At 72.2% G+C, this 113,871-nt stretch carries 101 protein-coding genes and 3 pseudogenes (1 of these 104 only partly in view); 56 read left to right on the forward strand and 48 right to left on the reverse strand.

Annotation, left to right across the window (positions count from 1 at the left end; translation table 11 throughout):
• Positions 1-154: 154 nt before the first annotated feature.
• Both FHS29_RS22115 and lnt read right to left on the reverse strand, forming a co-directional pair.
• Entirely contained in the window at positions 155-946 is a 792-nt protein-coding gene (locus tag FHS29_RS22115) for a polyprenol monophosphomannose synthase (protein WP_184693400.1), read from the reverse strand.
• The gene (gene lnt / locus FHS29_RS22120) at positions 921-2,531 is read right to left on the reverse strand and encodes an apolipoprotein N-acyltransferase (RefSeq protein ID WP_312865041.1); all 1,611 of its coding nucleotides are present in this window, start codon (positions 2,529-2,531) and stop codon (positions 921-923) included. Before lnt ends, FHS29_RS22115 begins: the two co-directional genes overlap by 26 nt.
• A 143-nt stretch (positions 2,532-2,674) precedes the next feature.
• On the opposite strand from lnt, the gene FHS29_RS22125 reads away from it, so the two are divergent.
• Entirely contained in the window at positions 2,675-2,860 is a 186-nt protein-coding gene (locus tag FHS29_RS22125; RefSeq protein ID WP_184693402.1) for a PspC domain-containing protein, read from the forward strand.
• Here FHS29_RS22125 and FHS29_RS22130 read toward each other — a convergent pair.
• The 9 genes from FHS29_RS22130 to FHS29_RS22170 form a co-directional block, all read right to left on the reverse strand.
• A complete protein-coding gene (locus FHS29_RS22130; RefSeq protein ID WP_184693404.1) occupies positions 2,854-3,606 on the reverse strand; it encodes a TetR/AcrR family transcriptional regulator in 753 nt (250 codons plus the stop codon). The genes FHS29_RS22125 and FHS29_RS22130 overlap by 7 nt on opposite strands.
• A gap of 16 nt (positions 3,607-3,622) precedes the next feature.
• Entirely contained in the window at positions 3,623-3,976 is a 354-nt protein-coding gene (locus tag FHS29_RS22135) for a GntR family transcriptional regulator (RefSeq protein WP_184693406.1), read from the reverse strand.
• A 224-nt stretch (positions 3,977-4,200) separates the two neighbouring features.
• Complete coding sequence (gene kal / locus FHS29_RS22140) at positions 4,201-4,581, reverse strand: 3-aminobutyryl-CoA ammonia lyase (protein WP_312865042.1); 381 nt, start codon at positions 4,579-4,581, stop codon at positions 4,201-4,203.
• A complete protein-coding gene (kamE, locus tag FHS29_RS22145) occupies positions 4,578-5,321 on the reverse strand; it encodes a lysine 5,6-aminomutase subunit beta (RefSeq protein ID WP_184693408.1) in 744 nt (247 codons plus the stop codon). The genes kal and kamE overlap by 4 nt, the downstream gene beginning before the upstream one ends.
• Positions 5,318-6,883 carry a lysine 5,6-aminomutase subunit alpha gene (gene kamD / locus FHS29_RS22150; RefSeq protein ID WP_184693410.1) on the reverse strand — a complete coding sequence of 522 codons (1,566 nt, stop codon included), beginning with the start codon at positions 6,881-6,883 and terminating at the stop codon, positions 5,318-5,320. The genes kamE and kamD overlap by 4 nt, the downstream gene beginning before the upstream one ends.
• 2 nt (positions 6,884-6,885) lie before the next feature.
• Complete coding sequence (locus FHS29_RS22155) at positions 6,886-8,373, reverse strand: amidohydrolase (RefSeq protein ID WP_246440699.1); 1,488 nt, start codon at positions 8,371-8,373, stop codon at positions 6,886-6,888.
• Positions 8,374-8,501: 128 nt separating this feature from the next.
• Positions 8,502-9,515 carry an L-erythro-3,5-diaminohexanoate dehydrogenase gene (gene kdd / locus FHS29_RS22160; RefSeq protein WP_184693412.1) on the reverse strand — a complete coding sequence of 338 codons (1,014 nt, stop codon included), beginning with the start codon at positions 9,513-9,515 and terminating at the stop codon, positions 8,502-8,504.
• Positions 9,516-9,672: 157 nt separating this feature from the next.
• Entirely contained in the window at positions 9,673-9,840 is a 168-nt protein-coding gene (locus FHS29_RS22165) for a DUF397 domain-containing protein (protein WP_184693414.1), read from the reverse strand.
• Positions 9,841-9,855: 15 nt separating this feature from the next.
• On the reverse strand, positions 9,856-10,665 hold the full coding sequence (locus tag FHS29_RS22170; protein ID WP_184693416.1) for a helix-turn-helix domain-containing protein: 810 nt from the start codon (positions 10,663-10,665) through the stop codon (positions 9,856-9,858).
• A 122-nt stretch (positions 10,666-10,787) separates the two neighbouring features.
• Between FHS29_RS22170 and FHS29_RS22175 the strand changes: the two genes are divergently transcribed.
• The gene (locus FHS29_RS22175; protein WP_184693418.1) at positions 10,788-11,120 is read left to right on the forward strand and encodes a hypothetical protein; all 333 of its coding nucleotides are present in this window, start codon (positions 10,788-10,790) and stop codon (positions 11,118-11,120) included.
• Here FHS29_RS22175 and FHS29_RS22180 read toward each other — a convergent pair.
• From FHS29_RS22180 to FHS29_RS22190, 3 genes are read right to left on the reverse strand one after another with little or no spacing between them, the layout of a single operon-like run.
• Positions 11,021-12,538 (reverse strand): tripartite tricarboxylate transporter permease, encoded by a 1,518-nt coding sequence (locus FHS29_RS22180; protein WP_184693420.1) that lies wholly within the window; start codon positions 12,536-12,538, stop codon positions 11,021-11,023. The two genes, FHS29_RS22175 and FHS29_RS22180, sit on opposite strands and share 100 nt — an antisense overlap.
• The gene (locus FHS29_RS22185; RefSeq protein WP_184693422.1) at positions 12,531-13,034 is read right to left on the reverse strand and encodes a tripartite tricarboxylate transporter TctB family protein; all 504 of its coding nucleotides are present in this window, start codon (positions 13,032-13,034) and stop codon (positions 12,531-12,533) included. The genes FHS29_RS22180 and FHS29_RS22185 overlap by 8 nt, the downstream gene beginning before the upstream one ends.
• Positions 13,031-14,023 (reverse strand): Bug family tripartite tricarboxylate transporter substrate binding protein, encoded by a 993-nt coding sequence (locus tag FHS29_RS22190; RefSeq protein ID WP_184693424.1) that lies wholly within the window; start codon positions 14,021-14,023, stop codon positions 13,031-13,033. Before FHS29_RS22190 ends, FHS29_RS22185 begins: the two co-directional genes overlap by 4 nt.
• Positions 14,024-14,177: 154 nt before the next feature.
• Here FHS29_RS22190 and FHS29_RS22195 point away from each other — a divergent pair, with 154 nt between their 5' ends.
• Positions 14,178-15,752, forward strand: coding sequence for an ATP-binding protein (locus FHS29_RS22195; RefSeq protein ID WP_246440701.1), 1,575 nt, complete (start codon positions 14,178-14,180; stop codon positions 15,750-15,752).
• A complete protein-coding gene (locus tag FHS29_RS22200) occupies positions 15,749-16,420 on the forward strand; it encodes a response regulator (protein ID WP_184693429.1) in 672 nt (223 codons plus the stop codon). The genes FHS29_RS22195 and FHS29_RS22200 overlap by 4 nt, the downstream gene beginning before the upstream one ends.
• Here FHS29_RS22200 and FHS29_RS22205 read toward each other — a convergent pair.
• From FHS29_RS22205 to FHS29_RS22215, 3 genes are all read right to left on the reverse strand, one after another.
• Entirely contained in the window at positions 16,405-17,937 is a 1,533-nt protein-coding gene (locus tag FHS29_RS22205; protein ID WP_184693431.1) for an alpha-amylase family protein, read from the reverse strand. The genes FHS29_RS22200 and FHS29_RS22205 overlap by 16 nt on opposite strands.
• On the reverse strand, positions 17,934-18,893 hold the full coding sequence (locus tag FHS29_RS22210; protein ID WP_184693440.1) for a TIGR03885 family FMN-dependent LLM class oxidoreductase: 960 nt from the start codon (positions 18,891-18,893) through the stop codon (positions 17,934-17,936). Before FHS29_RS22210 ends, FHS29_RS22205 begins: the two co-directional genes overlap by 4 nt.
• Before the next feature lie 735 nt (positions 18,894-19,628).
• The gene (locus FHS29_RS22215; protein WP_184693442.1) at positions 19,629-20,108 is read right to left on the reverse strand and encodes an FxsA family protein; all 480 of its coding nucleotides are present in this window, start codon (positions 20,106-20,108) and stop codon (positions 19,629-19,631) included.
• A gap of 107 nt (positions 20,109-20,215) precedes the next feature.
• On the opposite strand from FHS29_RS22215, the gene FHS29_RS22220 reads away from it, so the two are divergent.
• Positions 20,216-21,598 (forward strand): KamA family radical SAM protein, encoded by a 1,383-nt coding sequence (locus FHS29_RS22220; protein ID WP_184693444.1) that lies wholly within the window; start codon positions 20,216-20,218, stop codon positions 21,596-21,598.
• A gap of 120 nt (positions 21,599-21,718) precedes the next feature.
• Here the strand turns inward: FHS29_RS22220 and FHS29_RS22225 are convergent, their stop codons facing one another.
• Positions 21,719-22,504, reverse strand: coding sequence for an isocitrate lyase/PEP mutase family protein (locus FHS29_RS22225; protein ID WP_184693446.1), 786 nt, complete (start codon positions 22,502-22,504; stop codon positions 21,719-21,721).
• A gap of 134 nt (positions 22,505-22,638) precedes the next feature.
• Between FHS29_RS22225 and FHS29_RS22230 the strand changes: the two genes are divergently transcribed.
• The gene (locus tag FHS29_RS22230; RefSeq protein ID WP_184693448.1) at positions 22,639-23,958 is read left to right on the forward strand and encodes an AlkA N-terminal domain-containing protein; all 1,320 of its coding nucleotides are present in this window, start codon (positions 22,639-22,641) and stop codon (positions 23,956-23,958) included.
• On the opposite strand, the gene FHS29_RS22235 is transcribed toward FHS29_RS22230, so the two are convergent.
• Positions 23,903-25,096 (reverse strand): esterase-like activity of phytase family protein, encoded by a 1,194-nt coding sequence (locus FHS29_RS22235; protein ID WP_184693450.1) that lies wholly within the window; start codon positions 25,094-25,096, stop codon positions 23,903-23,905. The genes FHS29_RS22230 and FHS29_RS22235 overlap by 56 nt on opposite strands.
• A 55-nt stretch (positions 25,097-25,151) precedes the next feature.
• Entirely contained in the window at positions 25,152-25,295 is a 144-nt protein-coding gene (locus FHS29_RS22240) for a hypothetical protein (protein WP_184693452.1), read from the reverse strand.
• Positions 25,296-25,331: 36 nt separating this feature from the next.
• On the opposite strand from FHS29_RS22240, the pseudogene FHS29_RS38500 reads away from it, so the two are divergent.
• Positions 25,332-25,475: pseudogene (locus FHS29_RS38500) on the forward strand (nitrilase-related carbon-nitrogen hydrolase); the annotation flags it as partial.
• 52 nt (positions 25,476-25,527) lie between these two features.
• Positions 25,528-26,040, forward strand: a complete 513-nt coding sequence (locus tag FHS29_RS22245) for a carbon-nitrogen hydrolase family protein (RefSeq protein WP_221456482.1) — start codon at positions 25,528-25,530, stop codon at positions 26,038-26,040.
• Positions 26,041-26,086: 46 nt separating this feature from the next.
• On the opposite strand, the pseudogene FHS29_RS22250 reads toward FHS29_RS22245, so the two are convergent.
• Positions 26,087-28,083, reverse strand: a pseudogene (locus FHS29_RS22250) (neutral/alkaline ceramidase).
• A 346-nt stretch (positions 28,084-28,429) separates the two neighbouring features.
• Between FHS29_RS22250 and FHS29_RS22255 the strand changes: the two are divergent.
• From FHS29_RS22255 to FHS29_RS22275, 5 genes are all read left to right on the forward strand, one after another.
• Positions 28,430-29,578, forward strand: a complete 1,149-nt coding sequence (locus FHS29_RS22255) for an MFS transporter (RefSeq protein ID WP_184693454.1) — start codon at positions 28,430-28,432, stop codon at positions 29,576-29,578.
• 117 nt (positions 29,579-29,695) lie between these two features.
• Positions 29,696-30,637 carry a non-homologous end-joining DNA ligase gene (gene ligD, locus FHS29_RS22260; RefSeq protein WP_184693456.1) on the forward strand — a complete coding sequence of 314 codons (942 nt, stop codon included), beginning with the start codon at positions 29,696-29,698 and terminating at the stop codon, positions 30,635-30,637.
• Positions 30,638-30,748: 111 nt separating this feature from the next.
• Positions 30,749-32,227 carry an AAA family ATPase gene (locus tag FHS29_RS22265; RefSeq protein ID WP_184693458.1) on the forward strand — a complete coding sequence of 493 codons (1,479 nt, stop codon included), beginning with the start codon at positions 30,749-30,751 and terminating at the stop codon, positions 32,225-32,227.
• A gap of 97 nt (positions 32,228-32,324) precedes the next feature.
• Positions 32,325-33,578: a cytochrome P450 gene (locus tag FHS29_RS22270; protein WP_184693460.1), complete on the forward strand. Its 1,254-nt coding sequence runs from the start codon at positions 32,325-32,327 to the stop codon at positions 33,576-33,578.
• 120 nt (positions 33,579-33,698) lie between these two features.
• A complete protein-coding gene (locus FHS29_RS22275) occupies positions 33,699-34,502 on the forward strand; it encodes an ion transporter (RefSeq protein WP_184693462.1) in 804 nt (267 codons plus the stop codon).
• Here the strand turns inward: FHS29_RS22275 and FHS29_RS22280 are convergent.
• Positions 34,476-35,363 (reverse strand): AraC family transcriptional regulator, encoded by an 888-nt coding sequence (locus tag FHS29_RS22280; protein ID WP_184693464.1) that lies wholly within the window; start codon positions 35,361-35,363, stop codon positions 34,476-34,478. The two genes, FHS29_RS22275 and FHS29_RS22280, sit on opposite strands and share 27 nt — an antisense overlap.
• A gap of 82 nt (positions 35,364-35,445) precedes the next feature.
• Between FHS29_RS22280 and FHS29_RS22285 the strand changes: the two genes are divergently transcribed.
• Positions 35,446-36,291: an NAD(P)H-binding protein gene (locus FHS29_RS22285; RefSeq protein ID WP_184693466.1), complete on the forward strand. Its 846-nt coding sequence runs from the start codon at positions 35,446-35,448 to the stop codon at positions 36,289-36,291.
• A gap of 43 nt (positions 36,292-36,334) precedes the next feature.
• Here the strand turns inward: FHS29_RS22285 and FHS29_RS22290 are convergent, their stop codons facing one another.
• Positions 36,335-36,742 (reverse strand): hypothetical protein, encoded by a 408-nt coding sequence (locus tag FHS29_RS22290; protein WP_184693468.1) that lies wholly within the window; start codon positions 36,740-36,742, stop codon positions 36,335-36,337.
• Between the two features lie 76 nt (positions 36,743-36,818).
• On the opposite strand from FHS29_RS22290, the gene FHS29_RS22295 reads away from it, so the two are divergent.
• Positions 36,819-37,391 (forward strand): helix-turn-helix domain-containing protein, encoded by a 573-nt coding sequence (locus FHS29_RS22295; protein WP_312865043.1) that lies wholly within the window; start codon positions 36,819-36,821, stop codon positions 37,389-37,391.
• A gap of 90 nt (positions 37,392-37,481) precedes the next feature.
• Here the strand turns inward: FHS29_RS22295 and FHS29_RS22300 are convergent, their stop codons facing one another.
• The 4 genes from FHS29_RS22300 to FHS29_RS22315 all read right to left on the reverse strand — a co-directional run bounded on the left by FHS29_RS22300 (position 37,482) and on the right by FHS29_RS22315 (position 40,708).
• Complete coding sequence (locus FHS29_RS22300; RefSeq protein ID WP_184693470.1) at positions 37,482-38,102, reverse strand: class I SAM-dependent methyltransferase; 621 nt, start codon at positions 38,100-38,102, stop codon at positions 37,482-37,484.
• Positions 38,103-38,231: 129 nt separating this feature from the next.
• Positions 38,232-38,753: a hypothetical protein gene (locus tag FHS29_RS22305; protein WP_184693472.1), complete on the reverse strand. Its 522-nt coding sequence runs from the start codon at positions 38,751-38,753 to the stop codon at positions 38,232-38,234.
• Between the two features lie 143 nt (positions 38,754-38,896).
• Positions 38,897-39,715 (reverse strand): APH(3'') family aminoglycoside O-phosphotransferase, encoded by an 819-nt coding sequence (locus FHS29_RS22310; RefSeq protein ID WP_312865044.1) that lies wholly within the window; start codon positions 39,713-39,715, stop codon positions 38,897-38,899.
• A gap of 60 nt (positions 39,716-39,775) precedes the next feature.
• Complete coding sequence (locus FHS29_RS22315; protein WP_184693476.1) at positions 39,776-40,708, reverse strand: FAD-dependent oxidoreductase; 933 nt, start codon at positions 40,706-40,708, stop codon at positions 39,776-39,778.
• 304 nt (positions 40,709-41,012) lie between these two features.
• On the opposite strand from FHS29_RS22315, the gene FHS29_RS22320 reads away from it, so the two are divergent.
• The 3 genes from FHS29_RS22320 (at position 41,013) to FHS29_RS22330 (ending at position 44,552) form a co-directional block, all read left to right on the forward strand.
• Positions 41,013-42,065 carry a chitinase gene (locus FHS29_RS22320; protein ID WP_221456483.1) on the forward strand — a complete coding sequence of 351 codons (1,053 nt, stop codon included), beginning with the start codon at positions 41,013-41,015 and terminating at the stop codon, positions 42,063-42,065.
• 101 nt (positions 42,066-42,166) lie between these two features.
• Complete coding sequence (locus FHS29_RS22325) at positions 42,167-42,850, forward strand: HNH endonuclease family protein (RefSeq protein WP_184693478.1); 684 nt, start codon at positions 42,167-42,169, stop codon at positions 42,848-42,850.
• Positions 42,851-43,091: 241 nt separating this feature from the next.
• On the forward strand, positions 43,092-44,552 hold the full coding sequence (locus FHS29_RS22330; RefSeq protein ID WP_184693481.1) for an aldehyde dehydrogenase family protein: 1,461 nt from the start codon (positions 43,092-43,094) through the stop codon (positions 44,550-44,552).
• A 269-nt stretch (positions 44,553-44,821) separates the two neighbouring features.
• Here the strand turns inward: FHS29_RS22330 and FHS29_RS22335 are convergent, their stop codons facing one another.
• A complete protein-coding gene (locus FHS29_RS22335; RefSeq protein ID WP_184693484.1) occupies positions 44,822-46,897 on the reverse strand; it encodes an acyltransferase family protein in 2,076 nt (691 codons plus the stop codon).
• A gap of 446 nt (positions 46,898-47,343) precedes the next feature.
• On the opposite strand from FHS29_RS22335, the gene FHS29_RS22340 reads away from it, so the two are divergent.
• Both FHS29_RS22340 and FHS29_RS22345 read left to right on the forward strand, forming a co-directional pair.
• Positions 47,344-49,278 (forward strand): hypothetical protein, encoded by a 1,935-nt coding sequence (locus tag FHS29_RS22340; protein WP_184693486.1) that lies wholly within the window; start codon positions 47,344-47,346, stop codon positions 49,276-49,278.
• The gene (locus FHS29_RS22345) at positions 49,275-50,747 is read left to right on the forward strand and encodes an ABC transporter substrate-binding protein (protein WP_184693488.1); all 1,473 of its coding nucleotides are present in this window, start codon (positions 49,275-49,277) and stop codon (positions 50,745-50,747) included. Before FHS29_RS22340 ends, FHS29_RS22345 begins: the two co-directional genes overlap by 4 nt.
• Before the next feature lie 67 nt (positions 50,748-50,814).
• On the opposite strand, the gene FHS29_RS22350 is transcribed toward FHS29_RS22345, so the two are convergent.
• Together FHS29_RS22350 and FHS29_RS22355 are read right to left on the reverse strand one after the other, a co-directional pair.
• Positions 50,815-51,147: a hypothetical protein gene (locus FHS29_RS22350; RefSeq protein WP_184693489.1), complete on the reverse strand. Its 333-nt coding sequence runs from the start codon at positions 51,145-51,147 to the stop codon at positions 50,815-50,817.
• A 67-nt stretch (positions 51,148-51,214) separates the two neighbouring features.
• Positions 51,215-52,372, reverse strand: a complete 1,158-nt coding sequence (locus FHS29_RS22355; protein ID WP_184693491.1) for an MFS transporter — start codon at positions 52,370-52,372, stop codon at positions 51,215-51,217.
• 140 nt (positions 52,373-52,512) lie between these two features.
• Between FHS29_RS22355 and FHS29_RS22360 the strand changes: the two genes are divergently transcribed.
• The 3 genes from FHS29_RS22360 to FHS29_RS22370 are packed head-to-tail and all read left to right on the forward strand — an operon-like array spanning position 52,513 to position 54,094.
• Positions 52,513-52,854 (forward strand): ArsR/SmtB family transcription factor, encoded by a 342-nt coding sequence (locus FHS29_RS22360; RefSeq protein ID WP_184693493.1) that lies wholly within the window; start codon positions 52,513-52,515, stop codon positions 52,852-52,854.
• A complete protein-coding gene (locus tag FHS29_RS22365; RefSeq protein ID WP_184693495.1) occupies positions 52,851-53,135 on the forward strand; it encodes a hypothetical protein in 285 nt (94 codons plus the stop codon). Before FHS29_RS22360 ends, FHS29_RS22365 begins: the two co-directional genes overlap by 4 nt.
• Positions 53,132-54,094: an NAD(P)-dependent alcohol dehydrogenase gene (locus FHS29_RS22370; RefSeq protein WP_184693497.1), complete on the forward strand. Its 963-nt coding sequence runs from the start codon at positions 53,132-53,134 to the stop codon at positions 54,092-54,094. The genes FHS29_RS22365 and FHS29_RS22370 overlap by 4 nt, the downstream gene beginning before the upstream one ends.
• Positions 54,095-54,097: 3 nt before the next feature.
• On the opposite strand, the gene FHS29_RS22375 is transcribed toward FHS29_RS22370, so the two are convergent.
• The 4 genes and pseudogenes from FHS29_RS22375 to FHS29_RS22390 form a co-directional block, all read right to left on the reverse strand.
• A complete protein-coding gene (locus tag FHS29_RS22375; protein ID WP_184694122.1) occupies positions 54,098-55,645 on the reverse strand; it encodes a tannase/feruloyl esterase family alpha/beta hydrolase in 1,548 nt (515 codons plus the stop codon).
• A 357-nt stretch (positions 55,646-56,002) separates the two neighbouring features.
• Positions 56,003-57,236: pseudogene (locus FHS29_RS22380) on the reverse strand (RNA polymerase sigma factor).
• On the reverse strand, positions 57,233-57,592 hold the full coding sequence (locus tag FHS29_RS22385; protein WP_184693499.1) for a YciI family protein: 360 nt from the start codon (positions 57,590-57,592) through the stop codon (positions 57,233-57,235). The pseudogene FHS29_RS22380 and the gene FHS29_RS22385 overlap by 4 nt, the downstream one beginning before the upstream one ends.
• A 137-nt stretch (positions 57,593-57,729) precedes the next feature.
• Positions 57,730-58,446, reverse strand: a complete 717-nt coding sequence (locus FHS29_RS22390; RefSeq protein ID WP_184693501.1) for a TetR/AcrR family transcriptional regulator — start codon at positions 58,444-58,446, stop codon at positions 57,730-57,732.
• Positions 58,447-58,549: 103 nt separating this feature from the next.
• Between FHS29_RS22390 and FHS29_RS22395 the strand changes: the two genes are divergently transcribed.
• From FHS29_RS22395 to FHS29_RS22420, 6 genes are all read left to right on the forward strand, one after another.
• Positions 58,550-60,034, forward strand: a complete 1,485-nt coding sequence (locus FHS29_RS22395) for an MFS transporter (RefSeq protein ID WP_184693503.1) — start codon at positions 58,550-58,552, stop codon at positions 60,032-60,034.
• Positions 60,035-60,175: 141 nt separating this feature from the next.
• The gene (locus FHS29_RS22400; RefSeq protein WP_184693505.1) at positions 60,176-61,597 is read left to right on the forward strand and encodes an ADP-ribosylglycohydrolase family protein; all 1,422 of its coding nucleotides are present in this window, start codon (positions 60,176-60,178) and stop codon (positions 61,595-61,597) included.
• Between the two features lie 92 nt (positions 61,598-61,689).
• On the forward strand, positions 61,690-62,694 hold the full coding sequence (locus FHS29_RS22405; RefSeq protein WP_184693507.1) for a protein kinase family protein: 1,005 nt from the start codon (positions 61,690-61,692) through the stop codon (positions 62,692-62,694).
• Position 62,695: 1 nt separating this feature from the next.
• A complete protein-coding gene (locus tag FHS29_RS22410) occupies positions 62,696-63,676 on the forward strand; it encodes a hypothetical protein (protein ID WP_184693508.1) in 981 nt (326 codons plus the stop codon).
• A complete protein-coding gene (locus FHS29_RS22415; protein WP_184693510.1) occupies positions 63,673-64,923 on the forward strand; it encodes an adenylosuccinate synthetase in 1,251 nt (416 codons plus the stop codon). Before FHS29_RS22410 ends, FHS29_RS22415 begins: the two co-directional genes overlap by 4 nt.
• Positions 64,924-64,943: 20 nt before the next feature.
• Positions 64,944-65,618 carry an NUDIX hydrolase gene (locus FHS29_RS22420; protein ID WP_184693512.1) on the forward strand — a complete coding sequence of 225 codons (675 nt, stop codon included), beginning with the start codon at positions 64,944-64,946 and terminating at the stop codon, positions 65,616-65,618.
• On the opposite strand, the gene FHS29_RS22425 is transcribed toward FHS29_RS22420, so the two are convergent.
• On the reverse strand, positions 65,597-67,102 hold the full coding sequence (locus FHS29_RS22425) for an amidase (protein WP_184693514.1): 1,506 nt from the start codon (positions 67,100-67,102) through the stop codon (positions 65,597-65,599). The two genes, FHS29_RS22420 and FHS29_RS22425, sit on opposite strands and share 22 nt — an antisense overlap.
• A gap of 313 nt (positions 67,103-67,415) precedes the next feature.
• Here FHS29_RS22425 and FHS29_RS22430 point away from each other — a divergent pair, with 313 nt between their 5' ends.
• The 3 genes from FHS29_RS22430 to FHS29_RS22440 all read left to right on the forward strand — a co-directional run bounded on the left by FHS29_RS22430 (position 67,416) and on the right by FHS29_RS22440 (position 73,315).
• Positions 67,416-68,294 (forward strand): PP2C family protein-serine/threonine phosphatase, encoded by an 879-nt coding sequence (locus FHS29_RS22430; protein WP_184693516.1) that lies wholly within the window; start codon positions 67,416-67,418, stop codon positions 68,292-68,294.
• Positions 68,295-68,491: 197 nt separating this feature from the next.
• On the forward strand, positions 68,492-70,876 hold the full coding sequence (locus FHS29_RS22435) for an HAD-IC family P-type ATPase (RefSeq protein WP_184693518.1): 2,385 nt from the start codon (positions 68,492-68,494) through the stop codon (positions 70,874-70,876).
• Positions 70,877-71,245: 369 nt separating this feature from the next.
• Positions 71,246-73,315 carry a bifunctional diguanylate cyclase/phosphohydrolase gene (locus FHS29_RS22440; RefSeq protein WP_184693526.1) on the forward strand — a complete coding sequence of 690 codons (2,070 nt, stop codon included), beginning with the start codon at positions 71,246-71,248 and terminating at the stop codon, positions 73,313-73,315.
• Here FHS29_RS22440 and FHS29_RS22445 read toward each other — a convergent pair.
• The 4 genes from FHS29_RS22445 to FHS29_RS22460 all read right to left on the reverse strand — a co-directional run bounded on the left by FHS29_RS22445 (position 73,295) and on the right by FHS29_RS22460 (position 77,688).
• Positions 73,295-73,963, reverse strand: coding sequence for a thiaminase II/PqqC family protein (locus FHS29_RS22445; protein WP_184693528.1), 669 nt, complete (start codon positions 73,961-73,963; stop codon positions 73,295-73,297). The two genes, FHS29_RS22440 and FHS29_RS22445, sit on opposite strands and share 21 nt — an antisense overlap.
• Positions 73,964-74,189: 226 nt before the next feature.
• Positions 74,190-75,080 (reverse strand): hypothetical protein, encoded by an 891-nt coding sequence (locus FHS29_RS22450; protein ID WP_184693531.1) that lies wholly within the window; start codon positions 75,078-75,080, stop codon positions 74,190-74,192.
• Positions 75,077-76,735, reverse strand: coding sequence for a M35 family metalloendopeptidase (locus FHS29_RS22455; RefSeq protein WP_184693532.1), 1,659 nt, complete (start codon positions 76,733-76,735; stop codon positions 75,077-75,079). The genes FHS29_RS22450 and FHS29_RS22455 overlap by 4 nt, the downstream gene beginning before the upstream one ends.
• A gap of 344 nt (positions 76,736-77,079) precedes the next feature.
• A complete protein-coding gene (locus FHS29_RS22460; protein ID WP_184693533.1) occupies positions 77,080-77,688 on the reverse strand; it encodes a TetR/AcrR family transcriptional regulator in 609 nt (202 codons plus the stop codon).
• A 90-nt stretch (positions 77,689-77,778) separates the two neighbouring features.
• On the opposite strand from FHS29_RS22460, the gene FHS29_RS22465 reads away from it, so the two are divergent.
• From FHS29_RS22465 to FHS29_RS22500, 8 genes are all read left to right on the forward strand, one after another.
• On the forward strand, positions 77,779-79,509 hold the full coding sequence (locus tag FHS29_RS22465; RefSeq protein WP_184693534.1) for an ABC transporter ATP-binding protein: 1,731 nt from the start codon (positions 77,779-77,781) through the stop codon (positions 79,507-79,509).
• On the forward strand, positions 79,506-81,359 hold the full coding sequence (locus tag FHS29_RS22470) for an ABC transporter ATP-binding protein (RefSeq protein WP_184693535.1): 1,854 nt from the start codon (positions 79,506-79,508) through the stop codon (positions 81,357-81,359). The genes FHS29_RS22465 and FHS29_RS22470 overlap by 4 nt, the downstream gene beginning before the upstream one ends.
• A 102-nt stretch (positions 81,360-81,461) precedes the next feature.
• Complete coding sequence (locus tag FHS29_RS22475) at positions 81,462-82,241, forward strand: class I SAM-dependent methyltransferase (protein ID WP_184693536.1); 780 nt, start codon at positions 81,462-81,464, stop codon at positions 82,239-82,241.
• 65 nt (positions 82,242-82,306) lie between these two features.
• Positions 82,307-83,638: a DUF8832 domain-containing protein gene (locus FHS29_RS22480; protein ID WP_184693537.1), complete on the forward strand. Its 1,332-nt coding sequence runs from the start codon at positions 82,307-82,309 to the stop codon at positions 83,636-83,638.
• The gene (locus tag FHS29_RS22485; RefSeq protein ID WP_184693538.1) at positions 83,635-84,012 is read left to right on the forward strand and encodes a FixH family protein; all 378 of its coding nucleotides are present in this window, start codon (positions 83,635-83,637) and stop codon (positions 84,010-84,012) included. Before FHS29_RS22480 ends, FHS29_RS22485 begins: the two co-directional genes overlap by 4 nt.
• 14 nt (positions 84,013-84,026) lie before the next feature.
• Positions 84,027-85,007 (forward strand): hypothetical protein, encoded by a 981-nt coding sequence (locus tag FHS29_RS22490; RefSeq protein ID WP_184693539.1) that lies wholly within the window; start codon positions 84,027-84,029, stop codon positions 85,005-85,007.
• Between the two features lies 1 nt (position 85,008).
• The gene (locus FHS29_RS22495) at positions 85,009-85,533 is read left to right on the forward strand and encodes a hypothetical protein (protein WP_184693541.1); all 525 of its coding nucleotides are present in this window, start codon (positions 85,009-85,011) and stop codon (positions 85,531-85,533) included.
• Positions 85,534-85,737: 204 nt separating this feature from the next.
• Positions 85,738-86,229 carry a Gmad2 immunoglobulin-like domain-containing protein gene (locus FHS29_RS22500; RefSeq protein ID WP_184693543.1) on the forward strand — a complete coding sequence of 164 codons (492 nt, stop codon included), beginning with the start codon at positions 85,738-85,740 and terminating at the stop codon, positions 86,227-86,229.
• 169 nt (positions 86,230-86,398) lie between these two features.
• Here the strand turns inward: FHS29_RS22500 and FHS29_RS22505 are convergent, their stop codons facing one another.
• Positions 86,399-87,301, reverse strand: a complete 903-nt coding sequence (locus FHS29_RS22505; protein ID WP_312865045.1) for a DMT family transporter — start codon at positions 87,299-87,301, stop codon at positions 86,399-86,401.
• Positions 87,302-87,374: 73 nt separating this feature from the next.
• Between FHS29_RS22505 and FHS29_RS22510 the strand changes: the two genes are divergently transcribed.
• Both FHS29_RS22510 and FHS29_RS22515 read left to right on the forward strand, forming a co-directional pair.
• Entirely contained in the window at positions 87,375-88,286 is a 912-nt protein-coding gene (locus tag FHS29_RS22510; protein WP_184693547.1) for a LysR family transcriptional regulator, read from the forward strand.
• Positions 88,287-88,331: 45 nt separating this feature from the next.
• Positions 88,332-89,171: a spermidine synthase gene (locus FHS29_RS22515; protein WP_184693549.1), complete on the forward strand. Its 840-nt coding sequence runs from the start codon at positions 88,332-88,334 to the stop codon at positions 89,169-89,171.
• Between the two features lie 75 nt (positions 89,172-89,246).
• On the opposite strand, the gene FHS29_RS22520 is transcribed toward FHS29_RS22515, so the two are convergent.
• Positions 89,247-90,227: an oxidoreductase gene (locus FHS29_RS22520; RefSeq protein WP_184693551.1), complete on the reverse strand. Its 981-nt coding sequence runs from the start codon at positions 90,225-90,227 to the stop codon at positions 89,247-89,249.
• A gap of 78 nt (positions 90,228-90,305) precedes the next feature.
• On the opposite strand from FHS29_RS22520, the gene FHS29_RS22525 reads away from it, so the two are divergent.
• The 3 genes from FHS29_RS22525 (at position 90,306) to FHS29_RS22535 (ending at position 93,882) form a co-directional block, all read left to right on the forward strand.
• Positions 90,306-91,175, forward strand: a complete 870-nt coding sequence (locus FHS29_RS22525) for a sigma-70 family RNA polymerase sigma factor (RefSeq protein WP_184693553.1) — start codon at positions 90,306-90,308, stop codon at positions 91,173-91,175.
• A gap of 236 nt (positions 91,176-91,411) precedes the next feature.
• Entirely contained in the window at positions 91,412-92,053 is a 642-nt protein-coding gene (locus tag FHS29_RS22530; protein ID WP_184693555.1) for a hypothetical protein, read from the forward strand.
• A complete protein-coding gene (locus FHS29_RS22535) occupies positions 92,053-93,882 on the forward strand; it encodes a trypsin-like peptidase domain-containing protein (protein WP_184693557.1) in 1,830 nt (609 codons plus the stop codon). The genes FHS29_RS22530 and FHS29_RS22535 overlap by 1 nt, the downstream gene beginning before the upstream one ends.
• 112 nt (positions 93,883-93,994) lie before the next feature.
• On the opposite strand, the gene FHS29_RS22540 is transcribed toward FHS29_RS22535, so the two are convergent.
• A complete protein-coding gene (locus tag FHS29_RS22540; protein ID WP_184693559.1) occupies positions 93,995-94,825 on the reverse strand; it encodes a hypothetical protein in 831 nt (276 codons plus the stop codon).
• A gap of 160 nt (positions 94,826-94,985) precedes the next feature.
• Complete coding sequence (locus tag FHS29_RS22545) at positions 94,986-99,434, reverse strand: nSTAND1 domain-containing NTPase (RefSeq protein ID WP_184693561.1); 4,449 nt, start codon at positions 99,432-99,434, stop codon at positions 94,986-94,988.
• A gap of 443 nt (positions 99,435-99,877) precedes the next feature.
• Here FHS29_RS22545 and FHS29_RS22550 point away from each other — a divergent pair, with 443 nt between their 5' ends.
• From FHS29_RS22550 to FHS29_RS22560, 4 genes are read left to right on the forward strand one after another with little or no spacing between them, the layout of a single operon-like run.
• Positions 99,878-101,548 carry a cellulose binding domain-containing protein gene (locus tag FHS29_RS22550; RefSeq protein ID WP_184693563.1) on the forward strand — a complete coding sequence of 557 codons (1,671 nt, stop codon included), beginning with the start codon at positions 99,878-99,880 and terminating at the stop codon, positions 101,546-101,548.
• Between the two features lie 4 nt (positions 101,549-101,552).
• Positions 101,553-101,801, forward strand: coding sequence for a LamB/YcsF family protein (locus FHS29_RS38675; RefSeq protein WP_512700869.1), 249 nt, complete (start codon positions 101,553-101,555; stop codon positions 101,799-101,801).
• Positions 101,802-101,851: 50 nt separating this feature from the next.
• Positions 101,852-102,574, forward strand: a complete 723-nt coding sequence (locus FHS29_RS22555) for a GAF and ANTAR domain-containing protein (RefSeq protein ID WP_184693565.1) — start codon at positions 101,852-101,854, stop codon at positions 102,572-102,574.
• A gap of 5 nt (positions 102,575-102,579) precedes the next feature.
• A complete protein-coding gene (locus FHS29_RS22560; RefSeq protein ID WP_184693568.1) occupies positions 102,580-104,061 on the forward strand; it encodes a PP2C family protein-serine/threonine phosphatase in 1,482 nt (493 codons plus the stop codon).
• A 122-nt stretch (positions 104,062-104,183) separates the two neighbouring features.
• On the opposite strand, the gene FHS29_RS22565 is transcribed toward FHS29_RS22560, so the two are convergent.
• Positions 104,184-105,143, reverse strand: coding sequence for an anti-sigma factor RsbA family regulatory protein (locus FHS29_RS22565; protein ID WP_184693570.1), 960 nt, complete (start codon positions 105,141-105,143; stop codon positions 104,184-104,186).
• Positions 105,144-105,729: 586 nt separating this feature from the next.
• Between FHS29_RS22565 and FHS29_RS22570 the strand changes: the two genes are divergently transcribed.
• Both FHS29_RS22570 and FHS29_RS22575 read left to right on the forward strand, forming a co-directional pair.
• The gene (locus tag FHS29_RS22570; protein ID WP_184693572.1) at positions 105,730-106,161 is read left to right on the forward strand and encodes an STAS domain-containing protein; all 432 of its coding nucleotides are present in this window, start codon (positions 105,730-105,732) and stop codon (positions 106,159-106,161) included.
• Between the two features lie 168 nt (positions 106,162-106,329).
• The gene (locus FHS29_RS22575) at positions 106,330-107,097 is read left to right on the forward strand and encodes a GAF and ANTAR domain-containing protein (RefSeq protein WP_184693574.1); all 768 of its coding nucleotides are present in this window, start codon (positions 106,330-106,332) and stop codon (positions 107,095-107,097) included.
• A 219-nt stretch (positions 107,098-107,316) separates the two neighbouring features.
• On the opposite strand, the gene FHS29_RS22580 is transcribed toward FHS29_RS22575, so the two are convergent.
• The 4 genes from FHS29_RS22580 to FHS29_RS22595 form a co-directional block, all read right to left on the reverse strand.
• Positions 107,317-107,712 (reverse strand): hypothetical protein, encoded by a 396-nt coding sequence (locus tag FHS29_RS22580; protein WP_246440703.1) that lies wholly within the window; start codon positions 107,710-107,712, stop codon positions 107,317-107,319.
• A gap of 320 nt (positions 107,713-108,032) precedes the next feature.
• Complete coding sequence (locus FHS29_RS22585; RefSeq protein WP_184693576.1) at positions 108,033-108,545, reverse strand: hypothetical protein; 513 nt, start codon at positions 108,543-108,545, stop codon at positions 108,033-108,035.
• Positions 108,546-108,634: 89 nt separating this feature from the next.
• A complete protein-coding gene (locus FHS29_RS22590) occupies positions 108,635-109,003 on the reverse strand; it encodes an STAS domain-containing protein (RefSeq protein ID WP_184693578.1) in 369 nt (122 codons plus the stop codon).
• A gap of 223 nt (positions 109,004-109,226) precedes the next feature.
• Entirely contained in the window at positions 109,227-109,670 is a 444-nt protein-coding gene (locus tag FHS29_RS22595) for a DUF6292 family protein (protein WP_184693580.1), read from the reverse strand.
• Between the two features lie 208 nt (positions 109,671-109,878).
• Between FHS29_RS22595 and FHS29_RS22600 the strand changes: the two genes are divergently transcribed.
• From FHS29_RS22600 to FHS29_RS22620, 5 genes are all read left to right on the forward strand, one after another.
• Entirely contained in the window at positions 109,879-110,649 is a 771-nt protein-coding gene (locus FHS29_RS22600; protein ID WP_184693582.1) for a universal stress protein, read from the forward strand.
• Between the two features lie 436 nt (positions 110,650-111,085).
• Positions 111,086-111,781 (forward strand): phosphodiesterase, encoded by a 696-nt coding sequence (locus FHS29_RS22605; protein ID WP_184693584.1) that lies wholly within the window; start codon positions 111,086-111,088, stop codon positions 111,779-111,781.
• A 79-nt stretch (positions 111,782-111,860) separates the two neighbouring features.
• Positions 111,861-112,373 (forward strand): hypothetical protein, encoded by a 513-nt coding sequence (locus FHS29_RS22610; protein ID WP_184693585.1) that lies wholly within the window; start codon positions 111,861-111,863, stop codon positions 112,371-112,373.
• Positions 112,374-112,554: 181 nt separating this feature from the next.
• Positions 112,555-113,772 (forward strand): hypothetical protein, encoded by a 1,218-nt coding sequence (locus FHS29_RS22615; RefSeq protein ID WP_184693587.1) that lies wholly within the window; start codon positions 112,555-112,557, stop codon positions 113,770-113,772.
• Positions 113,769-113,871, forward strand: the beginning of a protein-coding gene (locus FHS29_RS22620) for a hemerythrin domain-containing protein (protein ID WP_184693589.1). It continues 485 nt past the right edge of the window; 103 of the gene's 588 nt are visible here — the first part of the coding sequence; it begins with the start codon at positions 113,769-113,771; the stop codon falls past the right edge of the window. Before FHS29_RS22615 ends, FHS29_RS22620 begins: the two co-directional genes overlap by 4 nt.

Genomic DNA, 113,871 nt, shown 5'->3' on the forward strand with positions numbered 1-113,871 from the left:
AAGCCCCTACGCAAGGCTGACGCCCTACGCCGTCCTGCGCCACCTCCAACACTTACTCACGGTCTGGACAGGCCGCTGCCACACCTGCCGACAACACGTCCAGACCCGAACAGCCCGACAAAACCGCACGTCAACAGCACCTAACGAAGTCCTACTAGCGCTTCGAGCCGGTCTTCGGCCTGGGCGCGAACAGGTCCCGCAGCTGCGTGTAGCGGCGCCTCATGCCCCACTTCGTGACCCGCAACAGGGCCTCGCGCACGATGTTGCCGCTCATCTTCGACTCGCCGATCTCGCGCTCGGTGAACGTGATCGGCACCTCGACCACGCGGTGGCCCAGCTCGATCGTCCGCCACGCCAGGTCGATCTGGAAGCAGTAGCCCTGCGAGGCCACCGTGTCCAGCTTGAGCCGGCGCAGCACGCCCGCCCGGAACGCCCGGAACCCGCCGGTGATGTCCTTCACGCTGGTACCCAGCGCGACCTGCGAGAACACGTTCCCGCCGCGCGAGATCAGCTGCCGGTGCCACGGCCAGTTCACCGTGCTGCCGCCCGGCACGTACCGCGAGCCCAGCACCAGGTCGGCGTCCCGCAGCGCGTCGAGCAGCCGCGGCAGGTCCTCCGGCGCGTGCGAACCGTCCGCGTCCATCTCCACCACGACGTCGTAGCCGTGCTCCAGCGCCCACCGGAAGCCCGCCACGTACGCGGCGCCCAGCCCGGCCTTCTCGGTGCGGTGCATCACCTGCACCCGGTCGTCCGCGGCGGCCATCTCGTCGGCCAGCTGTCCCGTCCCGTCCGGGCTCCCGTCGTCGACCACGAGGCAGTGCACCTTCGGCAAGGCCGCGTGCAGCCGCTTCACGATCTTCCCGATGTTGTCCCGCTCGTTGTAGGTCGGGATCACCACCAGCACCGGCCCGAGCTCGCGGTCAGGCTGCGCCTGCTGGTCCGCCATCCGTTTCCTCCTCGCCGATCCCCGCACCAGGGGTCGGACGCGATCCTCGTCGTTTCACGGTCAGGCTCAGCGCCACGGCCAGCAGGCCCAGCGCCGTCATCACCCACTCGGGCCATGCGCCGAGCCGGGTGGCCAGCGTAGCCTCCCCCCGCAGCGGCAGCTCCGACACCAGTGCGTCGGGGGTGAACAGCCCGGTCCGGCGGGTGACCGACCCGTCCGGCTGCACGATCGCGCTGACCCCGCTCGTGGCCGCCACCACCACCGCTTTGCCGTGCTCCACGGCCCGCACCCGGGACATCGCCAGCTGCTGGTAGGTCATCTCGGTGAAGCCGAAGGTGGCGTTGTTGGTCGGGATCGCGATGATGTCGGCCCCCGCCGTGACCGAGTCGCGCACCACGCTGTCGAACGCGACCTCGTAACACGTGTCGACGGCCACCCGGGCCGGGCCCATCGCGAACCCCTTCGGGTCGGTCCCCGGCTGGAACACCCCCGCCCGGTCCACGGTCGCGGAGAAGATCCGGAAGAACGAGCGGAACGGCATCGTCTCGCCGAACGGCTGGAGCTGCCGCTTGGTGTAGGTGTCGGTGGCGCCCCTGCCCGGCTCCCACAGCACCACGGTGTTGCGCGGCAGGTTGTCCGACTTGTCGACCACCACCGCGCCGACCGCGATGGGCGCCTTGATCGCCGCGGCGGCGCGGTCGATCTCGGCGGCGGCGTCGGTGTTGCGGAACGGGTCGATGTCGGAGGAGTTCTCCGGCCAGATCACCAGGTCCGGCTGCTCCTCCCGGCCCCGGGCGACGTCCTCGGCCAGCTCCAGCGTGCGCTTGACGTGGTTGTCCAGCACGGCGCGGCGCTGGGCGTTGAAGTCCAGCCCGGCACGCGGCACGTTGCCCTGGATCGCGGCCACCACCACCGTCCCCCGGTCCGGCGCGGTGCCCACCAGCGGCGTCGCCGCCAACCCGCCGGCCAGCGGCAGCACCACCAGCGGCAGCCCCAGCCGCCAGTCGCGCCCCAGGTGGGCCAGGCCGAACCCGGTCAGCGCCACCGCGAACCCGATCAGCGGCGCCCCGCCGACCGCCGCCAGCGGCAGGTACCAGCCCTCCGGCTGGCCGAACGCGATCCGGCCCCACGGGAACCCGCCGAACGGGAACACCCCGCGCAGCAGCTCGTCGGCCACCCACAGCGACGCCATCCACAACGGCCCGCCCGGCAACGTCGACACCCGGGCCATGAACGCGGTGCCCAGGCCGATCATCACCGCGCAGAACAACGCCAGCGGCAGCCAGGCGACCAGCCCGACGAACTCCCCCGTCCAGCGCAGCAGCGGGACCATGAACCCCAGCCCCCACGCCACGCCCAACCCGAAGCCCGCCCGCATCCGGCGACCGTGCAGCAGCACCCCCAGCACCGCGAACCCGATCGGCGCGAGCCACCACGCGGTGCGCGGCGGGAAGCTCAGGAAGACCAGCCCACCCCCGACCGCGGCGAGCGCGATCCGCGACAGCGTGCCGCGCACGTCCCGACGACGGCGGGCGGGCGGTGTGCCGGCGGCGGGCTGACCCGGCGCCACAGGGGGTGCGACCACCGGATCAGCCTACGAGGACCGGGTGAAGCACCGGACAAGGACCGCCGGAAGCGACCCCGGTCACCGCCACCGGATGCGTCTCGGGGTCGAAGTTCAGGGTTGCCACCGATGCGGACGGCCCCGATCAGGCGGATGGTGGAGGCATGACCACGTTGACCAGGCCCCAGAACCAACGCGTGATCGCCGGCGTGTGCGCGGGACTGGCCGCGCGGTTCGGTTGGAAGCCGAACACGGTGCGGTTGCTGTTCCTGCTGTCGTGCCTGCTGCCCGGCCCGCAGTTCATCGTCTACCTCGTGCTGTGGGTGACGATGCCCCAGCGCCCCTACTGACGCGGCCCGACCAGCGCCTCGATGCCGTCGAGCACGCGTTCCAGGCCGAACGTGAACGCGTGCTCCCCCGAGTAGGCCGAGCCGTGCGCCTCGCCCGCCGCCGCGCCCACCCGCGCGGCGGTGGGGAACTTCTCCGGGTCGAACACCCTGGACAGGAACGGCGCGGCGGCCTGCCACCACTGCCGGTCGGTCAGGCCGGTGCGCTGCTCGACCTGCGCCGCCTCCACCGCCGGCCGGGCCGCCGCCTGCACGTGGCCCAGAACCAGGGCCAGCACCGAGTCCATCTCCACGTCCGACAGCCCGATGCCGTCCACGGCGGACAGTTCGTAGTCGTACTTCGCGACCACGTTCGGGCCCAGCACCGCCCGGTTGGTCGCCACCTGGAGCAGCCACGGGTGTCGCAGGTACAGCGCCCAGTTCTCCCGCGCGATCTGCGTCAGCCGGGCACGCCACCCGCCGGGCACGTCCGCCGGGCGCGCGGTCTCGCCGTGCACGGTGTCCACCATGACGTCGATCAGCTCCGCCTTGCCCGGCACGTAGGTGTAGAGCGACATCGTGCCCACACCGAGCCGGTCCGCGACGCGGCGCATGGACAGCGCGCCCAACCCCTCGGTGTCGGCCAGCGCTACCGCCGCGGCCACGATCCGGTCCACCCCGAGGTCCTTGCGCGCGCTGGGCGTGGTGGTGCGCCAGAGCACGGACAGAGTGCGCGCCGGGTCGCCGCCGCCGCTGTGTTCGGTCGCCACCCGACCACACTACTGATCAATCGGCGAGTGCCGCCCGCACGATCTCCAGCGCCTCGTCGGCGGTCAGCCCCTGCTCGCGGGCCGTGGACGCGTAGCCCCGCGCGGCCCGCAGCACCCGTTCCCGGCTGCGCTCCCCCGCCGCGCTGACCACGGTCCCGGCTCTGCCGCGGGTCTCGATGAGACCCGCCTCCTCCAGTTCCCGGTAGGCGCGGGCGACCGTGTTGACCGCGATGCCCAGCTCGGCGGCCAGCGCGCGGACGGTGGGCAGCCTGGTGCCCACGGCCAGCTCCCGGTCGGTGATCTTGCGAGCGAACTGGGACCGCACCTGCTCGTAGGGCGGTACCGAGGAAACCGGATCGAGGCTGATCACGCCGTCGATAGTGGCAGAGACCCCACGTCCGCAGGACCACATCCGCGCGGGCCCTCGCCGCCGGTCGGGAACGAGCCTGGTAGGCGGGTCGACCCGGCCGACGCCAGCGGGTTATTCCTGGTGGGACGGCATGGACGACACCGCTGCGGCCGGGATCGTCGCCGTGCCCGGACGGCCGGGGGCCGGGACGCGGACGGTGAAGGGCCGGACGCAGCGGTGAAGGGTCAGGGCGCGACCACGGTGCCCCGGGCGCGGGTGACCACGATCGGCGGCTCCACGACGTCGGCGGCGGACGGCCCGCGGTGCGGTGCGGAACGGCACACCACCCGCGCCTCGAAGTCGATCTCGCGGGAGCGGGTGCCGACGCGGACCAGGGTCGCGGTCGCCTCGATGACGTCACCGGCCTGGATGGGCGCCACGAACTCGACGTTCGAGTAGCCCGCGAACAGGCCCTCGTCGGCGTCGGTGCGGATGAGCAGCTCGGTGGCCACGTCGCCGAACAGGCCCAGCCCGTAGGCGCCGTCCACCAGGTTGCCGCCGTAGTGGGCGTGCGAGTGCGGCACGTACCGCCGGTGGGTGACGGTGAAACCCTCGGTCAGGCTCACGCTGCCCCTTCCTTCTTCGTCTGCACGGCGTGCACGAGGTAGCTGGCGACTTCGCCGGGGGTCGTGCCCCGGCCGAACACCCGGTCGACGCCCAACTCGCCCGCCATCAGCGGGTCGAAACGGGGGCCGCCGGCGATGAGCAGGGGACGTCGGTCGCCCATCGCCTCGCGGAAGGCCGCCGCCATCTCCCGGGTGTTGAGGACGTGCGCGTCCCGCTGGGTGACCACCTGCGACACCAGGACCGCGTCGGCCTTCTCCGCGCGGGCGCGGCGGACCAGCTCGGGCACGGACACCTGCGCGCCCAGGTTCACCACCTTGAGCTCGCGGTAGTACTCCAGGCCCTTCTCGCCGGCGAAGCCCTTGATGTTGAGGATCGCGTCGATGCCCACGGTGTGCGCGTCGGTGCCGATGCACCCCCCGACCACGACCAGCTTGCGGCGCAACAGCTTCTTCAGCGTCGTGTTCACCTCCGACGGCGACAGCAGCGGGTACTCGCGCTCCACCACGCGCACCTCGTCCAGGTCGACGATGTGCCCGACCGACCCGTACACGACGAAGAACGTGAAGTCGGCTCCGATCGCGTGGGAGTGCACCACCATCGCCGGGTCGATGCCCATCTTGTTCGCCAACTGCTGCGCGGCGCCGTCGGCCTTCGGCCCGAACGGCACGGGCAGCGTGAACGACGTCTGCACCATCCCGTCGCCGGTCGTGTCGCCGTAGGGGCGGACGTGCCGCTTCACCGCGCCTCCAACAGGTCTGAGGCGGGGTTGCAGTACCCGTCGGCCTTCGCCACCACGCCGTCCGCGCCCTTGCCGCCGTCCGCCGGGCGTTTCATCAGGCCGAACGTGCCGTCGGCGATGGCGTCGAGCAGCCCGTCGTCCACGATCCGCGCCAGCAGGTCCACCGCCTCCCCCAGCACCTGGTGCGCGCGTTTGACGATCAGCCCGTCCGGTGCGGGACGGAAGTCGTCACGCAGGCCGCCGGCCGCGTCGAGCACGTACCGGACGTTGGCCAGCGCCAGGTCCCGGTCGGACAGGAACGGGGTCACCACGGCCTCGGTCATCATCCCCACCAGCAGGATGCTCTGCCCCGTCAGCACCCCCGCCAGGTTGAAGAACCCGTCGAGCAGGTAACCGTTGAACACGTCGCCGGTCATGTGCTTGGTCGGCGGCATCCACTTCAGCGGCGCGTCCGGGAACAGCTCGCGGGCCAGCAGGGCGTGCGCCAGCTCCAGCCGGAACGACTCGGGCACCTTCGGGTTGATCTCGAACGCGTGCCCGAGGCCCAGCAGGTGGTCGGGCAGCCCCGCCTCGTGCGCGAAGTGCTCGTTGAGCAGCTGCGACACGGTGACGGTGTGCGCGGCTTCCACCGCGTCGGCGGTGGTGAGGTAGTTGTCCTCGCCGGTGTTGATGATGATCCCCGCGCGGGCGTGCACCTGGCGGGAGAACCGCTGGTCGACGAAGGTGCGGATCGGGTTGATGTCGCGGAACAGGATCCCGTACATCGAGTCGTTGAGCATCATGTCCAGCCGCTGCAACCCGGCCAGCACCGCGATCTCCGGCATGCACAGCCCGGAGGCGTAGTTCGTCAGCCGCACGTACCGACCGACCTCTTTGGACACCTCGTCCAACGCGGCCCGCATGATCCGGAAGTTCTCCTGCGTGGCGTAGGTCCCGGCGAACCCGTGGTGCGTCGCGCCTTCGGGCACGTAGTCCAGCAACGACTGCCCGGTCGACCGGATCACCGCGATGACGTCCGCGCCGGCCCGCGCCGCGTTCTGCGCCTGGACGACGTCCTCGTCGATGTCCCCGGTCGCGACGATGAGGTAGATCCACGGCCGCTGCGCCGGGTCGCCGAGCTTGGCGACCAGCTTCTCCCGCTGGGCCCTGTTCCGGTCGACGGTCCGGATGCCCCTGGTGACCGCCGCCGTGGCCGCCTTCCGCGCCCGCGTCCGGTCCCGGCCTTCCGGGATCGTGAACCGGACCTGCCCGGCGGCGGTGGCCTCGGCCAGTTCCGTCAACGTCGCGAGGTCGTGCTCCCGCAACGCGTGGAAGGCGGGCAGCACCACCCCGTGCTCCAGCCCGCACTGCTCCCGGACCGTGTCGACCACGCGGTTCACCCACGGCACGTCGCCAGCCCGGTGGGTCGAGTCCGCCCCGGTGATCCCGGCCAGCCGCAACGTGGCGCGCTCGACCGCGACCGTGGTGTGCGCCTTGGCGATGGCCACCACCGGCTCGGCGGCCTTGGCGGCCAGCCGGCGTGCGGTGGCGACCACCTTCGGGTCGAGGTCGAGCAACGCCATCGTCACTCCCTTTCGAAGATCGTCCGACCGCGCAGCACGGTCCGCAGGCACGTCGGCGTCGAGTCCAGTGACGGCAGGCCCGGCACGCCCGAACGCGGATCGGTGGACCACCGCTGCACCCGCGAATCCGGTGTGGTGACCTCCAACTCCCCCGCCTCCCACACCGCGTAGGTCGCGGGAGCGCCCGGCTGCAACGTGCCGGTGATGCCGTCGTCCACCCCCGCCGCACGCCACCCGCCACGGGTGTGGGCGTTGAACGCGGCACGCGGCGAGATACCGAAACCGTCCGTCCGGTGGTGCACCGCGGCACGGATCGAGGCCCACGGATCGACCACCGTCACCGGTGCGTCGGAACCCAGAGCCAGCACCAGACCGGCACCGGCAAGCTGTGAGAACGGGTTCAGCGCGGTTCCGCGCTCCGCGCCCAGCCGCTGGACGTACATGCCCGAAGGCCCGCCCCACTCGCGGTCGAACAACGGCTGCACGGAGGCGACCACGCCGAACGAACCGAGCTTCGCCGCCTGCTCGGCGGTGATCATCTCGACGTGTTCCAGGCGGTGCCTGCGGGCGGCCAGCGCGGGCACGCCGACAACGGCGGCGGCCGTCTCGAAGCCCTGCACCACGGCCGCCATGGCGGCATCGCCGATGACGTGGAAACCGCCCTGGAGACCGGCTTCCGTGCACGACACCAGGTGCGCGGCGATCTCGTCGGCGGTCAGGTACAGCGCACCGGAGGTGTCGGCGTCCTCGTAGGGCGAGCACAACGCCGCAGTCCGGGAACCCAGGGCCCCATCCACGAACAGGTCACCCGCCAACCCCCGCACGGGCAGGTCGATGGGATCCCGGCTGCCCCAGTACCCGACGACCTCCGGGCCACCGTCGAAAGCCAGCAGGTCGGCCAGGTCGTCACGGCTGGAGATGTCCGGTCCCGCGCACTCGTGCACACAGGCGACACCCCGCGATGCGGCGTGGGACAGGAAGGCCTCCTGCGCGGCACGCCGCCGGGCCACCGGGATGGCGTCCTTGGCCGCGCCCCGCACGTGGTGGTGGGCGGCACGGGACAGCGGACCGTCGGGAGACCAGCCGTCGGCGTCACGGGCGGCGGGCGCGAGGTCGACCAGCGCCGAGGACACCAGCGCCGAGTGCACGTCGATCCGCGACAGGTAGACGACGGCACCACGCGCGGCCTCGTCCAGTTCGGCACGCGTCGGCGGGCGGTTCTCCGGCCAACGGGTCTCGTCCCAGCCGTGGCCCCAGATCAGTGGGCCGTCGGCGGCGCGGACCGCGTCCAGCAGGTCGGACAGCGAACGGCAGCCGGTCAGGTCCAGACCCGTCAGCAGCAGGCCGGCGGAGGTGGCGTGCACGTGCGCGTCCACGAACGCCGGCGCGACCCAGGCCCCGGCCAGGTCCACGACCTCGGCGTCCGGGTGCAGGGCGCGGCCCACCGAGTCCTGGCCCAGCCACACCACGGTGCCGTCCGTGATCGCCATCGCGGTGGCGTCGGGTGCGGTCGGAGAGTGGATCCGGCCACCCACGAGCAGACGCGTGCTTCCCTCGGACGAGCCGCCGTTCACCCGCGGCGAGGTGCTTTCCTCAGGCGAGCCGCCATTCACTGTAGTCACGCCTGAGCAGTCTGCCGGTGCTCGAACAGGGCCCGCACGGCAGGTTCGGTGCGCAGCAGGTCCAGAGCGAACGCCGCGTGACCTGGCACATAGCCGTTGCCGACGATCATCTCCACGTCTGCCGCGAGGCCTTCCGCGCCGAGTGCGGCGGCGGAGAACGAGGTGGCCATGGAGAAGAACACCACGGTGCCGCCATCGGCGGTGGCCAGGATCGCCCCGTGCTCACAGCCCGGCACGTCCACGCACACCACCGTCACGTCCACCCGTGTGCCCACGGCCTCCAGCACGGCCACCGGATCGCGGGCATCGGCGACCACGATCTCATCGGCCAACCCCGAAGACCCGACGCGGGACGCCTCGGCCTCGGTGGGCACCAACGCCACCAGGCGGGACGCGCCGGCGCGACGCGCGGCGGCCAGCGACAGCGAACCCGACTTGCCACCCCCACCCAGCACCAGGACCGATTCCGCCGCACGCCGCCGCACCACCCGGTTGGTCAGCGCGGGGGCGCCGCACACGTCGAGCACGGACAGCGCGAGTTCGTCGGGCAGGTCGCAGGGCAGCACGGCGGCGATGGAACGGCCGAACAGCACGGCGGTCCCGGTGCACGGCACCTGCTCGGTCGTGCCGTCCCACCGCGCCAGACCGTCGGTGACGCGCAACGGGGTCAAGGTCAGGGACACCAGGGTCGCGACCCGGTCGCCGACCTCCAGCCCCAGCGGCGAGGACGGGCCGACCGCGCGGACGGTGCCGAGAAGCATCCCGCCGGAGCCGGTCACCGGGTTCTGCATCTTGCCGCGCTCGGCCACGACGTCCAGCACCGCCTGCCGGATCGACGGGCCGTGCTCCTCCCGGAGCTGCCGGAACGACGCCGCGTCCAGGTTCAGCCGTTCGACGTCCACCACGACCTCGTCCGCACCGCACTCCGGTGTCGCGTCCAGCCGCCACGCCTGCTGCGGGAGCACACCGGCGGGTTCCAGCACGCGGTGCAGACCGTACGGCGACGTCATGGAAATCCTTCGGTCAACAGCGACTGGGCGGGAATATCTTCACGTGGAACGCCAAGACTCCGCAAGTATCAGTCTGTCGCCGGATGCGGACCGGCCACCGGGTCCGGACGAGCCCGCACGGAGCGCAGCACCTCCGCCACCCGGTGGCCGGGAGTCCTCAACGAACAGCCGCCACCAACCGCGCAAGTGCGCCAGGTCCCTCGAACCGCAGCTCCGGTCCACCCTGCTGCTTGGAGTCGCGGACCGCGCTCAGGTCAGCACGGACTTCGACACAGTTGGTGGATGTGCCCGACCGGCTGGACTTCCGCCACCGGGGTGAAGTCATTCCTTCTCCTTCTTCTCAAGCAGAAAATTCAGGATCGACAGAAATTTCGGTGACCCGCTCGACGACCTCCTGGAACACCGCAACCATGTCCTTCTCCTGGATGAACAGGCCGCTCGCGTGGTTCTCCAGGTGCACGATCGTCTCGCTGCCACCGATCGTAATCAGCGAGAACGGCCCGTGGAGGGCCGCGTGCCAACCGGCGTCGATCGGGAAGATTCGAAGCTCCACATTGGGCAACTCGGCCATCTTCCGCAGGTGGTCGAGCTGTTCCACCCGGGCGGCAGGTCCGCCGAACTGCTGCCGCATCACGTGATTCCCCATCAGCGCGGTATAGCGGACCGGACGCGACCTGGTGAGCACGTCCCGGCGGCCCATCCGGATGGCGACGCGCGTCTCGATCTCCGACTCGGGCACCGCACCGCCGCGCATGATCGCGCGGGTGTAGCCGCTGGATTGGAGCAGACCCGGCACGACGAGCGGGCTGACATCGATGATCTCGGTGGCGAGTTGCTCGATCTGGAGCAACGCGTCCAGTTGGACCCGCTGCTCGGGTAGACCGACCGCAAGCCAGGCCGAGCCCTTGGCGGGATCGTCGCGGACCAGTTCGAGGATCTCGTCGCACTCCGGGCCGACCACGCCGAGCGTGTCGAGGATGAGGATGGTGGCCTCTTCACTTGGCGGACGCTCTCCCGACTCGTACCTGTTCATGGTCGCGGCGTGGATGCCGGTCAGTCGCGCGAGCTCCCGCTGTCCCACCCCGGCCGCCTCGCGAACCGCGCGGAGTTTCGTGCCGAGCGCCATCGCCTTCGCCGTGCTGCGGATCATGCGGCACAGCATAGGACTGGCCGTTCTACCTGCGGATACACCCGATCGTGGCATTGCGGTTGTGGTAGCGCAACAGCAACATGTGATGGGACAACACAACGCACCACCGAAGGGTACCGCTCATGGATGACCGCTCCGGACACGACACCGTGTGGGACGAAGCCACGTCCGCACAGTTCCTCGCCGACCTGGCCGACGAGGAAGCGCCGCGACTGTTCGCCGTGGCCGTGGAATACGGCGAGCGCTACGACGCCCACATCGCCGCCTACGGCATGGCCTTCCACGACCACGCCGAGGTCATCTCCACCGAAGGCGACTTCCGCGCGAGCCTCCACAAGCCGGAGAACGCGCTGCTCTACTTCACCGAAGGGGGTGACGCCAACGCACGACTCCTGTGGCTGCCGCGCACCCTCACCACCGTCGCCACCACCAACACCACCGCCAGCACGCCGTAGGTCGCAGCCGCGAACGGACTCGCCACCAACGCCGTCAGGTCGCCCTCGGAGATCTGCAACGTCCGCCGCACCTGCTCCTCCGCCATCGGTCCCAGGATCAGCCCGACGACCAGCGGCGCGACCGGATAGCCGTGACGGCGCATGAAGAAGCCGGCCACGCCGATCACCAGGAGCACGATCAGGTCGTCCACCACGAAGTTCACCGCGTAGGTGCCCAGAGCGGCGAACAACAGGATGCCCGCGTACAGGTAAGGCCGGGGGATCTGGAGCACCTTCACCCAGATCCGCACCAAGGGCAGGTTGAGCACGAGCAGCATGACGTTGCCGATGTACAGCGACGCGATGAGCGCCCACACCATCCCCGAGTTGTCGGTGAACAGCAGCGGACCGGGCTGGATGCCGTAGGACTGGAACGCCGCCACGATCACCGCCGCCGTCGCGGTCGTCGGCAGACCCAGCGTCAGCAGCGGCACCAGCACTCCGGCCGCCGCGGCGTTGTTGGCCGCCTCGGGACCGGCCACGCCCTCGATCGCCCCCTTGCCGAACTCCTCGGGATGCTTGGACAGCTTCTTCTCCGCCGCGTACGACAGGAACGTCGACACGTCCGCCCCTCCGGCCGGCACGGTGCCGACCGGGAAGCCGATGAACGTGCCGCGCAGCCAAGGCTTCCACGACCGCGACCAGAACTCGCGGGTGAACCACCGGCCGCCGACCGGCACCACCTCCACCGGGCCGTGCCGCAGCCGGGAAGCCACGTAGAGCGCCTCGCCGACCGCGAACACACCGACCGCGACGACTACGACGTCGATCCCGTCGGCCAGCGTCGACACCCCCAGGGTGAACCGCTGCTGACCGGACAACGTGTCCGTCCCGACCAGACCGAGGAACAGGCCCAACCCCAGCGCCGCGAGCCCGCGCGCCGGGGAGGAACCCAGCAGCGCGGCCACCGTCGTGAAGGCGACCACCATCAGCGCCACGTAGTCCGCCGGCCCCAAGGTCACCGCGAGGTCCGCGATCGTGGGGGCCAGTGCCGTCAGCAGGATCGTGGCGATGGTGCCCGCCACGAACGACCCGATCGCCGCCGTGGCCAGGGCCGCCGCGCCACGTCCGGCGCGCGCCATCCGGTTGCCCTCCAACGCGGTGACGATGGAGGAGGACTCGCCGGGGGTGTTCAACAGGATGGACGTCGTCGACCCGCCGTACATGCCGCCGTAGTAGATGCCCGCGAAGATGATCAGCGCGGCGGTGGGTTCCAGCGTGTAGGTCAACGGCAGCAGCAGCGCCACCGTCATCGCCGGGCCGATGCCCGGCAACACACCCACGGCGGTGCCGAGGGTGACGCCCAGCAGGGCGTAGAGCAGGTACTCGGGCTGCGCGGCGGTCGCGAAACCCTCCAACAGCGCGGTGAGGCTACCCATCGAGGAGCGGCACCCCTTCCAACACCCCGGCGGGCAGCGACAGGCCCAGGCCGGACGCGAACACCACCTGCACGACCAGCGCCAGCACCACGGCGACCGCCAACGCCTTCCACCACACCGCGCCCAGCGTCCAGGCCGCCCCGGCGAACAGCACCACCGCCGCGACCGGCCAGCCGACCACGTCGATCAGCGCCAGGTGTGCCACCAGGACGGCGACCAGCTTGGCCACGGTCGGCCAGTCGGTGCGCAGCCCCGTGTCGGCGTCCGCGGCGTCTGCGGCTTTCGCGGCCTGCCCGAGCTTCCCCTTCGCGGTGGCCACGATCGCCGCCACGCCGGTGACCACCAGCAGCGCGCCGACCGCGTACGGGAACGCGCGCGGCCCGACGGTGCCCGCCGTGCCGCGTGCGGTGATGGTGGTCGCGTCCACCAGGGTGAACACGCCCAGGGCGGTGACCAGACCGCCGAAGACGTACTCCTCGATGCGTTCGACGATCACTTGACCAGGCCGATTTCCTGGAGCACCGGCTTGATCCGGCCGATCTCGACGGTGAGGAACTCGGCGAACTCGTGGCCGGCGAGGAAGGTGTCGGTCCAGCCCTTCCTCTTCAGCTTCTCCTGCCACTGCGGGCTGCCGTGCATCTCGGTGACCAGCTCGACCAGCCGTTCCTTCGCCGCCGGCGAGATCGAGCCGGGCGCGACCACCCCGCGCCAGTTGATCAGTTCCACGCCGGTGCCCACGTTCTTCAACGTCGGTACGCCGAGGTCCGCGTGCGGCTGCGGGCCGGAGGTGGCCAGGGCGCGCAGCTTGCCCGCCTTGATCTGCTCCCGGTACTCGCCGATGCCGGAGATGCCCGCGTCGACCTTCTTGCCCAGCAGCGCGGCCAGCGACTCGCCGCCGCCCGAGTAGGGGACGTAGTTCAGCTTGGCGGGGTCGATGTTCTTGGCCTTCAACAGCATCGCGGCCAGGATGTGGTCCGTGCCGCCGGCCGAGCCACCGGTAACCGACACGCCCCGGCCCTTCTCGTCCACGGCTTCGAGCAGGTCCTCGATGCTCTGGTGCGGCGAGTCGGCGGGCACCACGACCACCTCGTCCTCGGCGGTCAGCCGGGCGATGGGGGTGGTGTCCTCCAACCGCTTGTCCACGCCGTTGGTCTCCACCGCGCCGACCATGACCAGGCCGGTGACCATCAGGTACGACTCGGACCTCTCGTTCGCCAGCTTCCGCAGGCCCACCGTGCCGCCCGCACCGCCGACGTTGCCGACCTGCACGGACCTCGCCAGGTTCGCGCCGCTCACGGCGGCCTGCATGGCCCGCGCGGTCTGGTCCCAGCCGCCGCCGGGATCGGCCGGGGCCATGATCTCCAGCTTGGCGATCGCCCCGTCCGCCGGCTTCGACGCTCCCCCGCACCCCGCGAGCACCAGGCCCGCGGTCACCACCACCGCGGTGGCCTGCCACGCGGCCGATCGGGTGTGCTGTCCTGCCATCGGGTTCCTCCACGTCACCGACCGCGGCTCGGCGCCCCGGTTGGGCGGGAACGCTAGGAGCGCGGGCCCGGCCCGGTAAGGCATCGGTCATAAGGGCCGTATTGGTCGTTTAGGTCGTGGCCGGGCTCACACCGGGTAGGCGAGAATGCGTCGCATGCCTCGCCGCTCGGTCCCCCTCGGTGTCTCCCTGCTGGTGTTGCAGGTGGTCATCGTGCTGGTGACGACCTGCGCGGCCGGGCTGCTGGCGGCCAAGCTGCAGAGCGACCGGATCCGGGAGGCGTACAAGGACCGGATGCTGTCGGTGGCGGAGAGCGTGGCCCGGCTGCCCACCGTGGTCGACGCCTTCGACGAGCCGCAGCCGGCCGAGACCATCCAGCCGCTGGCGGAGCTGATCCGCAAGGCGTCGAACGTGACCTACGTGGTGGTGACCGACCGCAACGGCGTGCGCTACGCCCACCCCGACCCGAAACGGATCGGGGAACGCGTCTCCACCGACCCCGGTTCGGCGTTGTCCGGCAACGTGTTCGTCGGCACCGAGACCGGCACCCTGGGCACGTCGCTGCGCGCGAAGGTACCGATCCGGGCCGACGACGGGCAGATCATCGGCATGGCGTCGGTCGGCGTCCTGGAGAGCCGGCTGGCCGCCGACCTGGCCGAGGACCTGCCGGAGCTGATCGGCTGGCTGGCCGCCGCCGCGCTGGTCGGCGTGCTGGGCGCGGCCCTGGTCACGCAGCTGGTGCGGCGGCGCACGTTCAAGCTCGAACCCGCCGAGATCGCGCAGCTGCTGGAGACCCGCGACGCGATGCTGCACGGCATCCGCGAAGGGGTGGTCGGCATCGACGAGCGCGAGCGCCTCGCGCTGGTCAACGACGAGGCGATGCGGCTGCTCGGGCTGACCGACGACCCGACCGGGCGTCCCGCCGGCGAGGTGCTCGACGACGGCGGACTGCTCGACCTGGCGCGCGGCGGCGACGACGTGGCCGACCGGCTGGTGCTCGCGGGCGAACGGGTCCTGGTCGCCAACCGGATGACCGCCAAGACGCAGGGCCGCCCGGTCGGCGTCGTGCTCACCCTGCGCGACCGCACCGAACTGCACGACGCGCTGCGCCAGCTCGACGGCCAGCGCACCGTCACCGAGGTGTTGCGGGCGCAGGCCCACGAGTTCTCCAACCACCTGCACGTCATCGGCGGCTTGGTGGAACTGGACCGGCGGGCCGAAGCCGTCGCCTACATCGAACGCGTCGGCGGTGCCGGGTCGATCACCTCGGACATCATCGAGGGCGCGGTCGCCGACCCGGCGCTGGCCGCCCTGCTGCTGGCCAAGTCGTCCACCGCGCACGAGCGCGGCGTGGCACTGCGGCTGGCCCCGGAGACCACGGTGGCCACCCGGACCGGGGACGACGCGCTGACCGTGCTGGGCAACCTGGTCGACAACGCGGTGGACGCCGTGCCGACCGGCGGCACGGTGCGGGTGCTGGTGCGGTCGTCGCCCGACGGCGTGCGGGTGGTGGTGGACGACGACGGTCCGGGCGTGGCCGAGTCGCAGCGCGGACGGATCTTCACGCTCGGCGTCAGCTCCAAGGCGACCGACGGCGCGCACGGACGAGGGATCGGACTGGCGTTGGTGTCCAGGGTGGTGACCCGCCGCAGCGGGCGGGTGCGGATCTCCGACTCGGAGCTGGGCGGCGCGTCGTTCGACGTGTGGCTGCCGGAAGCGGGTGTCCGATGAGCGTGCGCACCCTTGTCGTGGACGACGATTTCGCCGTCGCCGCGATCCACCGGGGCTTCCTGGAGGCGATGCCCGAGTTCACCGTCGTCGGCGAGGCCCACGGCGGCGGGGAGGCGTTGCGCGCGGTGGAGTCGTTGCGGCCCGACCTGGTGCTGCTCGACATCCACCTGCCCGACATCTCCGGGCTGGAGGTGCTGGCGCGGCTGCGTGCCCGCAGCGGTCCCCCGGTGGACGTCATCGCGGTGACCGCCGCCCGGGAACGCGAGACCGTGCGGCAGGCCATGTCCCGGGGTGTCGACCACTACCTGGTCAAACCGTTCACCCGCACCGCGTTCCTGGACCGGATGCGCCAGTACCTGGCCCGGCGGACCGAGGTGCAGCGGCTGGGCCGGTGGCTGGACCAGGACGAGGTGGACCAGCTGCTGCAGCACCGGCCGACGACGGTCGGCCTGCCCAAGGGGCTGTCGGCGGTCACGCTGCGGCTGGTGACCGAGGCGCTGCGGGACGGCGTGGGCGACCTGTCCGCCCAGGAGGTCGGCGAGCGCGCCGGGCTGTCCCGGGTCAGCGCCCGCCGCTACCTGGAGCACCTGGTCGCCATCGGCAAGGCGGAAGTCCAGCCGCGCTACGGCATGGCCAACCGCCCCGCCCACGGCTACCGGCTCACCTGAGCCCTCAGCCAGCGGCAGCCGTAGGGCTCCAACGCCAGATCGGCCGACGCCGGCTCGCCGGAGAACACGTCGGTGAGCTCACCGTCCACACCGGACAGGTCCACCTTCGCCCCGGTGTCGGCGAAGTTGTGCACCGCGACCACCGTGCCGCCGTCGATGTCGCAGCGGTGCGCGAACACCGCGGGTTCGGCGGTGTCGATCACCTGGAACTGTCCCCACGCCAGCTCCGGGCACTCCCGGTAGCCCTCGATGAGCATCCGCACCCACGACAGCAGCGAGTCCGGGTCGTGCCGCTGCTCGCCCGCCGCGTCCCACCACATCGGCGTGCGCACCGCGAGCCGGCCTTCCTGGGACAGGTCCTCGGTCATGCCGACCTCCTCGCCGTAGAACAGCACCGGCGTGCCGGGCAGCGAGAACAGCAGGCTGTAGACCATCTTGGTGCGTTGCGGGTCGTCCATCATGGAGGGCAGGCGGCGGCGCAGGCCCCGGCCGTAGAGCTGCATGTCCTCGTCCGGGCCGAACGCGGCGAACACCTCCTGCCGTTCCGGCTCGGTCAGCTTGTCCAGGATCAGCTCGTCGTGGTTGCGCACGAACGTCGCCCAGTGGCAGTCGCGCGGCGGCTGCGGGCGTTCCTTCAGCGCGTGGGTCAGCGGGCTGGCTTCCTTGCGCGCCAACGACAGGTACATCTGCTGCATTCCGATGAAGTCGAAGCACATGTGCAGCTCGTCGCCCACGCCGTCGGACTGCCCGAAGTACTTCATCGTGTCGGTGTAGGGCAGGTTCACCTCGCCCAGCAGCACGCCCTCGCCGTTGCGGCGGGACAGGAACGCCCGCAGGTCGCACAGGTAGTCGTGCGGGTCGGGCAGGTCCTCCACGGGCGCTTCGAGCAGGAACGGCACGGCGTCCACCCGGAAACCGGACAGGCCCAGCTCCATCCAGAACCCCATCACCCGGGCGATCTCGTCGCGCACCCGCGGGTTGGCCACGTTGAGGTCCGGCTGGTGCTTGTAGAAGCGGTGCAGGTAGTACTGGCCGGACTTCTTGTCCAACTGCCAGAGGGAGGTCTCCTGGTCCGGGAACACCACGCCCTGCTCGGCGTCCGCCGGCGGCTCGTCGCGCCAGACGTACCAGTCGCGGCGCGGGTTGTCGCGCGAGCTGCGGGCCTCCTGGAACCACGGGTGCTGGTCGGAGGTGTGGTTGACCACCAGGTCGGCGATCACCCGCATACCCCGGTCGCGGGCGGTGCGGACGAACTCCACGAAGTCGCCGAACGTGCCCAGGCGCGGGTCGATGGCGTAGAAGTCGGTGATGTCGTAGCCGTCGTCGCGGTCCGGGGAGGGGAAGAACGGCATCAGCCACAGGCACGTGACGCCCAGGCCGTGCAGGTGGTCGATCTTGTCGATCAGGCCGCGGAAGTCACCGTGCCCGTCGCCGTCCGAGTCGTGGAAGGTCTCCACGTCCAGGCAGTAGACGACGGCGTTCTTCCACCACAGGTCGGCGGTCCGGGTCAGCTTCATCGCCGCACCTCCGGCAGCACGCGCTCACCGAACGCGTCGAGGAACTCGTCCAGCTCTTGGCCCACGTGGTGCAGGTACAGTTCGTCGAACCCCAGGTCGGCGTATCCGCGCAGGGTTTCGGCGTGCAGGCCCAGGTCGGCGGACACGTTGACGGTGGCCGCGACCTGTTCCGGTGTGACGCGCTCGGACACCACGTCGAAGGCTTCGGCCGTCTCCAGGTCCCAGCAGACCGGTGGGCCGAACACGTTGCTGCGCCACTGCTCGTGCGCGACGGCCATGGCCCGGTCCTGGTCGGGCGCCCAGCTCAGGTGGACCTGGAGGGCGAGCTTGCCGATGCCCCCGGCGCCCCGGTAGGCGTCCACCATCTTGCGCAGGTGCTCGGCCGGCGCGTTGACCGTGATCAGCCCGTCCGCCCACTCCGCGCACCACCGGGCCGTCTCCACGCTGACAGCGGCGCCCACCAGCTTCGGCGGCTCGGCGGGCCTGGTCCACAGCTTCGCGCGGTCCACGGTGACCAGGCCGTCGTGACTGACCTCGTCGCCCTCCAGCAAGGCGCGGATGATGTCCACGCACTCGCGCAACCGCTGTGACCGGATGTCCTTGCGCGGCCACCCCTCACCGGTGATGTGCTCGTTGCTGGCCTCGCCGGTGCCCAGCGCAGCCCAGAACCGCCCGGGGTACATCGCGCCGAGCGTGCCGATGGCCTGCGCGATGATCGCCGGGTGGTACCGCTGGCCCGGGGCGTTGACCACCCCGAACGGCAGGCCGGTGGCCTGCATCGCGGCACCCAGCCACGACCAGGCGAAACCCGACTGCCCCTGCCGTTCGCTCCACGGCGAGAAGTGGTCGGAGCTCATCGCCGCGTCGAACCCGACCTCCTCGGCCCGGCGGACGGCATCCAGCAGCCGTGACGGGTGTATCTGCTCGTGCGAGGCGTGCACACCGATGACGGTCATGTGGTGTCACATACCCCCGACCCGTCCGGGCGACACCCCCAACACCCCGGCGAAGCGGACAACACGGACGCCTTGACGACGAGAGCCGAGATGAGGTTTACACCAACGCCCTGGCGCAGGGGGCCACACACCCGGACAACCGCAGCTTGAGGCTCTTGAAAAGAAACGCAGCTTGACGGCAGAAGGGCGCCCACGGACTCGAAGCGCTCTATGAGCACGCAGGTCTGGGCTCAAGCCGGGAACACTAGGCAACTGGACCACATCATCCAGGCCCCTATGACTGCCGGGGGACCGGTGTGCGCGTCACACGCCGCCCGCCGAGTGACCCGCCCAGCTGATCGACTCGCGCCGCATTTCGGCTTGGAGGCGCTTCTGTCGGCTTGGAGGCGCTTCTGCGAGGCGCTTCCTGCGTGGAAGCGCGAAGGCGCGCGGCTTGGCACGCTGGGAGGGTTGCGTTGCGGGCGGCGTGTCACGCTGGGACCGGTCCCCCGGCAGGCCCGGGTTGACGGGATGATGTGGTCCCGTTGCTCGGTGTTCCCGGCTTGAGCCCGGACCTGCGTGCTTCTGGGGCGCTTCGAGTCCGTGGTCCCTCTTCTGCCGTCAAGCTGCTTCTTCTTCTACGAGCTTTCAAACCTGCTTGGCACCGGGTCGGCTTGGGTGGGAACGCTGCGAGGGTGTGCGGTGTTGCCCGGGCGAAGGGCCGGCTCGGGCACGGGCTGCCCGGAGGGCGTTGGCTCAGGTCAGTTCAGGGCGGTTCGCGGGCTTGGGCTGGTTCGGGTGGACGTCGACTACGTCGCCGTCGATGACCACGCCGCCGGCGGTGGGTGGGCGGCCGTAGCGGAGGTTCAGGGTCAGCTCGCGTTCGCGCTGCTCGGAGCGAGCGGCGATGCGCTTGCTGATCAGCCGGCGGGTGGGCGGGAACAGCAGGAACAGGCCTGCGATGTCGCTGAGGAAGCCCGGCACGATGATCAGGAAGCCGGCCGCCGCGATGAGCACGCCGTCGGCGATCTCCTGGTGGGGTGCGCGGCGGGTGCGCAGGGCCTCGGAGAAGGCCGCCATCGTGCGCGCGCCTTCCCGGCGCATCAGCATCGAGCCGACCACACCACCCAGGACCAGCAGCCCCAGGGTGGGCAGGAAGCCCCACGCCCCGAAGGCCGCCACCAGGGCGGTGATCTCGACGGCCAGACCGATGAGCACTACGGCGAACACGCGCATACCCCCTCAACGAACGAACCGGCCAAAACACTCCCTGCCGGAATATTTACGCCAGAAGGCCCGTCTGGCAGCATATCTTCACGCCACTCAACGGGTAGGGAGCATGTATGACTGCGCTACACGACGTCGTGCCCGCGCTCGAGCGACCTGACCTGCAGCCCTACACCTACCGACGGCGGGAGCTGGTGGAGCCCGACTGGCGGAGGTTCCCCGGCTGGCGGGACGTCACCGAGGCGCAGTGGCGGGACGCCCAGTGGCAGCGGGTGAACTGCGTGAAGAACGTCAAGCAGCTGCGCGCCCTGATGGGCGACCTGCTGGACGAGCGGTTCTACGACGAGCTGGCCGCCGACCAGGCGGACCTCGCCACGATGTCCATGCTGACGCCGCCGCAGATGCTCAACACCATGGCGCCCGACGCGTCGCCGCAGGAGTTCACCGACGCGTTCCTCGCCGACCCGATCCGCCGGTACATGATCCCGGTGCGCGCCGACCGCGACCCCGAGTGGCCGAACCACCCGCACTCGTCCCGGGACTCGCTGCACGAGGCCGAGATGTGGGTCGTGGAGGGCCTGACCCACCGCTACCCCACCAAGGTGTTGGCCGAGCTGGTCTCCACCTGCCCCCAGTACTGCGGCCACTGCACCCGGATGGACCTGGTCGGCAACTCCACCCCGCAGGTCGACAAGCACAAGCTCCTGCTCAAACCGGTGGACCGGCAGGAACAGATGATCGACTACCTCAAGCGCACGCCCGGTGTGCGGGACGTGGTGGTCTCCGGCGGCGACGTGGCCAACGTGCCGTGGCCGCAACTGGAGTCGTTCCTCATGCGGCTGCTGGACATCGAGACCGTGCGCGACGTCCGCCTGGCCACCAAGGCGCTGGCCGGGTTACCGCAGCACTGGCTCCAGCCCAAGGTCGTCGAAGGCCTGGAACGAGTCGCCCGCACGGCAGCCCGCCGGGGCGTCAACCTGGCCATCCACACCCACGTCAACCACGCGCAGTCGGTGACCCCGCTGGTCGCCGAGGCGGCCCGCACCGCGCTGGAGGTCGGCGTGCGGGACGTGCGCAACCAGGGCGTGCTGATGAAGGGCGTCAACGCCACCCCCGACGACCTGCTCGACCTGTGCTTCGCGTTGCAGGGCGAGGCGAACATCCTGCCGTACTACTTCTACATGTGCGACATGATCCCCAACGCCGAGCACTGGCGGGTGGCGGTGTGGGAGGCGCAGGAACTCCAGCACGCGATCATGGGCTACCTCCCCGGCTACGCCACGCCGCGCATCGTCTGCGACGTCCCCTACGTCGGCAAGCGGTGGGTGCACCAACTCGCCGAGTACGACCGTGAGCTGGGTATCTCGTACTGGACCAAGAACTACCGGACCGGGATCGAACTGGAAGACCCGGACGCCCTGGACCGTCGTTACCCGTACTACGACCCGATCTCCACGTTGGGCGATACGGGTCGCCGTTGGTGGACCGAACAGGCGTAGCCCCGGCCGCCCTGCGCAGCAGGACCCGCGATGGGACCGCGCTGAGCGTTGTCCCTCCGCACGCCGCGCGGAGGGACAACGCGAGCGGCACCGGCCGGCGGTCGTGCCGCTGCCGGCCGGTTATCCGAGCAGCGCGTTCATCTCGCCGTAGTCCACACCTCCCACCAGGTAGGTGCCCTCGGTGAGCAGTCGGGTGGCGGCTTCGCGGGTCAGGGCGTAGGCGGCCTCGGCGATGCCCTGGCCGACGCTCACCCTGGCCACTCCCAGCTCCGCCAGTTGCGCGACGGTGGGCGAGTCCGGGGTCGCCATCACGTTCAGCGGGGCGTCGATGCCCTTCGCCAGGGCTTCGACGGTGTCGGCATCGGTCACGCCCGGCACGAAGATGCCGTCCGCGCCGGCGGCCAGGTAGGCCTCGGCCCGGCGCAGCGCGCTGGGGACCGTGCCGTCACCGAAGAAGTAGACGTCGGTCCGGACGTTGACGAACAGGTCCACGCCCGCTTCGTCCGCCGCCCGGCGGATGGTGACCAGGCGCGCGGCGTGGTCGGCGACGTCCAGCAGCCGGGCGTCGGCGCTGTCCTCGATGTTGACGCCCACCACACCCGCGTCGAGCACCTGGCGGACGGTTTCGGCCAGGTCGTCGCCGTAGCCGCCTTCGATGTCGGCCGTGACGGGGACCTGGACGGCTCGGGTGATCCTGGTGAGCGCCGCGATCGCGGTGGCGCGGTCCAGCCGGCCGCCGTCCGGCACGCCCAGGCTCCAGGACATTCCCGCGCTGGTGGTGGCCACGGCCGCCGCGCCCGCGTGTTCGACCAGTCGTGCCGACGCCGCGTCCCAGGCGTTCGGCAACACCAGGACGGGGCCGGTGTGCAGGTCGCGGAAGACCTCGGCCTTGTCCTGTCGGGACATGGGCTCCTCCTCTGGTTGGTGGTGCGCACTCATCCTGGGCGGACGCGCGGCCGGTGGCCGGCCGGATCCGGACAAGACCGCCGGATGTCCGGATGTGGCCGGCGGTGATCTGCCCGGTGGGTTAGACCTGTGCCGTGACAACGTATTCGGCGGTCCGGACCACCGGCATCTACTGCCGGCCCGGCTGTGGGGCCAAGCCGTTGGCCGAGAACGTCCGCACGTTCGCGCTGCCCGCCGCCGCCGAGGCGGCCGGGTTCCGGGCGTGCCTGCGGTGCCGGCCCTACCGGGTGGCCGGGCCGATCGCGGTCGACGCCCCGGAGATGGTGTGCCGGGCCGTGCAGCTCGTCATCGCGGGCGCGTTGGACACCGGCACCGAAGCCGGGTTGGCGGCCCGGCTCGGGCTGTCCTCACGGCACCTGCGGCGGTTGTTCCACGACCACCTCGGCACCACGCCGGACCGGTTCGCCCGGTCACGCCGGGCGCACTTCGCCCGGCGGCTGCTGGACGACTCCGACCTGACCGTCGCCGAGGTGGCGTTCGCCTCGGGGTTCGGCAGCCTGCGGCAGTTCAACCGGACGATGACCGAGGTGTTCCGGGCCGCGCCGTCCGAGCTGCGGGAACGTCGGCGGCGCGCCGACCGGCTGGCGGCCGACGGCGGGTTGACCGTCCGACTGCCGTTCCAGGCCCCCTACGACTGGGACGCGATGGCGGCGTTCCTCGGTGCCCGTGCGGTGCCCGGCGTCGAGTCGGTGCGGGACTCGGTCTACCGGCGGACGATCAGCCTGGACGGCGACGCCGGGGTGCTGGAGGTGCGGCCCGGTGGTGACGACCACCTGCTGCTGCGCGCCCACCTGCCGTACTGGGAAGGCGTGATCCACGTCGTGGAACGCGCGGGGCGGATGGTCGGCGTCGACCTCGACGTGGCGCCGGCCGTCGAGCGGTTCCGCGCCGACCCGGTGCTGGGGCCGTTGGTCGCCGCACGACCCGGGGTGCGGGTGCCCGGCGCCTGGGGACCGTTCGAGATGGCGGTCGGGGTGGTCGCCGGGGACGCCGTGGGCGGACTGGTGCGGCGGTACGGGCAGCCGGTGCCCGGGTTGGGGTTCGGGCTGACGCACCTGTTCCCGGCCGCCGAGGTGTTGGCCACCGGGGACGTGCCCGAGGTGGTGCGCGAACTGGCCGCGCGGGTGGTGGCCGGGGAGGTGCTGCTCGACGGCGGGGACGACCTGTCGGTGGTGCCCGGCATCTCGGCCGACATGGCGGCGCGGATCGGGTTGCGTTCGGGCGACCGGGACGCGTTCCCCGCCGAGGACCCGCTCCTCCGCCGAGCCCTGGAGGCGCTCGGCCCGGCGGAGGGCGACTGGCAGCCGTGGCGCTCGCTCGCCGCCGCCCACCTGATCGCTAGCGGTCGAGGACCCGTGGGTCGGCGTGCAGGCGGTCGGTCAGCCGGACGGTGATGAACTCGTTGTCGTCCGGCTCGTTCGGGGTGCGGCTGGACGAGAACGGGAAGTTGTTGTCGTTCAGCACGGCCAGCGTCCGGTCGTCGAGGACCAGCACGCTCTCGACGGTCGGGAACGGGAAGCGGAACGGGTCGCCGAAGCCGCCCAGGCCACGCGGGTTCGCCAGCCGCAGCAGGTCGGCGACCAGGGTCTTGTCCAACTCGCCGTCACGGTCGCGGTCGCGCTTGTCGGCCAGGTGGATCTGCTTGACCTCGGCGTCGTCGCCCTGGCCGGCGTCGCGCTCGATCACCAGCAGGCGGTTGCGGTCGACCGCGACGGCCTCGCCGATGGCGTGCTCGGTCGAGTCCAGGCGGTAGGTCCAGCGGGTGTCGGTGAAGCGGCCGGCGGCGACGTCGAACTCGTACAGGCGCAGGGTGCCCGGCTCGTCCCCGGTGACCGTGCCTTCCAGCAGGGCGTTGAGGGTGCGGCCGTCTGGTGAGAGCGCCAGGCCCTCGAAACCCTTGCTGCCGCCCAGGTTCGGCGCGCCGGCGGGGTTGCCGGGCGCGAACACGCCGGGCAGCTGGACCGGTGCGGACAGCAGGCGGCCGGCGCGGTCGAAGTGCAGCAGGTACGGGCCGAACTCGTCGCCGACCCAGTACGAACCGTCCTCGAGCCGCACCATCGACTCCACGTCGAAGTCCGCGCCGGTCAGCACGCGGTCGGGGCGGGTCAGCGGGAACGGGACGTGGCGGTTCGGGTCGGTCAGGCCGATCCCGCCCAGCACGTCCACGCCGCCGGTCGCGAAGTCGGGGGCGATGCGGTGGATGCGCAGTGCGAAGTCCGCGCTGTTGGCCTTGCTGCCGTAACCGTTGTCGGACAACGCCTCGAACGTGCCGTCGTGGTTGCGCAGCACCGCGCTGAAGCCCTGCACCGGCTGGTCGGCGAACGGCGGCACGATCCCGTTGACCGGGGCCGTGCCCAACGCCGCGCCGGACGGCTCGCTCGCGGGCACGAACGTCTCGGCGGGTAACGCCGCGAACCGGGTCAGCGTCGCCTGGCCGAAGTCGCCCCGGCGGTCGGTCGGCGCGGCTTCGCCCGGCACGGCCGCGGCGGTCAATGCGAGCACGGACAGTCCGACGACCAGCTTTCTCCTCATGGCTTTCCGATCTCCCCGTGGCACGGCCCCACGGCACGCGCGGCGGAACGCAACGCTAGGCCTGCTCGGTGAACGCGGGGTGGACGCCGCCGGTGGAGGGTCGGCGGGTGGTCGGCGGTGACAGGCCGTCGCTCGGGTGGACCGCCATCAGCGGCTCGGGCGGCTGGTCGGAGTTGTCCGGACGAAACAGGCTGGTCACATCCGCGCACCAGGGTCCGGGAGCGTGCAGCCGATCGTGATCGCCGTCGCCCAGCCCCCGTGCGCGCCCTACGACGTCGCGGCCAACGCACTGGCCCACGCGGAGGCGGTCCGCGCGGCCGGTGCGCGGGTCGTCCTGTTCCCCGAGCTGTCGATCACCGGGTACCACTTCGACGCCGCGCCGGTCGCCCCGCCGATCCCCGGCTCGCCCCGCCGATCCCCGGCTCGCGCCGTTGGTCGACGCGTGCGCCGCCTCCGGGAGCACGGCGCTGGTGGGCGCGCCGGTCGACGGTCCGCACATCGCCCTGCTCGCGGTGGACGGGTCGGGTGTGGGAGTGGCCTACCGGAAGATGTGGCTGGGCGGCCCGGAGCCCGGGTGGTTCCGGGCCGGCGACGAGCCGGCGGTGCTGGAGGTCGACGGGTGGCGGTTCGGTCTGGCCGTCTGCAAGGACACCGGCGTGCCGCGGCACGCCGCGGACACCGCCGCCCTGGGGATCGACGCCTACCTCGCCGCGACGCTCAAGCCCCGCGACGAGTCCGACCTCCAGCACGAACGCGCCCGCCGCATCGCGATCGGGCACCGCGTGTGGGTGGCGGTGGCGAGCTTCGCGGGCTCGACCGGCGAGGGGTTCACCGAGGCGGCCGGGCGGTCGGCGGTGTGGACGCCCGACGGGGAGATCGCGGCCTGCGCCGGACCCGAGGTCGGTGCGGTGGCACGGGCCACGTTGGGCGTGTTCCCGAGGTGACCCACCGGCACGACGACCCGCCCCGACCGGCCGCCGGACGCGACCGCTAGCCGACGGTGAAGGTGCGGCTGGTGCCGGTGAACGGGCTGATCGCGCCGGTCCAGCCGCTCTTCCAGTCGCCGTGGTGCACGATCCGGTACGTGCCGGGAGGCGTGTCGGCGGGGACGGTCCAGGTGACGGTGGCCTCGGAGCCGGCGACGCCCCGGCGCTGCCAGCGGTAGCGGGTGGACCAGTCGCCGTCGTCGGCGTGGCGGCTCCAGGTGCCGTCGACCAGTCGCTGCACCTCCAGGAACGTCCCGTTGCGGTGCAGGTCGTTCTTCGGGTGCCCGGTCACGAACACGGCCGTCGCGGTCTCCCCGCGCCGGTACGCGGCAGCCGGCTGGGTGAGGACCTGGCCGAAGCCGTGCCACAGGGCCTTGTCGTCGAACACGACGCCGGTCTGGAGGTTCAGGTCGGTGAACGGGGGCCTGCCCGGCGTCGGGCCGGCGTCCGACGGGGTGCCGGCGCGCAGCGACGCGGCGAGCCTGCCGAACTCCTGCTGGTACGCGGGCGTGGTGTTGCGGCCGAACAGGGTGGAGCCGCCCTCGTACTGCTGGGCGTCGTACTCCTCCGGCGTGGTGACGTACTGGCTGTAGTCGTTGGCGTAGCCCTGGATCAGCACGTCGTCCGGCGACACGCCCAGTTCCGCCGCCACCGAGCGGCGGATGCGCAGGCCGGCCACGATCGTGACCTCGCCGGGTACCGCGACCAGGTGCAGCCGGCCGAGCTTGACGATCTGCAACGGCAACACGTCCGGGGTCGCCTGGACCAGGCCGGTCGGCACCAGCGACGCCTTGGGGTCCTGGCAGTCGCGCAGCCACTGCGGCACTTCGACGTCCAGCGGTTCGAGCAGGGTCTTGAGCGGGCTCCGCATCCCTTCCCGGAAGCCGGGGAGGGCCGGGCCGTCCTCCACGCTGCCCGCGATGGTGGACGCGCCGACCACCCCCGGGCAGGTGGTGCCGGGACGTCCGTCCGGGGTGTGGCGACCGTCGACGGCGACCGAACCCATGTCCACGAACCGCATCCGGTAGTCCACCGCGCCGGTCACCGGGATCTGCGGACCCGCGAACACCTGCTGTGCCTTGCGGTTCTGCCGTTCGCCGATGATCCGGGTGTTCTCCACCTCGTCCTCGGTGGGGCCGGAGCCGGGGCGCAGGTTCAGGTTGGGTGACATGTCGCCCGCATTGGTGTTGGGGAACGCCGCGACGAAGCCGGGCCGGTCGTCCAGGTAGCGCACGCCCGCGTCGTCGTGCTCCCACTGGTAGGACGCGTACCCCTTGTTGTCCGGGCTGATCAGGGTGTTCGCGTTGGTCATGGACGTGTTGTGGGTGGCGAACCACCGATGGCGCCGACGTCCCGGCTGCCCTGCTTGAACTTCAGCACGGTCATCGCCGGGTCGATCGCCTGCGGGAAGTGGCCCTTGTCCGGGTTGCGCTCGAACGCCACCCGCGACCGGTTGACGCTGGCGTCGGTCAGCTCACCCCGGCCCAGGGACAGCGATCCCGGCGCGAGGTCGTCGTGCGCCTCGACGATCGACTCGGTGATGCCGTCGGTGACCGCGTCCAGCGTCTGCTGCTGCATCCCGAGGATGGACAGGTTGTAAGCGAGGTTGTGCGAGTAGCCGCCGGGGCCCGCGTGCGTGTGGGTGGCGGACAGCAGGACGTTCTCGCGGGTGTACAGCGCGCCGTAGCGGGTGCGCAGCTTGTCCAGCACGGCTTCCTGCACGGCGCGGAAGATCATCGCCAGGTCGGCGTTGACGTAGGCGACCCGCTTGCCGGTCGAGCGGTCGACCACGACGTACGCGCGGGACCGCTGCCGCTGGTGGATGCCGGCGGTCTTCTGGTCGAACTTGGAGTAGCCCATCATGCCGTTCTCGGCGGCGGGGCCGGTGACGTCGGAGATGCCGCGGCCCACCAGGTACGGCTCGGGCGCGGCGGTCGCGACCGGCAGGCCGGAGAGCACCAAGAGGCCCGCCAGACAGGTCAGCACCCACGTCGACCGCATGAACGCCCCCAGATACGCGAATCCGATTCACTTTTGTCAGACGGTAGGTGATCGCGACCACAGGGGCAAGAGGTGTGCCGCCGGCGCGGACGTCGGCGCGGCGTACAGGTTTTTGTCCGTCACCTGACCGATGTCCCGGCCCGGACGGGGGTACATCGTGGGTGCGCACGCCGAACCAGCGCCCGACGCCCGCACGACGACGTGTGCGGCCTCCCAGGAAGGTGCCGCGCATGATCCAGCAGCAGCGCACGGGCCGGCAGTCGGCGGTCGGCCGGCAACCCGCGAACCGGTCACCGAGCCCGACTCGGCCGCCGTGCACGAGGCCGGTACCGCGACCGGTGTCGTGATGCCGGCTGTGACGGCGCGGACCTACGCCCTCGCGACGGGCACGGTCGCGGCGGGCACGAGCGGGTACGTCGTGGCGGCGGTGCTGGGTGGGATCGCCGCGCGGTTCGACGTGTCGATCGCGGTGGCGGGACAGGTGATCACGGTGTTCGCGCTGGCCTACGCGGTGGGCTCGCCGCTGCTGGCGGTGGCGACCGCCGGGGTGGAGCGCAGGCTGCTGCTGGTGGCCGCCCTGCTGGTCACCGCGCTGGGGAACCTCGGCTCGGCGGGCGCGTCCGACTTCGGACTGCTGCTCGCCACGCGGGTGGTCACGGCGTGCGGCGCGGCGTTGACCACTCCCGCGGCGACGGCCGTCGCCGCCTCCCTGCACCCGCCGGGCACGCGGGCGCGGGCGATGGCCGTCGTCACCGGGGGCTTGACCGCCGCCACCATGCTCGGCGTCCCCGCCGGGCGGGCCGTCGCGGAGTGGGGCGGGTACCGCGCGGCGTTCGTGCTGACCGCCGCGCTGTGCGTGGTCGCCGCGGTGGTGGTCAGGGTCGCGATCCCGGTCGTGGAACCGGGTCCGGCGGCCGGGCTGCGGCAGCGGGTGGAGGCGTTGGCCGATCCGCCGGTGCGGTGGCTGCTGGCCGTGTCGCTGCTGGCGTGCCTGGCGACGTTCAGCGTGTACGGCTACCTGGATCCGCTGTTGGCGGCCGGTTCCGCGCCGTGGCTGCTGCTGGCCTACGGGGTGGGGGCGGTGGTCGGGAACCTGCTCGGGGGCTGCGCGGCCGACCGGTACGGGCCGCGCGGACCGCTGTTGGTGGCGTTGGGCGGCTGCGCGGCCGTGCTGGCGCTGCTGGTGGCCGCCCTGGCGTCCCCCGTCGGTGCGGTGGCGGCGATGGCCGCGTGGGGCGTGCTGTTCTGGACGTTCAACCCACCGCTGATGGCCCTGCTGGTCGAGGTGCGCCCGGAGCGGGCCGGGGTGCTGCTGGCGCTCAACGCGTCGGCGATCTACCTCGGCATCGCGGGCGCGGGTGTGCTCGGCGGAGCGGTGGCGGGCGGTGTCTCCGTCCGGTTCGTGCCACTGGTCGGCGCGCTGCTCACGGTGTGCGCGCTGCTGGTGGCCGCCGGTGCGCCGGCACCGGTGAAAGACCCTCGGCAACCTGCCTGAGCGGCACCGGGGCGGTCACCGCCACCGGGTCGGTGCCGTGCGGAGTCGGCGCGCCGGTGGTGGCCGCCGGTGCGCCGACGGCGGCGGAACCGGGCCGCGCGGGTTAGGTTTCCCGGCATGGGTCAGTCGCCTGCGGTGGAACTGGAGGTCGGGGATCGCACCGTGCGGATCTCCAACCCGGATCGCGTCTACTTCCCGGCGCGCGGCGAGACCAAGCTCGACCTCGCCCGGTACTACCTGTCCGTCGGCGACGGCATCGTGCGGGCGCTGCGCGAACGGCCGTGCATGATGCACCGCTTCCCGTCCGGGGTCGGCGGCGAGAAGGTGCACCAGAAACGCCTGCCGGCCGGGGCTCCGCCGTGGGTGCGGACCGTCCGCGTGCACTTCCCCCGGTACGGGCGGCACGCCGACGAGCTGTGCGTGACCGACCTGGCGGACGTGGTCTGGGCGGTGCAGATGTCGACCGTGGAGTTCCACCCGTGGAACTCGCGGCGGGCGGACACGGAGAAGCCCGACGAGTGGCGGATCGACCTGGACCCGATGCCGGACTGCCCGTTCTCCCGGGTGCAGCGGGTGGCGGGGGTCGTGCGGGAGGTGCTGGACGACCTGGGCGCGGTCGGCTTCCCCAAGACGTCCGGCGGGCGAGGGCTGCACGTCTACGTGCGGATCAAGCCCGAGTGGGGGTTCACCGACGTGCGGCGGGCCGCACTGGCGTTCGCCCGGGAGGTGGAGCGGCGCGCACCGGACGACGTGACCACCGAGTGGTGGCGCCGGGACCGCGACCCGCGCAGTCTTTTCGTGGACTACAACCAGAACGCGCGCGACCACACCATCGCCGGCGCCTACTCGGTGCGCGGGGTGCCGGAGGCGACCGTGTCGACGCCCGTGAGGTGGGACGAGATCGACGCACTGGACCCGCGCGACTTCACCATCGCCACCGTGCCCGCGCGGTACGCCGAACTCGGTGACCTGCACGCCGGCATCGACGACGCGGTGTTCTCCCTGGAACCGCTGCTGGAGTGGGCCGACCGGGACGGCGCGGAACTGCCCGACGACTGACCCGGCCACCCACTGCCCTACCCCGCTGTCCTCCACCCGCCGTCCGCTGACCGGGTTGCGGCGGTCGGCAAGGGCGGCCGGGTGCGCCATGATGGGTCCAGGGGGTGACACATGGGGGAATTCACCGGTGACGAGGCCCGTGCACTGGCCGCGAGCCTGCGCCACCTGATCCGGCTGACCGCCACCGTGGTCGACGAGGACGGGCGGTCCGCGCCGCTGATCGCCAAGGTCACCGGCCACCTCGGCGGCGAGCTCGGCACCGTGCTGTCCGTGGTGACCAGGTTCGAGCCGTGGGAGCACGTCAACCTGCAACGCGGGGTGGACGCCTACCTCGCCGAGCACACGCCGGACGCGGAGTGGTTCGGCATCAGCGGCTCGCACCGGGGCCACGAGGACATGCTGTCCATGCTGGTCTCGGCGCGGCAGCAGCAGATGTACGACCTGGGCGCGGCCGACTACACCACGACCGCGGTCGGGCCGGACGAGAGCGCCGAGGTCGTCCAGCTCGGCCTGGTCGCCACCCGCGCGCCGGACGGCACGCCGGTCGTGGTCGGGGTGCGCGGCGCGGCCGCGGAGTACGGGCAGCCCACGTGCCGGCTGGAGGTGCTCGCGACGGACCGGGCCACCGCCCGCGCGGTGGGCGGCGAGGTCGAACGGCTGATGCGGCGGCACGACGTGTTCCGCCGCCAGGTGCTGTCGTTCGGCATCAGCGAGCACCGGGGCAACGAGCTGGTCAGCTTCCAGCCCCGGCCGGTGCTCGACGCGAGCGCCGTGGTGCTGCCCGACGGGCTGCTCGACTCGATCGAGCGGCACGTGGTGGGCGTCGCCGAGCACTCCGAGCGGCTGCTCGCGGCGGGCCAGCACCTCAAGCGCGGCCTGCTGCTGCACGGCCCGCCGGGCACCGGCAAAACACACACCGTGCGGTACCTGATGAGCCGGATGACCGAGTGCACGGTGATCCTGCTGACCGGTCCGGCGATGCGGCTGATCAGCCAGGCAGCGGCACTGGCCCGGCGGCTCCAGCCGTCCATGCTGGTGGTCGAGGACGTGGACCTGGTCGCGATGGACCGGGGCTACTCCCCCGGCGGCGCGAACCCGCTGCTGTTCGCGTTGCTGGAGGCGATGGACGGGGTCGGCGCGGACGCGGACGTGACGTTCGTGCTCACCACCAACCGCGCCGACGACCTGGAACGCGCACTCGCCGACCGGCCCGGCCGGGTCGACCTGGCGGTGGAGGTGCCGCGCCCGGACGCCGAGGGCCGGCGGCGGCTGCTGGAGCTGTACGGCCGGGGCGTGGACCTGCGCGCCGACCTCGACCCCGTGGTCGCGGCGACGGAAGGCGTGACGGCGTCGTTCATCAAGGAGCTGCTGCGCCGGGCCGTGTTGGACGCGGTGCGTGCCGACGACACCGCCGTGCCGGTGATCGGGGACGAACTGGCCGCGCTGGCCCGGGAGATGACCGACGAACGCCGGTCGCTGACCAGCGTGCTGCTGGGCGGCAAGCCCGGCCCGGCGGGTCAGCCGCCGCACGGCGCGGTGGCCCAGCCGGGTCTGGCCGACCGGATCGCGGTGGCCAAGGAGGTGCGGTAGCCCGAGCGGGGCCGGGTGCGCCCGCCGGTCCGGTCGCACCCGGATTACCTCATCCGGCCCACGGCAACGTGAACAATGTTCGGACAGACTTCGTGTCATGAGCGATCCAGCCCTCGCCGCGGTGCCCTCCCACGAGCTGTTCTCACCGGAGGTCGCCGCCGACCCGCACCCGCTGCTGCACCGCCTGCGCGCCGAGAGCCCGCTGACCTGGGTGCCACCGCTCGACGGCCACCTGCTCACCCGGCACGCGGACATCGTCGCGGCGCTCAAGGACCGCCGACTGACCACCGCCAACCTCGGCCAGGGCCTGGACCGGCTGAGCCAGGCCGAACGGGACGAGCTGGCGCCCCTCCTCAAGTCCATCAGGCTGTGGATGGGCCACACCGACGACGACGACCACGTGCGGTTCCAGCAGCTGCTCAAGCGCTACTTCACGCCCGCCACGGTGGACACGCTGCGACCGCGCGTCCGGCAGCTGACCCACGAACTGCTGGACGCGGTGGCCGGCCGGGGGCGCATGGACGTCGTCAAGGACCTGGCGTACCCGTTGCCCGCCAACGTGATCGCCGAGATGCTCGGGATGCCGACCAGCGAGCGCGAGCAGCTCCAGGCGTGGTCGCGGGACATCACGGCGGTGTTCGCGCCCGCCGACTTCGAACGGCTGGTGCGCAGCCGGGACAGCGTCCTGGAGATGCAGGATTACCTGCGGGGCCTGGTGGCGCAGCGGCGCGCCGAACCGCGCGAGGACCTGCTGAGCATGTTCGTGGCCGCCGAGCGGGAAGGCGTGGTCGACGAGGACGAGATCGTCGCCAACTGCGTGCTGCTGCTGTTCGCCGGGCACGAGACGACGGCGAACCTGATCGCCAACGGCCTGGTGCTGCTGTTCGACAACCCGGAGCAGCTCGCGCTGCTCAAGTCCCGGCGTGAGCTGATGCCCACCGCCGTGGAGGAGATGCTGCGGCTGGACGGCCCGGCGGGGGTCGTCGTGCGGGTCACCGCGGAGCCGGCCGAGGTGGCGGGACGGCAGCTGCCGGTCGGACAGGTGGTCTACCTCGCGATGCTCGCGGGCAACCGGGATCCGGAGGTGTTCGCCGACCCGGACGCGTTCGACATCACGCGCAAGCCCAACCGGCACACCGCGTTCGGGCTCGGGGCGTTCTACTGCCTGGGCGCGGCGCTGGCCCGGATGGAGACCGACGAGTGCTTCAACGTGCTGCTGGACCGCCTGCCCGACATCAGGCCCGCGTACGACGCGCCGGACCGCGTGTCGACGTCGCCGCTGAACCGCCGACTGGCCACGCTGGAAGTCGCGTTCCGGCCGACCACCGGGGACGATCACCCGGCCAGGTGAACCGGCTCAAGTCTCCCCGTGGGCACGCCGATGGAGCACCGTGTCCACGGGGGGCGGACGTCGAGACCTGTCGATCCGAGCCGGCCCCGCGAGTCCCAGGCCGGCAAGGAGTACCGACAGATGTTTCTGCGCGAGCGGATCGCCGCGATCGTGGACAGCAGGCGCTTCCAGCAGCTGATCATCGGCGTGATCGTGGTCAACGCGGTCGCGCTGGGCTGCGAGACCTCGCCCGCGCTGGTCGCCGAGTACGGCGGCCTGCTCGACGCGCTGGACCACGTCGCGCTGACGATCTTCGTCGTCGAGCTCGCCGCCCGGCTCTACGCCCACCGGCTGGGCTTCTTCCGCGACCCGTGGAACTGCTTCGACCTCGTCGTGGTCGGCATCTCGCTGCTGCCCGCCGCCGGACCGCTGTCCGTGGTCCGGTCGCTGCGCATCCTGCGCGCCCTGCGCCTGGTCGCGATGGTGCCCAGCATGCGCCGCGTGGTGACCGCCCTGGTGAAGTCGATCCCCGGGCTGCTGTCGCTGTCCGGGCTGCTCATGCTGCTGCTCTACGTCGGTGGCGTGGTGGCGATCAACCTGTTCCGGCCCAGCGGCGACGCCCGGTTCGAGGACCTCGGCTCGACCATCCTGACCCTGTTCCAGATCACCACCGGCGACAGCTGGTCGGAGGTGATGCGGGACCTGATGGTGGCGCAGCCGCTGGCCTGGATCTTCTTCGTGGTCTACCTGCTGGTGGGCACGTTCACCATGCTCAACCTGTTCATCGCGGTGGTGTGCAGCGCGATGGAGTCCGAGATGCCCGACCGGCCGTCGTCGGACCAGCTGGTGCTGGCCGAACTCCAGGCGCTGCGCGACGAGGTGCGCACCCTGTCCGCCGACCGCCTCCGGCCCGTCGGGTCAGCCGACCGCGGCAGCACGAACTGACGCCCGGTGCGCGCTCGGCGCGACGCCCCGCAGGCGCTTGAACGCCACGCTGAGCGCGAACGTGTTGGCGTAGCCCACTTCCCGGGCGATCGCGCCCACCGTCCGGTCGGTGCGGGCCAGCCGGTCGGCGGCCAGCTCGACCCGCCAGCCAGCCAGGTAGGTCATCGGCGGCTCCCCCGTCTCCGCGGTGAACCGCCGGGCCAACCCGGCCCGTGACACGCCGCACCGGGCCGCCAGCCCGGCCACCGTCCACGGGTGGGCCGGGTTCTCGTGCAGCAGTTCCAGCGCCCGACCCACGACCGGGTCGGCGGTGGCCCGGTACCAGGTCGGCGCGTCGGTGCGGTCGAACCAGGCGCGCAGCGCGGACACCAGGACCAGGTCGAGCAACCGGTCGAGCACCACCCGACCGCCCGGCCGGTCCGCGGCGACCTCGGCCGCCACCGCGTCCAGCAGCGGGGTGGGGCAGTCCGCGTCCGACACCACCAGCACCTCGGGCAGCGCTTTCAGCAGCCGTTCCCCCACCGCCCCCTCGAACGCGCCGCTGACCAGCACCGCCGGGCCGTCGTCCGCGTTCCACCCGCAATACGCGTCGCGGCCGACCACCCTGGTCAACGAGGCCGGTCGCGGACCGTCGGCCAGGGTGAACGGCTGCCGTCCCCGGACCACCGCGAGGTCACCCGCGCGGACCGGCGTCGGCGTGCCACCGTGCGGGGTGATCCACGCCTCGCCACGCAGCACCGCGCCGACCGTCAGCGGAGCCCGTGCGGCGAACCGGAGCGACCACGGGGAGCGGAGAGCCGCCCGGCTGAACACCGCGCCCCGTGCCCGGACACCGTCGAGCAGATCGGCCAGAACGTCCACACCGGTCAGGTTAGACGCACAGACATCGGATCGAGCGGTCAGGCCATCGACCGTCTCACCTTCATCGCCTTGACTGGTCCCTGTGACCCATAACCCGATTCTCGTCCTCGGCGGCACCGGCAAGGTCGGCCGCCGCGTCGTCTCCCGCCTGCACGCGCTCCGGGCACCGGTACGCGTGCCGACCCGGAGCGGACCCGTCCGGTTCGACTGGACCGACGACACGACCTGGGCGCCCGTGCTCGACGGCGCCCGGGCCGTGTTCGTCGTGGCGTTGGACGGCCACCTGTTCACCGGGCCGTTCGTGGCACGGGCACGCGAACTGGGTGTCGAACGCGTCGTGCTGCTGTCCGGACGCGGCGTGGACGTGCCCGGCTACGTGCCACCGGGCAGCCCCCTGGGCGCCACCCACATCGCGGGCGAGGCGGCCGTGCGGGCGCTGGACGTCGACTGGACGATCCTGCGGCCGGGCTGGTTCGCCCAGAACTTCTCCGAGGGCTTCTTCCGGGACGCGGTGCGGGCGGGCGAACTGCGGCTCCCGGCGGGCGACGGCGCGGTGAGCTACGTGGACGCCGACGACATCGCCGACGTGGCCGCCGCCGCCCTCACCGGACCGGGCCACGCCGGGCAGACCTACGAGCTGTCCGGCCCCCGAGCCCTGACCATGGCCGAAGTCGCCGCCGGGATCACCGCCGCGACCGGCCGCCGGATCCGTTACGTGGCCCTGACTCCCGAGGAGTTCATCGCCGAACTCGTCGCGTCCGGCTGGTCGCCCGCCGACGCCCGCGACTACGACACCGTGATCGCCCCGATCCGCGACGACCTGGACAGCCACATCTCCGACGGCGTCCACCGGGCGCTGGGTCGTCCTGCCCGCGACTTCGCCGCCTTCGCGTCGGCCGCCACGTGGCCGGAGCCCGGAGGAGAGTGACCGCGTGCCGCGTTCGGGACCGTTGTCCGTCGCCCGGCCGTGACTACAGGTCGTCCTCGCCCCAGTAGTCGTCCTCGACGTCACCGGTGCGCCACAACGTGATCCGGCACTCGTCGGGCGTGCTGACCAGGTGTCCGGTGTAGACACCGGGGCCGCCGGGCGCGAGCAGGTCGCCGTGCTGGCCGGTCGGTGCGCCGAACACCAGGTGCCCGGAGGGGCACTCCAGTTCGAACATGGCCGGCTCGACCGGAGTGGTGGTGATCGTGACGGTCAGCGTGACCGGTTCGAGGTCCTGGGCGCAGGTGACGAACAGTTCGTAGCCCGTGGAGGCGTACCCGTCGCGGTTGGCCGCCCCGATCGCCTCCGCACCGCCCACATCGGCGTCGTTGTCCACGTCCCGCAACCTGATCATCCGGTAGAAGGGGATGAGGACGAGTTGTGCTGTGCTCACGCAGGAACCCTAGTCGGGCGCCGCCCGGTCAGCAGCCGACTTGCAAGGGTGCTTGCCGCTTCGGCAAGCTGAGCGGGTGGACTTGGACGACGTGCTCAAGGCGGTCGGGCCCCGGTTGCGGGCCATCCGGCGGCAACGCGGGGTGACGCTGGCCGACTTGGCCGCCGCCACCGGTATCTCGGAGAGCACGCTGTCCCGGCTGGAGAGCGGCCGACGCCGGGCGAACCTGGAACTCCTGCTGCCCCTCGCCCGAGCGCACGGCGTGCCGCTGGACGAACTCGTCGGCGCGCCCGACACCGGCGACCCGCGCGTCCACCTGCGGCCCGTCCGGCGCAACGGCCGCACGATCATCCCGCTGACCCGGCGCGCGGGCGGGCTCCAAGCGTACAAGATGATCATCCCCGGCGCGGACCCGGCGGTGAGCCCGGAGCTGCGCGTCCACGAGGGCTACGAATGGCTCTACGTGCTGGACGGCAGGCTGCGGTTGCGGCTGGGAGAGCAGGACCTCGTCCTCAAGCCGGGCGAGGCCGCCGAGTTCGACACCCACATCCCGCACTGGTTCGACGCGGCGGACCGCAAGCCGGTCGAGCTGCTGTCGCTGTTCGGTCAGCAGGGCGAACGCGCCCACATCCGGGCCCGCACCAAGTAGCCGCCGCACCGACCCGCACCGGGCGACCACCGCCGCGAAGAGCCGCCGCACCGGGCATCCGGTGCGGCGGCCGGTCAGGGCGGTGAGGGGCTACCGGCGTCGGATCCGCAGCACGTTGTCGATCCGGCGACCGGTCTGCCCCTCGGGACCGGTCAGCTCCCGATCCACCAGTTCCTGCACCTCGACTTCCCAGCGGTCGTCCAGCCGCAGCGACGACAGCACCTCCTCCGTGGTGGGGAAGTGGACCTCGGCCGGCGGCTCGGTCATCCACGTCGGCCACCCCGCGTGCCCGACGATCAGCAGCACCCCACCGGCCGCCACCGACCCGACGGCACGCCGCAGCACCGCCTCCCGTTCCCCGTCCAACGCGACCGGGGAGTGCAGGAACTGCGCCGACACCAGGTCGAACGTCCCCCCGGGGAACGACTGCGCGAGGTCGTGCCGCTCCCACCTGATCAGGTCCGCGACCCCGGCGTCCGCCGCGTGCGCCGCCGCCCGTCGCAGCGCCGTGGCGGACACGTCCGTGCCGACCACCCGCCAGCCGCGCTGCGCGAGCCACACGGCGTCGCCGCCTTCCGCGCACCCCAGGTCCAACGCCGTGCCCGGGGTGAGCGTCGAAGCCTCACGCACCAGCAACGGATTGGGCCGCCCGCTCCATACCTGGTCTCGCTCCAGGTAGAAGCCCTCCCAGAACTGCTCAGCCGTCGTCATGTCCCGACCATGCACCAGGCCCATCGAGCCGGGCGAGTTTTCTTGCCGTTCCGGCAACCTCGAGAGTGCCGGCCACCGGGAGGCGGACCACGTCCGCGCGACGGTCGACGGGTCGGGCACCGACCGCCTTCAGGGACGCGGCGTGAGGACCGCGACCTCGGTGACCCGGTGCAGGAACTCCGGGGTCGCCGCGCCCTCCACGTTCTCCGCCTCGGCGACCACGACCGTCCGGTCGAGCAGCTCCGAGTCGTAGTGGTGGGCGGTGAACGTGATGTCGTCCATCAGCAGCAGCGAGGCGGACAACGGCGTGATGTCCCCGGTGCCGTGGATGTCCTCGACCCGCTTGAACTCCGTGGCGACGTCCCGCGCGCCGAACTCGACCCAGGCCACGGACACCGCCACGACCGAGCCCTTGTCGTCGGTCAGGGTGAACAGCATCCGGCTCAGCGACGTGCACGGCGCGGCGGCCAACAGGTCGCGCACCTGCCCGAACGAGTTCGCCACGCAGTCCCGGTCGTCACGGGTGACCCGGTCCACGACCCGCAGCCCCAGGCCTTTCCACGCACCGTCGTCGGGCTGCCCGAGCTCGCCGGCACCCACCGCCACCGCGCCCGCCAGCGCGGCAGCAGCGAAGACACCTCCGGCACCCACGACAGCGCTCCTCCCGATCGGTGACACCACTGCGTTTCCCGATCAGCGGCGGGCCCAAACCGACCGTAGTCCAGCGCACGACCACCCGAGTGATCAGCGGATGACGAGTCCGGGTGTCGCCTTCGCCGATACCGCACCGCGGGTCATCCCCAAGTGAGGGGATCCAGGTGGAGGTAGAACCGTTGCCGGTCGGTGTCGAGCGTGATGCCGTAGTCGCGGGCGAAGGCGTCGTCGGCGGCGATCGCCTGGTGCTCGTCGTCCCACGTTTCGCGCGCGTTGGCGAGCAGCAGGGCGATGTCGGCGTACCGGTCGGCCCGGCCGAGGCGTCCGAGGTCGATGAAACCCGCGAAGTCGAGCGTGTCCGGGTCGAGCACGATGTTGGGCAGGCAGAGGTCGCCGTGGCAGACGACGGTGTCGGCGGCTTCCTGCTCCAGGCGGCGACCGACCTGCCCGGCGAGCCGTGCGAGCAGCTCGGCGGGCGGCGTCTGCCGCTGCTCGACCGGCAGGAACTCCGGGTCGACCGCACCGCGCGCGACGACGTCCCGCGCGAGGGCGAACATCCGCGCCAGGTCACGGGTGAACGGGCAGTCCTGCGCGGGCAGCGCGTGCAACCCGCGCACCGCCTCGGCGATGGACGGCCACGCCTGCCGGAGCGCCTCGGCCGACACGCTGTCGGCAGGCACCCCGCGAACGGCGCTGGTCACCAGGCACGCGCCGGCGGCGTCGGCGACCCAGTCGAGCACCACGGGGCCCGGGATGTCGCCGGCACCGAGCCAGTCGACCCGTTCCCGCTCCTGTGCCAGGAGGTCCTGGTGCCCGGCGGGCACGCACTTGGCGTACCGCGAGCCGTCGGCACTGCGAAACACACGAGCGCCGGACTCCCCGCTCGTGACGGCCTCCCACCCGCCGGGCTGATGCCGGGCGAGCAGGGACTCCCACTCACGATCCGATGAGCCGCGCACGAAGATCATCCTAACCGGCGGGCTACCCGCCCTCCGACGGGTCCGCGCGCCCGGTGAGCGCTATGCGGCCAACTCGGCCACGTCCTCGGCGCACCCCCAGGACAACGTCACACCGGCGCCCCCGTGCCCGTAACAGCTGATCACCGCACGTCCACCGAGCACCACCCGATCCAGCCGCACCGACGGTCGTACCGGGCGCAGCCCCACCGCCCGGGACAGCACGGCGGCGTTCCGCAGCTCCGGCACCAACTCCCCGGCACGGGCCAGGACCCCGCGTTCGACGGAGGCATCGGGCGTGAGGTCGCGGGCACCCTCGTCCGCCGTGCCGCCGCACACCACATCCCCGCCACGGGGGATCACGTAGGCCATCCCGCCGGGGTTGTCGTCGTCCACCACCCACCGCGTCAGCCCGGGGTTGGCCAGCCGCACCACCTGCCCGCGCACCGGCTCCAGCGTGCCGTCGCCGGTCAGGTCCCCGGAACGCAGCCCGGCGGCCACCACGACGGTCGGCTGCGGCACCGCGTCCAGGCTTTCCACCGTCGAGTGCCGGAACGCCACACCCACCCGCGAACAGCACGCCGCGAGCCACTCCAGGTACACCGGCATGTCGACCACCGGCAGCGAGCACACCACCCCGGACACGACGCCGTCCGGCAGCTCCCCCACCTCCGCCGGGCGGTGGTCGGGCACGGCGGCGGTCCACGACAGGTCCGGCGCGGCCGACCGGTGCAGCACGATCCCCTCCCGCCAGTAGACCCCGTTCCCGTCGGCCGCGGCCAGCTCGCGGAACCGGGACAGCGACACCTGCCCCCACCGCAGCACCAGGTCGACCGGCGCGGCCCGGTAGGGGAACCACAACCCGCCGGCCACCGCCGACACCGTCTCCGACGGCCGTCGATCGGCCAGCACCGCCACCCGGTGCCCGGCCTCGGCGAGCCGCAACGCGCACGTCAACCCGATCACGCCGGCACCGACCACCGCCACATCGCCCATGCACCGGTCCTACCAGGGGCGCGCGCGGCAGGTTCCGCCGAACGTCGGGTTGTGACGCCACCGGACCGCCTGCTTCCATGGCAGTTCCGATAGATCACTTCTGGCGGCGCAAACCGGCGGCACACCCGTCGGGGGCCAGTGAGCGAGAACCCCGGAGGTTCGTGCGCTGCCCTGGAGAACCCTTCTCCGACCACGTGGCACAGCCCACCGCGACCCTGACGACGCGGTGGGCCGGCGGACCTCGCCGAGAAAACGACCATTGGCGGATCCCTGCGCAAGCGTCCGCCGAGAAGGAGTCGGGACCATGATTCGTCGGCTTTCACGACTGCTCGCCGTCGGTGCGGCGATAGCCCTCACCGCGTCCTCGCTGACCGGCGCGGCGGCCGCGGCACCGGCCGAAGAGGTGTGCGCGGTCAAGTCCAAGCCCGCCGGCAAGGTGCTGCACGGCTACTGGGAGAACTGGGACGGCGCGAAGAACGGCGTGCACCCGCCGCTGGGCTGGATCCCCATCACCGACCAGCGCATCCGGGACAACGGCTACAACGTGATCAACGCCGCGTTCCCGGTGATCCGCTCCGACGGCACGGTGCTGTGGGAGGACGGGATGGACGCGACGGTCAAGGTCGCCACCCCGGCCGAGATGTGCGCGGCCAAGGCGGCGGGCCTGACCATCCTGATGTCGATCGGCGGCGCGACCGCGGGCATCGACCTGAACTCCTCGGCGGTGGCGGACCGGTTCGTCGAGACGGTGGTGCCGATCCTGCAGAAGTACAACTTCGACGGCATCGACATCGACGTGGAGACCGGCCTGGTGGGCGGCGGCAACATCAACACGCTGTCCGCGTCGCAGGCGAACCTGATCCGGATCATCGACGGCGTGCTGGCGAAGATGCCGTCGAACTTCGGCCTCACCATGGCCCCGGAGACCGCGTACGTGACCGGCGGCAGCGTGACGTACGGCTCGATCTGGGGCGCGTACCTGCCGATCATCAAGAAGTACGCCGACAACGGCCGGCTGTGGTGGCTGAACATGCAGTACTACAACGGCAACATGTACGGCTGCAAGGGCGACTCGTACTCGGCCGGCACCGTGCAGGGCTTCACCGCCCAGACGAACTGCCTGGACAAGGGCCTGGTCATCCAGGGCACGACGATCAGGGTGCCGTTCGACAAGCAGGTCCCGGGTCTGCCGGCGCAGCCCGGCGCGGGCGGCGGCTACATGTCCACCGGTCTGGTCTCGCAGGCCTGGAACACCTACAGCGGCAAGCTGAAGGGCCTGATGACCTGGTCGATCAACTGGGACGGCTCCAAGGGCTGGACGTTCGGCCGGAACGTGAAGTCGTTGCAGGGCAGGTGAGGCGATTCCCCTGACGGCGCAACGGGATCGGCCGTTCGGGCGCGTTAGCGGGCGGGCTCCTCCGGGGTAGACCACGGGTACCACCACCCCGGAGGAGCCCGATGCGCGCCTTGGCCGTGCTGATCGCCGTCCTGCTGTCGGGCTCTGTCTTCTTGTCGGGCTGCGCCTCGCTGCCGGCGGCGACCGACCCGGGCAGCGCGAGCGACCGCGTCCCGCCCGGCACCGCGGACTCGGCGACCGCCCGCACCCGGCTCGGCGCGTTGACGGTGGCCGAACCGGGTTCGCTCGACGGGTACGTCCGGGACTGCGACGAGGGCGCGGCGTGCGTCTTCGGGCAGCCCTGGTCCGACGTGGACGGTGACGGCTGCGACCAGCGCAGCCAGGTGCTGGCCCGCGACCTGGCGAACGTGGTGCGCAAGGAAGGCCGTTGCGGGGTGAAGGAGGGCACGCTCCACGACCCGTACACCGGCGACACCGTGACCAGCGTGTCCAAGATCCAGATCGACCACGTGGTGCCGTTGGCGGAGATGTGGCGCAGCGGTGCCGCCGGCTGGACCCGGGAGCAGCGCACCGCCGCCGCCAACGACCTGCGCAACCTCGTCGCGGTGCAGGGCAGGATCAACCAGTCGAAGGGTGACAAGACGCCGGACGAGTGGATGCCGCCCAACGCCGGCTACGGCTGCGCGTACGCCCGCATCTACGTGGGTGTCAAAGCCGAGTACGCGTTGACCGTCACGGCCGTCGAACGCGCCGCCCTGGAACGCACCCTGGCGCCGTGCCAGTAGCCAGGGCGTCCTCCGTACCGCACAGGTCGGTCCGCCGGATGTGGGCCACCTCACCGAAAACGGGCGTCGACACGTGTTCCGGGACACACGCGGCTGGTGGTTTTCGTCACTACTCCCCGACTCCAACCGGCTTCGCGTGCACGCAGGGCCAAATGGCGGACGCTCGGGCACAAAAGTGGTCGGACCATTCGGACGTATGCTGGGTGCGACCAACCCTGCCTTGGTCAGGAGGCGCTGAACCATGACCAACCACCGCAACCTGCTGATCGCCGGCGAAGACGTGCCCGCGACCGGAGGCCGCACCGTCGACGACGTCAACCCGTTCACCGGCGAGGTGTTCGCGACCGTCGCCGCCGCCACCCCCGAGGACGTGACGAAAGCGGTCGACGCCGCGGACGCCGCGTTCCCCGGCTGGGCCGCGCTGAGCCCGTTCGCCCGCCGCAAGATCCTGCTGGACGCGGCGGACCTGCTCGACGCCCGCAAGGAGCAGGCGGTCGAGCTGATGGCGGGCGAGGTGGGCGGCACCACGCGGTGGGCCGCGTTCAACGTCTTCCTCGCCGCGAACATCCTGCGCGAGGCCGCCGCGTCGGTCACCGCCCCGCGCGGTGAGGTGCTGGCCGCGCAGGAGGAGGGCGCGCTGGGGCTCGCGGTGCGGGAACCGCTCGGCGTGGTGGCGGCGTTCGCGCCGTGGAACGCGCCGCTGATCCTCGGCACCCGTGCGTTCGCCGCGCCGATCGCGGCGGGCAACACGGTGGTGCTCAAGCCCAGCGAGGAGGCCCCGCTGGCGTCCGGCCTGTTCCTGGCCGACGTGCTGCGCGAGGCCGGCCTGCCCGCAGGGGTGCTCAACGTCGTGACGAACGACCCGCAGGACGCCGCGGCCGTCGCCGAGAGCCTGATCGCCGACCCGCGGGTCCGGGTGGTCAACTTCACCGGCTCCACCGAGGTCGGCCGGATCATCGGCACGCACGCCGCCCGCCACCTCAAGCCCGCCGTGCTCGAACTCGGCGGCAAGAACGCGATCATCGTGCTGGACGACGCCGACCTCGACCACGCGGTGGACGCGGCGGCGTTCGGCGTGTTCATGAACTCCGGCCAGATCTGCATGTCCGGTGACCGGGTCCTGGTGCACGAGAAGGTCGCCGACGAGTTCACCGCCCGCTTCGTCGCCAAGGTCGCGGCCCTGCCGCACGGCGACCCCACCGACCCGGACACCGTGATCGGCCCGCTGGTCAGCACCCGGTCCGCCGAGCGGGTCGCCGCGCTGGTGCGCGACGCGCGCGCCAAGGGCGCGACCGTGCTGACCGGCGGCGACGGGCCGGACGGCGCGCTGCACCCGGCGACCGTGCTCAGCGGGATCACGCCGGACATGGACCTGCACTACGGCGAGGCGTTCGGACCGGTCTGCGTGCTGGAGACGTTCTCCTCCGACGACGAGGCCGTGGCCCGTGCCAACGACACCGACCACGGTCTGACGTGCGGCATCCTGACCGAGAACGGCACCAGGGGGTTGACCCTGGCCCGCCGCATCCGGACCGGCATCGTGCACGTCAACGACCAGTCGGTGGGCGACGAGCCGCAGGCCCCGTTCGGCGGCGTGAAGTCCAGCGGCTACGGCAGGTTCGGCGGTCGCTGGGGTGTCGAGGCGTTCACCACGACCCGCTGGATCACGCTCGCCACCGCCCACGCGCACTACCCGTTCTGACCGGGGTCGCGCACCCGGGCAGGGCCGGGGACCGGTAGAGGGAGTTCGGGAACAGGCGCCGACGGCCGGGCCGACCAAGGGGAACCGCCGCTCGTGGAACACCGGGACGAGCGGCGGGTACCCCGGTCGACGCCCGTCCGGCCGGCGCCTTCCTGGTCAGCACCCTTCCAGACCGGGACCGTCCCGCCGGCGTCCGGTCCGGAAGGACCGGCGGGCACGCGGATCGGCGGTGCCACCCGCCGTGGCGGTGCCATTCCACCGAGGCGGTGCTATTCGCCGAGCTTGGCCACGAAGTCCTGCTCCACCATCGGCGCCATGGAGATCATGAAGCTGCCGCTGATGTGGTTGTCGTCGCGGTAGACCCACACGTTGCCGATGACCGGCGGGCACTTGTCGTCGTCGCAGAAGTAGCCGGTGAAGTCCGAGAAGGACACGTTGGACGGCAGGTCGGCGATGTCCTCGTACGGCGGCTTGGCGTGGTACAGGTCCGAACGCGCCGGGCTGCACCGGGCGACGCTCATGCTGTTGGCCACCATGCACTCCGACGGGCGGACCTCGAAGCGCGGGTTGTCCCGGACGGCGATCACCCTGATGCCGTCGGGTTCGAGGTTGCGCCACTGCCGCACGAAACCACTCGGCGTGTACTCGGTGAGGCCGGGGCGGATGTCCCTGGTGCCGTTGGCGATCACCGCGTCCGGCCGCAGTTCCCTGATCCGCTCCAGCGCCCAGGCGTTCCACTGCACGCACGGCTGGAAGTCCGCGATCGCGTCGGAGTCCACCGAGAACGGGCAGCCGCCCCGCAGGATGGTGGTGACCTCCCACTGCCGACGCTCGGCGACCACGGCGAGCGCGGGCAGGTACTGGTGCATGTGCGAGTCGCCGACCAGCACGACCCGCTTCTTCGGCTGCGCCGGGCCGGCCAGCGTGCACACGCGCAGCTCCTCGTCGCTCTGGTCGAGCAGGCACTCGCGGTCCGGCGGCTTGCCGACGTCGTCGTTGAGGGCCACCAGCGGCGGGACGTACTCGGCGTCCGGCGAGCCCCAGTACTCGAAGCCCGGTGTGCGGGCCAGCGCGCCGGGGTGGTCGGGGTCGTCCAGCTTGATCGCGTAGGAGGACGCCTTCCGCGTGCTCGTGTACTGCCACACCCCGGCGCCCACCAGCACGGGCACCAGCAGCAGCACACCGAACCGGTAGGCACCCCACGGCTTGGCCACGCCGATGGCCGACCCGCGGACCGGCTTCTCCACGAGGTGGTAGGTCGCCACGGACAGCAGCACGGACAGGGCGATGACGAACGCGCCGTCCACGAGCCCCAGCTCGCGTTGGCCGCGCGCGACGAGGAACAGCACCAGCACCGGCCAGTGCCACAGGTAGAGCGAGTAGCTCAGGTCGCCCACGTACCGCATGAACGGGGTGCCGAGCAGCCGGTCGGCACCCGCCCCGCTGCCGGTGGTGCCCGCCACGATCACGGCCGCGCCGCACAGCGTCGGCCACAGCGCGAGCCAGCCCGGGAACACCGTGCCGACCTGGAGCACCAGGCCGCACGCGACCAGCCCGGCGATACCCGCCCAGCCGAGCACGACCCGTGCCGCGCGGGGCAGCACGACGGTGTCCACGACCAGGGCGAGCAGGCCGCCGAGCGCGAACTCCCAGGCCCTGGTGAGCGAGTGGAAGTAGGCCAGCGGCTGGTCGACCGAGGTGAGCGCGATCGAGAAGACCAGCGACTCGACGAACACGGCGACCAGCAGCCAGTGCACGATCCGCCGCGCGCCCCACCCGGTGACGCGGGCGAGGAACAGGGCCAGTGCCGCCATGAGGGGCCAGACGACGAAGAACTGGCCCTGGATGGACAGCGACCAGAAGTGCTGGACGACGCTGGCCGAGTTGTGCTGGGCGAAGTAGTCCGCCGAGTCCGCCGCGAGCTGCCAGTTCTCCAGGTAGAGGGCGGCGGCGACGATCTCCCGGATGGTCTGGAACCACCGGCTGCCGGGCAGCGCCACCACGGACACCGCCATCACCACGAGCAGCACGGTGAGCGCCGCCGGGAACAGCCGTTTGACCATCCGGCCCCACAGCGGGACGAAGGCGATGCGCCCCTTGGCGGTGGCCCGCACGAGTTGACCGGTGACCAGGAAGCCGGAGATCACGAAGAACACGTCGACGCCGCCGGACACCCGGCCGAGCCACACGTGGTAGACGACGACCAGGGTGACCGCGACGGCCCGCAGGCCCTGGATCTCGGGTCGGAACCGGGGTGCCGGGCCGGTCGGCGACGCCGCGGGGGTGGCGCCGGTCGTGGTGTCCTCCCGCGAGGACCGGGCAAGGGTCAAGATCGGCTCCGCCATGCTGTTCGCTCGCGTCGCCGATCCGGTGTTTCGGGACGCCCCCCGGATGTCACTCGGTCGAGCGACGTCCCAGGGACAATACCTGAGACAAGTAACGACAAGTCACCAGACGTCCCACCTTTCCTCATGACGTGGTGCCGGCGTCGGTGATGCCCGTCACCCGTGGTCGACTTCCGGCGCGGTGGAGAACACCTTCGTTCGACGCGTCGGGCCCACGTGCGGCGGGCAACGGGGTCCGTCGGGTCACTGCTGGTCGGCGGCACGGGATGCTCCGCGGGTCGGGGGCGGTTCCGCCGAAATCGTAGGTCGACCTGCGCCATTCCGGTGGCCGGAGCGGCCGAACGACGGAATTCGACGTTATTCGGCCCTGATGGCCCCTTATGTGCTCCGCATAATGTGCCGACACGGCAGCGGGAGGCGTGGCCCGGGGGAATTCCAGGAGTCTCATGTCCGGTTCGGCGCGTTCTCTGTCGGGCGTGCGCGGCATCGCGTGGAGCCTCGTGGACGAACTGACCCGGCGGCCCGGTGGCCAGGGCCGTGAACTGCCCGTGGTGGTGGCGCTGGGGCCGCGGGGCAGCGGGAAGACCGCCCTGCTCGACCAGATCCGGGACCGGTGCGCGAATCAGGTGCCGTCGGCGCTGCTGGACTTCCAGGAGACCGGCGACGCGCGGCCGAGCAGGGTGCTCACCGGGTTGGCATTCGATTTGAGCCGGTACGTGCCGCAGTTCGGCCGGATGGCGTTCCCCCGGCTGTGGCTGTGCGCGCTGGTGCTCGCGGGCAACCTGAACACCGCGGACCGGCCCAAGGCGCTCGCCGGGCTGAACGAATTGATGACCAAGGACCGGCCGCTGGAACGGCACCGGGCACAGGTGCTGGACCTGGCCCGGCTGGCCGGTGAGGCGGGCGGCCTGCCCGGCTGGGCGCCGGACGCGACCAACACCCTGCTCAACGGCCTCAACGTGCTGTCACGGTGGCGGATGCTGCGCTCGGTGCGCAAGCTGTCCAAAGGCTCCCCGCGCGACCCGCGCGACCTCCTGGTGGACCTGAACAAGAACGACAAGGGCTCCCCCGCCGACCGCCGCGCGGTGGACGACATCGTGTTCGACGCGTTCCTGGCCGACCTGCACCAGGCGTTCACCGGCGGGCTGCACCGGCTGCAGCGCACCGCGAACTGCGTGATCCTGCTGGACAACGCGCACACCGCCGAGGGACGGGCGTTCCTGGCCGCGCTGCTCGCCGCCCGCCGCCGGTCCGGCACCCGCGCCGACCACGCGGCGGTGTTCGCCACCAGCCGTACCTGGAACGTGGAGTGGAACGGCGCGTGGCGGCGTCCGGGCACCCCGCCCAACGGCACCGACCTCCCGCTCCCCCGCACCGCGGGCGAAGCCGACCGGGACAGCCGCACCCGCACCGACTGGGACCAGTGGTACCTGGTGGGCCTGGGGCACCTGGACGACGCCGCCACCGAGGACGTGGTGTCGCAGGCCGGGGTCGACCTGCCCGCCGGACTGCCGTACCGGCTGACCCGCGGCCACCCCGGCGGCCTGCGCACCCTGCTGGACGTGGTCGCCCGCCAGGAGGAACCGCCGCGCGGGCAGGCGTTGCGCGGGCTGCTGTCGCTGCCCGCCGACCCGGACCGGCCGGTGTCGCTGGCCGACGAGGCGCTCGACGCGCTCGTCCAGGACCTGCCGCCGGCGCTGCGCGAGGACCTGGTCACCGCCTCCGCCGGGCGCGGCATCGAGTTCCTGTCCGAACCGACCGTGCTGGCGTCCGCGCTGCCCGACGGCGGCGGCGCGCTCTACGCGTTCCTGGTGAACAACTTCCTGCTCGCCCTGGAGCCCGACCAGGACGGCGGCACGCGCCCGGTGCTCGACCCGTGGCTGCGCACCCTGCTGCTGCACCGGCTGTCGCGCCGGGCCGAGGACGGCCCGGTCGGCTGGACCGCCGTGCACCGCCGCTGCCGCGAGTACTACGAGGGGCTCGGTCTGACCACCGAGGCGAGCTACCACGACCTGGCGCTCGGTGACGTGGGCGCGGTGGTGACCGCGCTCGCCGGCCCGTTCGCCGAGGCGGACCGCCCGCTGGACCAGCCGACCGCGCGGGCCTGGCTGCGCGACCTCGACCTGATCACCTCCGCGCCGAACCGGCCGGCACCCGACGCCGACCCGCTCACGCAGGTGGAGCGGCTGATCGAGGACGTGCCCGCCGCCGACGCCACCCTGGCCCGGCTGGTCGCGTCGCTGTGGCTGTCCGGCGACCCGCTCGGCGACCCCGGCGACACGCTGCGCGGACGCATCGAGCACGCGTACAGCGCGCTCGCCCAGCACCGCGGCCAGGGCTCGATCCTGCTGTACGACCGGGCGGAGAGGTATCGCGCATGAGTCCGAACGTCCCACGGTCCCCGTTGCACAGGTACCTGGTGGTCGGCCTGGTCGTGGTGGTCGTCGCCGTGCTGGTGGGGGTCTACCTGTTCGCCCGGGACCGGTTCGAGCGCTGCGACGGCCGGGACGACGTGCGCAAGGCGCCCAACGGCGAGTGCGTCGGGGTGACCGCGGCCGACAGCGACTTCGACGAGCCGGAGCTGACCGGCGTCATCGACCGGATCCGGGCGGCGAACGAGGCGGCGCGGGCCGACGAGCAGTTCGTCAGCGTCGCGGTGTTCCTGCCGATGAGCACCTCGGCGGAGGGCATCGCGACCGACGAGTGGGTGCGCAACCAGTTGCAGGGCTCCTACCAGGCGCAGGTGACGTTCAACAAGGACGCCCGGCCGAAGGTGCAGCTGCTGCTGGCCAACCCGGGCAGCGACATGAGCCGGTGGCCGCAGGTCGTGGCGGAGCTGGACCGGCGGCGCTCCGGCCCGGACCACCTGGTGGCGGTGACCGGCATCGGGTTGAGCCTGGGCCACGCCCGCGAGGCCATGCGGCGGATGTCCGAGCTGCGCATCCCGATGGTCGGCTCCACCATCACCGCCGACGACCTGAGGGACATCCCCGGGCTGCTGCGCCCCGCGCCGACCAACGAGCGGCAGGCCCGTGCGGCGGCCAACCACGCGAAGCGGACCGGCGCCACCAAGGCGCTCCTCGTCACCGACACCAACGGCAAGGACCTGTACCCGTCGACCCTGGCCTCGGCGTTCCGCGCGGGCTTCGGCGACGACACGCACCGCGTACTGCCCCGGGAGCAGCAGTACGACTCCGGCCTGGGCAGCGTGGAGAACGCGTTCACGCTGATGCTGCCCAACATCTGCGCGACCGACGCGGACCTGGTGTACTTCGCCGGGCGGGGCCGGGACCTGGTCCGCTTCGTCGGGCGACTGGCCACCCGGCTGTGCCAGGACCGGGTGATCCACATCCTGACCGGCGACGACCTGTCCGCCGAGCAGTTGCGCGGCGACCAGTTCCGGCAGGGCCTGGACGCCGGGGTGGAGGTCGTCTACACCGATGTGGCCGACGAACGGGCGTGGGAGGCGGACCGGCGCAAACCCGAGCCGGAGCGCCGGTTCCAGGAGGCGGCGGTCAAGCGCTTCCTGGGCGACGACCAGTCGCCGGACATGTGCTTCCGGTGCATGTTCGGTACGGCCTCGCTGGGCGACGACGGCGGGATCATGGCCTACGACGCCATGCTGACCGCCACCACGGCGATCCAGCGGGCGTCGGGCGTGCCCGGTCAGCGGGTGACGACGGCCGAGGTGCTCCAGACGTTCCACTCGCTCAACGGGGAGAGCTCGATCGCCGGTGCCAGCGGCCTGCTGTCCTACGACAACGACGGCACCGCCCACCAGAAGGTCGTCCCCCTGCTCAAGCTCGACCGGTCGGGCAAACCGGAGTTCGTGGCGCTGGTGACCGACTAGGGCACTCCGCGCGGCCACCGGCGGGTGATGCGGTGGAACGATCCGGTGACCGCACACCACCACGAGATCAGCGGTGTCGTCCACGGGACGGGCCGGCGCTGATCCTGCTGGACAACGCGTCGACAGACGACCAGGTGCGCCCGCTGCTGCCGGGCGACCCCCGGCACCGGGTGCTCGTCACCAGCCGGCACGTGCCGGCCGACCTGCCCGCGCGGCTGTTCGAACTCGACGTGCCGCCGCAGGAGGAAGCGGTGGAGCTGGTCGGGGCGGCACTGCGCACGGCCCGACCGGACGACGACCGGGTGCGGACCGCCGCGGCGGACGTGGCCGAACCGGTCGGGCTGGGCGCCCGACTGCCCCTGGCGTTGCGCATCGCGTCGGTCATCCTGGCGAGCGCCACCGGCCGGCCGGTAGCGGAGTCGACCGCCGCTGACGGCGGGAACGGCGGCGGGTCGGATCGACGGTGCTCAGTCGCGGCGAATCGGATCGGCGGTGCTCAGTCGCGGCGCGCCGTGGCCGTACGAACCGCCGCGGCGCTGACCGGCGAGGACGGCGGCGAGCCCGAGCAGGCTGCCGCTCAGCGTGGTGAGCACCGCGACACCCCCGACCAGCAGCGGCCCGCCCGCGTCGCCGAGTTCGCGGCCCACCTCGGCGCTGCCCATGGTCTGCCCGAGGCGTCCGGGCGGGGTGGCGGCGGCCAGGGCGGCGAAGGCCAACGGTGTGACGACGCCGGTGCCCACGCCGATCACGACGGCGGCGGCGAAGGTCGTGGGCAGCACCGGCAGGGTGGCGGCGATCGTGTAGCCGGCGGCGGCCAGCAGCAGACCGGTGGTCATGCCGGTCGTGCCGCGCAGGCGTCCGGCGTCCCGCGCCCGGCCGACCGCGGGTTGGACCAGTGCCGCCGCCGCGGCCATCGCCGACACCGCGAGACCGGCGACCAGCGGGCCCGTGCCGGTGTGCACGGGCAGGAAGCCGACGCCGACGGCCAGTGCGGCGGTGGTGGCGGCCAACGCGGCGGTCGGGGGGAGGAAGCCCGGGTGGGTGAGCCCGCGGGACAGGTCCAGCAAGGTCTGCCGGGTGCGTGGCAGCGGCGGCACGGCGGGCACGGCGAGTGTCGCCCACACCGCGACGGCCACGGCCGGCGCCGCGAGGGTCGTGAACAGCAGCCCGAAGCCGCCCAACGTGATCAGCGCGCCGCCGAGCAGCGGCCCGAGGGTGTAGCCGAGTCCTTTCCACGCCCCGTACCCGCCGAACGCCCGACCGTGGCCCTCGCTCGGTGTGAGGCGTGCGACCAGTGCGCTCGCCGCCGGGGAGAACGCCGCGGCTGCCGCGCCCTGCCCCAGCCTGGCCAGGCCCACCGCGCCCGCGTCGCCCGCGAGCACGAAGGCCGCCGAGGCGACCGCGAACGCCGGCAGGCCGCCGAGCAGCACCGGGCGTGGACCGATGCGGTCGGCGAGTGAGCCGAAGACCGGCTTGAGGACGATCTCCGCGCCGTCGTACACGGCGAGCAGCAGGCCGAGGGTCAGCAGGGACGTCTGCGTGTAGCCGCCGAGCCCCGCCGCGATGCAGTGCGCGCCGAACGCGGTCACGAAACCCGCCGCGTACAGGGGGAAGAGGGCGCGCATACGGTCTCCGCCTCGGTCAGGCCACGACGAGCCCGCAGTTGCCGCACGGACCTCACCCAGCGACCCGTCGACTTCCGGCGCGGAATCGTGCTAGTTTTCATGTGTAAGAACTTTCTGACATGTGAAGGGAAACCCTGACGATGACGCGGCCGACCGGTGACGACCTGGTCGAGGTGCTGGCGGCGCTGGCCAACCCGCTGCGGCTGCGGATCGTCGCGACGCTCGCGGGCGGCCGGGACTACGTCAGCCACCTGGCCCGCGAGATCGGCATCAGCCGTCCCCTGCTGCACATGCACCTCCAGCGGCTGGAGGCGGCCGGGCTGGTGGTCGGCAGCCTGGAGCTGTCCGAGGACGGCAAGGCCATGAAGTACTACGAGGTCGCCGACTTCGACCTCCGACTCACCGCCTCGACGCTGGCCGAGGCGGCCCGCACCCTCACCGACCCCGAGAAGGGGCCCGGACGCAAGGAGCGTTCCCGATGAACCCCATCGCGGCAGGGACCACGGCGTGGCCCGACGCGGTCCTCACCATCGGCCTGGCCTTCCTGGGCCTGGTCTTCGTCCTCTACCTGTTGCAGAGCTACCTGGACGTCCGCAAGACGAAGGTTAAGGCCGACCAGGAGGAGGGCCTGCGGCAGCTGGTGCGCCGCTACGAGCAGCTCGCCGAGAACACCCTGGACGCCCAGCAGCGCACCGCCACCGACGTGGCCGAGCTGCGCACGCGCACGGCGTCGGTCGAGCAGATCCTGCGGACCGTCGAATGAAGGCCGTGGCCTACGACCGGTACGGGACACCGGACGTGCTGGAGTTCAGAGACGTCCCCGAGCCCGTGCCCGCCGACGACGAGGTGCTGGTCCGCGTGCACGCCACCTCGGTGAACTTCGCCGACTGGCTGTTCCTGCGCGGCTCGCCGCGCGTGCTGCGGCTGGGCGCCGGGTTGCGCCGGCCGAAGGCACCGGTCCTGGGCACCGACCTGGCCGGTCGGGTCGAGGCGGTCGGCGCGGCGGTGACCGGCCTGCGACCCGGTGACGAGGTGTTCGGTTCCGGCCGGGGCGCGTTCGCCGAGCTGGCGGTGGCCAAGGCGACGCACCTGGTGGCGAAGCCGGCGGGCCTGTCGTTCGAGCAGGCGGCGGCCGTGCCGATGGCCGGGCTGACCGCACTGCACGGGCTGCGCGCGGCGGATGTGCGAGCGGGGCAACGGGTTCTGGTCAACGGCGCGGCCGGTGGCGTCGGCACGTTCGCGGTGCGGCTGGCCAAGGCGCGGGGCTGCCGGGTGACCGGGGTGTGCAGCGCGGGCGGCGGCGAGCTGGTGCGGTCGATCGGCGCGGACCACGTGATCGACTACGGCGCCCGCGACTTCACCCGTGAAGGGGCGCGCTACGACGTCATCCTGGACAACGTCGGCAACCACGCGCTGTCCGACCTGCGCCGGGCGCTCACGCCGAAGGGCACGCTGGTGCTCAACAGCGGGCGCGGCGGGCGGTGGCTGGGCAGCGCGCCCCGGATCGTCCGGGCGCTGGCGACGTCGCTGTTCACCGGGCAGCGGCTGAAGGTGTTCTTCTCCGCGGTGAACGCGGCCGACCTGGCCGAACTCGCCGCACTGGTCGAGTCCGGCCGGGTCGTGCCCGTGGTGGGGCGGACCTTGCCGCTGGCGCGGGCGGCCGACGCGTTCGCCTACTTCGGCGAGGGCCACGCCAGGGGCAAGGTCGTCGTCACGGTGTGACGGCTACGGCCGGGTCACCGGTCCGGGCAGGTGGTACAGGTAGGACCCGACCCACTCGACGGTGTCGCGCGGCCGGTCCTGCGGTCGGGTGGGCACGAAGTTCGCCGCGTCGTCGATGCTCCCGCTGCCGTCGTACCGCGCCTGCAGCGGGTACGGGAACACCGGGCGGGTGCGGGTCACGGTGCCGTCCCCGGCCAGGGCGGCGGCGACCACCCGGTCCGGCGCGACGCCGTCCTCGGTCCACTCGACCAGCTGCGGCAACGGGTCGAACGTGTTCAGCGTGTCTCCCCCGGCGCAGTGGTACATCGACGGGACCATGAAGACCCGGGCCCACTCCTGCGTCGCGGCCGGGCCGCCGCTGCGCCGGGTCAGGCGCTCGTAGTAGTCCAGCAGACCCGCCGGCGGGATGCCCTGGTCGTTCCAGCCGTGCCAGAGGATCAGCTTGCCGCCGGCCCGGCGGAACGCGCCGAGGTCGAGGCTCAACGCGTTGGCGCGGACGCCTTCCGCGGCCAGCCGGTGGAACTCGCGGGAAGTGAACCGGACGTCGGCGAGCGAGCTGTGCGGGGTGCCGATCGGGTAGCCCATGTACCGCAGGTAGTTGTCGCCGAGCAGCGCGGCGATGGAGCCGCCGAACTCCGGGACCGGGGTGAGCCAGCCGTTCCAGGCCAGTTCCGAGCCGGGTTCCTGACCGGCCGGGTAGAGCAGCCGGCCCTTCTCGTCGGTCGGCCCCCGGTAGAGCTTTCGCACGGTCTCGACCTGGGCCGGGGTCAGGCAGGTCGGGGTGTCCGTGCCGGGTGCGCATTGCACGGACGCCGGGTCGAAGTCGCAGCGGCGCGGGTCTTCGAGTTGTCCGTCGACCAGGCCGTCCAGGTTGTCGCAGCGGGCCAGGACGGCGTCGTGCAGCGCGGGCAGCTTGTCGACGTCCAGGATCGGCTTGCCCGCCTGGTCGGTGTTGGTGCGCGCGAGCCAGGCCTGGTAGAGCGCCAGCGGTGCCATGTAGTTGGCCGGTGCGGCGGAGATGACGCCGTCGAAGTCGTGCGGGTAGCGCTGGGCCAGCAGCAGCGCCTCCCGGCCGCCGTTGGAGCAGCCGTCGAAGTAGGAGACCTTCGGCGCGGCTCCGTAGTACTCCGCGATCAGGCGCTTCGAGGCCAGCGACACGACGTGCGGGGCGCGGAAGGCCCAGTCGTCCCGGGCGGCCCGGTCCTGCGCGGCCCACTTGCCGTCCACCGAGGGGAATGGCGGGTTGCCGACGTGCCCGTCGTCGGTCGTGGCGACCGCGAAGTCACCGGATTTCGGTGCGCAGGAACGGATCGCGGGCGGCGCGAGCTCGCCGCAGAACCCGCCGCAGCCGAGCTGGAGGTAGCGGCCGGAGTAGGTGGTGGGCAGCTTGAGTTGGAACCGCACCTTCGGCTCGACGTGACCGCGCACGTCGCAGTGCTCGGGTTCCGCCCCGGCCGGCACCAGCGCGGCCTGCTCGACGTGGGCCTTGGTGCCGGGTATGGCGTAGCCGCCGATCAGGTCACCGCAGCCGCGGACCGGACCGGCCTGGATCGGTTGGGCCGCTTGGGTTTGCTGGGCCGCTTGAGTTTCTTGGGCCGCTTGGGTTTTCTGGGCGGCTTGGCCGGCCGGCCCCGCCGCGACGGCGGTCCCCGGTGCGGCCACTGACGACACCGCTATCGCGATCGCCGCCAGGAACACGTGTTTCCTCAACGTCCTCACCCCCGAGTGATCGTTCAGACGCACTGCTCAGGGGTGTCCCCTGTCGTGATACCCCCGGTGCACAGCCAACCACAGGGGTACGACAACGCCGAGAGGAAAACCGGGAGCGCCGGACCGCGGCCCCGGTGCAGATGTGTGCCGGCGTCGGTGACCGGGCACGCGGAAGCGCCGGAACCGGGCCACCGACGTCTACCCCGGCTGGTCCGCCAGGTGGTTGGCCCGGGCGGTGAGGTGGCGGCGTTCGGGCGCGCTGGTCGCCCTGCGGGCTGCCTCCCGGTACGCGACGGCCGCCGCCGGGAGGTCGCCGGCGAGTTCGAGCAGCTGGGCCCGCACCGCGTAACGGCGGTGGTGGTCGGCCAGGCGCTTGTCCCGGGTCAGTGCGTCGACCAGTTCGAGGCCCGCTCGCGGGCCGTGGACCATCGCGGCGGCCACCGCCCGGTTGAGGGTGGCCATCGGGTTCGGTGCGGCGAGGTCCAGCAGTTCGTACAGGGCGAGGATCTGGGGCCAGTCGGTGGACTCCGCGTCCTCGGCCTCGGTGTGCACGGCGGCGATGGCGGCCTGGATCTGGTACGGGCCGACCCGGCCCCTGGGCAGGGTCCTGCTGATCAGGGCGATGCCCTCGTCGACCAGGTCGCGGTCCCACCGGGTCCGGTCCTGCTCGGCCAACGGGACCGGGCTGCCGTCCGGGGCGGTGCGGGCCGGCCGGTGGGCGTCGGTGAGCAGCATCAGCGCGAGCAGGCCCGCCACCTCGGCGTCGTCGGGGAGCAGGCCGGCGAGCCGGCGGGTCAGCCGGATGGCCTCGTCGGACAGGGCCGGGGCGGTGAGGTCGGCGCCGTCGGTCGTGGTGTGGCCCTCGTTGAAGACCAGGTAGAGCACGTGCAGGACGGCTCGCAGCCGTTCGGCCCGGTCGGCCGGTGCCAGGGTGCCGAAGCCGGTGTCCTTGACGGCCTGCTTGGCGCGGCTGATGCGCTGCGCCATGGTGCTCTCCGGCACCAGGAACGCGGCGGCGATCTGGGCCGTGGTCAGCCCGCCCACCGCGCGGCAGGGTCAGCGCCACCCGGCTCGGCTCGGACAGCGACGGGTGACAGCACAGGAACACCAGCGCGAGCGAGTCGTCGCGGTGCACGTCCAGGTCGGCCGGCGGGCCGAGCAGCTCGGCCTGCGGGGTGGCGGCGAGTTCGCGCCTCCGGCGGGCCTGTTCGGTGCGGACCAGGTCGACCAGGCGGCGCGCGGCGACGGTCACCAGCCAGCCGCGCGGGTTGGCGGGGACGCCCTCGCCGGGCCACTGGGTGGCCGCGGCGAGCAGCGCCTCCTGCACGGCGTCCTCGCACGCGTCGAATCGGCCGTAGCGGTGCACCAGCGCGCCGAGGACCTGCGGCGCGAGGTCGCGCAGCAGGTCCTCGACGCGGCGGGGCACGGTCACGCCTGCGGGGACTCGTGCAGGATCGGCCACAGTTCCACCGGGTCGACGTCCGCGAACGGCATGTCGGCGGCGATCTCGCGGGCCCGTTCCTCGCTCTCCACGTCGAGCAGGTAGAAGCTCGCGATGTACTCCTTGGTCTCCAGGTAGGGACCGTCGGTGACGGCGGCGACGCCGTCCACGCGGCGGACCATCCGGGCGGTGACCGCGTCGCCGAGGCCGTACGCGCCGAGCAGTTCGCCGCTGTCGCGGTACTTGGCGTTGAACGCCTCCTGCTTGGCGATCGCGTCGGGCCACTGCTCGGCCGGGAAGGCGTCCCACTTCTCCTGGTTGCCGTAGATCATCATCAGGTACTTCACGTCGGTCGTCCTCCTCGGTCGGCGCGCCCCCGCGGCGCGCTGTCGACCCTCAGTCGGAGCACGCCGTGCCCCGCTCGACATCCGGGCCAGGATTTTCCCGGAATTTTTCGCCCCGATCATGGTGGGGACGTCCGCGGTCAGGTGCGGCGCGGGGACAGGCCGTCCAGGACGCGGGCCAGGCCGTAGGCGAAGTTCTCCTCGCGCCGGCGGGTCGGCTCCTGGTCGGCGTTGGCCCCGAAGTGGGCCCGCAGGTGCGGGAAGGGCTCCATGGCCTGGCCGAGGGACGGTCCGAACCGCCGGTACCAGTCCTGTTCGGTCTGGCCGCTGCGCGCCAGCATGGTCAGCCAGGCCGCTTCGTTGAGGCCGGTGCCGATGACGAAGGCGACGACCGTGCTGATCGCCGGCCCGGCTTCCGCCGGGGGGAAGCCGGCCTCGTCGAGCATGGCCATCATGCGCTCGTTGAGGCGCATCACGTTGGGCCCCAGGTAGGACAGGCCGACCTGGCCCAGCACGGAGGCGATCCACGGGTGGCGCAGGATCATCGACCGGATGCTGTGGGCGCAGGTGGTGGCCGCGCCGCGCCAGTCGGCCGGGTCGGTGTCCGGGATGTCGATCTCGCCGTAGACCTCGTCGACGACCAGTTCGATCAGCTCGTCGCGGTTGGCCACGTGCCGGTACAGGGAGGTGGCGCCGGCTTCGAGCCGGGTTCCCAGCCGCCTCATGGTCAGCGCGTCGAGGCCCTCGGCGTCCAGCAGCCGGACCGCCTCGGCCACGATCTGCCGCCTGCTCAGCGCGGGTTGTTCGCGGGAGCGGCGCGGGCGGGTCCACACCGAGGGGATCTCGTCGGTCGACATTCCCCGACTCTAGCGCACGGCATACGCATTTGCGCACAACGTTCCGTCGTGCGTACGTTGTTCGCATGGACGGAACAGTGTTCGCAAGAGCTGGGGAGTGATCATGTCCGACAACCGCCACCCGCGCCGATGGTGGATCCTGGTGGTGCTGTGCCTGAGCACGTTGGTGCTGGTGATCGACAACATGGTGCTGACGGTCGCGGTGCCGCCGCTGACCGCGGACCTCGAGGCGAGCGCGCAGGACATCCAGTGGGTGCTGGACTCCTACATGCTGGTGTTCGCGGGTCTGCTGCTCACCGCCGGCAGCCTCGCCGACCGGTTCGGGCGGCGGAAGGTGATGGTCGTCGGGCTGGCGCTGTTCGGGGTGGCGTCGGTGGTGGCGACCGTCGCGTCCAGTCCGGGCGAGCTGATCGCCGCACGGGTGGTGATGGGCGTCGGCGGGGCGCTGGTCATGCCGAGCACGCTGTCGATCCTGATCACGGTGTTCGACGAGGACGAGCGCCGCAAGGCGATGGCCGCGTGGAGCGCGGTGGCCATGGTGGGCCTGATCGGCGGCCCGGTGCTGGGCGGTGCGCTGATCGCGTGGTTCTGGTGGGGTGCGGTGTTCCTGATCAACGTGCCGGTCGCGGTGCTGGCGATCGTGGCGGCGCTGTGGCTGATGCCGGAGTCGCGTGGCCCGTGGCAGAAGCCCGACCCGTTGGGCGCGGTGCTGTCGGCGGTCGGCATGACCGCGCTGGTGTGGATGATCATCGAACTGCCGCAGCACGGTTTCGCGCACCCCGACACGCTCGTCGCGCTCGCCATGGCGGTGCTCGGGCTGGCCGGGTTCGTGGTGTGGGAGCTGCGCACGTCGTCGCCGATGGTGCCGCTGGAGCTGTTCCGGAACCGGGACTTCAGCGGTGGCAGCCTGTCGCTGACGCTGGTGCAGATCGGCAACGGCGGCCTGCTGCTGGTGCTCACCCAGTACCTGCAGTTCGTGCTGGGCTACTCCCCCACGCAGGCCGGCCTGGCGTTCATCCCGATGGCGTTGGCGTCGCTGGTGTTCAACTCGCTGGGGGCGGCGCTGGGCAGCCGGGTCGACAACCGCACGCCGGCCGTGGGCGGGATGGTGGTGATGGCGGCGGGGTTCGGCCTGCTGGCCACGCTCACCACCGGCGAGGGCGTCGCGACGCTGGTCACCGCGCTGGTGCTGCTGGGCGCGGGCGGCGGCCTGGCGATGCCGGCGGCGATCGCGGCCCTGATGGGCGCCGTGCCGCCGGCGCAGGCCGGTGTGGGTTCGGCGCTCAACGACACCATCCAGCAGATGGGCGCGGCGCTGGGCGTGGCGGTGCTGGGCAGCGTGGTGGCGGGCAGCTACACGGCGGCCATGCCGTCGTCGGTGCCCGAGCGGGCCAGGCAGTCGATCGGGGACGCGATGGGCACGGGTGACGCGGTGGTGGCCGACACCGCTCGGGCGGCGTTCTCCGATGCGATGTCCACCGCGTTCGTGGCCGGTGCGGTGGGCGTGCTGGCGGCGGCGGTCCTGGCGGCGTTCGTGATGCGCGGGCGCAGGCCCGCCCCGGAACCCGAGTTGGCGCCGGTCGGCTGAGGCCGCCGCGTTCTGCCGCACCGCTCCGGTTTCCGCCGGGGCGGTGCGACGCCGTGCCGCAGGAGGGTGCCGGTTCCGGTGCGGCGGAGCGGGTTCGGGACCGGTGATCGGTTTCGGCGGCGCACCGGCCAGGATGTGGTGATGTTGCTCAGTGACTCGGATCTGGCGGTGTTGGCACGGCTGGTGCGCGCGCAGGCGGATGCCCCAGTGGTGGACGCGGCGGTGGACGCGGTGGACGTCCTGCGGGTGGAGCTGCACATCGGGGTGGACGCCGCCGGCCGCCGGTTCCTGACCCGGGGCCCGGTGCCGGCTTCGCCCGACGCCTTGCGGCCGAGCGCGGAACCGCCGGGCTCCGAACGGACGGACCGCGAGCCTCCGGGCTCGCAACGCACTGGATCAGCATCGGCGTCGACGGGATCGGCACCGGCACCGGCACCGGCGGGCTCGGCACCGGCGGCCGGGCGACAGCCGACCTCGGAACGGGTGGCACCGGATGCCGGGCGGTGGCGGGGATGTCTGCTCGCCGGGGCCGTGGCGGACGCGTTGGGCGCTCCGGTGGAGGCGATGCCGATGGAGCGGATCCGGGAGTTGGCCGGCCCGCGCGGGGTGACGGGGATGCTCGCGAACCCCGACGGGGTCGGCCGGATCACCGACGACACCCAGATGACGCTGTTCACGCTGGAGGGCCTGATCCGCGCGCACACCGTGCTGCGGCGGGAAGGCCGGGCCGATGTCGCGCACTCGTTGCAGATGGCCTACCAGCGCTGGCTGCACACGCAGGGCACGCCGTGGCCGCGGGCACGGGGTCCGCGCGACTCGTCGGACGCCCCGGACGGCTGGCTGGTGCGGGTGCCGGGGCTGTTCAAGCGCCGTGCGCCGGGTGCGACGTGCTTCTTCACGCTCCAGGAGTACGGCAAGTCCGGTCGGACGGGGTCGGTGGCCCGGCCGCCGAACGACTCGAAGGGCTGCGGCGGGGTGATGCGGGCGGCTCCGGTGGCGCTGTGGTCGGACGACCCGGACGTGGTGTTCGAGGTGGCGGCCGAGTCGGCGGCGATCACGCACGGACACCCGTCGGGCTACCTGCCGGCGGGTGTGCTGGCGGTGACGGTGCACGGTCTGCTGCGCGGCGCGTCGCTGCGGGACGCGTTGGACGCGGCCCGTGCGCGTCTCGTGCGCTGGGATCGCCACGACGAGACGTCGGCGGCGCTGGACGCGGCGCTGTCGCTGGAGGGCCCGCCGACGCCGGAACGAGTGGCACGGCTCGGTGACGGCGCGGTGGGCGAGTCGGCGTTGGCCATCGCGGTGTACGCGGCGGTGTCGACGGACGGCCTGGGGGCGGCGCTGCTGGCGTCGGTGAACCACGGCGGGGACAGCGACTCGACCGGAGCGGTGTGCGGCAACCTGGTCGGCGCGCTGTACGGCGAGGACGCCATCGACCCGCTGTGGCTGGCGCAGCTGGAGCTGCGCGACGTGGTGACGCGGCTGGCGGACGACGCGCTGGTCGAGTTCGGGCCGGTCGCGCCGACCGGCGGTGACTGGGCGGTGCGCTACCCCACCCACTGACGCCTCCGGGTGACGCACCACCCCCCCCCGTTCGACCGACAGCCGATCACCGGCTGTTGCCAAACTAGGTTTGAGTTAGCTAGACTCAAACCATGTTCACGAGGGAAGAGGCACTGGACCGGGTCGAGGGGACGTCGGCGGCGACGCTGTTCGGACCGCCCGGGACCGATCCCGCCCGCCGGAAGGAGGCGCAGCGGCTGTACTGGGCGTTGGCCACCGTCCTGCACCCCGACCGGGTGGCCGTGGACGACGTCCGGGCGCACGCGGCGGCGGCCGGGTTGACCCGCCTCTACCAGGAGTGGCAGCAGGCGAAGCCGGTCGTGCTGCGCACCGCGAAAGGCGTCTACCGGGTCACGGAGCGTCACGCCGTGGGCAGCGTGGCGAACGTCTACCGCACCGATGGCCGCCACGTGGTGAAGATCGTGCGTGACCCGGCGCTCAATCCGTTGCTGCGCGCGGAGTGGGCGGCGCTGCGGGCGTTGCGGCGGTTCACCGACGAGCACCGTTGGCTGAGCCCGTACTTCCCCCGCATGACCGACAACGGGGACGTGGGGCGGGGCGAACGGGCGTTCACGGTGTTCGAGCCGCTGGTGGACGGGTTCGTGACGCTGGCCGAGGTGCGGCGGGCGTTCCCGGACGGCTTGGACGGGCGCGATTTCGCGTGGATGCACCGCAGGCTGTTGCGGGCGGTCGCGGCGGCGCACCGGGTGGGCCTGGTGCACGGCGCGATCGTCGTGGAGAACGTGCTGGTGCACCCCGAGCAGCACGGCATCGTGCTGGCGGGCTGGTCGTTCGGCGTGGAGGACGGGCAGCCGCTGCTGGCCACCGCGAAGTCCGTCGACTACCCGCCCGAGGTCGTCGCCGGCCGCCCCGTCACCGCGGCGACCGATGTCCACATGCTCCACGCGTTGATGTCGGACCTGTTGGCGCACGGCGAAACCAGGCAGCGCACGTTCGCGCGCGGCTGCATGCAGGACGATCCGGAGCGTCGCCCCGACGCCGTCGCCCTGCTGGAGGAGTACGACGAACTGCTCGACGAGCTCTACGGGCAGCGGGCCTTCCGCCCGTTCGCCCTCCCCGACCGGACAGGAGCATGACATGGGACACGGCAGGTGGGACGACAACGCCTACGCGGCGGCGAGGACCTTCCGCGCGGCCAAGGGCATCGACGACTTCGGCTACACGTCGAAGATGAGGTCGCAGCCGCAGGAGCGGTGGAAGGCCGACCCGTCGCTGGACCCGCTGGGCGTGGTGGCGCGGGAGTGCCGGGACTCCGCCGACCACGCCGACTCGACGCCGATCGCGGTGCTGTTCGACGTGACCGGGTCGATGGGCCGGGTACCGCAGATCATGCAGCGCAAGCTGGGCAAGCTGCACGGCCTGTTGCAGCGCAAGGGCTACCTGACCGACCCCCAGCTGATGTTCGGCGGCATCGGCGACGCGGACAGCGACCGGGTGCCGTTGCAGGTGGGCCAGTTCGAGTCGGACAACCGGATGGACGAGCAGCTGCGCACCATCTTCCTGGAGGGCAACGGCGGCGGGCAGAAGAGCGAGTCCTACGAGCTGGCCGCGTACTTCGTGGCCCGGCACGTGGTGACCGACGCGTGGCGGAAGCGGGGCCGCAAGGGCTACCTGTTCCTGATCGGCGACGAGCTGAACAAGCCCCGGCTGGAGGCCCGGCACATCCGCCGGATCATCGGCGACGACGTGCACCAGGACATCGACCCCGTGTCGGTGTACCGGGAGCTGAGCCGCAAGTGGCACGTGTACTTCGTGCTGCCGAAGCAGTCGTCCTACTACGACGACCCGCAGATCGCTGCGCACTGGCGGGACATCCTGGGCCAGAACTTCCTCAAGCTCGACGACCCCGGCGCGGTGTGCGAGCTGATCGCGGCCACCATCGGCATGGAGGAGCGGGTGGTCGACCTGGACCAGGCGCTGGTGGACCTGGCCGAGGTGGGGTCGGTGGCCGAACGCGACGCGGTGGGCAAGGCGTTGGTGCAGGTGGGGTCGAAGGCAATGGCGACGTCGGCCGCTCCCCCGGACCTGGACGGCCCGGACGACGTGACGCTGTCGTGAACGGGCACGTGGTCGTCGTCGGGCTGGGGTTCGGCGACGAGGGCAAGGGCGCGGTGGTCGACGCGCTGTGCCGGGACGGGTCGGTGTCGGCGGTGGTGCGGTTCAACGGGGGCGCGCAGGCCGCGCACAACGTGGTCGCGGACGGTCGGCACCACACGTTCAGCCAGTTCGGGTCCGGCACGCTCGCCGGCGTGCCGACCCTGCTGTCCCGACACGTCCTGGTGGAGCCGATCGCCCTGGCCGGCGAGTCGCGGGAACTGGCGGCGCTCGGCGTGGCCGACCCGCTGCGGCTGGTGAGCGTGGACGCCGACGCGCTGCTCACCACACCGTTCCACGTGGCGGCGAACCGGGCCCGCGAGGACGCGCGGGGGCCCGACCGGCACGGTTCGTGCGGCAAGGGCATCGGCGAGACGGTGTGGTACTCGCTGCTGACCGGCCGTGCGGCGGGCGAGGTGGTCGAGCACCAGGTCGTGCCGGGCACGCCCGGTGAAGCCCCGAGGGTGGGCGACTGCGCCCGACCGCGCGTGCTGCGGCGCAAGCTCGACGCGTTGGCGCGGTTCTACGAGCCGTTGATCGGCGACGGCACCTCGGTGGACGAGCTGGTGAGCCTGTACTCGGCGTTCGCGGACGCGGTGCGGGTCGTCGGAAGTGACGAGGTGGCGCAACTGGCCGACGCCGGGCGGCTGGTTCTCGAAGGCGCGCAAGGGGTTCTGCTGGACGAGCGGTACGGGTTCCACCCGCACACCACGTGGTCCACCGTGACGCCCCGCAACGCCCGCGAGCTGCTGGGCGGCCGTCCGGCACGGGTGTTGGGCGTGACGCGGACGTACCAGACGCGGCACGGCGCGGGTCCGCTGCCGACCGAGGACCGGGCGGTGCTGGACCGGTTCCCCGAGCGGCACAACGGGTCGGGCGAGTACCAGGGGGCGTGGCGTGCGGGGCACCTGGACGCCGTGCTGCTGCGGTACGCGGTGGCCGCGTGCGGCGGGGTGGACGGGCTCGCGGTGACGCACCTCGACGCCCGCGACCTCCGGGTGGCCGGTTCGTACACCACCGACGCCGGACCGTTCTCCCGGCTGCCCGCGCGACCGGACCTGACGGCGTTCTTGTCGGGCTGCACACCGGAACTGGCTCCGCTGGACGATCCGGTGACGTGGCTGGAGCGCGAGTTCGGCGTCCCGGTGGTGGTCACCGGGACGGGTCCGGACCGGGCCGACTACACCGTGCGCGTGCCCGTGCCGCTGTGAGGTGCGGGAGAATCCGGGGCATGGACGCGCCGAGGATCGAGTCGACGTTGGTGTCGGTGGACGTGCTCACGCTGCGGTTCGACGCCCGGGCGCGGACCGTGCTGCTGGGTGTCGCGCCGCGCGCGCTCGACCCGTTCGCCGGTGAGCCGGCGTTGCCCGGTGTGCTGTTGGGGCGGGGCGAACGGCTGCGGGACGCGGGGATCCGGGCGGTGACCGGCAAGCTGGGGGTGGCCGAGCGGGCGGTGACGGCGACGGGCCAGCTGACGACGTTCGACGAGCCGTCCCGCGACCCGCGGGGGCCGACGCTGTCGATCGCGCTGTGGGCGACCGTGGACCCGGCGCTGCTGGACGACGGGCCGACGTGGGCGCCGCTGGACGGGGTGCCGCACCTGGCGTTCGACCACGACCGGATCGTGGCCGACTGCCGCCCGATGCTGGCCGACCGGCTGTGGCGGGACGCCGCGTTCACGGCGGGCTTGCTGGGGCGGGAGTTCACCACGGCGCAGGCGTTGGACGTGACGGAGTCGCTGACCGGGGACCGCCCGTACCCGGCGAACCTGGGGCGGACGATGGACCGCGTGCCCGGCCTGGAGCGCACCGCCCAGCACGCGGCCGCCCTGCCCAAGGGCGGGCGGCCGCCGCTGGTGTGGCGCTGGACGCGGGACGAGGCCGCTCAGGGCAGCGTCGGCAGGTAGCGCGGCGCCTGCCGGGCGCGGGTGGCCCGTTCGAAGGCCGCCGCGAAGCGCAGCACCTTGGCGTCGGCGCGGTGGCCGGCCATGAACGACACCCCGATCGGCAGCGGCCCGGCGAAGCCCGCCGGGACCGACACGTTCGGGTAGCCCGCCGCGGCGGCGGGTGTGGACGTGCCCAGCACGTAGGCGTCACCGGCCGCGTAGTCGGTCTTCCACGCCGGCGAGTTGGTCGGGGCCATGATCACGTCCAGTTCGTGCGCCGCGAGCGTCTCGTCGATCGAGCGACGGGCCAGCGTGGTCGTGGTGCGGCGCTGTTCGCGGTAGGTCGGGTCGGTCGGCGGCGGTGCGTCGCGGGCCGCCAGGAACAGCTCCTGGCCGAACCTGCTCAGCTCGACCGGGTCCTGCTCGTTGAACGCGATGAGCTCGGACAGCGTGCGGGGTGCGCCCGGGCGGGTCGCCAGGTAGCGCTCCAGGTCGCGCTTGAACTCGGTGATCAGCGCCGGGAACTCGGCCGCGTCGATCCGGTCCTGGTACGGCAGTTCGACGTCGACGACGGTCGCACCGGCACGGCGCAGGGCGGACACCGAGTCCCGCACGACCCGGTCCGCCTCGGGGCTCGCGCCGGCCTTGCGCCACACGCCGATCCGCGCGCCGCGCAGCCCGTCCGACGACGGGGACGACGCCGCCCGGTAGTCGTCGCCGCGCCGGTCCAGGACGGACATCAGGATCGCGGCGTCCACGACGTGGCGGGCCATCGGGCCGGCGGTGTCCTGTTCGACCGAGATGGGCACGATGCCGTCCCCGCTGATGGCGCCGAGGGTCGGTTTGAGCCCGACGACGCCGTTCTGCCCGGCCGGGCAGACGATGGAGCCGTCGGTCTCGGTGCCGACCGCCACCTGCGCCAGGGACGCTGCGACGGCCGCGCCCGAACCGGACGAGGAACCGCACGGGTTGCGGTCCAGCACGAAGGGGTTGCCGGTCTGGCCGCCGGTGGCCGACCAGCCGGAGGTGGAGCGGGTGGAGCGGAAGTTGGCCCACTCCGACAGGTTCGTCTTGCCCAGCACCACGGCTCCGGCGGCGCGCAGCCGGCCGACGAGTTCGGCGTCGTCGCGGGGCGGCACGGACAGCGCCCGTGAACCGGCGGTGCTCGCCAGGCCCCGAGTGTCGATGTTGTCCTTGAGCAGCACCGGGATGCCGTCCATGGGTCCGCGCGCGTGGCCGCGCTTGCGGCGGCGGTCGCTGTCGGCGGCCTGCGCCAAGGCGGTGCTGTCGACCGCGAGCACCGAGCGCACCTTGCGGTCCACGGTGTCGATGCGGCGCAGGTAGGCGCGGGTCAGGTCGACGGAGGTCAGCGTGCCCGCGTCCAGCCGGCGGACCAGCTGCGGAATGGTCGCCGCGTCCAGGTCGAAGCCGACGCCCGTGCCGTGGGCGTGGGCGGGTGGGGCCACGAGGAGCACGGCCAGGGCCGCCGCGAGCAGTGAGCGCATGTCCCCCAGTCCAGCCCTGCGACCGGCGGCCGTAAACCCGCCATTGGTCGGAGTCTCGGGTCGTGCCCCTGCGGCAACGACCGGAACCGGCCACCCGACGAACCTCCCCCACCACCGCCCGCGAGCTGTCTGCGGCGACCCGCCGGTGTGGTCGCCCAACGCGGGTGAAGCGCCGCCCGACGCGCGGTCGGTGGTCGGGCCCCACATCCCCGCGAAACCCAGAACGGACATACAGGGAACTCACAGGCTGCGCTCAGCAACCGGACCGACCATCGAAGTGGAGAGGCACCGTCCCGGCACACCGGAGGCCACCATGACCGTCCTCGACCACGTGGCCCGCCCGAACCTGCCGACCACCGGCTGGGCCACCGCCCGAGGTCACCGCCGGGTGGCCGCCGACACCGCCGCCGCACGCACCTCGGGCGACCGGTTCGCGATCGCCGTGGCCGACGGGATCGGCGACACGCCGAAGTCCGCAGCGGCGGCTCGACTGGTGGCGGACGGCGCGGTCGACGCGGCCTGGCGGACCGGCGTGACCGGGGTGGTGACGGCGGTGCGGCGGGCGCTCGACCAAGGCACGGCGGACCACCCCACCCGGCCGATCACCGGAAACCCCGAGGACTCCACGACTGTCGTGCCCGCCTCACGGACGCCGGACGACGACCCGACACTCACGCTTCCGGCCGACAAGACGGCCGAGGCCGCTGACGACACGGTCGTGGTGACGGCGGGCCGGACTTCCCGGACCGCGCTCGGCGACGCCACGTTCGTGGTCGCGGCCGGAGACGTCGCGCACGGCTGGTCGGTGACCTGGGTCGGCGACTGCCGGGCGTACTTCGTGCCACTGGTCCCCGACACCCCCGCCGGCCCGGCTCCCGCCGTCCCACTGACCTCGGATCACACGATCGGGCAGTACCTCCGGCAACGCGGCGTCCAGGCGAGCCCGAACCTGGACCGCGTGGTCGCCAGCACCGCCCGCAAGGGCGACCCCGGCTCCGCCTACGCACCGCCGGGCGCGGGCAGGCTGGTACTGGTCACCAACGGCGTGCACCACCTGCTCGACGCGCACGCCATCGGCCGCATCGCGCGCACCGTCACCGACCCGGCCGAAGCAGCGGGCGCGCTGGTCACCGCCGCACTCGACGCGGGCGGCACCGACAACGCCGCCGCCGCGATCGCCGACCTCCGCTGAACGACTCCCGGCGGACGACACCGCCCGACGACCACCGCCCGACGACCACCGCCCGACGACCACCGCCCGACGGCCACTCCCCCGAACCGGTCGCCGAGCCCCGCAGCCCGCGCACCGCCGCCACCCCCACCCGGCGGCCGGGCGCGATCACCGCTTCCGGGGCAGGATGGCCGCAGTCCGGTCCGGTGGAGGTGAGGATGTCCGAGCGCTCCGCGTCGGTCACGCAGGACGACACCGAAAACGGACTGACCGGCGCCGAGGTCGCCGAACGGGTCGCCGACGGCCGCACCAACGCCGCCGGGACGCACACCAGCCGCAGCACCGCGCAGATCATCCGCGCCAACGTCGTCACCCCGTTCAACGGCCTGCTGCTCACCCTGTTCATCGTCATCCTCACCACCGGCCGCTGGCAGAACGGCCTGTTCGGGCTCGTCATCGTCGCCAACACCGCCATCGGCGTGTTCCAGGAACTGCGCGCCAAGCGCACCCTGGACCGGCTCGCCGTGCTCAACGCCCCGCACGCCCGCGTCGTCCGCGACGGCGCCACCGCCGAGGTCGAGGTGACCGAGGTCGTCGCCGACGACCTCGTCGAAATCCGCACGGGCGACCAGGTCGTCGCCGACGGCACGATCACCGCCACCACCGGCCTGGAGATCGACGAATCGCTGCTCACCGGCGAAACCGACCCGATCCCCAAGACCACCGGGGACGAGGTCCGCTCCGGCTCCATCGTGGTGGCGGGCACCGGCCGGTTCCGCGCCACCCACGTCGGCGCGGACGCCTACGCCACCCGGCTCACCGCCGAAGCCCGCCGCTTCACCGTGGTCCGCTCCGAACTCGTCGCGGGCACCAACAAGCTGCTGCGCTGGATCTCGCTGATGATGCTCGTCATCGCGCCCCTGCTGCTGTGGAGCCAGTTCCGCACCTCGGACACCGACGACTGGCAGGAAGCCGTCACCGGCACGGTCGCCGGACTCGTCGGCATGGTCCCCGAAGGCCTCGTGCTGCTCACCAGCCTCGCTTTCATGATCGCCGCGGTCAGCCTGGCCCGCGAGCAGACCCTCGTCCAGGAACTGCCCGCCGTCGAAGTCCTGGCCCGCGTGGACACCGTCTGCCTGGACAAGACCGGCACCCTCACCCACGGCGACATCGTCTTCGACCGGCTCGTCGTCGACCCCGCCGACGACGCCGACGCCCGCGAAGCCCTCGCCCTGTGCGCGACCGCGCCGGACGCCAACGCCACCTCCACCGCCCTGGCCGCCGAGTTCACCGACCCCACCTGGCGGCGCACCGGCGGCATCCCGTTCTCCTCCGCCCGCAAGTGGTCCGCCGTGTCCGCCGAAGGGCACGGCACCTGGGTCCTCGGCGCGCCGGAGATGGTCTTCCCCGACAGCACCGACCAACCCCTGCCGGCCCAGGCCGCCGACATCGCCGGCGAGGGCAAGCGCGTCCTCGTCCTCGCCTCCACCGCAGAACCCGCAACGGACACCGAACTGCCGGCGGACCTCACCGCCCGCGCCCTGGTCGTCCTCGCCGAACGCATCCGGGACGACGCCGCCGACACCCTCCGCTTCTTCACCGGACAAGGCGTCACCCTCAAGGTCATCTCCGGCGACAACCCCCGCACCGTCGGCGCGGTGGCCGTCGCCGTCGGAATGCCCGGCATCACCGACGCCACCGAGGCCGTCGACGCCCGCACCCTCCCGGATGACCCCGACGAACTCGCCGACGTCCTGGAGCACACCGCCGTCCTCGGCCGCGTCACCCCGCACCAGAAACGCGCCATCGTCGGCGCACTCCAACGCCGCGGCCACGTCGTCGCCATGACCGGCGACGGCGTCAACGACGCCATGGCCCTCAAGGACGCCGACATCGGCGTCGCCATGGGCAACGGAGCCGCCGCCACCCGCGCCGTCGCCCAGCTCGTGCTGCTGGACAGCCGCTTCGCCCACCTGCCCGACGTCGTCGCCGAAGGCCGCCGCGTCATCGCCAACATCGAACGCGCCGCCAACCTGTTCCTGGTCAAGAACGTCTACTCGCTCGTCCTCGCCCTGGTCGTGGTCGCCACCTCGCTGGCCTACCCGCTGGCGCCCATCCAGCTCACCATGATCTCCGCCGCCACCATCGGCATCCCCGGCTTCGTGCTGGCCCTCGCGCCCAACCGCCGCCGCTACGTCCCCGGCTTCCTCCGCCGCGTGCTGCGCCTCGCCGTGCCCACCGGAGCCGTCATCGGCCTCGCCGCCTACGCCGGCGACCTGACCATCCGCGGCCTCGAATCCGACGGCGGACGCCCCGCCGGCCAGACCGTCGCCACCGTCGTCGTGGTGATCGCCTCGCTGTGGACGCTCTCGCTGCTCGCCCGCCCGCTCACCAGGTGGAAGCTCGCCCTGATCATCGGCCTCGCCGGGGCGGTCGCCACCATCCTGGCCGTACCCGCCCTCGGCAGCGGCGTCTTCCTGCTCGCCGTCACACCGCAGCGCCTGGTCGTCGGCGCGGTCATCGGCGTCGTCGCGGGCATCCTGGTCGAACTCATCGGCCGCGCCATCCTCCGACCCGTCCACGATGCCTCGGGCGAGGCATGAGGCGGTCTTGCTCAAGGCGCTTTGTCCTGTGTTGCGCCGGATCGGCCCGCTCGACCGCCGGATGGTTACTTTCAGTCAACACTGAAGCTATAGAGCGGAATATTCCATGAAAAGATCGCGCCTTCTCCGGAGGGCCGGAATTCCGGCCACAATGTGAGGGAAGGTCGCCAATTCGACCGCCATGGCGTTTCGAACTGCGGAAATGCGCGCGCTAGAGGCTAAAGTCCGTACCGCGATTAACACGAACGGCGCAGTCGACCTCGCTTTCCCCACCTCCGACGGGTACGGCATGATCCAACGGCGGTAGGCGCCGCCACTGCCGTACCCGGCTGTCCACCGCTCCACCAGGCGACATCGCGGAGTTCATGTATGAGTGCGAACGGCCCACGCCCGGCCCCGGGCAGGGCCTGGCTCGGCTACCTCGCGGTCGGGCTGGTGGCGATCGCCGTCTACTACGCGATCCCCCGCCAGGGCTTCGGTGTGGCGGCCCGCGTGGTCATGTACTGCCTCACCAGCACGTCGGCCGCCGCCGTGGTGCTGTGGACCGCGCTGCGGCAGCGAACCGGCGCGCGGGCGCCGTGGCTGCTGCTGGGGCTGAGCCAGGTCGTGTACTCGATCGCGGACTGCACGTTCTACATCCACCACTACCTGCTCGGCCTGACCGGCTTCCCCTCCCCCGCCGACGCGTTCTACCTGGGCCACTACCCGCTCACCGTCGCCGCGCTCCTGCTGCTCATCCGCCGCCGCACGCCGGGCCGCGACCTGCAGAGCGCGCTGGACGCGTCCGTGCTGGCGGTGGTCGCCGCGATGCTGTCGTGGCTGTACCTGATCGGCCCCCGCGCCCGTCTCGACCAGCCCCTGCTGGTCACGGTGACCTCGGTCGCCTTCCCGGTGATGGACCTGGCGATGCTGGCCGTGGCGCTGCGGCTGTTCATGGGCACCGGCACGCGGTCCGGGTCGTTCGTGCTGCTCGCGACCAACCTGCTGGCGATCCTCACCGCCGACACCGTGTACGTGGTGCAGCAGCTCAACGGCACCTACCACGCGGGCAACTTCCTGGACGCGATCTGGCTGGCCGGCAACCTGGCGCTCGGTGCGGCGGCCCTGCACCCGACGGTGGCCGCCGTCGCCGAGCCGACCGCCGCGCGGGAGAACGTGCTGGGGCCCGGCCGGATCGCCGCGCTGTGCGTCGCCGCCCTCACCGCGCCCGTGATGCTGGTCGTCCAGCACGCCACCGGGAGGTTCCACGACATCCCGGTCATCGCGACCGCCTGCGCGATGCTGTTCGTGCTGGTGATCGCCCGCCTCGCGGCCCTGGTGGCGGACCAGCGCCGGCTGGCCATCACCGACGCCCTGACCGGCCTGCACACCCGCCGGTTCTTCGTCGCCCAACTGCCCGTCGAGGTCGAACGGGCCCGCCGCGCGGGCGGCTCGGTCGCCGTGTTCATCGTCGACGTGGACCGGTTCAAGTCCATCAACGACGGTCACGGCCACCCCGCCGGCGACCAGGTGCTGATCGAGATCGCGCACCGGCTGCGCCGCGCCGCGCGGGCCGGCGACGTGGTGGCCCGCTACGGCGGCGAGGAGTTCGCGCTCCTCGCGCCCGGCGTGCGTCCCGCGGAGCTGGCGGACATCGCCCAGCGGCTGCGGGACAGCGTGGCGGGCAGGCCCATCGCGGCCACCGACACGGTGTGGATCGGGGCGACCGTCTCGGTCGGCGCGGCCTGCTGCCCCGAGCACGGCGGCGACCCGGCCGACGTGATCGCCGCCGCCGACCGCTCGCTCTACGCGGCCAAGGTCTCCGGCCGCGACCGGGCCGTGGTGGGACCGTCCCGGCCGGACTGCGACCCGGCGATGGTCGACCACCTGTGCCGGGTCGCGGACCAGGTGGACCAGCGGCTGTCCGCACCGCACAACAGCCGCGCGGTGGGCCGGTGGGCACGCCTGCTGGCCGCCGAGCTGGGTCACGACGAGCACGGCGTCCACGTCGCCGGGCTGGCCGGCAGGCTGCACGACGTCGGCAAGATCGTCATCCCGGATTCGGTGCTGACCAAACCGTCCGCGCTGGACCCGGAGGAGTGGCGGCTGGTCCGCCAGCACTCCGACTACGGCTTCCGCCTCGCCGACACCATCCCCGGCTTCTTCCCGGTGGCGCAGACGATCCTCCAGCACCACGAGCGCTACGACGGCTCCGGCTACCCGCAGGGCCTGGCGGGCAACGCGATCCGTTGGGAAGCGCGGCTGGTGGCGGTGTGCGACGTGTGGGCGGCCCTGCTCACCGACCGCCCACACCGCCCGGCGTTCACCGCGGCCGAAGCCCGGGACGTACTGTGCTCGGGCCGCGGCACGCTGTTCGACCCGGATGTCGTCGACCTGTTCCTGGAACTGCACGCCGACGGCCGGATCGACGCGCCCGACCTAGACCGGGTCGGCGGCTGAGTCGGCCAGCGTGTTCCAGAACATCAGTTCGTAGCCCTGGAGCAGCCGCACGTACTCCACCGCCCTGTCGAACGACACCCCCGCGTCCAAGCCGGCTTGCACCGCCGCCAGCCCCTGCTGCTCCAACTCGGGCGCGGGGGTGGCGAAGAAGTCGAAGAACGCGACCGCCTCGTCGTCGAAGCCGTAGTGCGTGCGCAACCCCCGGGCGATCGCCGCGCAGTACTCGCCGAACGCGGCGAAGTTCGTCAAGATCGCCACCGCCGCCACCGCCGGGTCGGCGTTCAACGCGAGCCAGGCGACGTAGGCCGCGTACGCCTGGCACCCCGGCTCGGGCCGGTACTCCCGCACCGCCTGCTCGTCCAGCCCCGCCGCAGCCGCCAGCGGCGTCAACAGCGGCAGGACGAGCCCCTCCCCCTGCGCCAGACCGGTGAAGAACGCCCGGCCGGCGGGTTCGTCCGCGCGCGCCGCCAGCGTGAGGAAGCTCCGCCAGTCCGCCGGCACGATCCGGCTCTCCTCGGCGGCCAGCGCGCCGATCGAGGCGACCGACGCCGTCCCTTCCGCGACCAGCGGGACGAACCGGTTCTCCCCGTGCTCGTCCGCGACTTCTCTCCGGATCCTGTCGAGCAGTTCCTGCGCCGAGTGGGCCATCGAATCGCTCTCCTGCACACCGTGGGTATGGTTGGCGATCAGCGTAAGTCACGGTCCTGCCACGGAATCCGCACAAGCCGTAGGGTGGCCGGAGGATCAGCGCCGGATCGCGGTCGGCAGAGTCCCGCCCACGGCAGAGTCCCGCCCACGGCAGGATCGCGTTCACGCCAGGTTTCCACGCACGACGTCACGCCCTGGTGGCGCGACTTCCGGTCGGGCCCGGACCTCACGGCGGCAGTGTGCCGAGCCAGACTTCGAGGCGTCCGCAGACTTCCTGCGCCACAACGATTTCGCCGCCCAACCGGCGCACCACCGCGGCGTGGCCGGGATCCGGCAGCCGGGTCGCGCGTTCCGCTCGCGTGCCCGTCGGGTCGAGCCTCGCCAGCCATGCCGCGACGGGCTCGTCGGCCTCCCGCACCGTCCACGCGAGCAGCCCGTCGACCAGGCTCAGGCGCCTGATGTCCATGCCGGGCAACGCGATCTTCCGCCGCGTGTCGGTGTCCGGCGACCAGACGCCGACCCCCGGCGGACGCGCCGCGAGCACCGCGCCCGGGCTCAGGAACGAACCGGACGGCATCGCGCGCTCCATCCGCACGTCCGACTCGACGCGCAGGAACCGCGCCCCGACCGAGGTCTCGCACAGCAGGTCCACGCCGGCCGGCGCGGCGGCGGCCTGCAGTCCGAGCACCTCGTCGGCCAGCAGCACGCTGCGGCTGTCCTCCCCCGGCGTGCCCACCCACACCGTCGCCGGAGCGCGCCCGGTGGCCAGCACGACCCGCGCCGGGTCGCCGTCCACCGGCACCGGCCACGCCGCGACCTCGTGCTGCTCGGCCAGCAGGGTCTCGGTGTCCGCGAGCACCACCGCCGCGTGGTCGCCCAGCCGTGCGCCCGCCACCACCGGACCGCCCGGCCCGGCCGCCGCGCCCGACACCGTCCGCAGCGGCAGTGGGTCGCGGACCTCCCAGGAGCCGCCGCCGGACACCACGACGTGCCCGACGCCGTCGCCGTCCGGGCGGGCGGCGAACAGGTGCACCCGGTCGCCGACCCGCACGGCGTGCACACCGCCGCTGACCGGGACGTCCGCGCGCAGCACGTACCGCCACCGCGCCGGGGTCACGGCCCAGACCCGGCGGACAGCCGCTTCACCAACCGGTAGTAGTGCTCCCTGCGCGAGGTCTCGATGAACGGCGCCGCGTTCACCGCCAGCCTGAGCAGGCGCTCCACCCGCGTGCGCGCCGACGTGCCGAAGAACGTCGTGGGCACGCGGATCGAGGTGCCGGGGCCGCTCGACCACCGGTAGCCGCCGACCCGGAACGTGAACGCCTGCCCGGTGATCTTCCTGCGCAGCGCGAACAGCCGGTCGAAGATGCCCGCGATCTTCTCCTGGTCGTCCATCACCGGCGCGGCCGGCGGTGCGGTCACCCCGAAGTCCCCGACCAGCAGCGTCATCACGTTGTCGCGGTAGTGGCCGCCGGCCGGCCGCCACGCCGCGGCCGTCACCGCGTCGGACACGTGGGAGTACAGCGAGCGCAGGTCCAGCCGGCTCTGCACCAGCCACTGCTCCAGCCACGCCATCGTCTCGTTCGCCTTCGCGGCCTGCCCCGCCCCGGTCAGCCGGGACGTGTCGTCCACCTGCGCCACCGAGGCCAGTGCCGGGTTGGCGACCAGCGCCACGAACCGGGTGAAGCTGTCGGCGTTGTTCAGCGCCCGGTTCAGCGGGAGCGCCGCGAGCAGCCGCTGCCACTGGTAGGCCTCGTCGTCGGTGATCAGGCCGGTCGCGCCGTGCGAGCCCTCGTGGATCAGCACCAGCGCCCGCTCGGTGACGTCCGGTTCGTTGAGGAACTTCGGCCCCAGCGTCATCCGGGCCGACGTGCCGGAACCCCGGTTGGAGGCGAGGAAGTCGTCGCCGAGACAGGTGTTGATGCACCTGTGCCCGGCCGCCGCGGCGTCGTGCAGCGGGATCACGGGCAGCATGTGCGGCAGGTGGGCCTCGATCGCGGCCAGCCCGGTGTCCACGGCGGCCGCGTTCGCCGGTCCGTGGAACAGGGCGGTCAGCGGTCCGACGGCAGGCGCGGCGGTCGGCGTGCCCAGGGCGTTGCGGGCGTCGGCCAGCAGCACGACGGCGCGGGCGTGCGCGGTGTCGAACGCGTTCGGGGACGGCCCGCAGCTGATGTCCGGCGACGGCGTGCACACCGGGGCGGTGGACTGCTGGTTGCCCACCAGGACCTCGACCCGTCGGGCACTGCGGTAGTCCAGGCCGCCCGAGGACAGGTCGGGTCGGGGCGTCGGGTTGCCGGTGCCGGGCGAACCCGCCGTCAGCGGACCGCTCACCGCCGCGATCCGGTCGTCGACCAGGGCGGCCCGGCCGGGTCCGCGCCGTTCCTCCTCGCTCGCGGTGCCCTTGAGCCGGACGGTGCTCATCGGCACGCCCGCGAACGCGGCGAACTTCGTGTCGTCCGGCGCGGTGACCGTGCTCGACTCGTGGTCGAAGTAGATCGACCGCAGGTCGGTCGACGCCTTGGGCGACTTGCCGGTCACCCGGAAGTCGGCGGCCACGCGCTGCACCGGGGTCTCCTCGGCTTCCCGTTCCGCGGGCGAGCAGTCGCACGGCGTCGGCCCGCACCGCTGTACCGCCAGGCGGGCGACGGCCCGGTTGCCGGCGGCGCGCTGGAGTTCGAGAAGACCTCCGGCCGGGCCCGCGACAGCGCTCCGGTGCCGCCTGGGCGACGCCGTCGCCGGGGCGGGAACCTGCTGGTGAACCGGGAAGACCACGCCACACCACCTCCGGACGCCGCACCCAGTATGCGGACACGTGGCGGGCACGGGACACGCCCATCGGGGCACTCCCGGCCGCCCGATCGGGCGGTTCGCGTCACGGTGCCCGGGTGCGTCCCATCGCCGGCTACGAGAACCTCGCGCCCGGTGCGCCTCCACGTCGGGCCGGATGCGGCGGAGCCGGGAGCCTCTGCCTGGGGTGCATCGGCTCGACCGGCTCCGCCGCCGGCCGGACGGCCCTCCCCGCGCCCGGTCACCCGGTCCGATGCGGACCGGATCACCACTGTGCGGGACGACGCTGGAGGATGCCTTGATTCCCGCCGGAGCGGACTCAGCCGTGCTCAGTCGGTACAGGCGCTACCCAGGCCGCGCAGCAGCGGCAGGTAGACGTCGTCCACCAGCTCCGCGATGACGGCCTCGTCCAGGGGCCCTCCCCCGCAGGTGATGTACTCGTTGCGCACCAGGTCCAGCGGCGCGCGGGCGGCGCGGTGGGGCAGCTCGACGGGCGGCAGCTCACCGCGCTCCACCGCGCGGTTCACCACCGCGGTCACCGTCTCGGTCAGCGAGAACGGCCTGGCGAGGCGTTCTCGCAGCAGCTCGGCCACTTCGGGATGCCGAAACGCGTCGGCCATGACGCCGGCCACGATCTCCGTCATCATCGCCCCGGCGCGCCGGGAGAGGTGGGTGAACAGTGCGATCATGTCGGTACGCAGGGCACCGGTGTCGAGCACCTCGTCGGAGACCGGTACCCGTCGGCTCCACGCGGCGAGCGCCAGTTCGGCGCGACCCTTCCAACGGCGGTAGAGGACCGGTTTGCTGGTGCCGGCGCGGGCGGCGACGCCCTCCACGGTGAAGCGGGCGTAGCCGAGTTCGCTCAGCTCGGCCCAGGCCGCGTCGAGGATGGCCCGTTCCAGCTCCGCCCCGCGGCGGCGCGACTTGGACTCCGTCACCCTACCCCTAAGATACGTTGCGTTTCTTATTGATCCGGTCTACCGTTCACGTACACCTTAGACACCGGCCGTTTCTTATGGGGGGAAACGTTGCTCAACCGCTTACTTCGGACATATCTCCGCCCGTACCGCCGGGAGCTGGCCATCGTGCTGGTGCTCCAACTCGTCGGCACGGTGGCCTCGCTCTACCTGCCCAGCCTCAACGCGGACATCATCGACTTCGGCATCGCCACCGGGGACAACGGCTACATCCTGTCGACCGGCGGCTGGATGCTCGCGGTCACCGTCGTGCAGATCGCCTGCTCCGGCGGCGCGGTCTACTACGGCGCCCGCACCGCGATGGCGTTCGGCCGGGACGTCCGCTCCGCCGTGTTCCACCGGGTCGGCGAGTTCTCCGCCCGCGAGGTCGCCTCGTTCGGGCCGTCCTCGCTGATCACCCGCACCACCAACGACGTGCAGCAGGTGCAGACGCTGGTGGTGATGGTGTGCACCATGCTGGTCACGGCGCCGATCATGTGCGCGGCGGGGATCGTGATGGCGCTGAGCGAGGACGTCGGGCTGTCCTGGCTGCTGCTGGTCTGCGTGCCGGTCATGATCATCGCGATCGGGCTGATCGTGGTGCGGATGGTGCCGCAGTTCCGGCTCATGCAGGAGCGCATCGACGCGGTCAACCGGGTGCTGCGGGAGCAGCTGTCGGGCATCCGGGTGGTCCGGGCGTTCGTCCGGGAGCGCGCCGAGACCCGCCGGTTCGCCGACGCCAACGCCGCGCTCACCGACACCGCCCTGCGCGTCGGCCGGCTCCAGGCGCTGACGTTCCCGGTGGTGATACTGCTGTTCAACGGCTCCAGCGTGGCCGTCCTGTGGTTCGGGGCGCAGCGCCTGGAAGCCGGGGCGATGCAGATCGGGGCGCTCACCGCGTTCCTCAGCTACCTGATGCAGATCCTGATGGCGGTGACGATGGCCACCTTCATCTCGATGATGGTGCCGCGCGCCGCCGTGTGCGCGGAACGCATCAACGAGGTGCTGGACACCGACTCGTCCGTGGTGCCGCCGGTGGCCCCGGTGCGGGAGCTGCCGACCAAGGCCGTGGTGGAGTTCCGCCACGCCGAGTTCCGGTACCCCGGCGCGGCCGACCCGGTGCTGCGGGACATCTCGTTCACCGCCGAGGCCGGGCACACCACCGCGGTCATCGGCAGCACCGGCTCGGGCAAGTCGACCCTGCTCTCGCTCATCCCCCGGCTGATCGACGCCACCGGCGGCGCCGTGCTGGTCAACGGCACGGACGTGCGCGACATCGACCCGGACGCGCTGTGCGACCGGCTCGGCCTGGTGCCGCAGCGGCCGTACCTGTTCACCGGCACGGTCGCGAGCAACCTGCGCTACGGCAAGCCCGACGCCACCGACGACGAGCTGTGGGAGGCGCTGGAGATCGCCCAGGCAGGCGACTTCGTGCGGGAGATGGGCGGCCTGGAGGCCACCATCGCGCAGGGCGGCACGAACGTGTCCGGCGGCCAGCGGCAGCGGCTGTCCATCGCGCGGGCCCTGGTCCGCCGGCCGCAGGTCTACCTGTTCGACGACGCGTTCTCCGCGCTGGACCTGGCCACCGACGCCCGGCTGCGCGCGGCGCTCAAGCCGCACACCGGCAAGGCGGTCGTGATCGTGGTGGCCCAGCGGGTGTCCACCATCCTGGACGCCGAGCGGATCGTCGTGCTGGACAACGGTTCCGTCGTCGGCATCGGCACCCACCACGAACTGCTGGACACCTGTCCCACCTACGTGGAGATCGTCCAGTCGCAGCTGACCTCGGAGCAGGCCGCATGAGCACCGGTACCACCGACAAGCCCGCACCGACCCGGATGGGCGGCGGCTTCCCCGGCGCGGGGATCCCGATGGGCAAGGCGGAGAACTTCGGGCCGTCCGCACGGCGGCTGGTGGCCCGGATGCGCGCGGAGCGGCTGACGCTGTCCGTCGTGCTCGCGCTGGGCGTCGTCAGCGTCGGACTCGGCGTGGCCGGCCCGAAGATCCTCGGGCACGCCACCGACATCATCTTCAACGGCGTCCTCGCCCGGGGGCGCGGCGAGCCGGGCGCGGGCATCGACTTCGCCGCGCTGGGCGGCGTGCTCGCCTGGGTGTCCGGCCTGTACCTGGCGTCGTCGCTGTTCGCCTGGGCGCAGGGCCGGATCCTCAACAACGTGGTGCAGCGGTTCGTGTTCAAGCTGCGCTCCGACGTGGAGGACAAGCTGCACCGGCTGCCGCTGCGCTACTTCGACGACCGGCCGCGCGGGGAGCTGCTGTCCAGGGTCACCAACGACATCGACAACGTGTCCATGTCGCTGCAGCAGACGCTCAGCCAGCTGCTGACGTCGCTGCTGACGGTGGTCGGCGTGCTGGTGATGATGGTGACCATCTCGCCGCTGCTGGCGTTGATCGCCCTGGCGCTGATCCCGCTGTCAGTGCTGACCACCAACAGGATCCGGAAGCGGTCGCAGAAGCTGTTCATCGCGCAGTGGAAGCAGACCGGCGTGCTCAACGCGCACATCGAGGAGGCGTTCACCGGCCACCAGCTGGTCAAGGTGTTCGGCCGGCAGCGCGAGTCGGAGGAGGAGTTCCGCCGCCGCAACGACGAGCTGCTGGACTCCGCGCTGGGCGCGCAGTTCATCTCCGGCCTGATCATGCCGGTGATGATGTTCCTGTCCAACATCGGCTACGTGGCGGTCGCGGTGGTCGGCGGCCTGCGCATCACGTCCGGCGCGATGACGCTGGGCGAGGTGCAGGCGTTCATCCAGTACTCGCGCCAGTTCACCCAGCCGCTGACCCAGGTGGCGTCCATGGCGAACCTGATGCAGTCCGGGGTGGCGTCGGCGGAACGGGTCTTCGAGCTGCTCGACGCCGAGGAGCAGGAGCCCGACCCGGCCGACGCGACGCTGCCGGCGCAGCGCCGCGGCCGGGTGGAGTTCCACCGGGTCGGCTTCTCCTACCGGCCCGAGCAGCCGCTGATCGAGGACCTGTCGCTGGTCGCCGAGCCCGGCCAGACGGTCGCCATCGTCGGCCCGACCGGCGCCGGCAAGACCACGCTGGTGAACCTCGTCATGCGGTTCTACGAGCTGGACGAGGGCCGGATCACGCTGGACGGCGTGGACATCACCACCCTGCGCCGGGAGGACCTGCGGGCGCAGACCGGCATGGTGCTCCAGGACACCTGGCTGTTCGGCGGCACCATCCGGGACAACATCGCCTACGGCAACCCGGACGCCACCGAGGAGCAGGTCCTGGCCGCCGCCCGCGCGACCTACGTGGACCGGTTCGTGCGCACCCTGCCCGACGGCTACGACACCGTGATCGACGAGGAGGGCACGAACGTCAGCGCGGGCGAGAAGCAGCTGATCACCATCGCCCGCGCGTTCCTGGCCGACCCGTCGCTGCTCATCCTGGACGAGGCGACCAGTTCGGTGGACACCCGCACCGAATCGCTGGTGCAGCACGCGATGGCGGCCCTGCGGTCGTCCCGCACCAGCTTCGTCATCGCCCACCGGCTGTCCACCATCCGCGACGCCGACCTGATCCTGGTGATGGAGTCGGGCCGGATCGTCGAGCAGGGCACGCACGACGAGCTGATCGCGCGGGACGGGGCGTACCACCGGCTGTACTCGGCGCAGTTCGCCGCGGTGTGAGCCGCGGATGTCCCGGCGCTCCGCGGCGAGCGCCGGGACATCCCGTCACGCCGAGAGCTGAACCGCTTCCGCCGGCACTGCCCGGCGCGGCAGGCTGACCGCATGGACCTCCGATTCCGCGGTGACGTGGTCGACTTCTACCAGCGGTACCGGCGGGGCTACCCGGACGCCGCCGTCGACCTCGTGGTGGACGAGTTCTCGTTGTCCCCGGACGATGTCGTGCTCGACCTGGGCTGCGGCACCGGTCAGCTCACGGTGCCGTTCGCGGGTCGGGTGCGGGCGGTCGTCGGGGTCGACCCGGAACCGGACATGCTGGCCCGCGCGCGGCAGGTCGCGAAGGCGCGCGGCGTCCCCAACGTGAGCTGGATGGTCGCCGACGACACCGACGTGGCGTCGCTGGGCACGTTGCTGTCCGGGCTGGGCGCGGTGACCATCGGGCAGGCGCTGCACTGGATGGACCACCCCGCGCTGTTCCACGCCCTGAAACCCCTGTTGCGGCCCGGTGGTGGTGTCGCGGTGTTCACCAACGGCACACCGCTGTGGTTGCAGGACAGCGACTGGTCACGCGCCCTGAACTCGTGCCTGGAGGAGTTGACCGGCACCCGCGCCACCCGCACCTGCGGAACCGACGAGGAAACCCAGCAGCGGTACGCGGCCGACCTCGCGGCGGCCGGGTACGAGGTGCGGGCGCGCAGCGTCGAGTACACCGAACCCCTCGGTGTGGAGGAGATCGTCGGCAACGTGTTCTCCGCGCTGTCGGTCGACGACCTGCCCCCGCCCGAACGTCGCCGGGACTTCACCGAGCAGGTGGGACGGGCCCTGGAGCCGCACGCGCCGTTCATCGACCACGTGAACGTGCGCGTGTTGACGGGTCGTTCGTAGGTAGGACACCGGGCGGACCGATCGCATGACTCGCCGGAGGCGTCCGACTCCCTAGCGTGGTCGGCATGGTTCGCGTGCTGCTCCTGGTACTGCTGGCGGTGATCGCGTCCGCCCCTCCGGCTTCGGCGCACGGCGTGAGCGACACGGCGGACCTCCAGCTCGCGCAGTCCTTCGCGGGCAACGAACTCACGGTCGTCGTCCGTCGCACGCCCGACGTGCCGGGTCCGCTGCACGTGGACCTGATCGCGCACGACCCCGTCCGGCCGGTCGGGATCGACGTCTCCCTTGCCGCTCAACGGACGCGGGTCGACGTCGAGCGCAGGGGGACGCACCCCGCGCTGCTCTCGGTCGACCGGGCCGGTCCGTGGGAACTGGTGCTGACGGCCGACACCGGCGAACGTGCCACCGTGCCGTTCCGGGTGCTCACACCTCGGTTCGGCGCCTGGGAACCCGTGGCGTACGGGGGTTTGTCCCTCGCCGGGTTCCTGCTGGCCACCACGCTGGTCGGTGCCATGACCGGCCGCCGGGGCGGTTCGGCGGTGTCCGGTCGGCGTCGCGTGGTCGTGGCGGTGTCGGGGGCGGCGACCGGTCTGGCGTTGACCGTGGCGGTGACGGCGGCCCTGCTGTCGTCCGCCATCCCGCCTGCCACACCGGAAGGCGCGTTGCCCACGCAGCGCGTGGACCCGGCCGACGGCTCCGCCCCCGGCGGACGCCCGTACGTGAACCTGGCGCTGTCGACCGACCGCCCGCCCGTGACCGGCGTGGAGTTCGAGCTGCGGCTGTCGTTGACCGACGGCAACACCGGGCGCCCCGTGGACGACCTCGTCGCACACCACGCGGCACTCACGCACCTCGTGCTCACCAGCGCCGACGGGCGGTTCTTCCGACATCTGCACCCGGTCCGCGCGGCGCCGGGCGGACTCGCGGTCCGGGTCACGCCCGAACGCCCCGGCCGGCACCTGGTGCACGCCGAGTTCGAGCGCGCCGACTCGGGATCACAGCTGGTCAGCGGCGCGTTCGAGGCGTCCGGTGCGGTGCTCGGACCCGCCGGACCCGCCGGTGTGGCCGAGGCGGACGTGCGGATCGGCGACGCCGTCGCCGGCCGCGCCACCACGCTCGACGTGACGACCGGCGAGAAGGCCGACCTCCAGCCGTGGCTGGGCATGGCCGGTCACCTGGTGCTGCGCGACGAGGCGGGCGGGTTCTTCGGGCACGTGCACGAGATGACCGGGATGAGCGGCCGGCCGGACGAGACCGTCGCCCGGTTCGGCCCGACGCTGCGGTTCACGTTCACGTTCCCCCGTCCGGGGCGCTACCTGGGATGGGTCCAGTACCAACGGGATCTCACCGTGTCGACGGTGCCCGTGACGATCGACGTCCGAGGGGAGGGCGGATGAAGACGGTCCTCATAGGACTGTCGGTGGCCGTGATCGGAGCGGCCGCGTTCCTGATGTGGCCGCGCGACGCGCCGGAGAGAGCCAGTGCCGGCAGCGAGAGCTACGCCGTGGAGCTGGAGGTCGAGCCCAGGCGCGGCCCGGTCACCGCGACCGTGCGGGTCACCAGGCACGACCACGCGGCGGTCGACGTGGACGAGGTCGTGATCGAGGCCGTGATGCCGAGCATGGGGCACGCCATGCCGGAAGTGGTCGCCCGACGGCGCCACGACCGGTTCGAGGCCGACGGGGAGTTGTTCACGATGACCGGTTTGTGGGACGTGTCGCTGCGGCTCGACGGGGAGACCGCCACCGTGCGGATCCCCGTCGTGGGATGAGGGGAGGACACGGGATGATCGGCGCCTGGCTGTTGCTGGCGGCGGCGGTGACCGAGACGTTCGGGCTGATGTGGGACCTGCAATGGCACGCCGACGTCGGCCCCGACACGTTCTTCACCGCACCGCACCTGATGATCTACCTCGGCATGGCCATGTGCGGCCTGACGAGTCTCACCGTCGTGCTGCGGCACACGTTCCGCCCGACGGACGCCCGGACGGTCCGCGTGCTGGGCACGTTCAACGCGCCGCTCGGCTTCCTGGTCGGCGGGCTGGGCTCGGCGGGCGGCCTGCTCTACGGCCTGATGGACCTGTGGTGGCACACCGTCTACGGGTTCGACGCGACCCCGACCTCACCGCCGCACGTCGCGCTGTCGCTGTGCTCGCTGCTGGAGGTGGTCGGCGGGATGATCGCGTTCGCGGCGCTGCACGAACGGCGGGCGGCCCGGTTCGGCTTCGCGGTGATCGTCGGGGTCGCCTGCTACGGCACCATCTTCCTGCTGCTGTCGACCCCGCCGCTGCCGTTCGTGTCCACCCTGCCGTTGGCGGTGGCGCTGATGCTGGTGTTCGGGCTGGTCCTGGTCGCGGCGGTGACCCGGCGGCCGGGGTACGTGACGGTGGCCGGACTGTCGTTCGCCGCCATGCAGTTGATCACGTTGTTCGCCGCTCCCCCGGTCACCCGCGCCTACGCCGCAGCGCTCGACCTGCCGCTGCGCGACTACGCGGACGGCATCGCGTGGTTCGCCATGTACGCACCTCTGGCGGTGGTGCCCGCGGCGCTGGTCGTCGAGGCGGTGCTGGTCGTCGGCCGTCGTCGGTCGACGCCCCGGACGGTGGTGCCGCTGCTGGGCGGCGCGGCGGCGGCGGTGCTCGTCGTCGGGCACCTCGTGCAAGTGGGACAACCGGATCCGGCCACCGTCGTCGCTGCCGCCGTGCTCGGCGTCGGCGCCGGGTGGCTCGGCTGGCGCGGGGCGGCTCCGCTCCGGGTGGGGGTGTGACATGCGTGCTCTGGTGCTCGCCGTGCTGATCGCGTTGCTGGTGGCGACGCCTGCCGAGGCCGTGCCGCCGGTGGAGGTGGTGCACACGGAGAACGTCCGGGTCGGGCCGTACGCGATGGAGGTGTCGTTCAGCGACTGGCCGATCCGGGCGGAACGCTCGCTCGACTTCGTGTTCCGGCCCGCCGACGGCATCGCCGCGCACGACGGACGGCTGCGGATCGTGTCGCCGGACGGGACCGGCCGGGAGGCGCGGCTGGCCCGCCACCCGAGGGCGCGGGACATGTGGGGGCTGGACATCAGGGCGCTGCCGGACGAGGGGCGGTGGCGGCTGGAGTTCGCCGTGTCGGGGCCGCGGGGCGAGGGGCGCGGCGGGCTGGACGTGGCGGTCGGTCCACGGCCGGGACCACCCGCGCTGCTCAGCTGGACGGTCGGGCTGGGGCCGGCGCTGCTCGGCGGGCTGGCCGTGCTGGTGCTGTGGTGGCGGGGTCGCCGCACATCGCGGGTGGACGTCTGGACGTGGGACTGAGGCCGTGACCGGAGCGCCGACGCCCGTCGGGGACGGGAGGTGGCCGGGGGCGTCGGCCGCCGGTTGCCCCACCCCGACGAGGACCGTGCAGGAGGTGACCTCCGTGCCCACGCGGACGCGCTGGGAGGGAATGGTGCTTTTTGCGGCTTCGCGCGCCGCGCTGCGGGCTAGTCTGGCCCACCCGGAGCGACGGAGGCGCAGGCCATGTCGATCGACGTCCAGCAGCCCAGGCCCTACGACTTGGTGGACGACACCGTCCGGATCGGAGGGGTCGCCGGCGGCGCGTTCGAAGCCCAGTTCAACTTCTGCGTGCACGAGGGCCACGACGAGGTCACCGGGGCGTTCATGGCCGGCGACGGGACGGGCGGCCACGGCCAGTTCCAGGTCTCGGTCGACGTGTCCGGTGCGGCGTTCACGCTCGACCGGCTGTTCGTGGAGGTGTTCCACACCTCGCCCAAGGACGGCGAGGAACTGGACAAGGTGGTGGTGCCGGTGCTGTGGGGTCCGCGGATCCTCCCCGGCTACCGGGTGTACCTGGAGCACGTCGTGGTGGACGGGGAGACCCTGTGGGGCATCTCGACCCGCTACTACGGCTCGGGCAACCTCTACCACCGACTGGTGTCGGCGAACCCCCAGACGATCACCGACCCGAACGTGATCCAGCCCGGCACCCTCATCCGCGTGCCCCAAACCTGAACGACCCGGACCTGAGCGACCCGGGCTCGAACGCCCCGGTTCCTGCCGCACCGGACCGGGGCGCACCAAGCGGTACCGACACCGTTCGGATCGTCACCGAACGTTACGAATCTGACCGCCAGTAATCAGTGAAAGCGACCGGGGCAAGCACACCGGCCAGGACGAGGCCCTACCGACGAGGGGCCGTACTCACGAACGCCACGGCGGCGAGCACCACCAGGCACCCGACGAGTTGCAGGCCGCTCGGCCGTTCGTGCAGCAGCCCGATGCCCAGCAGGATCGCCGCGACCGGCTGCAACAGCATCAGCGTAGCCCCGGTCGCGCTGGACATCCGGGGCAGCGCGGTGGAGATCAGCAGCCAGCCCACGACCTGCCCGATCAACGCCAACGCGAGCAGCCAGCCGAACGCGGGCCACCCCGGCGTCAGGTCCAGCCGGTCCGTCGGCACGCCGATCGCCACCGCCACCACCCCGGCCGAGGCCGTGGCGAGGAACAGCGTGTGCTCCCGGCTGCCGGGCCCGGTGCTCCGCCGGATCAGCAACAGGTAGCCGGCGAACCCGACGCCCGCACCCAGCGCCAGCACCGCTCCCAGCACCGGGTCCGGTCCGAACGCGGGCGTGCCCGCCAGACCGCCCGCCAACACGATCCCGCCCAGCAACACCGGCACCGCGTACACGAACCGGTTGGACGGGCGTTCGCGGAACAGGAAGTACGCCACCACCGGCACGATCACCACCTGCACGGACAGCAGCACGGTCGCGATCCCCGCACCGACCAACGAGATCGCGTCACCCCACAGCACGAAGTCGATGCCGAGGCCGACACCCGCGAGCAGCGGCAGCACCAGCTTCCGCGGGGCCGTGCCGCGCCGCCGTTCCCACCACACCAACACGGCCAGCACCGGCAGGGACAACGTGCAACGCCAGAACGCACTGGTGCTGCCACTGGTCCCGGACACCTTGATGAACACCGACGACAGCGCGATGCAGAAGCTGCCCGCCAGCGCGAGCCACACCGGGTTGACCCGCGTCGGCTGCACGGGAACGACGGGCCGGACTCCGGTCGTGGTCACCGGTTCAGCCTCAGCCCCACGACCATCAAGGACAAGCGAATGTTCCTCAGCGGATTTCGGTAGCATCTCTACCGTGTTCGGACTGGAGCGGATGCGCGCCCTGCACGCGGTGGCGACCCACGGCACGGTCGCCGCGGCGGCGTCCGCGCTGCACGTCACCCCGTCCGGCGTGTCCCAGCAGCTGGCCAAGCTGGAACGCGAAGCCGGGCAGCGACTGCTGGAGCCACACGGCCGTACCGTCCGCCTGACCACCGCCGGCCACGTGCTGGCCGGTCACGCGGCGGGCATCCTCGCCCGGGTGGAGAAGGCGCGGTCGGACCTGGAGCTGCTGCGCGAGGACATCACCGGTCCACTGCGCATCGGCGCCATCCCCACCACCGTGCACGCCCTGCTGCCGCCCGTGCTCGCCGCGCTGCGGGCCCAACACCCCGGCCTGGAGGTGACCCTGCACGAAGGCGAGGCCGAGGAGACCATGCCCCGGGTGGTCGACGGCCGGCTCGACGTGGCGGTCCTGGAGAGCTGGGAGCACCGCCCGGTCGCCGTACCACCGACCACCTCCCGCACCACCCTGCTGTCCGACGTGGCCGACCTGGCACTGCCCGCGAGTCACCGCTTGGCCCACCGCAAGGCCGTCGACCTGGCCGAGGTCGACGACATCCCGTGGATCGCCTGGTGCGCGGGCTCCGGCTGCTACGACTGGCTCGCGCACGTACTGCGCCAACAGGGCATGGACGCCCGGATCAGCTGCACCGTCGGCAGCTACCCCACGCAACTCGCCTTGGTCGCGGGCAACGTGGGGGCGGCCGTGGTACCCCGCCTGGGCCGCGACTCGGTACCCGACGGCGTGCGGATCCTCACCACTCGCCCCGCCCTGAACCGCACCATCCACGCCATCAACCGCGCGGAGGACGACGACCGGGGCGCGATCCGTGCCTGCGTGGACGCCCTGGCTACGGCGGCGGACCGCTTCCGGAACCTCGCCTGACCCGAACGCCCCCGGTCACCCCGACCCGAGGTCTAGGGTGGCGACGTGGAGTCCCGCGAGGCCGTGGACCGGCAGGTCAAGTTCGGCACGGCACGGCTCGCACCGGGCCCGTACCGCCCGACCGGCTGGCTGCTCACGGTCGACGGCACCCTCCAGTCCTATGTGGACCTGGCGGATCCGACCTATCTGCACATGCCGTACGCCGCGTGGGCCGCCCGAGTGCTGGACCTGCACTGGCCCGCCGGCCAGCCGGTGTCGGCCCTGCAGGTCGGCGGAGGTGGCTTCACCATCGCGAGGTACCTGGCCGCGACCCGTCCGGGCTCGCTCCAAACGGTCTACGAACTGGACGGCCCGCTGGTCGACCTCGTGCGCTCGCACCTGGACCTGGACACGATCGCCGACCTCCAGGTGCGCGTCGAAGACGGCGAGGCGGGGATCGAACGCACCCCCGACGCCACCGCCGACGTGGTGGTCATGGACGTCTTCCAGGCGGGCACCGTGACGATCCACCTGGCCGCCGTCGAGTTCCTGCGCGAGATCGCCAGGGTCCTCCGCCCCGACGGCCTCTACCTGGGCAACATGTGGTCCGCGCCGGACATGGCCCTGCCGCTGCGCGCCGTGGCGTCCCTGGCCGAGGTGTTCCCGCACGTCGTGCTCCTCGCCGAACCGGGGCTGCTGCTGGGGAAGCGGGCGGGCAACGTGGTCCTGGCCGCCTCCGGCCGCGAGTTGCCGCACCGGGACCTCACCACGTGGGCGGAGGCCGGCGGCAACCGCGTGTTCCGCCTCTCGGCCACCCAGCTGGCGGCCTTCCGCGGTGTGGCGCCGCCGCTGACCGCCGAGCACCCGGCAGGTGTCGTCACCGCCGTGCCCCGCTGGGCGCTGTGATCACCGTCCCCCGACACCACCCGGTTCCGGCCACCGATCGGATCGGTGCCGTCGTCGGCACCGATCCGGAAGGCTTCAGCGGCTCTCCGGGTAGTCGACGTATCCCTCCGCCCCACCCCGGTAGTACGTGACAGGGTCGCCGGTCGCGAGCTCGCGGCCCAGGGCGAACCTGGCGACCAGGTCCGGGTTGGCGATGTAGTGCGTGGCGAACGAGACCGCGTCGGCTGATCCGGCCGCGATGGCCGCGTCCGCCGATTCGCGGTCGAAGCCGAGGTTGGCGATCAGCGGGCCGTCGAACCGCCGGCGGTACCGGTCGATCGAGTCGACGTCCGGGGTGTCGGTCTCGCTGCCGCGCAGGTGCAGGTACGCCACCGTGTGGTCGTTCAGCTCGGTCACGTACTCGTCGTAGGCGGTCAGCGTCTCCTCGTCCGGGACGAAGTTCTCCGTCGTGGACCAGTACGGGGACAGGCGGACACCGACGCAGCGGCCGGCCCACTGCCCGGCCACCGCGTCGACCACCTCGAACAGCAACCGCCCGCGATCAGTGCCGTAGACGTCGGTGCGGTGGTTCACCCTGGCGTTGAGGAACTGCGGCAGCAGGAACGGCCCCACGGCGTGCACTTCCACGCCGTCGAACCCGGCACGACGGGCGTTCGCGGCGGCTGCGGCGAAGTCCGCGATCGTGGCCTCGATGTCCTCGGTGGACATACCGTCCGGTGTCATCGGGCCGCCGTGCCACAGTTGCAGCACGATCCGGCCGCCCAACGCGTGCACCACGTCGGTGACCCGCCGCCACGCCGTGACCTGCTCCTCCCGGTAGATGCCCGGCACGTCGTCGAAGCTGATCGCCCGCTCGCTGATCCACGTGCCCTCGGTGACGATCAGGCCCGCGGTCGCCCGCTGGCCGTAGTAGGCGGCGTGCAGTTCCGTGGGCACGAGCAGGTCGTTCGCCGCCCTCGCCCGCGTGATCGGAGCCATCACCACCCGGTTGGGCAGCCGGAGATCCCCCAGTTCCACCGGGCTCAGCAGGGCTTGGCGGGTTGTGATGTCGGTCATCGGAAGAGGTCTCCCTGTCACGTCGGTCGCGTTTCCACCGTCATCACGTCGACGCGGGGCGAACGGGAAAGGTGACCGATGGACGAGTTGGCGGAGCGCTTCGACAGCCACCGCGGCCTGCTGCTCGGGGTCGCCTACCGGATGCTCGGGTCGGTCGCCGAGGCCGAGGACGCGGTGCAGGAGACCTGGTTGCGGCTGAGCCGGGTCGACGCGGACGAGGTGGACAACCTGGCGGCGTGGCTGCGCACCGTCGTGTCGCGGGTGTGCCTGGACGTCCTGCGCGCCCGCCGGTCCCGGCCCGAGGAGCCGGTCGGGCAGCGGGTGCCCGACCGGGCGTCCGACGCCGACCCGGAGCGGGACGCACTGCTGGCCGAGTCGGTGGGCCGGGCGCTGCTCGTCGTGCTGGACGCCCTCGCACCCGCCGAGCGGGTCGCGTTCGTGCTGCACGACCTGTTCGCCGTGCCGTTCGACCGGATCGCGCCCATCCTCGGGCGCACCTCGGCGACGACCAAGAAGCTGGCCAGCCGGGCGCGGCTGCGGGTGAAGGGCACGCCACTGCTGCCGGACGCCGAGCTCGCCCGGCACCGGCACGTGGTCGAGGCGTTCCTGGCCGCCGCGCGCGGCGGTGATCTCGCCGGGCTGCTCGCCGTGCTGGCGCCGGACGTGGTGCGGGTGGCCGACCCGGCGACCGTGCCGCCGGGGACGCCGATCGTGGTCCGGGGTGCGCGTCGCGTGGCGACGGAGACGGTCGTCCTGGCCGCGAAGTCCCGCTACGCCGAACCCGCGCTGGTGGACGGGACCGTGGGCGCGGTCGTCGCACCGCACGGACGGCTGCACCTCGCGCTCGTCATCGCCGTCGAGGACGACCGGGTCACCCGGTTCGAGGTGATCGCCGACCCGAAGCGGCTGGCCCGGATGGAGTTCGCCGTACTCGCCCGATCGTGGTGACCGGTGCGTTCCGACCGGCCGGAGAACCGAAGACGAAATAAATGAAGAGGAAGTCCGACGCTTCCTCGGGGAAGAAAAGCGAGGGGTCCTCGGCGAGGGTGCGGCCAGGTCGTCGAAGAACGGTTGCGCCGGATGAACCATCGACCCGGCGGACCGCCCGGTTCCAGCGGAAACGGAGTGGAAACTTCCGCACCGTTCCGCTCCGGCGCGGACCGGGAGATCAATACCATGGGAGCGTGAGCGATTCGTCCCCTCCGCCTGCCAGATCAGTCGTGATCACGTTGTTCGCGGTCGCCGCGTGCGCGGTGGTCGGCGCTTCCGCGCTGACCGTCGCCGCCGTCGCGAACGCCGGCCCCGGTCGGGGCGGTCCGGTGGCCGACGGCGACCGCACGTCGCCGACCCCGCGCACCTCCTCGACGCGCGCCGCCGGCCCGCCGATCTGCCTGATCGGCTCGTGGCGCTCCGCGGAGGAGCAGTCCATGGTCAAGTTCTACACCGACGCGGACCCGATCCTGTTCACCAGTTCCGGGCGGCGGTACGAGTTCCGGCCGGACGGCACCGGCGTCGAGCGGCAGGACAACGTCGTGCTCACCGGCAGCCACCAGGGCAACGAACTGCGCATCGTGGCCAACGGCACGGTCGAGTTCAAGTGGAGCGCGACCGACAAGCAGATCACGTACCTCGCCCGCACGGCGACGACGATCACGTACTCCTTCTACGACCAGCGGGGACTGCTCTCCACCGTGCCGCAGGAGGTGAAACCGGACCTGAACGAAGTGGACGACTACGCGTGCGAGGGCACCCAGGCCGTCGAGACCAACCCGACCGGCTACCGGGCGCTCTGGGTGCGCACGGACGGATCAGGGGTGTACGGCTGATGGCGCGGGTGAAGGCACTGCTCGGCGCGGTCGCGCTGCTGGCGCTGGCCCCGCTGCCCGCCGCCGCGCAGCCGTCCAGCCCGGAGGAACGGGCCGCCGCCGTGGCGCGACCGGGCATCGTGTTCATCGCGGTGACCTGGCACGGTTGGGTGCGCGACAAGCGGACCGGTGAGGTGTTCGGCGGAACCGGCGGCTACGAGGTCAAGACTTCCTGCAGCGGCGCGGTGATCAGCCCGGACGGCTACGTCGCGACCGCCAGCCACTGCGTCCACACCGGACCGCTGGGCGGTGGCGGCGCGCTGTTCGAGGCGGCCATCGCCGACCTGGCCAAGACCGGGCGGGTGCGCGACCCGGCGAAGGCGCGCACCGAGTTCGCCGAGCACGGCCAGGCCGAGGGCGCCGCACCGGACAGCACCGTCGACCGCAGGATCCAGGTGGAACGGATGGTGACGCGCGACTCCGAGCAGGTCCGCGACGTCGCGCCCGCCACCGTGGTCGACCTGGTGGCCCCCGCCGACGGCGACGTGGCGGTGCTGAAGATCCCGCGCGAACACCTGCCTTCGATCGAGCTGCGCCAGGACCAGACGCCGGTCGGCACCCCGATCCTGGCCATCGGCTACCCCGGCTCGACCGACCGGACGGTCGACCCGAGCCTGGAGCCCAGCAACAAGAACGGCCAGATCTCCGCCCGCCGCACCCAGTCCGGTCGGCCGTTCTACGAGTTCAGCGCCGCCGCCACGCACGGCATGAGCGGCGGGCCGGTGGTCGACATGCAGGGCGGCGTGGTCGCCCTGATCAGCCAGGGCTCGCCGGGCGAGACGCAGTCGTTCAACTTCGCCGCGTCGTCCCAGACGCTCGTGGAGGTGTTGAAGGGCAAGGAGATCACCGTCGGTGTCGGTCAGCACGACCGGGACTACCGGACCGGGCTCGACCGGTACTTCGAGGGCGACTACGACGGCGCGGTGGAGTACCTCGACGCCGCGCTGGCGGGCTCGCCGGGTCACCAGCAGGCCGCCGAGTACCGGCGGTCGGCGGCGGACAAGGGCGGCAAGCCCGGCAGCTCGCCGACCACGCTGCTCGTCGTGTTCGCGGTGCTGTGCGGCGGGATCGCGGTGGCCACGGCGACGGCGGGCACGGCGATCGCGCTGACCCGGCGCAAGCGCCTCGCCGCCGCAGCCGACGCCGATGCGGGTACGGGTGGCGGATCCGGCTCGGCCGGCGAAGCGGCCCTGGCCGGTGTCGGCAGCCCCGGAGTCAGCAGCCCTCGGGTCGGCACGCCCGCAGTCGGTGCACAGGGTTGGTCCGGTGGGCCGGGCCTGGGCTCCGGGCCGGGAACGCCCGCGGGCGGCTACCCGCCGTTCGGCACGCCGCCCGGCGGAACGCCACAGGCCACCGCAATGCGCACGCCATCCGGCGGAACGCCACAGGCCTCGCCGATGGGCACGCCGTCCGGAGGAATGCCGCCGCCGGCACCGACGGGCACGCCGCCTGCCGGGCCGCCACCCGCCCCACCGATGGGCACCCCGCCCGGCGGAATGCACCCGGCGGCGCCGGGCACGCCACCGGGCGGTCTGTACCCGTTCACGACGGCCCCCGCCACGCCGGCGGGCGGTGTGCCGTCGGTCGACGCACAGCCCACGACGCCGGCGAGGATGCCGCCACCGGTCGCGTCCCCGGTCACCGAGACCAGGCACGCGCCGCTCGACCTGCCGGTGCTACCAGTCGTTCCCGGCGGTGACCCGGAGCGCGACGGCCAGGCCGATCCAGGCGTCGACCAGGCCGACCAGCGAGACGGCGCCGACCACGGTGGCGAAGACCAGCGCGGCTGAGTCCTCCCAGGGGCGATGACGAGCACCATCAGCGAGATCCAGCGCAGCAGCTCGTACGGTGCCCGGGAAGCGAAATCCGGGCACCGCCGGGAGTTCTCGGCTCCAGCGGAGGCTAGTGAGCGGCCGGATCGCCCGGCGAGCCTTGCGGGGGCGGAACCTTCCGACCGCGGGCCGCCCGCTCCACCTCGGCCAGGTCCGCCGAGGTGACCAGCCGGGTCTCCGCCGCCCGGCGGGCGACCGCGAACCGGATGTTCTGCAGCCGCCCCACGTGCGGCGCGAGGAACGGGTCGTCGGACACCCCGAACGCGATCGCCGAGATGGCCCGGATCGCGTCGTCCACCCGTTGCGGGCGCTGGAGGTTCCAGGTGTAGCCGTGCCACTGCCGGACCCGTTCGAAGATCTCCTTGTTCGACGGCGGGCGCGGGTAGTCGTCGTTGCCCGCGAGCCACGGTTCGCACAGCGCCAGCGCGACGAACCAGTCCCGGCCGCCCCGCACCAGTCCCGGGCCCTTCTCGGTGTCCAGGCCCTCCGGCTGGAACGGCGTCGCCGAGGGAGCGGGCTCGACGTCGATGTTGACCACCAGGTCGGTGAAACCCTGCTCGCCCTGCCGCCCCAGCAACAGCACGAGCTGGTTCTCGCCCGCGTCCAGCAGCGCCGACATCGACCGGGCCAGGATCACCCGCCGCGCGCCGCCGGGCGCGTCGAACAGGCTCGACAGCTGGGCCTCCCCCGCGCCGAGCCAGTGCAGCGTCACGGTGTCGGTGCCCACCACCAGTTCGCCGACCAGCCGCGAGACGTGCGGCGCGCAGTCCGGCAGCGCCAGCGCGACCCGTCCCGGTCCGGTCCGCACAGCGGCGTGCGGAGCCCGTCCGAACAGCAGCGACTCCCCCGGCCGCAACACCACCGAGCCAGTCCCTGACCCGCGTACCACGACCCGCGGCATCGCACCCTCCTCAGCTCGGCGGTGCCACCGCACCCCCTGCGGGACGAACGCATCCCGCCGGACCGGTACCCGGCACACCCGACTACCCGGCCGACCGGCGCAAGCCGCGCCGGTCGACGCCTTCACGGCCGCGCGGAACGCACCGCACGACCGTTCGCGCTCAGTTCGGACAGGTCGGCGGCGCGCCCCGGTCGGGACCGAGCGCCCCCCACTCGTCGGCCAGCGTGTCCCGGTCCAGCAGCCCGCACAGCACCTTGCTGCCGTGCGCCGGGTCCAGGTCCCACAGCCGTGCCACGCCCTCCGCCCCGGCACTCGCGACGCGCCCGCCGGTCGAGTCGAACGCGACGTCGTTGAGCTGGTCCTCGTGCCGGTCCAGCCGGGCCAGCGGCCGTCCGCTCGCGCTGTCCCACAGCCGCACCGCGGTGTCCTGGCCGGCCGCCGCGATGGTCCGCCCGTCCGGGCTGAACGCGACCCGCCGCACGGTCGAGTCGCTGCCGGTGAGCGGGTCGAGCTGGTGCCCGTCGCGCACCCGCCACCGCCGCACCACCCGGTCCGAGCCGGCGGTGGCCAGCATCGCGCCGTCCGGGCTGAACTCGGCGTCGATCGCGATGCCCTGGTGGCCGGGCAGGATGGTCCACTCCGCACCGGGGTCGACCAGGTTCCACAGCCCGACCTTGCCCCCGGACAGCGTCACGGCCAGGGTCCGGCCGTCCGGGCTGAACGCGATCCCGTTGGGGTAGTTGTGCTCGGTCTGGCCGGGCTCCTCGTTGCGCTCCTCCGCACGGGTCGGCCGGCGCAGCGGCGACGCCGACAGGTCGGACGCCTTGAGCAGCAGCAGCTCGTCGCGGTCCTCCTCGGAGGCGATCGGCGCGCGTCCGGCGACCGCGATCAGCTCGCCGTCCGGGCTGTACCGGACCGCGGTGAACACGGTGCCGGGCCGGCTGAACCGGCGCAGCTCGGTGCCGTCGGCCTTCCACACCACCAACGTGCCGTCCTCGCCCGCGGTGACCAACTCGTCGCCGTCGGGGTGGAACGCGACGTCGAAGACCGTGCCCCGGTGCGCCGGGATCCGTTTCACCAGGTCGCTCTTGGCGCTGTCCCACAGGTGCAGCGTGCCGTCGCCGTCGACCGACGCGAGCAGGTCGCCCCCGGGCTGGAACGCCACCGCGATCATGGCGTTCGCCCGGTTGCCCAGCGACGAGCGCAGCAGCGACCACACGGTCACCTCGCCCGCGGAGTTCACGCCGAGCAGCGTGTGCCCGTCACCGGCCAACGCCACGCCGAAGGTGGTCACCGACCGGGTCGCCAGCCGCGCCACGTTCACCCCGCTGGCCGGATCCCACGCGAACACGGTGGTGCCGATGCCGCTGCCGACCAGGGTCGACCCGTCCGCGCTGAACGCGACCGAGCTGAACCCGCCCTCGGAGCTGGACAGCACGTGCCGCTGGGTCCACTGGGCGGTGTCCCACACCCGCACGGTGTAGTCCATGGACGCGCTGGCCATCGTCCTGCCGTCCGGGCTGAACGCCATCGCCGACACGTTCGCCGTGTGCCCGGTCAGCGTGGCCACCAGCGCGCCGTCGCTCACCCGGTGCACCTCCACGTTCTGCTCGGCGGTGGTCGCGAGCAGCCCGGACCCGGGGTGGTAGGCCATCATGATCGACGGCGACGCCTGGAACACGGACAGCTCGGTCCACTTCTCGACGTCCCAGATCACCACGCCCTTGTCCGTCAGCGCGGCGAGCGTCCTGCCGTCCCCGGCCATCGCGGTGTCGATGGCGACGCCGGGCAGCCGCTTGACCAGCTTGCGCTCCTCGACGTCCCAGACCGTCACGTTCTGCTTGGTCGGGTTCGCCACCGCGAGCAGCTTCCCGTCCACGCTCATCGACACGGTCCGGTACCAGCCGCCCGAGTCGTCCAGCACGGCCAGCTGACGCCGGTTCGGCACGTCCCACAGGCGCAGCGTGCCGTCGTTGCCGCCGGTCGCCGCGACCTTGCCGTCGCCGCTCACCGCCACCGACGAGATCGGGCCCTCGTGGCCGGTCATCCGTCCCCGGTAGCTGTCGGACTGGACGGCGAGCAGCGCGCTGCGCGCTTCGACGGTGTCCCCGGCCTGCCACCCGCCGAGCGCGGTGAGCGCGGCGCGGCGCGGGTCGACGCCACCCGCCTGCGCCGCCTCGGCGGCCAGTTGCCGGGACAGGCCCAGCTGCCGGGACGAGTCGGCCCGGTCGCGCTCCGCGTTCGCCTTCCGCTGCGACTGGGTGGCCACGACCACCGCGCCCGACGCGACGAGCAGCAGCACGCTCAGCGCGGCGACCAGCGCCCGCAGCCGCCGCGTCCGCTTGCGCGCGGCGACCTGGCCCGCCTGTTCCGCCGCGTTGGAGCGGACCAGGAACTCCTGCTCGACGGGCTGCAGGCGGACCCGGTCGCGGGCGGTGTCCAGCCACGACGTGAGCGCCGCGAGCCGCACGCCCCGGTACAGGTCGTCGGCGTGCTGCCCGGACTCGGCCCACACCCGGACCGCGTCGGTGAACCGGCGGTGCTGGATCAGGCCGGCGCGGTCCTCGTCGATCCAGCCGCGCAGCCGGGGCCAGGCGGTGAGCAGCGCCTCGTGGCTCAGCCGGGCGCCCGTGCCGTCCACGGTGACCAGCCGGGCGGTGATCAGGTAGTCCACGATGGCCGGCGCGGGCAGCTCGCGCGGGTCGACCCGCCGGCGGACCGCCGTGCCGTCGTCGAACACCGTGACCATGCGCAGCAGCGTGGTGCGCAGCAACTGCCGGCCGGCCGGGTCGAGCCGGTCGTGGATCTCCTCGGCGGTGCGGGACACCGCGCCGTCGATCCCGCCGACCCGGCGGTACGCGGCCAGCGTCAGCACGTCGCCCTCGCGGTGGTTCCACGTCTCGCGCAGGGCGTGCGCGAGACGGGGCAGCGCACCGGGGTCGTAGCCGATCTCGCCGCGCACGCCGAGGTCGGCGATGAGCCGTTCCGGCAGGCCGGGTTCGACCTCCAGGCCCGCGTCCCGGGCCGGGGTGACGATCGCCTGCCGCAGTTCGGTGGCGTCCATCGGGCCGAGCAGCACGGGCGCGTTCAGGGCCGGCCGCAGCGGGGCCAGCTCGATGCACCGGTCGACCAGGTCGGCCCGCACCGCCAGCACGACGGCGGCGTGGCCCGCCGAGGCCAGCGCGGTGGCGTAGGCCAACCGGTCGGACTCGGGCGTGCCGTAGGTGAACAGCTCCTCGAACTGGTCGACCACGATCACCGGTCGGGTGGTCGCGTCGCCGATCGAACGGGCGCACAGCTCTCCGAACCGGGTGGGCGTCTCGCGGATCACCCGGTCCCACTCCGGCGCGGCCGCGGTGGACCTCGCGGCCATCGCCGTCGCCAGGCCGCGGATCGGCTCCGGTCCGGGCGTCAGCACGATCTGCGGCCACTCCCGCTCCGACGCCTCGCCGGCCAGCGCGGGCAGCAGGCCGGCCCGCAGCACGGACGACTTGCCCGATCCGGACGCGCCGACCACCACCACCGGCTCACCGCCGTCGAGCTGTTCGGCCAGCCGCACCAGCAGGTCCGTCACCACGTGGTCCCGGCCGTGGAACTGCGCGGCGTCGGACCGCTCGAAACCGCTCAGACCGGGGTACGGGCAGACCGGCGGCTGCCCCAGCTTGCGGGTCGCGGGCCGGCGCGCGCCGGACGCCCGGACGATGGCCTTGACCAGCCGGCCCTGGTCGCGTTCCTTCGACGGCCCCGGCAGCGTCGGGTTCGCCGACCGCCCCGTCTCGCCGGAGTACGCGGCGGCCTCGGCGGCGGCGATCATCGCCGTGCTGGACTCGAACCGGCGGTTGGGCTCCTTCGCCAGCGCGCGCAGCACCACGGCGTCCAGCGCGGGCGTGATGGTCGGCACGAACACCGACGGCGCGGGCGGCGGCTGCAGCAGGTGCGCGGCGACCTTCGCCGCCATGTCGTCCGCCTGGTAGGGCAGCCGCCCGGTCAGGCACTCGAACAGCACGCAGGCCAGCGAGTACTGGTCGGCGCGCCCGTCCACCTCGGCGCGCGACAGCCGTTCCGGCGCCATGTAGTCCCACGACCCGATCAGGTCGCCGGACTGCGTCAGCACGGTCGCGTCCGACGAGGTCTCCCGCGCGATGCCGAAGTCCGCCAGGTACGCCTTCCCGGCCCCGTCGATCAGGATGTTCGACGGCTTGACGTCCCGGTGCACCAGGCCGCCCTCGTGCGCGGCGTCCAGCGCCCGCGCCACCTGGCGCAGGACGGCGATCGCCCGGTCCTGGTCGACCGCGCCCTGCCCGAGCAGCCGGCGCAGGTCGACCCCGTCGACCAGCATCATGTCCAGGAACAGCTGGCCGTCGATCTCCCCGAAGTCGTGCACCGGGACGATGTTGGGGTGGCTCAGCGCAGCGGCCAGCCGCGACTCCCGCTGGAAGCGGGCCCGGAACTCCGGGTCGGCGACCGAGGCGGGCAGCTTCTTCAGCGCCACCACCCGGTCGTTGACCGTGTCGTGCGCGCGGTACACCACCCCCATGCCGCCCTGGCCGAGCATCCCCAGGATGCGATAAGGCCCGAATTCCGGCGAGTCGTCCCGCAGTTCCGCCATCAACGCCCCCTGTTTCGCGGTCGCACCACCCTACTGAGACAGCGAAACGGGGTCTCCGGGTTCCGTGCGGACCGCTGGAATCGGGGGTGATCGTGCCGGACCGCCGAAATCGGGGTGATCGTGCCGGAAGCCGCCGAAGCCCTCAGGTCGACCCCGGTCACCTCCGCGCCGACCCGCGCCGGCGGGACGACGTGCACCGCGGGTCCAGTCCCCTGGTGCCGGTCGTGACTTCCAGCAGCGGCGACGTGGCGACCGGCCCAACGGCCTCGGCCTCGCGGCGCGCGCTTCGGTCGTCGGGGGGAGGCGTCCATTTCACCCATCCGAACAGCCGCAGCCGGTGCCGCCGATTCGTTGACTCCCGGTCGGGCCGTGTTTATAAAGGTCCGGACCATGGGTGTAAGCCGCGACGCCCCAAGCTCCGTGTTCCGAAGGGTGTCCTCGGCATGAGAAAACGTCTGTCGGCTCTGGTGGTGGCGTGTGCGGTCGTCCTGCCCACCGCACCGGCCCAGGCCACCGCACCGGCCGAGGCCACCGCGGCGAACGTGACCGCCGCGTTCAGCCAGGACTCGGTGTGGAGCACCGGATATGGCGGCAAGTACGTGCTCACCAACGCCGGAGACGCGGACAGCGCGGGCTGGGTCGTGGAGTTCGACCTCCCGGCCGGTTCCACCGTCTCCAACTCGTGGAACTCCGTGCTGACCCGCAGCGGGCAGCACTACCGGTTCGCCAACGCGGGCTTCAACGGCAGGATCCGCCCTGGCGGCACCGCGAGCTTCGGCTTCAACGTCACCGGCCTCGGGTTGCCCACCGGCTGCACCGTCAACGGTGTGGCGTGTGGCGGCGGCGGCCCGGCTCCCGACACGCAGGCCCCCACCGCTCCCGGCGGCCCGCGGGCGACCGGCGTGACGGCCGGCTCGGTGTCGTTGGCGTGGAACGCTTCCACGGACGACACCGGTGTCACCGACTACCAGGTGCTGTCCGGTTCCACGGTGGTCGCGACCTCCACCTCGACCTCCGCCACCGTCACCGGACTGCTGCCGGCCACCGCCTACACGTTCAGCGTCCGCGCCCGTGACGCGGCGGGCAACACGTCCACCGCGAGCGCTCCGGTCAGCGCGACCACCAGCCCGTCCGGCGGCGGCTCCACTGTGGACGTGTCGACCGCCGCGCAGCTCCAGGCGGCGCTGGCGAACGCGACACCGGGCCAGACGATCCGCCTGGCGGCGGGGGTGTACCGGGGTTCGTTCGCCACCACCAGGCCCGGCACCGCGGCCGGCCCGATCACGCTGACCGGTCCCGCCGACGCCGTGCTGGTCAACGACGGTCCGTCCGGCACCGGCCCGAGCTGCCCGACGCCGACGGCGGGCTGGGATCCGGGGTACGGGCTGTGGCTGCACGGCGCGCCCCACTGGAACCTGAGCGGGTTCACCGTGCGTGAGTCCAAGAAGGGCATCGTCGCCGACAACTCCCACCACACGGTGATCTCGCGGGTGTCCGTGCACCACGTGGACGAGGAGGGCGTGCACTTCCGGCGTTCATCGGCCGACAGCGTGCTGCGCGACTCGACGATCACCGACACCGGGCTGGTGCAGGCCGGCTACGGCGAAGGCGTCTACATCGGCTCAGCCAACTCGAACTGGGCGTGCCACGGCAACTCCGGCGGTGTGGACCGCAGCGACCGGGTGCAGGTGGTGGGCAACCGGATCGGTCCGAACATCGCGGCGGAGCCGATCGACGTCAAGGAGGGCACCTTCAACGGGGTGATCCGGGGCAACACGTTCAACGGCACGGGCATCTCCGGTCAGAACTCGGCGGACTCGTGGATCGACGTGAAGGGCGTCAGCTACACCATCGAGGGCAACACGGGGACGTTCGCGTCGCCCGGTACGTTCGCCAACGGCTACGAGACCCACAACCCGGTGACCACGCCGTCGTTCGCCAACGGCTGCGGCAACGTGTGGCGCGACAACCGTTCCGATCTCGGCGGCGTGGGCCAGTACGCCATCAGGATCACCTCCACTTCCAAGTGCTCGGGTCTGCCCAACGTCGTGTACGCGTCGAACACCGTGACGCGGGCGGTCAACGGGCTGACCAACATCCCGGTCACACCGTGACACCGTGGGCCGGCCGACCTCGGCCGGCCCACGCCCCTTCGGGGATCAGCGTGCCGTCGCGGACCGCGCGTACCCGCCAGTGGGCACGTTGGTGCCCCGTAGGAGGCCCGAAGCCGTCCTGTCAAGCGCTGAAGCCGTGCTCGACCGAACAGCGGGCGACCGGGCGGTGACCGACGTCGTTGCGCCGGTTGGCGCAGTCGACCCACCTGCGTTCTGGTTAGAACGGCGTGGCGGCGGGTATGTGGCCGGATGAGGGGCCGTCTTGTGCGAGGCAGGCTCGGGCCGGGTGGAGGCGGGTGCTGGATGGAGTCCGAATTGCCGCTGGCTGACGAACTGGCGGCGGTGTTCGTCCGGGTTTCCGGACTGCTGTTGTCGACCGAGACGGTGAACACCGCGTTGACGCAGATCACCGCGTTGGCGAAGGAGACCTTCCCCGGCACGGTCGGAGCCGGCATCACGTTGCTGGACCCGGACGGCAACCGGGTCACCGCGGCGGCGACCGATGCCGTGGTCGAGCGGGCCGACCACCTCCAGTACGAGTTGGGCCAGGGGCCGTGCCTGGCGGCGTGGGAAGAGCGCACCGTGGTGCGGATCGACGACCTGGACCGCGACGGCCGCTGGCCGGACTGGGTCCAGGCCATGACGGGGGTCGGTCTGCGTTCGGCGCTCAGCGCGCCCATGGTCGTCGGTGAGGAGGCGATGGGTGCGATGAAGGTGTACTCACCCGAGGCCGGTGTCTACGGCGAGCGGGAGGAGCACTTGTTGACGATGTTCGCGAGTCAGGCAGGCATCTTGCTGGCCAACATGCGCACCAGGGAGGACGCGCGGCGAGTCAGCGACGACCTCCGGGAGGCGATGCGCGGGCGGGACGTGATCACGTTGGCGAAAGGTGTCATCATGGCCCGCGACGGCGCGGACGAGCGGACCGCGTTCCTGACGCTGGCCGACACGGCGCGACAACGCCGCGAGACGCTGCGCCAAGCGTCCGAGCACCTCGTGCAGTCGACGATCCGCCGGCCCCGCTGACGACCATGACGACCGAACACGCCGACAGGCAGCAGCACAGCATCACCACCGCGCTCCGGCACGCCCAGCTCACCATCGACGAGCTCTGGATCCGCTACTTCGCCCTGGGCGGCGAGGTCGGGTTGATCGACATCGACGCCTACGTGCACGGGATCAGCGGACTGCCCCCGCTCCAGCGCGACATCCTCGCCCACGCGGTCAACGAGCGCCTGGACGAGTTGACCCCGCCCCACCGCGCGGACTACAGCCGCCCGGCGCGCACGACCAAGCCCCGGAGCAGGCCGCTGTCCGCACTGGTGGCGTTGCTCGAAGGAGCGGAGCTGGCCCCGCCCGACCGGCTGCCCGCCGTGCTCGACGCCGCTGCCCGAGCCCTGGCCGTGCGGATCACCATGTACCTGATCGACTACGGCACGCGTCAGCTGCACCCCTGGCCTGCCCACGGCGACGGCGTGCACCACGGCGAAGCACTGGGGTTGGACACCACGCCGGCCGGACATGCGTTCCGGCAGGGGGAGATCGTGCCGACGCGGGAGGACGGCCACCCCCGGCTGTGGGTGCCGCTGCTGGACGGTGTGGAGCGGTTGGGCGTGTTGGACGTCGAGGTCGATACCGCAGCCGCCCTGGACGACCCCGAGCTGCACGCCCAATGCCGCTGGCTGTCCATCCTGTCGGGACACCTGGTCCCCCAGCTCACCCGGTACGGGGATGCCGTGGACGTCCTGCGTCAACCATCGCCGCGGACCGTGAGCGGTGAGGTGATCTGGTCGTTGCTGCCGCCGCTGACCGCGGGCGTGGACAACTTCGTGGTGAGCGGCGCGATCCACCCCAGCTACGACGTCAACGGCGACGCCTTCGACTACGCCCTCTCCGAGACCACCGCCACGCTGATCGTCCTGGAGGCCGCGGGTCGCGACCTGCGCAGCGCCCTGATCGCCGCGACGGCGCTCGCCGCCCACCGCCGAGCCCGCCGCACAGGGCACGGCCTGCGCGAACAGGCCCGTGCCATCGACGCGGCGATCAGCCGCCAGTTCGGCGACGGCGCGTTCGCCACCGCGGTCCTCGCCGAGATCGACCTGGCCACCGGGCGGCTGCGGTACCTCAACGCCGGCCACCCCCGGCCACTGGTCATGCGCGAAGGCGGCGTCGTCGAGCCGCTGACCGCCGGCCGGATCCCACCGCTCGGCCTGGGCGTCGCCGCACCGGACATCGCCGAGGAGGTGCTGCGACCCGCGGACTGGCTCGTCCTCCACACCGACGGCATCACCGGAGCCCGCGACGCCCACGGCGAGCCGTTCGGGGACACCGGACTGGCCGACTTCCTGCGACGCGAAGCGGACGAGGGCAACCCCCCGCCCGAATCCGCCCGGCGGCTCATCCGGACCGTGCTCGCCCACCAGGGCGGCACCCTGCGGGACGATGCCACCGTCGTGCTGGCCCGTTGGACCGATCCCGGCAAGCTGCTGCCCGGACGACCCGACGGACGCTGAGGCGGTACACCCGAGCCGACCCGCAGCCCGGTCCGCTGCGCCGACCCGGTGCGCCGGCCCGTGTCACCGGGTTCGGCCGACGTCCGCGTGCGCCGGTACGACCGGCATACCGGGTGTGGTGCTCAACCGCGGTCGGGGTCGCCCATGGTGAGGCGGATGGTGAAGCCGTCCTCGTCGCGGGCGAAGGCGACGTGGTGGCACAGCTGGTGGGCCAACCACAGCCCGAACCCGCCGGTGGACCGGTTCGGCGCGGGCAGCAGCCCGGCGAACGGGTCGCCGGGCCCCGTGCCCCGGTCGTGGACGGTGACGACCAGCCGTTCGGTGTCCGACCAGAGCCGCACCCGGACCGGTGGGCTGCCGTGGCGATTGGCGTTGGTCACGACCTCGGTCACCGACAGCAGCATGTCGTCGACCTCTTCGGACGTGAGCCCGCTCCGGTTGGCGTCCAGCACGGCCTGTCGGGCGGCGATCGGCGTCGGATCGATCAAGTCGACCAGCGGTGGCGTGAGCTGGATCGGGTAGTCGGTCAGCGGCCGCGACACGGACAGGAACGACGGCGGTTCGACGTAGTGGTCGTTGGTCAGGTGGCGGCCGTCGGCGGTGACCACGAACGGGTGGGTCGACGCGACGTCGTCCAGGACGTGCCGCGGGGTGACCCGGACGTCGTAGCCGCACATGCTGCGCAGCGGGAACTCGTCGTAGATGTGGTTGACCGCGGCCTCGTAGCGCGCCCACCAGTCCCAGGTGGCGCCCAGGGCCGAGCGGGGCACCTCGCCGAAGATGCGGATCCGCCGCGCGCCGCCGGCCACGAGACCGGCCATCAGCTCCCGGTAGGACTTGATCGCGGCGGCGGGCCGGGCGTACACGTCGTCGGCGACGAGGAACGCGATGTCGGCGGCCTTCGGCAGCGCGGCGCGCACCAGCTCGGTCTTGTCCCGGTCCAGCGAGACCACGACCGTCTCACCGGCGTCCAGCCCCGCGTCGACGAAGGGGACGACGATGGCCAGCAGGTCGTCATAGGAGCGGTAGCAGGCGGCCGCGTGGTCGTAACCACGTGTGCCTGCTCTCGCACTTGTCGTCATGCTGCCCACTCTGTGCACTTGCCGGGCCGGCGTCGCGGAAGCGACGATCGGACAGCGACGTCTGTACTGACGGCCCCCGCAGAAGGAGCTTCAGTGTAACCGAGCGCAGGCGGGGTCCAGTACCGCGGAAACATCGAGGTCGACCGACGCCACACCAGCACCACTCCTCTCCGCACCCACACCCCCGACTCGTTCCGGGATCCGGTGGTGGGCCGCGCGGCGTCGAGGCCTCCGGACACGACGCCACCCACGATCTACCCAATCGAGACAGCGGTGAACCGCGGAGAAGCTGTCCACAGTAGAGGCGTTCATTCCGCGATGGCGGCGTGGTCGTATTCGACGGTGTCGCAGGCGGATAGTCCGTTTCCGACACAGGAGCGAAAAGGTCCGATTGCCCGACCGGGCGTTCACAGGATGCTCGTGCGAGGCTGTCCGTTGTGCGGATCGGTATCTGCACGCGGTTGTGGTTCCACTACCAACGTCGTACCGTTGGGATGTCCAGCCGCCACACCACGCAGTGCGGAGCGACGAATCGGGTTGAGCAGTAGCTCGGTTGTTGGTTCTCGTACCAACCGAGGAGAGCCTCATGGGCGACACCTGCACCGAAACCTCACCTGCGACCACCATCAGAGTCGACCTCCACGACGGCACAGCCGTGGTCCGGGTGACCGGCGAGATCGACATGGCCTGCGAGAAGCCGGTCCGCGCGGCCATCTTCGAACAGCTGCACCAACGGCCCGCCGGCCTCGTCGTGGACCTCACCGGGATCGACTTCTTCGGGTCGACCGGTATCCAACTGCTGGTGGAGGCCATCGCGCACGCACAGCGCCTCGGTGTGGCGCTGGCCGTGGCGACCGACCGGCGCGCCGTCCTGCGCCCCCTGGAGATCACCCACATGAGTCAGGCGGTGGTGATCTACCCCACCGTGCAGGCCGGGCTCGACGCACTGCGGGCAGACGGTGTGCGGGCAGACGGTGTGCGGGCGGCCAGGCACCGGTCGTCCGCCGGAGTGGCGTGACCCCGGCTCCGCCTCCGGTCCGTGACCTACTGGTCCCGGACTTCCGATTCGGCTAGCCGACGTTCCGGGTGTCGGGCAGGGTTCTTCCCGACGCGCGATGCTGTGCGCCATCACCGGCGGCGGAACAAGACAGGGGGCTGGGTGCCCTCGACACGACGAAGGGCGTTCATGGCCGACAAACCGTCCAGCGGTTCCCGGAAGGAAAACCGGCGGCTCACCGTAGTGGAGGACCGGAACCACTACGACGACCTGGCAGCGCACCTGAGCGAGTTGGCGCGGACCCTGCACCAACAGGCCGGCACCCAGGACACCTTCGACGAGATCGTGCGCGCGGCGGTGGAGACCGTTCCCGGCGCGCAGCACGCAGGGCTCATGACGGTCGTCGGCAAGCACGAGGTGCAGACGGTGTCGACAACCGACGCACTGCCCGGTGAGGTCGACCAAGCCCAGTTCGACACCGGACAGGGTCCGTGCCTCGACGCGCTGTTCAAGGACAAGATCGTCAGCATGCCCGACGTCTCCCGCGAGACGCGGTGGCCCGCGTTCACCGAACGGGCGGGCCTGTTGAAGGTGTCCAGCATGCTGTCGTTCCAGCTGTTCGTGCAGGACGACGACCTCGGAGCGCTCAACCTCTACTCACCGGAGGTCGAGGCGTTCGACGAGGAGTCCCGACACATCGGGTCGCTGTTCGCCGGCCACGCCGCCGTGGCCCTGGCAGCCGCCCAGGAGCGCGAGCACCTCACCGAGGCGATGCGGACCCGCGACCTGATCGGGCAGGCCAAGGGCATCCTGATGGAACGCCACAAGCTGACCGGCGACCAGGCGTTCACCCTGCTCATGCGGGCCAGCCAGCGGGCCAACATCAAGCTGCGCGACCTCGCCGAGAAACTGGTGCACACCGGCGAGCTGACACCGCCGTCCCACAACGCCCGCTGACGGCACTGCGCGAGGCTCAGCGACGCCCGAGCGGATGACACGGCGCGTCACACCGAGTCGCGTCCCGGTCGAGGGGCACTGCGGTGCCCCCGGAACGGTCGTCGCTGCTCCGCGCCGCGCCACCACCGGCCCGAGTGAACCGGCTCACGTGATCCCGGCACCGGGCGAGCCGGGCGCGAGGTATTCGGGCTCGATTGAGCCGGGTCCACGTGGTCGGGCTCAGTCGCCGTCGGCCACCTGACCGCGCCGGGCGGCCTCGGTGCGGGTATCCGCTTCCGGGTCGTCCACCGCGTCCCGGCTCACCACGCCGTCCTCCTGGTCGACGGGTTCGCCGACGGGTTCGCCGGCCGGCTCGTCCGCCGTCACGTCGGGTCGTTCCTCGGCGAGCCGGTCCGCCAGCGGACGGGGGTGGGACTCCTCCCACGGCGTCATGCCGTACTTGGTCACGCCGGACCACTGCTCCGGCGGGTCCATCCCGGACTCCAGCGGGTCCTTCCTGATCCGGTCCTCGTCCAGGTCCTCGGCGCTGTTCAGCCCCGCCGGGTCGGTCTCCACCGCGTCGGGCGCCCCGGTGGACTGGGGTTCCGAATACGAGTTCAGGTCTTCCGTGCTCATGTCGGACGTGTACCCACTCAGGCCGGGCGCAACCAATCATCGATCTTGTCGCCGACTGATGCCGCCAAGTCGGGCGATGCCGTGTTGTCGGACACACCACCCGGCCCTGGTCGCGGTCGACCGAGGTGGTCATCCGCGATTCCCGTCCTCCCGCGACCGAATCCGACACCGACACCGGAAGAGGGGCATCAGAACAGAACGGCACGGTGTCCATGCCGGACATCAGGAACATCGTCGAAGTGCATCCGTCCGAGGACGCCTGAGCCCGATCCGGGGAGGACGGAGGGTTCAGCGCCTCGTCCGGTCGGCCCGGTCACGCGTCACGGCCAGGTTCCCGACGATCCGCCGGTGGTCGCCCTGGTGAACGCGTCGACCCCGGCACGTGCCCGGAAGGGCTCCAGGGCGGCTCGCTGACGGTCGGCCCGCTCGATCAGGTGGTCGAAGTCGATGTCGGGCAGGCGTGCCTGGAGGCCGGCGAGGTCGCGCAGGGTGGTCCAGAGCTGCTTCTTGCCGTCGATCCCCATCGCGAGGAACTCCAGCTCCTGGAACCGGCTCAGCGGCGAGTAGGAGGTCAGCCGGCCGTTGAGCTTGAGGCGTCCGAGGCGTTCGGCGCCGAGTGCCAACCCGTTCTTGACGGGGTTGGTGCGCGCCCCGACCCGCTGCATGATCGATCGGAACGTCTCGACGTCCTCCGCGATCGCCGTCGAAACCCCGGCCAGCACCTCCCCCAGTTCGGTGCCCCGGTTGTTGCGTCGGGCCCGCCGCGCCAGCTCGCGCCACAACACGCCCATCGCGAGCTGGTCCCTGAGGTAGATGCCCAGAAAGTCATTCACCCCAACGAGGTACCCGCCGGTCGCCGGTCGGAACCGCTGCCGCGGCCGGCCACCGGACGGCTTCACCCGGCCGGCTCAAGTGGCCCGGCTCATGTGGCGGCGAGCCGCACCGCCGCGAGCGCGTCCTCCAGCGTCGGGTGCAGGGGTAGCGCACCGTCGACCTGACTGACCCGCAAGGGACGCAGCACGGAGCGGTTGTCCGCGACGACGGCGAACGGGACGTCCAGTCGGGCGGCCCGGTGCCGGGCGTTGACGAGCAGGCCGATGCCCGCCGATCCCAGGAAGTCGACGTCACGCAGGTCCAGCACGATCGAGTCCGGGTGCGTGTCGAAGGCGGTGTCCAGTTCGGCGGTGACGGCTTGCTGAGACCCGCTGTCGAGGGCACCGGACACGCGGATCAGCGAGATGCCGTGCTCCAGCCGAGTGCCGGCCGCGGGACGAGTGGTGCGCTCGGTCATGTGACCCTCTCATCGTTCTGTGACAGCCGTGCCGCACTCGGTGGGCGTTGCCCGGCGGTGGACAGGCGAACTCCCGCTGTGAGCGTTCCGCTACCTCGCGGCTGAGACACGCCCGTTTGCCCGGCCGTACCTCACCTGCGCATCGGGGCGTGTGATTCATCCGTTCAGCCAAAGGTCCGCGCCGCCACTGAACCCCGCACCGATCCGCTACCTCGCACCGGACTCAAGCGTTGTGCGTCGCCGGCACGAGTGCGGCAGCCGCATACGGCGCCAGACGACCAGCGAGATCGTCATGCGCCTCGCGCGGCGCTCCCTGGGACGACGTGGCATTCCGTTCACCCCGGAGTCCGCCGCGGAACAACTTGCCCACCCAACGGGCGACCGCCCTCGGCGCGGGTACGACGTCCGCGCCGAGGTGCGCCTGGACGATGAGGTCCTCGCCGCTGGAGGTCTCCACCGCCACCGACCAGCCGCGTTCCTCGTCCCACAGCAGCGCCACGTCCCGGCCCGGGAACTCCCGCAACCGGCCTTCCAGCGCCAGGTACGCGCCGGCAGGTCGCTCGGCCTGCACGTACGAGCACTCGCCGGTCAGCCCCAACTCCTCGGTGACCAGCCGGACGTAGCCGCGCAGGCCTCGCGCCAAGGCGTCGTCGAAATCCAGCTCCATCGCGCATCGCCGCCTTCCACCCGACCCCGGGTGTCGATGCGCCGACTGCTTGACGCCCCGACCGTGTACCCGCCCGGCGGGAAAAAGAACCCGTTCGGCCGACTACGTCGATTCAGGTCCGCCACGAACGGCCGGTTGCACTGGCGTTCATCGAACCGGGCGGGAACAGTGGAGCTGCACAGCCGCAGCCCTTCGGGAAGGGGGCAGCGTGGTCGGAACGACTGACGCCGAACCGATCGGGCGGGCGCCGCTGCCGGTGCGCGCACCGCTCGGCACCGGGGTCACCCGATCGGTGATGGTGGGCGTGGACGGCTCGGACGCCGCGTGGCTCGCGTTGGCGTGGGCCGCCCGGCACGCCGCCGCGCTCGGCGCCGAACTGGTGGTCGTCGGGGTCGGCGAGCGGGTCACCCGCGCGCTCGTGCGTCGGCGCGCCGGCACGCCCTTGCGCTTCCGGCGCGGCGACCTGGGGACTCTGCGGTCGCTCGACTGCGCCACGCTGGTCGTCGGTCGCCACGGTGAGCCGTTCCACCCGCGCACGATCGGCGCGGCGGTCGCTTCGACGTCCAGCACGCTGGTGGTCACGAGGGGCTTGCCGACCGCGGTGCGGGGCGAGCACGGCGTGGTGACCGCCGCCGTGGGCGGTGCCGGCGACAGCGGCGTGCTGCTCGTCGCGGCCGAGACCTGCCGCGCGTTCGGGTCGAGCGTCCGCCTGCTGCACCTGCACCCCGACTTCGGCGGTGCCGCCGAGTCCACCACCCCGGACGACCGGCCACTCCGCCGAGCGGTGGAGTTCCTGCGGGTGGTCGCCCACGACCTGGAGCCGGCGGTCGTGCTGGACCGACGCCGGCCCCACGAGGTGGTGGCCGCGCCGGTCGGCGACCTGCTCGTGGTCGGGCGCGGGAGGGACGGGGGTCTGAGCAGGATCGCGAAGACCGCTCTCTACCACTCGTCGTGCCCGGTGCTCATCCCCTCGCAATGAGGCGGTCGCGGGTGGGTGAGACGAAGGGCACTCCCGAACGGGAACACCACCACACGTCCCGCCGTTGTGATGAGTGGTCGGTGCGGTCCGTGTCCCCGGGCCTCACCTAGCGCCTTCGCGGAATACCGTTCGGCTGGAGCCGCGTCGAGCCACTCGCCGAGAGGCGACCGCCGCGCCGACCCCTCAACCCGCCTCCGGTCGCTGCCTCCCCCAGCGCGGCCGGAGGCTGCCTGTATTCCCCGGCCGCACTCCCCCGATGCACTTCCCCGGCCGCACTCCCCCCGGAGTCGGCGCCGGGCAACCGGCGTCGTCCGGGTGTGGCCGCCACTCTGCGGGGAACCCACGTCGGGGCCGATGTGGAGGTCGCCATGGACGCACGGTGCGGGACTGTGCCGGGACGACGTCGAACCGCCGCTGCGGAAGAAAGGGGCGACCGGTGACCGGCCGGCCCGTGTCGTCCGGGCTGACCCGGGCTGTCACCACAGTGGTCGGGTGGGGTGCCGCGCTGCGCGGAGCCCGCCTGTTCCACCCGCGCGGGGTGGTGTTCGACGCCGTGTTCGCGGTGGCCGGCACCCAGCGCTACGGCGTGCCGCTACTCGACGAGCCGGGCGAGCACCCGGCGCAGGTGCGTTTGTCCAAGGCGATCCCGACGCCGGGCGGTCTACCGGACGTGCTGGGCCTCGCCGTCCGCATCGACGACGCCGGCGGCCCCGGTGCCCCGCTGGACCTGGCGCTCGCGACGACCGGCAGCCGGCCCGTCCTGCGTCACCTGTTGACGCCGCGCCGTGACTTCGCCACGACGTACACGTCGCTGCTGCCGTACCGGGTCGGCGACCGACGCCGGATACTGGCCGCGGTCCCCGCCGACCCGCATCGCCGCGTTCCGGTCGACCTGGCCGTGTTGGCCGCACGGAGGACCTTCCGCATCATGGTGGCCGAGCCGACCGGGCCGTGGCAGCCGGTCGCCACCCTCACCCTGGGCGGCCCCCGCCGCGACGCCGCCGATCCCAGCTTCGACGTCGTCGCCCACGCCCTGGACCGGTTCCGCCCGTGCGGCCGGCTCAACCGGCTGCGCGGGCCCGCCTACCGCGCCTCCCAACGCGCACGAGGGGCGCCCGGCAACGACGTCTGAGGCGCGATCGGCGATGGCGTGGCGCGCTTTCACCGCCGGCGTCCGACATGGACAGCGTGGTGACGGGTACTCGGCAGCCATGTTGAGAAACGCGTTGCGACAGGGCCTGGTCGCCGGGTTGGCCGGCACGGCCGTCATGACCGTGGCCGAGAAGGTCGAACAGCGGGTGACCGGAAGGCCGAACTCGTACGTGCCCGCCAGGGTCCTGGAGCGGCTGCTCAGGGTGCGCGAGCGGCAGGGGCGGCGATCCGGCGCGGTCAACCTGGCCATGCACTTCGGCCAAGGTGCGCTGATCGGCGTGGTCCGGTCCCTCATGGCGAACGCCGGTATGCGCGGTCCGGTCGCGTCGGCGATGTTCGCGGTCGTGCGGCTGAGCAACGACCAGATCCTGGAGAACGCCACCGGCGTGGGCGCCCCGCCGCAGAGCTGGCCGCGATCGGAGCTGATCGTGGACGTGGCGCACAAGGCGGTGTACGCCTTCACGACCGGTGTGGTCGCCGACGCGCTGGCCGCGCGCGGAGGGCCCGGTCCGGGGCAGCGCCACGCCGCGCTGCGTCCAGGGCGGAAGTCCGACGTCGGGCCACTGCCGTGACCGGAGCCGACCCGGTCACGGCAGTGGCCCGACGGCCGCCCCTCCCCCCTGCCCGTCGATCGGGTCGAACCCGCAGCGAGCCGGACGCACTGCTGGGCGCGTGGCCGTCGCTGGACCTGGTGTCGACCGCGGTGTGCGGGGAATCCGCAAGACGAACCCACGACGTGAATGGACGGACCCGATGAGCTTCAACCCGCTCGAACACCGTGGCATCCCGCTGGACCGCCAGGTACGGAACTGGCGTGAGCTGGACGTGGAGCCGATCGACCCGGACGGCACCGACCCGTACACCCGCTGCCGGATCATCACCATGAACGGCATCGAGGTCGAGGCGGTGATGTTCAGCCACCAGTTCGCGCGGAACTGCCTGGACATCGAGGTCAGCAAGCAGTTGGCCGAGGTGCGCTACCTGGAGCAGCAGCAGCAGAAAGCGGTCAACTGGCTGCTGCCGGGCGCCTCCTCGGCCCTGGAGACCACGATCGCCTACGAGCAGGTCGCCGTCGACCTCACCGCCTGGGTCGCCCGGATGGAGCCCGACCCGTACCTGAAGCAGGCCTACCAGTTCGGCGTGCTGGAGGACTTCGACCACCTCTACCGCTACGCCAACCTCTACGAGATGATCCAGCGCCGCAAGGCGCAGAAGATCGTCGACGACCTCACCGAGGTCATCCCCGGACGGCCGACCAAGTACCACCACCGGCACCCGGCCGACAACGTCCGCGCGCCCTACGACCGCAGCACCGCGGCCCCGATCTCCAAGCTGCACGCGTTGACCATCATGTCGGCCGAGCAGCAGACCATGAACTTCTACATGAACGTCGGGCCCGAGTACATGGAGCCCATCGCCCGACAGCTCTACCAGGAGATCGGCCTGATCGAAGAGGAGCACGTCACCCACTACGAGTCCCTGGTAGACCCGGGCGAGACGTGGTGGGAGCGGCTGGTCAACCACGAGTACAACGAGTGCTACCTCTACTACTCGTTCATGGAGACGGAATCGGATCCCCGGATCAAGGCGATCTGGGAACTCCACCTGAACATGGAGCTGGAACACCTGCACCTCGCCTGCGACCTCATGCGCTCCTACGACGAACGAGAGCCCGAGGAAGTCCTCGCACCCGAACTGCCCGCCCCGGTGACCTTCGAGCCCAACAAGGAATACCTGCGCGAACTGCTGGACACCCAGATCGACCTCACCACCCTGGGCACCGGCTACGTGCAGGAGGCGCACGAGCGGTTCGAGGCCATGCAGGACGCGTTGATGGGCGGGGAGCTGCCACCGAGCGAGCGGGTCATCGACATGCACCGCGAGCAGTACGGCACCGACTACCGCCACTCCACCGACGGCGAGCACCCCGTGCCCGAACTGCGCCAGGAGCGCACCGAGGTGGCACGATGACCACCTCCACCCGACCGGACGCCCCGGACCGCGAAGCCGACGTCGTGGAACTGCTGATCGGCCAGCACATGCAGATCCGCGACCTGTTCACCGAGGTCC

This window comes from Saccharothrix tamanrassetensis (assembly GCF_014203665.1).
In the GTDB taxonomy this organism is placed as follows: domain Bacteria; phylum Actinomycetota; class Actinomycetes; order Mycobacteriales; family Pseudonocardiaceae; genus Actinosynnema; species Actinosynnema tamanrassetense.

What these genes read in the sequence shown, in the direction of transcription:
- FHS29_RS22115 (WP_184693400.1), bottom strand. Translation starts at nt 946, where the DNA reads ATGGCGGACCAGCAGGCGCAGCCTGACCGCGAGCTCGGGCCGGTGCTG.
- FHS29_RS22125 (WP_184693402.1), top strand. Translation starts at nt 2,675, where the DNA reads ATGACCACGTTGACCAGGCCCCAGAACCAACGCGTGATCGCCGGCGTG.
- kamD (WP_184693410.1), bottom strand. Translation starts at nt 6,883, where the DNA reads ATGGCGTTGCTCGACCTCGACCCGAAGGTGGTCGCCACCGCACGCCGG.
- FHS29_RS22155 (WP_246440699.1), bottom strand. Translation starts at nt 8,373, where the DNA reads ATGGCGATCACGGACGGCACCGTGGTGTGGCTGGGCCAGGACTCGGTG.
- kdd (WP_184693412.1), bottom strand. Translation starts at nt 9,515, where the DNA reads ATGACGTCGCCGTACGGTCTGCACCGCGTGCTGGAACCCGCCGGTGTG.
- FHS29_RS22165 (WP_184693414.1), bottom strand. Translation starts at nt 9,840, where the DNA reads ATGACTTCACCCCGGTGGCGGAAGTCCAGCCGGTCGGGCACATCCACC.
- FHS29_RS22170 (WP_184693416.1), bottom strand. Translation starts at nt 10,665, where the DNA reads ATGATCCGCAGCACGGCGAAGGCGATGGCGCTCGGCACGAAACTCCGC.
- FHS29_RS22175 (WP_184693418.1), top strand. Translation starts at nt 10,788, where the DNA reads ATGGATGACCGCTCCGGACACGACACCGTGTGGGACGAAGCCACGTCC.
- FHS29_RS22180 (WP_184693420.1), bottom strand. Translation starts at nt 12,538, where the DNA reads ATGGGTAGCCTCACCGCGCTGTTGGAGGGTTTCGCGACCGCCGCGCAG.
- FHS29_RS22190 (WP_184693424.1), bottom strand. Translation starts at nt 14,023, where the DNA reads ATGGCAGGACAGCACACCCGATCGGCCGCGTGGCAGGCCACCGCGGTG.
- FHS29_RS22195 (WP_246440701.1), top strand. Translation starts at nt 14,178, where the DNA reads ATGCCTCGCCGCTCGGTCCCCCTCGGTGTCTCCCTGCTGGTGTTGCAG.
- FHS29_RS22200 (WP_184693429.1), top strand. Translation starts at nt 15,749, where the DNA reads ATGAGCGTGCGCACCCTTGTCGTGGACGACGATTTCGCCGTCGCCGCG.
- FHS29_RS22205 (WP_184693431.1), bottom strand. Translation starts at nt 17,937, where the DNA reads ATGAAGCTGACCCGGACCGCCGACCTGTGGTGGAAGAACGCCGTCGTC.
- FHS29_RS22210 (WP_184693440.1), bottom strand. Translation starts at nt 18,893, where the DNA reads ATGACCGTCATCGGTGTGCACGCCTCGCACGAGCAGATACACCCGTCA.
- FHS29_RS22215 (WP_184693442.1), bottom strand. Translation starts at nt 20,108, where the DNA reads ATGCGCGTGTTCGCCGTAGTGCTCATCGGTCTGGCCGTCGAGATCACC.
- FHS29_RS22220 (WP_184693444.1), top strand. Translation starts at nt 20,216, where the DNA reads ATGACTGCGCTACACGACGTCGTGCCCGCGCTCGAGCGACCTGACCTG.
- FHS29_RS22225 (WP_184693446.1), bottom strand. Translation starts at nt 22,504, where the DNA reads ATGTCCCGACAGGACAAGGCCGAGGTCTTCCGCGACCTGCACACCGGC.
- FHS29_RS22235 (WP_184693450.1), bottom strand. Translation starts at nt 25,096, where the DNA reads ATGAGGAGAAAGCTGGTCGTCGGACTGTCCGTGCTCGCATTGACCGCC.
- FHS29_RS22255 (WP_184693454.1), top strand. Translation starts at nt 28,430, where the DNA reads ATGCCGGCTGTGACGGCGCGGACCTACGCCCTCGCGACGGGCACGGTC.
- ligD (WP_184693456.1), top strand. Translation starts at nt 29,696, where the DNA reads ATGGGTCAGTCGCCTGCGGTGGAACTGGAGGTCGGGGATCGCACCGTG.
- FHS29_RS22265 (WP_184693458.1), top strand. Translation starts at nt 30,749, where the DNA reads ATGGGGGAATTCACCGGTGACGAGGCCCGTGCACTGGCCGCGAGCCTG.
- FHS29_RS22270 (WP_184693460.1), top strand. Translation starts at nt 32,325, where the DNA reads ATGAGCGATCCAGCCCTCGCCGCGGTGCCCTCCCACGAGCTGTTCTCA.
- FHS29_RS22275 (WP_184693462.1), top strand. Translation starts at nt 33,699, where the DNA reads ATGTTTCTGCGCGAGCGGATCGCCGCGATCGTGGACAGCAGGCGCTTC.
- FHS29_RS22300 (WP_184693470.1), bottom strand. Translation starts at nt 38,102, where the DNA reads ATGACGACGGCTGAGCAGTTCTGGGAGGGCTTCTACCTGGAGCGAGAC.
- FHS29_RS22315 (WP_184693476.1), bottom strand. Translation starts at nt 40,708, where the DNA reads ATGGGCGATGTGGCGGTGGTCGGTGCCGGCGTGATCGGGTTGACGTGC.
- FHS29_RS22320 (WP_221456483.1), top strand. Translation starts at nt 41,013, where the DNA reads ATGATTCGTCGGCTTTCACGACTGCTCGCCGTCGGTGCGGCGATAGCC.
- FHS29_RS22325 (WP_184693478.1), top strand. Translation starts at nt 42,167, where the DNA reads ATGCGCGCCTTGGCCGTGCTGATCGCCGTCCTGCTGTCGGGCTCTGTC.
- FHS29_RS22330 (WP_184693481.1), top strand. Translation starts at nt 43,092, where the DNA reads ATGACCAACCACCGCAACCTGCTGATCGCCGGCGAAGACGTGCCCGCG.
- FHS29_RS22335 (WP_184693484.1), bottom strand. Translation starts at nt 46,897, where the DNA reads ATGGCGGAGCCGATCTTGACCCTTGCCCGGTCCTCGCGGGAGGACACC.
- FHS29_RS22340 (WP_184693486.1), top strand. Translation starts at nt 47,344, where the DNA reads ATGTCCGGTTCGGCGCGTTCTCTGTCGGGCGTGCGCGGCATCGCGTGG.
- FHS29_RS22345 (WP_184693488.1), top strand. Translation starts at nt 49,275, where the DNA reads ATGAGTCCGAACGTCCCACGGTCCCCGTTGCACAGGTACCTGGTGGTC.
- FHS29_RS22355 (WP_184693491.1), bottom strand. Translation starts at nt 52,372, where the DNA reads ATGCGCGCCCTCTTCCCCCTGTACGCGGCGGGTTTCGTGACCGCGTTC.
- FHS29_RS22360 (WP_184693493.1), top strand. Translation starts at nt 52,513, where the DNA reads ATGACGCGGCCGACCGGTGACGACCTGGTCGAGGTGCTGGCGGCGCTG.
- FHS29_RS22365 (WP_184693495.1), top strand. Translation starts at nt 52,851, where the DNA reads ATGAACCCCATCGCGGCAGGGACCACGGCGTGGCCCGACGCGGTCCTC.
- FHS29_RS22370 (WP_184693497.1), top strand. Translation starts at nt 53,132, where the DNA reads ATGAAGGCCGTGGCCTACGACCGGTACGGGACACCGGACGTGCTGGAG.
- FHS29_RS22390 (WP_184693501.1), bottom strand. Translation starts at nt 58,446, where the DNA reads ATGTCGACCGACGAGATCCCCTCGGTGTGGACCCGCCCGCGCCGCTCC.
- FHS29_RS22395 (WP_184693503.1), top strand. Translation starts at nt 58,550, where the DNA reads ATGTCCGACAACCGCCACCCGCGCCGATGGTGGATCCTGGTGGTGCTG.
- FHS29_RS22400 (WP_184693505.1), top strand. Translation starts at nt 60,176, where the DNA reads ATGTTGCTCAGTGACTCGGATCTGGCGGTGTTGGCACGGCTGGTGCGC.
- FHS29_RS22405 (WP_184693507.1), top strand. Translation starts at nt 61,690, where the DNA reads ATGTTCACGAGGGAAGAGGCACTGGACCGGGTCGAGGGGACGTCGGCG.
- FHS29_RS22410 (WP_184693508.1), top strand. Translation starts at nt 62,696, where the DNA reads ATGGGACACGGCAGGTGGGACGACAACGCCTACGCGGCGGCGAGGACC.
- FHS29_RS22420 (WP_184693512.1), top strand. Translation starts at nt 64,944, where the DNA reads ATGGACGCGCCGAGGATCGAGTCGACGTTGGTGTCGGTGGACGTGCTC.
- FHS29_RS22425 (WP_184693514.1), bottom strand. Translation starts at nt 67,102, where the DNA reads ATGCGCTCACTGCTCGCGGCGGCCCTGGCCGTGCTCCTCGTGGCCCCA.
- FHS29_RS22430 (WP_184693516.1), top strand. Translation starts at nt 67,416, where the DNA reads ATGACCGTCCTCGACCACGTGGCCCGCCCGAACCTGCCGACCACCGGC.
- FHS29_RS22435 (WP_184693518.1), top strand. Translation starts at nt 68,492, where the DNA reads ATGTCCGAGCGCTCCGCGTCGGTCACGCAGGACGACACCGAAAACGGA.
- FHS29_RS22440 (WP_184693526.1), top strand. Translation starts at nt 71,246, where the DNA reads ATGAGTGCGAACGGCCCACGCCCGGCCCCGGGCAGGGCCTGGCTCGGC.
- FHS29_RS22445 (WP_184693528.1), bottom strand. Translation starts at nt 73,963, where the DNA reads ATGGCCCACTCGGCGCAGGAACTGCTCGACAGGATCCGGAGAGAAGTC.
- FHS29_RS22470 (WP_184693535.1), top strand. Translation starts at nt 79,506, where the DNA reads ATGAGCACCGGTACCACCGACAAGCCCGCACCGACCCGGATGGGCGGC.
- FHS29_RS22475 (WP_184693536.1), top strand. Translation starts at nt 81,462, where the DNA reads ATGGACCTCCGATTCCGCGGTGACGTGGTCGACTTCTACCAGCGGTAC.
- FHS29_RS22480 (WP_184693537.1), top strand. Translation starts at nt 82,307, where the DNA reads ATGGTTCGCGTGCTGCTCCTGGTACTGCTGGCGGTGATCGCGTCCGCC.
- FHS29_RS22485 (WP_184693538.1), top strand. Translation starts at nt 83,635, where the DNA reads ATGAAGACGGTCCTCATAGGACTGTCGGTGGCCGTGATCGGAGCGGCC.
- FHS29_RS22490 (WP_184693539.1), top strand. Translation starts at nt 84,027, where the DNA reads ATGATCGGCGCCTGGCTGTTGCTGGCGGCGGCGGTGACCGAGACGTTC.
- FHS29_RS22495 (WP_184693541.1), top strand. Translation starts at nt 85,009, where the DNA reads ATGCGTGCTCTGGTGCTCGCCGTGCTGATCGCGTTGCTGGTGGCGACG.
- FHS29_RS22500 (WP_184693543.1), top strand. Translation starts at nt 85,738, where the DNA reads ATGTCGATCGACGTCCAGCAGCCCAGGCCCTACGACTTGGTGGACGAC.
- FHS29_RS22520 (WP_184693551.1), bottom strand. Translation starts at nt 90,227, where the DNA reads ATGACCGACATCACAACCCGCCAAGCCCTGCTGAGCCCGGTGGAACTG.
- FHS29_RS22525 (WP_184693553.1), top strand. Translation starts at nt 90,306, where the DNA reads ATGGACGAGTTGGCGGAGCGCTTCGACAGCCACCGCGGCCTGCTGCTC.
- FHS29_RS22535 (WP_184693557.1), top strand. Translation starts at nt 92,053, where the DNA reads ATGGCGCGGGTGAAGGCACTGCTCGGCGCGGTCGCGCTGCTGGCGCTG.
- FHS29_RS22540 (WP_184693559.1), bottom strand. Translation starts at nt 94,825, where the DNA reads ATGCCGCGGGTCGTGGTACGCGGGTCAGGGACTGGCTCGGTGGTGTTG.
- FHS29_RS22545 (WP_184693561.1), bottom strand. Translation starts at nt 99,434, where the DNA reads ATGGCGGAACTGCGGGACGACTCGCCGGAATTCGGGCCTTATCGCATC.
- FHS29_RS22550 (WP_184693563.1), top strand. Translation starts at nt 99,878, where the DNA reads ATGAGAAAACGTCTGTCGGCTCTGGTGGTGGCGTGTGCGGTCGTCCTG.
- FHS29_RS22555 (WP_184693565.1), top strand. Translation starts at nt 101,852, where the DNA reads ATGGAGTCCGAATTGCCGCTGGCTGACGAACTGGCGGCGGTGTTCGTC.
- FHS29_RS22560 (WP_184693568.1), top strand. Translation starts at nt 102,580, where the DNA reads ATGACGACCGAACACGCCGACAGGCAGCAGCACAGCATCACCACCGCG.
- FHS29_RS22565 (WP_184693570.1), bottom strand. Translation starts at nt 105,143, where the DNA reads ATGACGACAAGTGCGAGAGCAGGCACACGTGGTTACGACCACGCGGCC.
- FHS29_RS22570 (WP_184693572.1), top strand. Translation starts at nt 105,730, where the DNA reads ATGGGCGACACCTGCACCGAAACCTCACCTGCGACCACCATCAGAGTC.
- FHS29_RS22575 (WP_184693574.1), top strand. Translation starts at nt 106,330, where the DNA reads ATGGCCGACAAACCGTCCAGCGGTTCCCGGAAGGAAAACCGGCGGCTC.
- FHS29_RS22580 (WP_246440703.1), bottom strand. Translation starts at nt 107,712, where the DNA reads ATGAGCACGGAAGACCTGAACTCGTATTCGGAACCCCAGTCCACCGGG.
- FHS29_RS22590 (WP_184693578.1), bottom strand. Translation starts at nt 109,003, where the DNA reads ATGACCGAGCGCACCACTCGTCCCGCGGCCGGCACTCGGCTGGAGCAC.
- FHS29_RS22595 (WP_184693580.1), bottom strand. Translation starts at nt 109,670, where the DNA reads ATGGAGCTGGATTTCGACGACGCCTTGGCGCGAGGCCTGCGCGGCTAC.
- FHS29_RS22610 (WP_184693585.1), top strand. Translation starts at nt 111,861, where the DNA reads ATGTTGAGAAACGCGTTGCGACAGGGCCTGGTCGCCGGGTTGGCCGGC.
- FHS29_RS22615 (WP_184693587.1), top strand. Translation starts at nt 112,555, where the DNA reads ATGAGCTTCAACCCGCTCGAACACCGTGGCATCCCGCTGGACCGCCAG.